Source organism: Arthrobacter ginkgonis, from assembly GCF_039540195.1.
Lineage (GTDB): Bacteria > Actinomycetota > Actinomycetes > Actinomycetales > Micrococcaceae > Zafaria > Zafaria ginkgonis.
The window spans coordinates 114,329-205,172 of record NZ_BAABEO010000026.1; the positions used below are offsets into that span (position 1 = coordinate 114,329).

General features: G+C 67.2%; 79 protein-coding genes. 46 read left to right on the top strand and 33 right to left on the bottom strand.

The genetic code is table 11. The annotated features are described in order from the left end of the window. Positions 1-228: 228 nt before the first annotated feature. Entirely contained in the window at positions 229-1,485 is a 1,257-nt protein-coding gene (locus tag ABD912_RS20010) for an MFS transporter (protein ID WP_345153663.1), read from the bottom strand. Positions 1,486-1,499: 14 nt separating this feature from the next. Then, on the bottom strand, positions 1,500-2,297 hold the full coding sequence (locus ABD912_RS20015; RefSeq protein ID WP_345153666.1) for an alpha/beta fold hydrolase: 798 nt from the start codon (positions 2,295-2,297) through the stop codon (positions 1,500-1,502). Between the two features lie 274 nt (positions 2,298-2,571). Between ABD912_RS20015 and ABD912_RS20020 the strand changes: the two genes are divergently transcribed. Beyond that, complete coding sequence (locus ABD912_RS20020; RefSeq protein WP_345153667.1) at positions 2,572-3,741, top strand: FAD-dependent oxidoreductase; 1,170 nt, start codon at positions 2,572-2,574, stop codon at positions 3,739-3,741. Between the two features lie 49 nt (positions 3,742-3,790). On the opposite strand, the gene ABD912_RS20025 is transcribed toward ABD912_RS20020, so the two are convergent. After that, positions 3,791-4,258 (bottom strand): MarR family winged helix-turn-helix transcriptional regulator, encoded by a 468-nt coding sequence (locus ABD912_RS20025; protein WP_345153669.1) that lies wholly within the window; start codon positions 4,256-4,258, stop codon positions 3,791-3,793. 400 nt (positions 4,259-4,658) lie between these two features. Between ABD912_RS20025 and ABD912_RS20030 the strand changes: the two genes are divergently transcribed. Beyond that, positions 4,659-5,378 carry an alpha/beta hydrolase family protein gene (locus ABD912_RS20030; protein WP_345153670.1) on the top strand — a complete coding sequence of 240 codons (720 nt, stop codon included), beginning with the start codon at positions 4,659-4,661 and terminating at the stop codon, positions 5,376-5,378. A 573-nt stretch (positions 5,379-5,951) separates the two neighbouring features. Here the strand turns inward: ABD912_RS20030 and ABD912_RS20035 are convergent. After that, positions 5,952-6,785, bottom strand: coding sequence for a hypothetical protein (locus ABD912_RS20035; RefSeq protein WP_345153671.1), 834 nt, complete (start codon positions 6,783-6,785; stop codon positions 5,952-5,954). A gap of 192 nt (positions 6,786-6,977) precedes the next feature. Further along, complete coding sequence (locus tag ABD912_RS20040; protein WP_345153673.1) at positions 6,978-7,397, bottom strand: hypothetical protein; 420 nt, start codon at positions 7,395-7,397, stop codon at positions 6,978-6,980. Positions 7,398-8,532: 1,135 nt separating this feature from the next. Between ABD912_RS20040 and ABD912_RS20045 the strand changes: the two genes are divergently transcribed. Next, complete coding sequence (locus ABD912_RS20045) at positions 8,533-8,832, top strand: DUF4193 family protein (protein ID WP_345153674.1); 300 nt, start codon at positions 8,533-8,535, stop codon at positions 8,830-8,832. 47 nt (positions 8,833-8,879) lie between these two features. Here ABD912_RS20045 and ABD912_RS20050 read toward each other — a convergent pair whose 3' ends face one another. The 3 genes from ABD912_RS20050 to ABD912_RS20060 form a co-directional block, all read right to left on the bottom strand. After that, positions 8,880-10,019: an AI-2E family transporter gene (locus ABD912_RS20050; protein ID WP_345153675.1), complete on the bottom strand. Its 1,140-nt coding sequence runs from the start codon at positions 10,017-10,019 to the stop codon at positions 8,880-8,882. 522 nt (positions 10,020-10,541) lie between these two features. After that, the gene (locus ABD912_RS20055) at positions 10,542-10,868 is read right to left on the bottom strand and encodes a hypothetical protein (protein WP_345153676.1); all 327 of its coding nucleotides are present in this window, start codon (positions 10,866-10,868) and stop codon (positions 10,542-10,544) included. 298 nt (positions 10,869-11,166) lie between these two features. Then, positions 11,167-11,331 (bottom strand): hypothetical protein, encoded by a 165-nt coding sequence (locus tag ABD912_RS20060; protein WP_345153677.1) that lies wholly within the window; start codon positions 11,329-11,331, stop codon positions 11,167-11,169. Between the two features lie 501 nt (positions 11,332-11,832). Between ABD912_RS20060 and ABD912_RS20065 the strand changes: the two genes are divergently transcribed. After that, positions 11,833-11,976 (top strand): hypothetical protein, encoded by a 144-nt coding sequence (locus tag ABD912_RS20065; RefSeq protein ID WP_345153678.1) that lies wholly within the window; start codon positions 11,833-11,835, stop codon positions 11,974-11,976. Between the two features lie 627 nt (positions 11,977-12,603). Here ABD912_RS20065 and ABD912_RS20070 read toward each other — a convergent pair. Genes ABD912_RS20070 through ABD912_RS20095 form a run of 6 tightly spaced genes read right to left on the bottom strand, consistent with a single transcriptional unit; the run spans position 12,604 to position 17,851 of the window. Beyond that, positions 12,604-13,842 carry an NAD(P)/FAD-dependent oxidoreductase gene (locus tag ABD912_RS20070; protein WP_345153681.1) on the bottom strand — a complete coding sequence of 413 codons (1,239 nt, stop codon included), beginning with the start codon at positions 13,840-13,842 and terminating at the stop codon, positions 12,604-12,606. Between the two features lie 7 nt (positions 13,843-13,849). Next, the gene (locus ABD912_RS20075) at positions 13,850-14,506 is read right to left on the bottom strand and encodes an amino acid ABC transporter permease (protein ID WP_345153683.1); all 657 of its coding nucleotides are present in this window, start codon (positions 14,504-14,506) and stop codon (positions 13,850-13,852) included. Beyond that, positions 14,503-15,135 (bottom strand): amino acid ABC transporter permease, encoded by a 633-nt coding sequence (locus tag ABD912_RS20080; protein ID WP_345153804.1) that lies wholly within the window; start codon positions 15,133-15,135, stop codon positions 14,503-14,505. The genes ABD912_RS20075 and ABD912_RS20080 overlap by 4 nt, the downstream gene beginning before the upstream one ends. Positions 15,136-15,146: 11 nt before the next feature. Then, positions 15,147-15,920 (bottom strand): amino acid ABC transporter ATP-binding protein, encoded by a 774-nt coding sequence (locus tag ABD912_RS20085; RefSeq protein ID WP_345153684.1) that lies wholly within the window; start codon positions 15,918-15,920, stop codon positions 15,147-15,149. Positions 15,921-15,950: 30 nt separating this feature from the next. Then, the gene (locus tag ABD912_RS20090; RefSeq protein ID WP_345153685.1) at positions 15,951-16,979 is read right to left on the bottom strand and encodes an ornithine cyclodeaminase family protein; all 1,029 of its coding nucleotides are present in this window, start codon (positions 16,977-16,979) and stop codon (positions 15,951-15,953) included. 23 nt (positions 16,980-17,002) lie between these two features. After that, positions 17,003-17,851, bottom strand: a complete 849-nt coding sequence (locus tag ABD912_RS20095) for a substrate-binding periplasmic protein (RefSeq protein ID WP_345153687.1) — start codon at positions 17,849-17,851, stop codon at positions 17,003-17,005. A gap of 270 nt (positions 17,852-18,121) precedes the next feature. On the opposite strand from ABD912_RS20095, the gene ABD912_RS20100 reads away from it, so the two are divergent. Continuing rightward, positions 18,122-18,790, top strand: a complete 669-nt coding sequence (locus ABD912_RS20100; RefSeq protein WP_345153688.1) for a GntR family transcriptional regulator — start codon at positions 18,122-18,124, stop codon at positions 18,788-18,790. Here the strand turns inward: ABD912_RS20100 and ABD912_RS20105 are convergent. Further along, positions 18,775-19,680 carry a LysR family transcriptional regulator gene (locus ABD912_RS20105; protein ID WP_345153691.1) on the bottom strand — a complete coding sequence of 302 codons (906 nt, stop codon included), beginning with the start codon at positions 19,678-19,680 and terminating at the stop codon, positions 18,775-18,777. The two genes, ABD912_RS20100 and ABD912_RS20105, sit on opposite strands and share 16 nt — an antisense overlap. A 148-nt stretch (positions 19,681-19,828) precedes the next feature. On the opposite strand from ABD912_RS20105, the gene ABD912_RS20110 reads away from it, so the two are divergent. From ABD912_RS20110 to ABD912_RS20135, 6 genes are all read left to right on the top strand, one after another. Next, entirely contained in the window at positions 19,829-21,019 is a 1,191-nt protein-coding gene (locus tag ABD912_RS20110; RefSeq protein ID WP_345153693.1) for an NAD(P)/FAD-dependent oxidoreductase, read from the top strand. Between the two features lie 43 nt (positions 21,020-21,062). Next, complete coding sequence (hglS, locus tag ABD912_RS20115) at positions 21,063-22,484, top strand: 2-oxoadipate dioxygenase/decarboxylase (RefSeq protein WP_345153694.1); 1,422 nt, start codon at positions 21,063-21,065, stop codon at positions 22,482-22,484. Positions 22,485-22,540: 56 nt separating this feature from the next. Next, positions 22,541-24,070, top strand: coding sequence for an L-piperidine-6-carboxylate dehydrogenase (gene amaB, locus ABD912_RS20120; RefSeq protein ID WP_345153696.1), 1,530 nt, complete (start codon positions 22,541-22,543; stop codon positions 24,068-24,070). A 172-nt stretch (positions 24,071-24,242) separates the two neighbouring features. Then, on the top strand, positions 24,243-25,388 hold the full coding sequence (locus tag ABD912_RS20125) for a Glu/Leu/Phe/Val family dehydrogenase (RefSeq protein WP_345153698.1): 1,146 nt from the start codon (positions 24,243-24,245) through the stop codon (positions 25,386-25,388). Between the two features lie 36 nt (positions 25,389-25,424). Then, positions 25,425-28,385 carry an FAD-binding and (Fe-S)-binding domain-containing protein gene (locus tag ABD912_RS20130; protein ID WP_345153701.1) on the top strand — a complete coding sequence of 987 codons (2,961 nt, stop codon included), beginning with the start codon at positions 25,425-25,427 and terminating at the stop codon, positions 28,383-28,385. A 280-nt stretch (positions 28,386-28,665) separates the two neighbouring features. Continuing rightward, positions 28,666-29,421 carry an alpha/beta fold hydrolase gene (locus ABD912_RS20135; protein ID WP_345153704.1) on the top strand — a complete coding sequence of 252 codons (756 nt, stop codon included), beginning with the start codon at positions 28,666-28,668 and terminating at the stop codon, positions 29,419-29,421. Positions 29,422-29,939: 518 nt separating this feature from the next. Here ABD912_RS20135 and ABD912_RS20140 read toward each other — a convergent pair. Then, positions 29,940-31,178, bottom strand: coding sequence for an ROK family transcriptional regulator (locus tag ABD912_RS20140; RefSeq protein WP_345153707.1), 1,239 nt, complete (start codon positions 31,176-31,178; stop codon positions 29,940-29,942). A gap of 145 nt (positions 31,179-31,323) precedes the next feature. Here ABD912_RS20140 and ABD912_RS20145 point away from each other — a divergent pair, with 145 nt between their 5' ends. The 8 genes from ABD912_RS20145 (at position 31,324) to ABD912_RS20180 (ending at position 38,947) form a co-directional block, all read left to right on the top strand. Next, the gene (locus ABD912_RS20145; RefSeq protein WP_345153709.1) at positions 31,324-32,337 is read left to right on the top strand and encodes a substrate-binding domain-containing protein; all 1,014 of its coding nucleotides are present in this window, start codon (positions 31,324-31,326) and stop codon (positions 32,335-32,337) included. A 69-nt stretch (positions 32,338-32,406) separates the two neighbouring features. Next, positions 32,407-33,387 carry an ABC transporter permease gene (locus ABD912_RS20150; protein WP_345153711.1) on the top strand — a complete coding sequence of 327 codons (981 nt, stop codon included), beginning with the start codon at positions 32,407-32,409 and terminating at the stop codon, positions 33,385-33,387. Further along, complete coding sequence (locus ABD912_RS20155; RefSeq protein ID WP_345153712.1) at positions 33,384-34,142, top strand: ATP-binding cassette domain-containing protein; 759 nt, start codon at positions 33,384-33,386, stop codon at positions 34,140-34,142. Before ABD912_RS20150 ends, ABD912_RS20155 begins: the two co-directional genes overlap by 4 nt. A gap of 26 nt (positions 34,143-34,168) precedes the next feature. Beyond that, entirely contained in the window at positions 34,169-35,044 is an 876-nt protein-coding gene (locus tag ABD912_RS20160) for a sugar phosphate isomerase/epimerase family protein (RefSeq protein ID WP_345153714.1), read from the top strand. Further along, entirely contained in the window at positions 35,041-35,697 is a 657-nt protein-coding gene (locus ABD912_RS20165; protein WP_345153715.1) for a nucleoside/nucleotide kinase family protein, read from the top strand. The genes ABD912_RS20160 and ABD912_RS20165 overlap by 4 nt, the downstream gene beginning before the upstream one ends. 138 nt (positions 35,698-35,835) lie before the next feature. After that, positions 35,836-36,951: a transaldolase gene (gene tal / locus ABD912_RS20170; RefSeq protein WP_345153718.1), complete on the top strand. Its 1,116-nt coding sequence runs from the start codon at positions 35,836-35,838 to the stop codon at positions 36,949-36,951. Next, positions 36,952-37,953 (top strand): sugar phosphate isomerase/epimerase family protein, encoded by a 1,002-nt coding sequence (locus ABD912_RS20175; protein ID WP_345153720.1) that lies wholly within the window; start codon positions 36,952-36,954, stop codon positions 37,951-37,953. After that, a complete protein-coding gene (locus ABD912_RS20180; protein ID WP_345153721.1) occupies positions 37,922-38,947 on the top strand; it encodes a 6-phosphofructokinase in 1,026 nt (341 codons plus the stop codon). The genes ABD912_RS20175 and ABD912_RS20180 overlap by 32 nt, the downstream gene beginning before the upstream one ends. Positions 38,948-38,958: 11 nt before the next feature. On the opposite strand, the gene ABD912_RS20185 is transcribed toward ABD912_RS20180, so the two are convergent. The 6 genes from ABD912_RS20185 to ABD912_RS20210 form a co-directional block, all read right to left on the bottom strand. Next, positions 38,959-39,780, bottom strand: a complete 822-nt coding sequence (locus ABD912_RS20185) for an MBL fold metallo-hydrolase (protein ID WP_345153722.1) — start codon at positions 39,778-39,780, stop codon at positions 38,959-38,961. Between the two features lie 259 nt (positions 39,781-40,039). Then, positions 40,040-41,164 carry an MFS transporter gene (locus ABD912_RS20190; RefSeq protein ID WP_345153724.1) on the bottom strand — a complete coding sequence of 375 codons (1,125 nt, stop codon included), beginning with the start codon at positions 41,162-41,164 and terminating at the stop codon, positions 40,040-40,042. A 353-nt stretch (positions 41,165-41,517) separates the two neighbouring features. Beyond that, the gene (locus ABD912_RS20195; RefSeq protein ID WP_345153726.1) at positions 41,518-42,618 is read right to left on the bottom strand and encodes an ICP22 family protein; all 1,101 of its coding nucleotides are present in this window, start codon (positions 42,616-42,618) and stop codon (positions 41,518-41,520) included. Positions 42,619-42,975: 357 nt separating this feature from the next. Next, positions 42,976-43,299: a thioredoxin gene (trxA, locus tag ABD912_RS20200; RefSeq protein WP_345153728.1), complete on the bottom strand. Its 324-nt coding sequence runs from the start codon at positions 43,297-43,299 to the stop codon at positions 42,976-42,978. Positions 43,300-43,356: 57 nt separating this feature from the next. Beyond that, a complete protein-coding gene (trxB, locus tag ABD912_RS20205; protein WP_345153730.1) occupies positions 43,357-44,301 on the bottom strand; it encodes a thioredoxin-disulfide reductase in 945 nt (314 codons plus the stop codon). Between the two features lie 115 nt (positions 44,302-44,416). Continuing rightward, positions 44,417-46,081 (bottom strand): ABC transporter substrate-binding protein, encoded by a 1,665-nt coding sequence (locus ABD912_RS20210; protein WP_345153732.1) that lies wholly within the window; start codon positions 46,079-46,081, stop codon positions 44,417-44,419. 246 nt (positions 46,082-46,327) lie between these two features. Between ABD912_RS20210 and ABD912_RS20215 the strand changes: the two genes are divergently transcribed. After that, positions 46,328-46,999 carry a DNA alkylation repair protein gene (locus ABD912_RS20215; protein ID WP_345153735.1) on the top strand — a complete coding sequence of 224 codons (672 nt, stop codon included), beginning with the start codon at positions 46,328-46,330 and terminating at the stop codon, positions 46,997-46,999. A 138-nt stretch (positions 47,000-47,137) separates the two neighbouring features. On the opposite strand, the gene ABD912_RS20220 is transcribed toward ABD912_RS20215, so the two are convergent. After that, positions 47,138-48,526, bottom strand: a complete 1,389-nt coding sequence (locus ABD912_RS20220; RefSeq protein ID WP_345153737.1) for an aldehyde dehydrogenase family protein — start codon at positions 48,524-48,526, stop codon at positions 47,138-47,140. 142 nt (positions 48,527-48,668) lie between these two features. Continuing rightward, positions 48,669-49,835: a PucR family transcriptional regulator gene (locus ABD912_RS20225; RefSeq protein ID WP_345153738.1), complete on the bottom strand. Its 1,167-nt coding sequence runs from the start codon at positions 49,833-49,835 to the stop codon at positions 48,669-48,671. 187 nt (positions 49,836-50,022) lie between these two features. On the opposite strand from ABD912_RS20225, the gene ABD912_RS20230 reads away from it, so the two are divergent. From ABD912_RS20230 to ABD912_RS20315, 18 genes are all read left to right on the top strand, one after another. Beyond that, on the top strand, positions 50,023-51,624 hold the full coding sequence (locus ABD912_RS20230) for a thiamine pyrophosphate-binding protein (RefSeq protein ID WP_345153740.1): 1,602 nt from the start codon (positions 50,023-50,025) through the stop codon (positions 51,622-51,624). 167 nt (positions 51,625-51,791) lie between these two features. Next, positions 51,792-52,451: a FadR/GntR family transcriptional regulator gene (locus ABD912_RS20235; RefSeq protein WP_345153805.1), complete on the top strand. Its 660-nt coding sequence runs from the start codon at positions 51,792-51,794 to the stop codon at positions 52,449-52,451. 311 nt (positions 52,452-52,762) lie between these two features. Continuing rightward, positions 52,763-53,812, top strand: a complete 1,050-nt coding sequence (locus tag ABD912_RS20240; RefSeq protein WP_345153742.1) for a pyridoxal phosphate-dependent aminotransferase — start codon at positions 52,763-52,765, stop codon at positions 53,810-53,812. A 97-nt stretch (positions 53,813-53,909) separates the two neighbouring features. Continuing rightward, on the top strand, positions 53,910-55,739 hold the full coding sequence (locus ABD912_RS20245; protein ID WP_345153744.1) for an ABC transporter permease: 1,830 nt from the start codon (positions 53,910-53,912) through the stop codon (positions 55,737-55,739). Between the two features lie 24 nt (positions 55,740-55,763). After that, entirely contained in the window at positions 55,764-56,894 is a 1,131-nt protein-coding gene (locus tag ABD912_RS20250) for an ABC transporter substrate-binding protein (protein WP_345153746.1), read from the top strand. 18 nt (positions 56,895-56,912) lie between these two features. Continuing rightward, positions 56,913-58,079 carry an ABC transporter ATP-binding protein gene (locus tag ABD912_RS20255; protein WP_345153748.1) on the top strand — a complete coding sequence of 389 codons (1,167 nt, stop codon included), beginning with the start codon at positions 56,913-56,915 and terminating at the stop codon, positions 58,077-58,079. Positions 58,080-58,110: 31 nt separating this feature from the next. Next, entirely contained in the window at positions 58,111-59,376 is a 1,266-nt protein-coding gene (locus tag ABD912_RS20260) for an amidohydrolase family protein (protein ID WP_345153750.1), read from the top strand. 1 nt (position 59,377) lies between these two features. Beyond that, complete coding sequence (locus ABD912_RS20265) at positions 59,378-59,686, top strand: hypothetical protein (protein ID WP_345153752.1); 309 nt, start codon at positions 59,378-59,380, stop codon at positions 59,684-59,686. Beyond that, positions 59,683-60,066: a Rieske (2Fe-2S) protein gene (locus ABD912_RS20270; protein ID WP_345153755.1), complete on the top strand. Its 384-nt coding sequence runs from the start codon at positions 59,683-59,685 to the stop codon at positions 60,064-60,066. Before ABD912_RS20265 ends, ABD912_RS20270 begins: the two co-directional genes overlap by 4 nt. A gap of 68 nt (positions 60,067-60,134) precedes the next feature. Further along, positions 60,135-61,583, top strand: coding sequence for an aldehyde dehydrogenase family protein (locus ABD912_RS20275; RefSeq protein ID WP_345153757.1), 1,449 nt, complete (start codon positions 60,135-60,137; stop codon positions 61,581-61,583). A 339-nt stretch (positions 61,584-61,922) separates the two neighbouring features. Next, positions 61,923-63,398: a 4-hydroxyphenylacetate 3-hydroxylase family protein gene (locus ABD912_RS20280; RefSeq protein ID WP_345153759.1), complete on the top strand. Its 1,476-nt coding sequence runs from the start codon at positions 61,923-61,925 to the stop codon at positions 63,396-63,398. A gap of 30 nt (positions 63,399-63,428) precedes the next feature. Further along, positions 63,429-64,430 (top strand): amidohydrolase family protein, encoded by a 1,002-nt coding sequence (locus tag ABD912_RS20285; protein WP_345153760.1) that lies wholly within the window; start codon positions 63,429-63,431, stop codon positions 64,428-64,430. Between the two features lie 24 nt (positions 64,431-64,454). Beyond that, positions 64,455-65,471 carry a DODA-type extradiol aromatic ring-opening family dioxygenase gene (locus ABD912_RS20290; RefSeq protein WP_345153761.1) on the top strand — a complete coding sequence of 339 codons (1,017 nt, stop codon included), beginning with the start codon at positions 64,455-64,457 and terminating at the stop codon, positions 65,469-65,471. A gap of 2 nt (positions 65,472-65,473) precedes the next feature. Continuing rightward, positions 65,474-66,157, top strand: a complete 684-nt coding sequence (locus tag ABD912_RS20295) for an RraA family protein (RefSeq protein WP_345153762.1) — start codon at positions 65,474-65,476, stop codon at positions 66,155-66,157. A gap of 3 nt (positions 66,158-66,160) precedes the next feature. Next, complete coding sequence (locus ABD912_RS20300) at positions 66,161-66,817, top strand: RraA family protein (RefSeq protein WP_345153764.1); 657 nt, start codon at positions 66,161-66,163, stop codon at positions 66,815-66,817. Then, complete coding sequence (locus ABD912_RS20305; protein WP_345153765.1) at positions 66,814-67,467, top strand: 4-carboxy-4-hydroxy-2-oxoadipate aldolase/oxaloacetate decarboxylase; 654 nt, start codon at positions 66,814-66,816, stop codon at positions 67,465-67,467. The genes ABD912_RS20300 and ABD912_RS20305 overlap by 4 nt, the downstream gene beginning before the upstream one ends. Positions 67,468-67,469: 2 nt before the next feature. Next, complete coding sequence (locus ABD912_RS20310; protein WP_345153768.1) at positions 67,470-68,462, top strand: flavin reductase; 993 nt, start codon at positions 67,470-67,472, stop codon at positions 68,460-68,462. 35 nt (positions 68,463-68,497) lie between these two features. Next, on the top strand, positions 68,498-70,168 hold the full coding sequence (locus ABD912_RS20315) for an FAD-dependent monooxygenase (protein WP_345153770.1): 1,671 nt from the start codon (positions 68,498-68,500) through the stop codon (positions 70,166-70,168). 112 nt (positions 70,169-70,280) lie between these two features. Here the strand turns inward: ABD912_RS20315 and murJ are convergent, their stop codons facing one another. Beyond that, on the bottom strand, positions 70,281-72,107 hold the full coding sequence (murJ, locus tag ABD912_RS20320; protein WP_345153772.1) for a murein biosynthesis integral membrane protein MurJ: 1,827 nt from the start codon (positions 72,105-72,107) through the stop codon (positions 70,281-70,283). Further along, positions 72,091-72,627 carry an NUDIX hydrolase gene (locus ABD912_RS20325; RefSeq protein WP_345153774.1) on the bottom strand — a complete coding sequence of 179 codons (537 nt, stop codon included), beginning with the start codon at positions 72,625-72,627 and terminating at the stop codon, positions 72,091-72,093. Before ABD912_RS20325 ends, murJ begins: the two co-directional genes overlap by 17 nt. Positions 72,628-72,798: 171 nt before the next feature. Between ABD912_RS20325 and ABD912_RS20330 the strand changes: the two genes are divergently transcribed. Then, on the top strand, positions 72,799-74,256 hold the full coding sequence (locus ABD912_RS20330) for a CCA tRNA nucleotidyltransferase (RefSeq protein ID WP_345153776.1): 1,458 nt from the start codon (positions 72,799-72,801) through the stop codon (positions 74,254-74,256). A gap of 103 nt (positions 74,257-74,359) precedes the next feature. Here ABD912_RS20330 and ABD912_RS20335 read toward each other — a convergent pair whose 3' ends face one another. From ABD912_RS20335 to ABD912_RS20345, 3 genes are read right to left on the bottom strand one after another with little or no spacing between them, the layout of a single operon-like run. Further along, on the bottom strand, positions 74,360-74,740 hold the full coding sequence (locus ABD912_RS20335) for a universal stress protein (RefSeq protein WP_345153778.1): 381 nt from the start codon (positions 74,738-74,740) through the stop codon (positions 74,360-74,362). Between the two features lie 42 nt (positions 74,741-74,782). Next, the gene (locus tag ABD912_RS20340) at positions 74,783-76,957 is read right to left on the bottom strand and encodes a tripartite tricarboxylate transporter permease (RefSeq protein ID WP_345153780.1); all 2,175 of its coding nucleotides are present in this window, start codon (positions 76,955-76,957) and stop codon (positions 74,783-74,785) included. Positions 76,958-76,966: 9 nt separating this feature from the next. After that, complete coding sequence (locus ABD912_RS20345; protein WP_345153782.1) at positions 76,967-79,288, bottom strand: PrpF domain-containing protein; 2,322 nt, start codon at positions 79,286-79,288, stop codon at positions 76,967-76,969. A 273-nt stretch (positions 79,289-79,561) separates the two neighbouring features. Between ABD912_RS20345 and ABD912_RS20350 the strand changes: the two genes are divergently transcribed. Next, positions 79,562-80,503, top strand: coding sequence for a LysR family transcriptional regulator (locus ABD912_RS20350; protein ID WP_345153785.1), 942 nt, complete (start codon positions 79,562-79,564; stop codon positions 80,501-80,503). 148 nt (positions 80,504-80,651) lie between these two features. Here ABD912_RS20350 and ABD912_RS20355 read toward each other — a convergent pair whose 3' ends face one another. Beyond that, positions 80,652-82,007, bottom strand: a complete 1,356-nt coding sequence (locus ABD912_RS20355; RefSeq protein ID WP_425548116.1) for an SLC13 family permease — start codon at positions 82,005-82,007, stop codon at positions 80,652-80,654. Between the two features lie 807 nt (positions 82,008-82,814). Between ABD912_RS20355 and ABD912_RS20360 the strand changes: the two genes are divergently transcribed. The 3 genes from ABD912_RS20360 to ABD912_RS20370 all read left to right on the top strand — a co-directional run bounded on the left by ABD912_RS20360 (position 82,815) and on the right by ABD912_RS20370 (position 85,298). Beyond that, positions 82,815-82,991: a hypothetical protein gene (locus ABD912_RS20360; RefSeq protein ID WP_345153789.1), complete on the top strand. Its 177-nt coding sequence runs from the start codon at positions 82,815-82,817 to the stop codon at positions 82,989-82,991. Further along, the gene (locus tag ABD912_RS20365; RefSeq protein WP_345153791.1) at positions 82,991-83,122 is read left to right on the top strand and encodes a hypothetical protein; all 132 of its coding nucleotides are present in this window, start codon (positions 82,991-82,993) and stop codon (positions 83,120-83,122) included. The genes ABD912_RS20360 and ABD912_RS20365 overlap by 1 nt, the downstream gene beginning before the upstream one ends. Before the next feature lie 487 nt (positions 83,123-83,609). After that, entirely contained in the window at positions 83,610-85,298 is a 1,689-nt protein-coding gene (locus ABD912_RS20370) for a formate--tetrahydrofolate ligase (RefSeq protein ID WP_345153792.1), read from the top strand. Here ABD912_RS20370 and ABD912_RS20375 read toward each other — a convergent pair. Both ABD912_RS20375 and ABD912_RS20380 read right to left on the bottom strand, forming a co-directional pair. Continuing rightward, positions 85,295-85,999, bottom strand: coding sequence for an ABC transporter ATP-binding protein (locus ABD912_RS20375; RefSeq protein ID WP_345153793.1), 705 nt, complete (start codon positions 85,997-85,999; stop codon positions 85,295-85,297). The genes ABD912_RS20370 and ABD912_RS20375 overlap by 4 nt on opposite strands. 73 nt (positions 86,000-86,072) lie before the next feature. After that, entirely contained in the window at positions 86,073-87,161 is a 1,089-nt protein-coding gene (locus ABD912_RS20380; RefSeq protein WP_345153794.1) for an ABC transporter permease, read from the bottom strand. A gap of 194 nt (positions 87,162-87,355) precedes the next feature. Here ABD912_RS20380 and ABD912_RS20385 point away from each other — a divergent pair, with 194 nt between their 5' ends. Continuing rightward, the gene (locus ABD912_RS20385; protein WP_345153795.1) at positions 87,356-88,669 is read left to right on the top strand and encodes a sensor histidine kinase; all 1,314 of its coding nucleotides are present in this window, start codon (positions 87,356-87,358) and stop codon (positions 88,667-88,669) included. Further along, entirely contained in the window at positions 88,666-89,325 is a 660-nt protein-coding gene (locus tag ABD912_RS20390; protein WP_345153796.1) for a response regulator transcription factor, read from the top strand. Before ABD912_RS20385 ends, ABD912_RS20390 begins: the two co-directional genes overlap by 4 nt. A 128-nt stretch (positions 89,326-89,453) precedes the next feature. Here the strand turns inward: ABD912_RS20390 and ABD912_RS20395 are convergent, their stop codons facing one another. Further along, positions 89,454-89,942, bottom strand: a complete 489-nt coding sequence (locus ABD912_RS20395) for a DUF2306 domain-containing protein (RefSeq protein WP_345153797.1) — start codon at positions 89,940-89,942, stop codon at positions 89,454-89,456. A gap of 92 nt (positions 89,943-90,034) precedes the next feature. Here ABD912_RS20395 and ABD912_RS20400 point away from each other — a divergent pair, with 92 nt between their 5' ends. Continuing rightward, entirely contained in the window at positions 90,035-90,643 is a 609-nt protein-coding gene (locus ABD912_RS20400; protein WP_345153799.1) for a MerR family transcriptional regulator, read from the top strand. Positions 90,644-90,844 lie beyond the last annotated feature (201 nt).

A 90,844-nucleotide genomic window follows, 5' to 3' on the forward strand; every position in this document is an offset into this window, starting at 1 on the left:
CGCCAATCCACCGGGCGGCCCCACTGTCTCGACAAACCGTCTTGCATCCCACCGGTTGCAAGACGCAGGCTTGCCGCCCGGATTCCAGCCGGCCACCGGGTTGGGGTGACCGGTGGCCGGCTGGGGTTGAAAGGGTCAGTGGAGGAGATGGCTCTCCGATCCGGCGAGGGGGGCGTCGTAGTGCGTATCCTCGGTTTGGAATCGGAAAACCATCTCTCCCTGAAGCCGTTAGCGGGAGCGGGCTGTGCCGGACGCCACGGAGCTCGGTGGCGCGTCAAGTGATCCCGCCACCTGCTGGTTGGGCTTGTCCGGCCTGGGCACGAACACTCCGAAGAGGAGGGCCACGAGACCTGTGACCAGCCAAGCCGGTGTGTAACCTGCCGAGGCCGCCAATTCGCCGAAGAGCCAAGGGAGCATGAACCCTCCGATCGCCGTCACGGTCAGAAGGAGCCCGACCGCTGTGCCAATCAGTTCCGGCGGCACGTCCGGGTCTTCGCCTGGAGCGGTCTGCCACACGGCGAAGCACCCGTTGAACCCGAAGCCGATGAGCGTGGCCGAGATCCACAGCATTCCGGCGCCTACGGCGGGCAACGAGAGGATCCCGATACCTTGGATTGCCAAGAAAAGCAGGAAAGTCGCCCGGGCATTCAACAGTCGATCGGTGAGCACGCCGGCAATGATGCTTCCCGGAATGCCGGCGACTCCGACCAGCAGCCCGGCTGCGGCCACGGCCCCGGTGGAGAATCCTCGTTCGTCCCCGGCATACACCCCGATCAGCTGGGAAGCGACAAAGTAGGCCCCGTAGCCGCCGAAGAACGCCATGCTGTAACGCCACAGCTTCCGATTGCGGAGGATCGCGGCGATACTTTTGCCGCTGAGTCTGGTGCCCAGCAAGCTGGGAATTCCTTGAGGAATCCGGTACACGAGCAGCACCACGACTGCGCAAGCCACTGCGATCAGCCCGGACAGGACGAGAGCACCTCTCCAGCCCAGTGCCTGCTCGACCGGCACCCACAGGTACAGTCCGACGGCGACGCCAGTGCTGAATGAGGCGGAAACGACTCCCAGGGCCGCCGCGTGTTCGCGTTCCCTGAACCATACGCTGACGGCCGCGATTCCGATGCCGGCGTACACCGATGCCGCCAGGCCGGCCAGCACCCGCAAGGCCAACAGCATGGGGTATCCGTCAACGATCCCGGCCAGCGTAGTGAAGAGGCCTTCCAAGGCCAGCCCGGCGACCAAGGAGGCGCGGATACCGAACTTGGCGGCAATGAAGCCGGCGGGAATGTGCATTACTCCGTAGCCGATGACGAAGCCGGAAATCAGCAGGGCGAGCTGCGGGAGCTCGGTCCCGTAGGCCTGGGAAACGCCGGCGAACGTTGCCGGCATGACGAACCAATTGAACGTCATCGCCACGAACCCCAAGGCGATGACGGTCAGCATCACCCACCTGGTGGAGGGCTTTTGGTGGACTTGATATGTCATGGTGATTCCACCGCTCAGCTGAAGAAGGTCTTGATCGCGGCGGCCACTGATTCCGGGTTCTCCAGCGTGGGGAAGTGGGTTTTTCCCGGAATGTGGATGGGCGTGAACCACGGGTTCTTGGCGGAAAATTCCTCTTGGAATCGCTTGTATTCGGGGTCCAGCGGTTGGGAGTAGATGTGCGCCACCTCGAGGCCGCCGTCAACGGCTGCCATCCGTTCCAAGGGGCTTCCCCACTGGGCGTAGCTCTTGCCGATTTCCCGGCAGGCGCGGCTCCACATGCTGTCACCGAACCAGGTCATTTCCCGGTTCACGTGGTCAATCACGTCGATTGAATCCGTGCCTTCGATCCATTCCTCGAACATGCTCTGCCGTGCCGCGGCGGCGGTGTCCGGATCGGTTCCTTGGGCGATCTGCTGGTGGAAGCCTTCGAAGGGCTTCATCAGCCAGTCGATAACCACCGCCTGACCGAGGCGGTCCGATCCCAAGCGGTCCTGGACGCCGATGTTGACCCAGCAGCCATGGGAGGTGGAGGCGATGCGGACGTTCTCCAGCTTGAGTCGCTCAATAAAGGTCAGGGTGTCCTGAATCAGGTGCTCTGCGGTGAAGTCGTCCTGGTCCACAAGCTTTCCGTCGTGTCCACGGAAGTTCAGCCGCAGCACCCGAAAGTGGTCGCGCAGGTGCGGTTCCAGGAGCCGGAAGAGCCTGTGGTCTTGGGCCCACCCGTGGATCAGGATCAGTGGAGGGGCGGTGGGGTCGCCCGATTCGACGTATTCGATGGGCGAGTCGTCAATGACCATGGTTTTGAGCTGCATCTTGACCTCATTCGGTGATTAAAGTGCCCCGCATTGGGGGTGTGGACGGAATGTGACGAGCGTCACGGAGAGCTTATGGATGCCGTGTAGGCAAGTCAATAGCCTGCTATGTAAATCCCGCACCCCTTGAAAGTAGATAGCATGATATGCAATGCTCCCCTTGTGATCCAGCGCACAGGGGGCGTGGGGCGGGGCCCCGAATGGCGGTTTCAGCCCTGCCGGATCACCCTCCCACAGAAGAATTCGCCCCAAAATCACCGATCGAGGAGTCCAGATGAATGCCACTCAAGGACATGTTGAAGTCGCCGGCGGAGGGATCAGCGGACTGACCGCTGCCGCCGCCCTGGCCCAGCGCGGATGGACGGTGCGCCTCCACGAGGCCAATTCGTCCATCAGGGCTCTAGGAGCGGGTATTTACCTGTGGGACAACGGGCTTGCCGTACTGCGCGAACTCGGCGTCGAAGAAATGGTCACCGCGGGGGCCCACTACGGGAAGAGCATTCAAAGCCGGGATCGGCAGGGCGAACTGATGGGGGAGGTGCCGATCAATACCGGCGGATCCGTCCGCGTGCTCACGGTGCTGCGCGAAAAGCTCATGTCCGCCCTGCATCACGCCGCGGTTGAGTCGGGTGTTGAGATCGTCACCGGATCGGTCGCCGTGGGAGCCGAGCCTGACGGTGTCCTCCGGTTGGTCGATGGCACCACCAGAAAGGCCGACCTGGTCATTGCGGCCGACGGGGTGGGATCGCAGGTGCGCGAAAGCCTCGGGCTGCTGCGCCGTCGGCAGGCCCTGGGCCAACGGTGTGCGCGACTCTTGGTCCCACGCGTGGGCGGGGATGTTCCACCTGCCATCGAAGACGACTACATCGAGTACATGTCCGGCCAGCGATTCTTTCTGTACACCCCCAGCAGTGCGGAAGATCTCTACATAGCGCTGGTCTGCTCCGCCACGGACATGAAAGCCATGGGAGGGCATCTCCCGCAGGAGGAATGGATCCGGTCATTCCCCGGGTTGGAGTCCCTCATCCGGAGGCTGGGCCCCATCCAGCGTTGGGATGACTTCGAATGGGTGGAACTGTCGAAATGGTCGGCAGGCCGGGTCGCGATCATCGGAGATGCCGCCCACGCCCAACCGCCGTACCTCGGCCAAGGAGGTGGCTGCGCCATGATGTCGGCACTCGGCCTGGCGCATGCGGTATCCGAGTCCGGTCGTTCGCTCGAAAGTGCTCTTGACCTGTGGGAAGCCACGGAGCGGCCCGTCATCGAACACACCCAGAGGTTCTCGGTGCGCGTCAGCGAACTCAACGACGTCCCCGACGAAGCGCGGAAGGAGATCCTTGGTGCCACCAGCAAGCTGCCTCGAATCGGCCAGTCGCGTGCCCGCGCAGCGACGACGAATCCCACCGGAGTGAGCATGTCCGTGGCCGTGGGCGGATCCGCGTGAGCGGTTGATAGGCGAAGAAAAGGGTGAGGTCCGGTGGGCCGAGCCCGGGTCACTTGTTGGAGATCTGCGACTCCACGATCTGGACGAAGTCCTGCAGGACCGAGACAACTTGCTGGCGAGATTCCGCGGGGAACTGGCGCAGTGAATCCTCTTGGAAATCGCGCAGAATGCGCCGCTTTCCCTCCCACAGCTCAGCCCCGTGGTCCGTCAGTTCCACCAGGGTGACCCGGTCGTCCTGGTCATCTGACCGCCGTGACACGATGCCCCGTGCCTCAAGGGATTTCAGCATGCGAGTGACGGTGGGCTGCGCGATCCCGGCTTGGCGGGCGATCTCGCCTACCGGAAGGGCGCCACGCTGAGCAACCGAGTCCAGGACGGCCACTTGGGACTCGGTCAGAGTCTCACCTTCGCCCAGCACGCCCACCCTGCTGCGTCCTCGGCGCAGTACGCGATAAACGTCATTGCAGGCACGAATCCAGTCATCAAGCAGTTCTGTCGGGACGTCGTCGCTACTCATAGTGTGAGGGTTCCTATGGGATGAAGTTTCTCAAGTGAACTTTAATCATGACGCACCCCACCAACAAATCCCCAGAACTTCGCTCCCGTGGATGCTGAGCTAACCCTGGCCTGGCATAGCCAAGGGTTCGGCGCTACGGGGAACTCATGAACCTCCAGTGCATGCCCAGGGCGGCCAAGCAGAAATGGTGGATCTCGGTGGCGCCTTCGCGTTAGGAAAGAGTCCCCGGGAATTGCTTTAGCCACCACTTCACAGTTGCAGATCCTCGATCAATACATGAATAAGGGACATCCATATGCGGTCTGGTCGACTACCCGTCAGGTTGGGTGGCCAAGGCCCGCCGCGGCCAGCTCGCTATGGAATCTGAGGCGGCTACGAAGTCGTCAGGAAGGCCACATCAATGCATTCTTCAATCCACAAATACGGCGCATCAGACCAACAGTTCATGAGTCTCCATTGGCCTGGCGTTGAAGGAACAATCCATGGCACTGTCGCCCTGGTGCATGGCGGGTACTGGCGAAAGGCATTTACCGCCGAACTCATGGTGCCGATCGCGGCGGACCTGGTTGCTCGAGGGTGGGCGGTTGCAAACGTGGAATACCGGCGAGTCGGACACGCGAAAACGCCAGCGGCCATCGTGGACGACGTCGCACAGGCCCTGAGGTGCGTAAGAAGGTGGAGCGAAGAGGCCGGCACCCCCGGGGCCGTGGTGGGCATCGGCCACTCCGTTGGCGCGCAACTGGCATTGCTCAACTCCGAACCGTTGGACGGGTTGGTGGCACTAGCGCCCGTCACTGATCTGCCTAGGGCCAGAACTGAAAACCTGGGCGAGGGCGCAGTGAATGAGTTCATCGGTGAAGATGCAGAAGACGCTCCCCGCCTGCGTGAGAAGTTTTCCCCCCTCCACCAGTTGCCCTTACAGAAGCCACTGCTGGTTGTTCATGGTGTTAACGATCAGCGGGTTCCAATAGAACACTCAACGGAATACTGCGTCAAAGCCAAAGGCCTTAGCGACACCGTCGATTTTTGGCAGATGCCCCAACTTGACCACTTGCAAGCCATTGACCCGACCGGAACGCATTGGCATCAAGCCGTCGAATGGATCCGAGCCCTCCCATGACGGGGAGCACTGCAGCGATGCGCTCCGCGGTATCCGGTAAGCGCCCAGGATTCTGCATCCCGCCGTCTTCCGACCAGGCAAGGACCGCCGGCCATGTCGCCGCGTTGCCATTCGTACGTCGAACACGGGGGTCACCCTGCTGCCGTCCCGGTTGCCCGTGCCGACGAAGTGGTGTTCGGCGAGGATATGGGATCTGGCGGTGCCATCGTCGCCCTCTGCTGGAGACCGTCCTGCTTTTCCATGCGGGGAAGGCGGGAATCACCGCCGCGCTCACGGCCTGCCCGCCACCTGGTAACAAATAACGGTGCATGGCCGCGGACGTCACTGGATCGACGGTCGAGCGACGTCCGCGGAGGCATATGTGCGATCGCGGAACACTGCGCTGCCTTGCGCGTCGCGCACCTGCCTAAGTGTCTCGCCCCAGTGTCTTGCATCCCTTTGGTTGCAAGACAGTGGAAATTCGGCGTATCCGTCCGTGAAGTGACGACGGGCAGGACCCCAGAGACGTCTCGCTCCCATGGAGCCTCCCTCTGTGTCGTTAAATAGCAACCGCCTCACTTCCCGGATCAAGCCCTAGATGCGGCTCAGTCGTTTCTCCAGGAGGTCCCCCAGAACCCAACGCTCGTTCCAGCCCTTGGGCCGTCGGTGCCATTCGCGTTCGAGCCAGGCCGGTATGCCCCGTTCGGCCTCGACGGCGATCCTTTTGGCGTTGATGTCCCAGATGCTGCGTTCGCAGACCAGCTCTTTCACGTTGCTGATGCCAATCCAGTGCGCCGGGACATCGCGCGTCGCCCGGTCCAACCCGATGAGGGCCTTGGCCCCGTCGAAATCCATTCGAGGAGCACCGCCGAGACCAGTGAAGTCCGCAAGGGACAGCGGGTGCCGCGGCGACCAGACATGGGTGACGCTGCCGGGGAGGAGGTGGGCCCCGGTCCAGCCTTGACCTCCCTCGGCTCTCGGGTGATAGATGTTCAGTCCTTCGAGATCGGCGTGGATCGCAGCCAGACCCTGATCGGTGGCGCCGTTCAGGCCCAGTGCCCGCAGCGTGCCGCTGGCCAACTGGGCATCCAACGCGGGGTAGTAGTAGCCGAAGTAGGCACGGAGCTCCGGCCAGACATGCCCTGCCGGGATTCCCCTGACCTTCGAACTGGCTGAGCCGATCTCCCGGAGGCCGCTGGCCTTGCTCAGCAGGGAAACGTCGACGACGCTGACGGCATTGATGGTGATGGACCGGACCAGGTCCATGTACGGCTCAAGCCACGCCAGATCGCGGTAGGGGTAGTCGGCCCACAGACGCACGGCACCGCCGTTGCCGGAGAGGATCTCCGCAACGTTGGAAGGGGCGCCCTTCTCCGTGATGACGAGGTCCTTTTGCTTGCGGGACTTCTTGGAAGGACTTGAGTCCATGTTTGCTCCAGTGTCTTGGTGCCGGCGGTGGTGGCGTCATGGAAGCCGCCCCGAACATGCCCGTTATCGGGGAGCAACGCCACCAAGCGATGAAAGAACCCGGCTTCCTATAGCCGGCGCCCAGATGCGTGCCCGTGGGCGGGCAGCCAGGGAGCAGCCAGAAGTAGGGGACAATCTTCGATGATGCGCAGGTCACCCTGTCCAGTTCACCAGGTCGGTGCGCTGCTGGCGGAGTTCGGGCTGGTCTCCGAAGAAGTCGATCAGGATGCCCAGGGCCTCCACCGCCTGTTGACGGCCGGCGTCGTCGATGTGTCCCGTGAGGCGGAGCAGCGTGAACGCGGAAGCGGCAACCAGGGTGGCGTCCTCGTACCATTCCTCGCCGCTGGGAGTCTCGTCCCATCCGCCGGCCTCGGGAAAACCGGCCAAGGCCAGGACGTCCTCGACCGTGGCGTTGGCCGGCAGCCGGTCGCACTCCTGGGCCACCACGTAGAGCATGTCCCAGCCCTCATCCGTTCCGAAGGGAGCGAATTCCCCGGCCGGGTCCTCATAGATCGGTGCCGAAAAATGACGCGAGAACGCGGGGTGGGCCTTGGGGAGGTTCTGGTCGTCCATGATTCCTTCGGGTTCGGTGCAGGCAGCTTGCCGGCTGCCGTTGGTGGGGGAGGAGACCGGGTTGCTGGATCGTACATCGTCAGGAGCCTGCGGGGACGTTGCATTACCGCTTGCGGAGACTGCGCCTGCCCCTGCCCCGGAAACATCGGTTGGAGGGACCGCACATCCGCCCAGTCCGACGGACAGGGCCGCTCCTACGACAAGGCCAAGGCGCACCGTTGTCGTCCGGGCGGACACCCGCATGGGACTGGCCATCGTGATCCTCTCTTCCGTACCGAACCAGCTGTTATGGACACGATAGGAGAAGGCCCCGCCAACAACGGCTTTGAATACGCCGATCGCCAGACAGCACCAAAAACCGCCGGTTGCCACTGTGGTTGGCAGGGAAGTCGTAGTGTCTCGACGGACCGTCTTGCATCCCACCCGTTGCAAGGCGCGGGCGAGGGGCCGCGCTGACTTTCGCGTGCTGCGATTGAGCATCGCGGGGCGGCTCGCTGGTGGTGGGACGGCGGGGGTGGCTCCTGCTTTCCTGGAGCTAGTTGGTCCGCTGGTCGCGGCCGTTGCCTCGTCCGTGGTTTCGGCCCTGACCGCTGGTGCGCTGTCCGGCGCGCCGCTGGCCGGGTGGTTGCTTCCTGGACGGTTGCGGACGGAACGGGATCTCTGGTTCCGATGACGCTTCGTCAAATCCTTCGGGCGCCGGGGGAGCGGTGAACACGGCTGGGGGAGCGACGGTTTCGCGGGATGCCGGGCTGAGCAGCGGGGCCTCTCCGGCCAACGGGTTCATGAACAGGGGGTCGGGGGGCATGGCGGCCTTTCGGGCGGGGTGGGAGTCGGACCAGCCTACCCTCGGCCTTCCGAGAACTTGCTGCCTGGTGCCTTGCTGCCCGTCGCTTGCTAGGCGCTTGTGAGTATGTTCGGCGTGACCGTACTTGAGGCAGGCGTCTGGATTTTCACGCAAGGTCTCCCGGCTGGTCGACGGTGATGACGAATCTGGTGCCTAGTTCCTGCAGTTCCTGCCGGCGGGTTGGTTCCCCGTCTTCCGGCATGCCCCGGCCATTGCCGCGAGGGTGGATGGGCTGGGGGCGCGGATGCCTTAGGGTTGCGGGGCAGAACCCGCAACCGAGGAACAGGACATATGGCACAGGACTATGACGCGGCACGCCCCGAAGTGGCCGAGCAGAGCGAGGAGACGTACAAGAGCGTTCAGAGCATGGCGGCGCCGACGGCCCGCGCGGTCGTCGAGGAACTCGACGTCGCCGAGGACGTGGACGGGCTCGAACTGCCCGGGGCCATCGTCAACGATGAGCTGGTCGTTGCGGTGATCCCGCAGGGCACGGACGAGTTCATCTGCGGCTCGTGCTTCACCGTGCGCCACCGTTCCCAGCTAACGCGCGAAAAGGACGGCACCGCCTACTGCCGCGACTGCGAGCTGTAGAGCGCTTCGGATGTGGGATTCGTCGCCGGTGACGGGCGGCCGCGGCGCTATTTGGGCGGCGGGTGGACCTGAGCGTCCCTTCTCGGGACCGTGATCTGTCGGATGATGATCAGGATCGAGGCTGTAACGGGAATGGCCAGCAAGGCCCCCATGAGGCCGAGCAGGGCAGCCCCGGTCATGGCCCCGATGATGATCAGCACGCCCGGGACATCCACCGCGTGGCCCATCACTTTCGGAGTGATCTGGTAGGCCTCGATCTGGATGTAGACGAAATACGTGATCGCAAAGACGAGCGCGGCCGTCGGGCCGATGAACAACGCCCCCACGGTTCCCACGACGAGGAAGATCACCGACCCGATCATCGGCACCAGGGTGATGAAGAAGGCGGCCAGGGCCATCAGCACCGGCACGGACGACCCGATGAGCAGTTGAAGGACGAAGACGACCGCCGCGTTGATCATGGACAAGGTGACGCCGCCGGCCACGGCCCCGCCGACCGACGTCGTGATCTCCTCCAGTACGGCGGAGAACCGGGCGCGGCGGTAGGCAGGGACCAGCGCGGCGGCCGCTCGTTTGATGGCGCCAAGGGACGACACGAAATAGAGCGTCAGCACCACGACGATGAAGGCGCTCGAAACAGCGCCGACGACACTGACACCTGCGCGCAGAACGCCACCGGAAATCGCCAGCATTGACTCGGGGGTGGTTACGGATTCCAGGGCCTGGAGCAGGACTGCGCTGACGTCCAGACCGGTGGCCTGCTCCACGCTGGATAACCACGCACTGTTCGGCAGGTTCTCCACGGCCTCCGGAGCGTTCTGCACGAGGTAGCTGAATTGGCGCGCCGTGGCCGGCACGATGAAGGCCAGGATGGCCGCGACCACCGCCAGGAAGGCGCCGGCCACTATCGCCACGCTCCAAAAGTGCGATACCCCGCGCCGGGATACTGCCCGCACCGCGGGGTCCATGCTCAGTGCCAAAAATGCCGCCAGGGCAATCGACATCAACACGGTCGAGATCGACAGCATTGCCAGGGCCAGCGCAATGGCCAGCAACGCGCCGGCGGCCATGGTGAACCCGGTGGAGAGAGGCCACGCCGGCGCGGTCCTCATGAACGTTGGCACCTTCCAGCCGCGAGGCATGGGCGCATTCGTCTCCGGCGTCGGGGGTGGCGGAACCTCGCTCATGCTCTGCATCATACTGAGCCGGTGGCCTCGTCCTCCGGCCTGCTCATCTCGAGGGGATGGCGTTCCGGCGGCAATCCCGGCTGCGGGTCCAGGGGAGGGAGGATCGCCCGGGGTCCAGAGCTCGGGTGCCCAAGGCTGTCCACGGCGGGCAGAAAGTTGGGGAGCGCCGGGGAAGGGGCGCAGCGATCATCCCATCCGGGTTCGGTGATCGTCGTGGGGAAAATCGACAGCCTCTGCCGGCTTCGGCAATGAAGTGCAGGGAATACCGTTGGCTGCGTCCGGCGATGACTGAAAATAGGGGAAGGCCGCTGCGCCCTGGGATGCGGGCGACGGTCTTCCTCCTTCAACATAGGGGGTCCGGCGGTAACGCTGCTCCGCCATGACGGTGATCGTGGACTCGAATCCGATGTTCGGAAAGTGCGCCTGGGCCGTATGTTTCAGCGGACTTGCTTGCGTGCAGGTGAATGACCGACACCGGTTTCGCGGCCGGTCCGCCCTGACCGGATGTTCGTGGCTGGCGTGTCAGGCTGCCAGGCGGGCGTTCCCGGTGGTCGTGAGGAACTCCGCGGGCGCGAGAACGCTGAGCCTGCAGTCGGCTTGCAGCGGGTCAATATGTGCGGGCAGGTGGCGGGACTCCGAGTACGCGCGCAGCTGGTCCAGGGCCGCTGGTTCGACACTGGCACGGGTGAGGTCGATTTCCATCTCCAGGCCTCGCATCAGAGCGTTGGCGCGTTTGACGACCACGTAGAGGGCCTGGACGCTTTGTTCCGTCACGCGGCCCTGGACAGTGATCTGGACATGGGCGCCCTCAAGATCCACGCGGACCAGGACATCGAGCTTCTCGGCCATGGTTCTCCTACCCTTTTGTGGGCGGCCGCGACGCTGCGACCGCCCACGACAGCGTAGGCATGAATTGTGACCTAGGCAACACCGTGGCGCTCATCCGGGGTCATCGGCTCTCTCGGCCATGGCAGGCCGTTGGAGGATTCGTTGGCCGGGTGCAGGCGATGCGCAGGTTCATGTCAACGGAATTAAGGGTCCGCGGATGATGCCGGGACGGGGGATTCCTATGGGCTTTTCGCGGTGGCCGGACCATCAGGTGCGGCCGCGGCCCGGGAGTGACTACTTGAGGTGGGGTGTGGCTCCTTTAGTGCGCGGATTTAGCGCGCGGACTGCGTGTGCCCAAGAGCCCGAAGGTTTCCCCGGCCCTCACATCGAAGGACGGGTCCTTGATGACCGTCGTTTCCCCGAAACTCATCCGGAAATCCTTGATGTGCGCCAGCGGCTCGACGGCCGCGTCCCCCAACGTCATGCCCACACTCCAGCCGGCCCCTCAAGTGCGCCGCCGTCCCGCCGGGCGCGTTTTCTCCGGGCCGTCAGGACACCTGCCGGTAGGCTCATGGACACGCTGGCATTCCGCCACCTGGCTCGCACCGGCAGGGGAAGCTCGCGGCCGGATCCTCACCCCGGCAGGCGCATGGACGAAGACACCGAAGACGGACAGCAGACCACCGCGCAAAAAGCGGTTCCATGAATGGTTGGACGGATCCTTCGTCTCGCGCGTTCCGGGCCTGGTCTTCGAGCGGTTGGGAAAGTAGAACGCCGACAGCAGCAGGGGGGGCGGAACCCGTCCGGACCTGTCCATGGGACCAAGGGAAGAGGTTCCGGCGCAGCAGACCACGGCCACCTGCGCGGGGCGGCCTTTGATGTGGGGTTGGGGCCGCGGGAAGCGGCGACGGGCCTCGAGCACGGGCAAGGTCCTGGGAGTCGTGTCTGCAGGTCTTGGGCGTTTGGCCGTGCCTATGGTCGGTCCATGGAAACGGAGGAGGCCCGCGAGCTGGAAGGGCAGACATCGATCAATGAGCTGCTCGACGATCCTGTCGGTCTGACCCACATCCAGATGGTGTTACCGATCTACGTGAAGCTCGGGCCGGGGGACTTCCGGCGTCTCTCCTGACACCCGGTTCAACGCCGCGTCTACGGGGTCCAGTCCCCGGAAGCGGCCCACGGAGGACGCCTCGTCCGGGGGCAGATGCCTGACCCACGCGGAAACCCTCGCAGGCGCCGTTATCGGTGCCCGCGAGGGGGCGGGAGAGCTCCGCGGGTCGGGGGTGGTGGGCCACCCCGTCGGTCACGTCGTTCCGGTTGAAGACGGTTTCACGTATCGCGATCGGCGGGTCCTGCCCCTCGTTCAGGGCGGCGTTGCAGCCCTGGTTGCATCTGCAACAGGGGGTCCGCGCTCCTCATGGTGATAGGTGTCTCGACAAAGTGTCTTGCATCCCACCGGTTGCAAGACAAGAGCGACCGTGGCTTCGGCGTCGATCAGGGCCGGCCTTTTGGGTGGCGGGGCGCCAGGGGTGAGGACTTCGGTCCGCAGACTGCCACATGCCGTCGAGCCAGGAGCTCGCGGTATCCTCCCGCCCAGTCAGTACCACAGAACACATCCGTCATGCGGGCCCCTCCCTTGGCCACGGCTAATGGTCAAGGGAGGGGCCCGGACGGGACGATCCTTTTCGGAGCCCCCAGGCATGGATAACGGGAAGACACCTCGCCGGTTCCCTCCAATCCCCTTAAGTAACGGGGCCTACCGCCGTAGCGGATCGTACGGGGCCAGGTCCAGCGGGGCGCGGCCCGTGGCGATGAGCCCGGCGAGCAGGCGGCCGCTCACCGGTCCCAGCACGATTCCCCACATGCCGTGGCCGCCGCTGGCGAAGATCCGCGGCGAACGGAGCCGGCCCAGCACCGGCAGCCCGTCGGCGGTCACGGGGCGCGGGCCGACCCAGAGATCGCGGCGCGTGGACCAGTCGACGCCGCGCAGCACGGGCTTGGCCGCGGCGACGACGGATTCCAGGCGGGCCGGATCCAGCGGGTCGTCGGCCCCCGCGAACTCCATGGTCCCCGCGATCCGCACGGCCCCGGCGTAGGGCGTCGCGACCACCCGCTCGGCCGGCAGGTAGAGCGGCCCGTCCAGCGGCACGTCGCAGTCCACGGTGAACGAGTAGCCGCGTCCCGGCTGCAGCGGCGTGCGCAAACCCCACTCCCGGGCGAGCCGCGGCAACCACGCGCCAGTGGCGAGCACGACGGCGTCGGCCTCCTCCGCGGCCCCGGTAGCGGAAGCGACGCGCACCCCGTGTCCCGTGTCCGCGACGCCGTGGATCGGCCAGTTCTCGAGGATCCTGCCGCCGCGCTGCTTGACCGAGGCGGCCAGGTCGGCGACGTACGCTCCGGGATCGATGAAGCTCTGCCCCGTCACCCGGAAGGAGTCCGTGACCTCCGCCGAGAACTGCGGCGCGGGGTGGCCGTGCTCGTAGCCCACCGGCTGTCCCATGCCCCGGAGTTCCTGCAGGTGGCTGCGGAAGTGGTCGGCGTCGTCCGTGGAGCGGAAACCGATGGAGTACGGCGCTTCGACGACGGCGGGGGCCGCGCCCGCGGCGCGCAGTTCGCCGAAGGCGTCCAGGGCCAGGGCGGTCAACGGCTGCAGGTGCTCCATGGTCCGCCGCCACCGTCCGGCCGTCATGTTGCGGGAGAATCTGGCGAGGAAGCGCCACAGGGCAGGGTCGAAGCGCGGCGGGATGTGCAGCGGCGCGTCCTTGCGGAACAGCGCCTCGACGCCGTGCCTCCAGGCGCCGGGTTCGGCCAGCGGAGTGACCAGTCCGGGGACGACCCAGCCGGCGTTGCCCCAGCTGGCGCCGCCTCCCACGGAACCGCGGTCGACGACGGTGACCTCGACCCCGTGTTCCTGCAGGTACCAGGCCGTGGAGAGGCCCACGATGCCGCCGCCGACCACGATCACGCTGTCGGGGAAAGGGGCTGATGCGGACACGGTGCTCCTAGAGGTGACGGCTCAGGCGCTTCTCGGCCAGGACCGAGAGCCACGTGGCGGGGACGGAGATGGCGGCGTAGAGCATGCCGGCGGCGATGAACGCCGGGAGGTACTTGAACGTGGAGGATCCGGTCGAATACGCCTGGCTCATCAACTCTGGCACTGCCACGGTGTAGGCCAGCGACGTGGCCTGGAAGAGCAGGACGGCGAAGCCCATGAGGGACGGCAGGGCGATGCGCAGCCCCTGCGGGATCTCGATGAACCGCAGCCGGTCGCCCACGCTCATGCCCAGCGCGTCGGAGCCTTCGATCTCTCCGGCAGGCACCGCTTGGATGCCGCCGCGGATGAGTTCAGCGGTGTACGCCGCCGTCGTCCAGACCAGCGCCAAGCAGGCGGAGGCCAGCGAGGAGAGCGTGATCTCCACGTTCGGCAGACCGTAGTACATCAGCTGCAGCAGGACCAGGGCCGGAGCGCCGCGGCCCACCTCCACGAAGAAGACGGACACGTAGCGGAAGGCCCTGTTCCTGGCGGTGACGCCGAAGGAGAAGAGCAGGCCCAGGGGCAGCCCGAACAACAGGCTGAAGAAGGTGAGCGTCAGGCTGATCTGCAGCCCGCCGAGCAGGGTGGGCAGGATCGTGGCGACATCGGGGAGCAGGCCGGTCATCGGGCAACCGCCTTCCGCAGCTTGGTGTCCAGGTGTCGGGAGAGCATGCCCAGCGGCATGCTTAGGAGGATGTAGACGCCGGCGGCGATGAAGAAGACCATGATGCCCTCCCCGGACTGCCGCGCGTACTGGTTGGAGAAGAACACGATCTCCGCGACGCCGATCGTGGAGGCGATCGAGGAATCCTTGAGCAGGCCGATCCCGTAGGCGGTGTAGGCGGGGATGGCGGTGCGCCAGGCCTGGGGTCCGATCACCCGGCCCCACGCGGTACCGCCGCGGAACCCGAGTGCGGAGCTGGCCTCCCACTGGCCCCGGTGCACCGAGCCAATGGCGCCGCGGAAGATCTCCGCCAGGTACGCGGAGGACACCAGGCCGAGCCCGAGGACGGCGGCCTGCAGCGCGGACATGCGCAGGGTGCCGAGGGAGACGCCGTAGTAGAGGATGAACAGCCACACCACGGGCGGGATGCCACGCAGCAGGTCCACGATCCCGCGGGTGAGCAGCCAGACGGCGCGGTTCCCGCTGCGCAGCCCGGCGACCAGCGGCAGTGCCAGCACGGTGCCCAGGCCGAGCGAGAGCACGGTGACGAGGAGGGTCAGGGGCAGGCCGAGGGCGATGGCTTGGAGCATCTGCACGTTGATCAGCGCTCCAGCACGGCGCGCAGGAAGCGGCGGGTCCGCTCGTGCTGCGGGTCGCTCATGATCTGGTGCGGGTCGCCGGATTCGATGATGCCGCCGTCGGCCATCACCACCAGCTCGTTGGAGACGTTGGCGGCGAAGCTCATCTCGTGGGTGACCACCACCATCGTCATGCCCTCGGACGCGAGTTCCTTCATGACCTCCAGGACCTCGACGCCCACCTCCGGGTCCAGCGCGGAGGTGGGCTCGTCGAAGAGCATCACACGCGGACCGAGGGCCAGCGCCCGGGCGATCGCGATGCGCTGCTGCTGCCCGCCGGAGCAGCGGGCCGGGTAGCAGTCCGCCTTGTCCGCCAGGCCCATGCGGGCCAGCAGCTCCATGGACTTGGTGTTCGCCTCCTCCTTGCTGCGTCCGAGTACGCGCTCCTGCGGAAGGCTGACGTTGCGCAGCACGGTCATGTGGGGGAAGAGGTTGAAGTGCTGGAACACCATGCCGGCGCTGCGGCGCAGCGCGGCGAGGTTCTTCGGCGCGATCTTCCTGCCGGCGTTGATGGTGTGGCCGTCGATCTCGATCTCCCCGCTGTCCGGCTTCTCCAGGAGGTTCATGCAGCGCAGGACGGTGCTCTTGCCGGCCCCGCTGGGGCCGATCATCGCCGTGACGGAGCCTTCCGGCACGGCCAACGACACGTCCCGGAGGACGATGTTGTCCCCGTAGGACTTGGCCAGATGGCGGACTTGGACGACGTTCTTGGTAGTGGTGGAAACTGGTTGGGGCATGGCTGTGGAATCCTTTGGGAGCGGGCCGCTTCAGCGGCCGGAGTTCAGGCCGTTGGCGGAGACGGACCGGTGGGCGGCGACGACGGCGCGGGCGACGGCCAGGTCCTGCCACGGCATCCCCGTGGTCTTGAAAACAGCCGGGCGCCCGGCCCGGCTGCGCGAGCCGTCCGCCACGAGTTCCGCCAGCGTGCGGAGGTCCTCGGGGGCGGAGATGGCGCCGGACGCGAGCGCCTGCACCACGTCCCCGGCCTCGCGCAGCGCTGAGTCCCGCGATTCGACGACCACGGCGGCGCGCGCCATCAGCGTGTCGTCCAGTTCGCGGCTGGTGGGTGAGTGGGAGCCGATGGCGACGACGACGGCCGAGTCCGGCACCAGTGCCCCGTCGAACAGGGGCCGCTGGGCAGCCGTGCAGCAGACCACCAGGTCCGCGCCGGCGACGGCGGAGGAGTCCGCCACCGAAGTGGCCAGGCCCAGCTCGCGGCGGGCCCGTGCGGCCAGTTGAGCGGCGGCGGCAGGGTTGCGTCCCACCACCGCCACCCCGCCGAGGGTGAAGACGTCGTGGAAGGTCTTGATGTGCTGCCATGCTTGGACGCCGGTGCCGAACACCACCAGCTGGGGGGCCGTACGGCGCGCATCGGCGCCCGCAAGGCCATCGCGCTGAGCGTCCAGCAGCAGGCGCGCGCCGAGCGCCGAAACCGCGGAGGTCCGCAGATTAGTCAGCTCGATCCCGTCGAGCACCGCCAGCGGCGCTTGGGACGGTCCCCCGAAGAGGGCGTAGATCCCTTGGATGACCGGCGCGCCGAGGGCGACGTTGTCCTGGGTGATCGTCAGCAGCTTCGTGCCGACCGCGCCGTCCCACGCCGAAGGCATCTGCAGGAACTGGCCGGAGGTGGTGTCCACCCGGGTGCGCGGGGCGTCCTGCTCGGGATCGAAGCCGGCCCGTAGGGTCTCTTCGAGCGCAGTTACGGCTGCGGCGGGAGACAGGGCCGCCCGCAGTTCCTTCCCGTCGATGAAGACGGTGCGTGTGCGGGCCCCGCTGGTTTCCACGGCAGCATTCATGGCCGTATCCCTTCCGTCCAGTGCTACTTGATGAGCCGGGGTTCGCCGGTTTCGGCGGCCGTCTCGGGCAGGCCGTTCGCGGTGAGGATCTCGGAGATCTTGCCGTCGGCCTTCATGGACTCGATGCTGGCGTCCAGCGCCTCGGTCAGGCTGGTGTTGCCCTTGGTGTGGGGGAAGCCGATCTGCGCCGGCTCCCTGGAGGCGACCACTCGCTCGTCGGGCTCGACCACCAGGACCTTGTAGTCGGGGATGTCCTTGTACATCTCGGCGGCGGAGCCGAACCCGTCGAGGCCCACCTGGATGCGGCCGGCCTTGAGGTCCGCCTGCATCTCCACGGCGCTGGGGTAGACGGTCAGCTTGTCGCCGAGGACCGACTTCATGTCGGCCACCCACAGGTACCCGTCCACGGTGCCGACTTTGAGCTGCTCCATGGCGCGGATCGAGGTGACGCCGTCGCCGGAGATCACGCCCATGTCGTCCGTGTAGACAGGGGCGGAGAGGTCCACGATCTCCGCCCGTTGCGCGGTGCGGTAGTAGCAGCCGATGGCGAGGTCCGCGCGGTTGCTCTGCACGGCGGGGATGGTGCCGGCGTAGGACGTGGGCTCCATCCGGATCTCGAGGCAGTTGTCCGCGGCGAACTGCTTGACGATGTCGGCATCGGCCCCGGTCGCCTGGCCGTTGGAGACCGAGGAGAACGGGGGGAACTCGGGGGCGGCAACCGTCAGGACGCCCTCCTGGAGCGTCTTGACCTCGCTCTGCGGGACGCAGTCGTCGGGCACGGAGGTGGCGCTCACCTGCCCGCTGCAGGAGCTCAGGGCCAGGGCGGTGAAAGCGGCGGAGGCGCCGATGGCGAGCGCGGAACGGTATTTCATGGAACTTCCTTCGGTGGGAACTCGATGAGCGTGTGATCTGTAATACACAACCGGTTGTCGATTACTCTCAGGGGTGTGGATGGCTCCTGTCAAGGCACCTCGCAAAAGTCGCTGACAACGTCACGTCACAGTCCTCCGGGCGCCGGGAGGTTCGCGCGGCTCCGCGCCGCGGGCGGAGGCGCAGAGTGCGAATGATTCTGCCGGCGGTGCCAACGGGCCCCGGATGCTGACCTATTCTGAAATGAAAACTCGCTGGTAAGGAGAGTGCCCATGCAGGACAGCAACGTGCGGGAAATGATCGGCGTCCAGGGCTTGAGGCTCCAGCGGGGGACGCTGAAGGACGAGGCGCTCAGCGTAGTGCGCTCGGCCCTGCTGTCGGGGGAGATGAAGCCCGGCCGGATCTATTCGGCCAACTCCCTCGCCGCCCAACTCGGCGTCTCCAATAGCCCGGTGCGCGAGGCGATGATGGAACTTGCGGCGAAGGGCCTGCTGGAAGTGGTGCGAAACCGCGGCTTCCGAGTGGTGGAGATGAACGACGCGGACCGGCAGGAGGTCTACGACCTGCGCATGATGATCGAGGTCCCGGCCGTCGTGAAGGTGGCGGGGAAGGGGTTGACCGACGAGCAGCAGGCAACCGTGCGGCGGCTTGCCCAGGCGACGCTCGACGCGGCCCATCCCGACCGTTTGCCCGAATACCTCGACGCGGACCAGGCGTTCCACATGGGGATCGTCGGACTCCTCGGCAACCGCCGGCTCAACGGCATCGTCGAGAACCTCCGCGACCAGAGCCGGGTGCGCGGCTCCTACCACTTGGCGGAACGGGGCGTCCTGCGCCAGAGCGCCGAGGAGCACCTGCCGATCGTCGAGGCACTCGTCGCCGGCGACGCCGAGCGCCTCCAGGCGCTGATGGTCGAGCACCTGGACTACGCCCGCCCCTGACCTCCGGCTTCGCACAGCGCCTCCACCACGCGGGCCACGCTCGGCCGGCCGAGCACCGCGTTCCGGGCCAGTGAAACGATCTCGCGCCGCTTGTTTCCCGGCAGCTCGACCGATGCGGCGTCCGTAAGGTGGAAGGCCATCATGGCTGCCGTCGCGACCGTCAGCCCGTAGCCGGCGGCCGCCAGCCCGAGCGCCAACGCGGTGTCGGTGACCGTGTGGTCCACCGCCGGCTCGATCCCTTCCGCCGCCAGCGCCATCCTCGCGGCCCGCCCGAACATGGAGTCGGCCGGGGGGAGCAGCCATCCGGCACCCTCGATGATTTCCGCCAGCGACAATGCGCTTTCCGCCCCGCCGCCGGGGAAGACCACCCGCAGCGGTTCGGAGAGGACCGTGCGCTTGGTGACGCTCGATGGAACCGGCAAGGGCAGGTCGCTGTACTCCAGCCCCAGTGCCGCGTCCACCGTCCCGGCCCCGACGGCGGTGACCATGCCGTCCGGATCCAGTTCCCGGAACTCGACCCGGATGCGCGGGTCCGTCGCGGCGAGCAGCCGAACCGCCGGGACGGCACAAACGATGGCCGCGGACCCAAACACGCCCAGGCGCACCGTCGAGTCGATGCCGGCGTCGAGCGCACCCAGCGAGGCGGAGGCCTCCGCCTCGGCCGCCAGGATCACCGCCGCGTGACGGTGCAGCAACCGCCCGGCGTCCGAGAGCGTCAGGTGCCGGCCGTCCTTGATGAACAGCGGCTGCCCCGCCTCGCGCTGCAATCCGGCCATCTGCTGGGAGATCGCCCCGACGGTGTAGCCCATCCGCTCGGCCGCCGCGCTCATCGAGCCCGCCTCCGCCACGGCGCACAGCGTGCGCAGCTGCCCGAGTGTCCAATTCCGCACCGCGGCCTCCTTTTAGAAAAGCTAAAGGGTTTCCCTCATGAACTTTAGCTTGACCCAGATCACATTGTCCCTAGGGTAGTTATATATAACCCATTACCGATGAACGATTTTCTTCATCGCATTCCCTTCATCACAAAGGAGGTCCGCCTTGGCGAACCAGGTGGTTTCCCTCTCCCTTCCGGGCGGCACCGCCCAGCCGCAGGACGCCGATGTCGTCATCATCGGCGGCGGCATCATGGGCGTCAGCGCCGCCTTCCACCTCGCCGAGGCCGGCGTCCGCAACATCGTCGTGGTCGAGCGTTCCGGCCTCGGCACCGGCTCCTCCGCCAAGCCGCTGGGCGGCGTCCGCGCCACCTTCTCGGACCCGGCGAATGTTGCGCTCGGCAAGCGCAGCCTGGACGCCTACGGCCGTTTCGGCGAACGCTTCGGGGTCGACATCGGGCTGCGCCGCGTGGGCTATCTTTTCCTCTGCCGCAGCGCGGCGGAGGTTGCCGACTGCGAGGCCAGCGTGACCGTCCAGAACCAGTTCGGCAGCAACAGCCGGATGGTTTCCCCTGACGAGGCGGCAGCGATCAACCCGTTCCTGAACCCCGCCGTGCTGCAGGCGGCCTCGTACTCGCCGGAGGACGGCTTCGCGGAGCCGGCCAAGGCGGTCGCCGCCTACGCCCGGGCCGCCGAGGCCGCCGGCGTCGTGTTCCTGACCGGCACCGAGGTGCTCTCCGTGGAGACCGCAGCAGGGGCCATCCGATCCGTGACCACCAACCGCGGCACCATCCGCACCGATGCCGTGGTCTGCGCGGCCGGCGCGTGGTCCCGGCACGTGGGCCAGATGGTCGGCGTCGAACTGCCCGTCACCCCGGTGCGCCGGCAGATCGGCATGACGCGGCAGCAGGCCGCGCCGTACCCGGACGTCCCGTTCACCTTGGACCTCTCGACCACCATGTACTTCCACAACTACGGCAACGGCATGCTGCTGGGGATCTCCAACCAGCAGGCCCCCGGTTTCGGGCGGGACTTCAGCTACGAGTGGGTCGGCGAGTTCTCCGCGGCCGCCCGGATCTGCGCCCCGTCGCTGGCGGAACCGGACCTCGAATTCGGCTGGGCGGGGCTGTACGAGAACACGCCGGACCACAACGCGCTCATCGGCGCGTCCGGGGAGGTCTCCGGCTTCTTCTACGCCACCGGGTTCTCCGGCCACGGCTTCCTCCAGGGGCCGGCGGTCGGCGAACTGGTCCGCGACCTTTACCTGGGCCGCGAAGGCTTCATGGACCTCTCCACCTTCTCCGCCGACCGCTTCAACGGCGACGCGGCGCTGGTTCGCGAAGTCCACATCATCTGAACACCGCCGACGCCACACGACGACCCCACGAAAGGACCAATCCATGAGTTTCCAGAGCCTGTGGGAACTGCGGGCCGCGTTCGCCCGACGCCTCTCGACGATGTACGGCACCGAAGTGCCGGCCTACAACACCCTGGTGGAGGTCTCGACCGAGGTGAACCAGGAACACCTGCGCCGGCACGGCGCGGACGCCGAGCGGTTGGGCAGCATCGGCCGCGTCACTGCCGAGCGCCACGGCGCCATCCGCGTCGGCTCCGAGCGCGAGATGTCGCAGGTGGCCCGGGTCTTCGCCGCCTTCGGCATGCACCCAGTGGGCTTCTACGACCTGCGCGACGCCGCGTCCTCCGCAGTGCCGGTAGTCTCCACGGCCTTCCGCCCCATCGACGCCGACGAGCTGGCCCGGAACCCGTTCCGGGTCTTCACGTCGATGCTCGCCGTCGAGGACCCTCGGTTCTTCGACGCGGAACTCCAGCGGGAGCTCGTCGACTTCTTCGCCCGCCGAGAGCTCTTCGGCCCGGAGCTGCTGGAACTCGCCGACCGGGCCGCCGCCGCGGGCGGACTGCCGGACGCGGAAGCGAACCGGCTGCTGGAGCTCGCCACCGGCGCGTTCGAGCTGTCCGCCGAACCCGTGGACCACGACTGGTACCGCCGGCTCGAGGCGATCTCCGCCGTCGCCTCGGACATCGGCGGCGTCGCATCCACGCACATCAACCACCTCACCCCCCGGGTGCTGGACATCGACGCGCTCTACGCCGGCATGGAGGCCTGCGGCATCACGATGATCGACGAGATCCAAGGCCCGCCGCGCTGGGACGGCCCCGACGTGCTGCTGCGCCAGACCTCCTTCAAGGCCCTCGGCGAGAAGCGGATGTTCCGCCACGCGGACGGCTCCGTGAAGCCCGGGGAGCTGCGGGTGCGCTTCGGCGAGGTCGAGGCCCGCGGCATCGCGCTCACCCCGGCCGGCCGGGACGTGTACGACCGCATGGTCGCCGAGGTCGACGCCCGGCTCGCCGCCAACGCCGACACGGTGCGGCAGGACGCCGCCCGCGCCGTGTGGGAGGAGAACCTTCCGCGCACCGAGGCGGAACTCGCCGCCCAGGGCCTGGCCTTCTTCACCTTCACAGCCCGCCCGGAGGCCCTTGCCGGAACCCCGGCCGGGCCGGTCACCCTCGCGGAGCTGATCGCCTCCGGAGCCGCCGTGCCCGAGCCGATCGTCTACGAGGACTTCCTGCCACGCTCCGCGGCCGGGATCTTCCAGTCCAACCTCACCGACGAGGGCTCGAAGAACGACGCCGAACAGGCCGCCGCGTACGACATCGACCGCATGAGCACGATCGTCGGCCGCGAAGTGCTTGACCCCAACGGGCTCTACCAGGCCCAGCAGGACGCCTCCGTGGCGGAACTCGCCAAGGCCCTCGGCGTCGAGATCACCCCCGCGGCATCGGCCGCAATCTCTTCCCGCTAGACCACACCAACAAGCCAGACCGCCGACCAAGCCACCTTCACCAACAGGAGCACCAAATGACCCTGACCCAGACCGAAACCACCGAGCTCGCCTCCCGCGTCCGCGCTTCCCTCCAGGCCTGCGGCGTCCCCGAGTCCGCCTACGGCACCGACCACGACGCCGTCTCCCCGCTCACCGGCGAACGCCTCGCCGGCCTGCGCACCACCACGGGCGAAGAGGTGGACGGCGCCATCGCCGCGGCCCACGAGGCGTTCAAGACCTGGCGCGACGTCCCGGCTCCGGTGCGCGGCAACGTCGTCAAGCGCTGGGGGGAACTGCTCACCGAGCACAAGCAGGACCTGGCGAACATCGTGCAGGCCGAGGCCGGCAAGATCACCTCTGAGGCCCTCGGCGAGGTCCAGGAAATGATCGACATCTGCGACTTCGCCGTCGGGCAGTCCCGCATGCTCTACGGCAAGACCATGCCCTCCGAGCGCCCGGGACACCGCCTGATGGAGACCTGGCACCCGCTGGGCGTCGTCGGCGTCATCTCCGCGTTCAACTTCCCGGTCGCCGTGTACTCCTGGAACACGGCGCTGGCCTTCATCGCGGGGGACACCGTGGTCTGGAAGCCCTCGGGCATCACGTTCCTCTCCGCGCTGGCCGCGGACGCCCTGCTGGCCCGCGCGGTCGCCGAGTCCGGCGCTCCGAAGGACATCCACCGCCTCCTGATCACCGACCGCGTCGGCGGACAGAAGCTTGTCGAGGACCCGCGCGTGGCCCTGGTCTCCGCCACCGGCTCGGTGCGCATGGGCCGGGAGATCGCCCCGCAGGTCGCCGAACGCTTCGGCCGCGTGATCCTGGAACTCGGCGGCAACAACGCCGCCGTCATCACCCCCAGCGCCGACCTGGACCTGGCGCTGCGCGGGATCGTGTTCGCCGCCGTCGGCACCGCCGGGCAGCGCTGCACCTCCATGCGCCGGCTGATCGTTCACGAGTCCGTCGTCGACCAGCTCACCGAGAAGCTCGTCGCCGCCTATGGCACGCTGAGCATCGGCACCCCGCTGGAGGAGAAGAACCTCGTCGGTCCGCTGATCAACGAGGGCAGCTACCGTGCCATGCAGCAGGCGCTGGCCGACGCCCAGGCCCAGGGCGGCACGGTGCTTACCGGCGGCAATCGGGTGCTGGCGGACGAGTTCCCCGAGGCCTACTACGTCGAGCCGGCGATCGTGCGGATGCCGGAGCAGAGCGCCGTGGTCCACGACGAGACGTTCGCCCCGATCCTCTACGTCATGACCTACACGGACCTCGACGAAGCGATCGAGACGCACAATGCCGTCCCGCAGGGCCTGTCCTCGGCGATCTTCACCCAGGACCAGGCCGAGGCCGAGCGCTTCATCTCCGCCTCCGGATCCGACTGCGGCATCGCCAACGTCAACATCGGCACCTCCGGCGCCGAGATCGGCGGCGCGTTCGGCGGCGAGAAGGAGACCGGCGGCGGACGCGAGTCCGGCTCCGACTCCTGGAAGGCGTACATGCGCCAGGCCACCAACACGGTGAACTACTCGGGCCGGCTGCCGCTCGCCCAGGGCGTCGAGTTCATCTAGCCCCTCCAGCGCCGGCGTCCCCGAGGTCCTGGACCCCCGGGACGCCGGCCCCCGGCAGCCAGGCGGCGCCTCGGCCCACCGGCGGGCGCGCCGTCTGACCTGCACCACCGCTGGCCTGCGGGCCGGCCCAGCACCACAACGAGTATTCCAGCGCGACCAAGGAGCAACCAGCGTGGCCAATGTATTCGACCTGATGGACGAGTGGGGACCGGAAAAGATCGTGGCCGTCAGCGATGCGAAGACGGGCATGAAGGGCGTTCTGGTCATCGACAACACCGCCCGAGGCATCGGCAAGGGAGGCACCCGGATGCAACCCACCGTGTCCGTGGACGAGATCGCCCGGCTGGCCCGCGTGATGACGTGGAAGTGGGCCGGGGTGGACCTCTTCTACGGCGGCGCCAAGGCCGGCATCCAGGCCGATCCCGCGTCTCCCCACAAGGAGGAGATCCTGCGGGCGTTCGTCCGCCGGCTGCGGAACGAGGTCCCGGAGGAGTACGTGTTCGGGCTCGACATGGGCCTGACGGAGAACGACGCCGCGATCATCAACGACGAGCTCGGGACCCGCGGCGCCGCCGTAGGCACCCCGTACGAGCTTGGCGGGATCCCGTACGACCAGCTCGGCATCACCGGCTACGGGGTGGCCGAGGCCGTGGACCAGGCCGCCGAGGCCACCGCGCTGGCGGGACGGCGCGTGGCCCTGCAGGGCTTCGGGGCCGTCGGCCACGCCGCCGCCGAGCGGCTGCACGCCCTGGGCTACCAAGTGGTCTCCGTGTCCACCGCCGCCGGCGCCCTGCACGACCCGAACGGCCTGGACATCCCTGCGCTGCTGGAGCTGCGCCGGGAGCTTGGCGACGCGTTCGTCAGCGCGCTGCCGGAGCTGAAGATCGAGGCCGGGACCGAGCTGTTCGTCGACGCGGACATCGTGGTGCCCGCCGCGCTGCAGGACGTCATCGATGCCTCCAACGCCGGAAACATCAAGGGCCGGCTGCTGGTCGAGGGCGCCAACCTGCCCACCAGCGAGGAGGCGCAGGCCGTGCTGCGCGACGCCGGGGTCACCGTGGTCCCGGACTTCGTCGCCAACGCCGGCGGCGTGGTCTCGGCCGCGTTCGCGATGGACGCCCGCCACTCCGCGTTCCGTCCGGAAACCGGGCAGATCTTCGAGACCGTGTCCAGCAAGCTGCGCGCCAACACGCTGCAGGTGCTGGAGGAGACCGAACGCCGCGGAGGCACCAGCCACGAGGCCGCCCGGGCCCTCGCACAGGAACGGGTGAAGCGGGCCATGCAGCTGCGCGGCAAGCCGCTGCCCGTGAACGCCTGAGCCCCGCCTAATAGCCTGCCAGAAGGAGCCGAGACAGTGACAAGCGACGTGGAGGTCAAGGCCGGCGGCGGCCGGACGGAGGCGAACGGCAACACCGCTTTGCCCGCCGGGCGGCTGGACATCGACGCCGTCGTCCGCGAGTTGGGCGAAGCGCTGGAGGGCGAGGTCGACGCCAGCCCCCTGCGGCTGGCCCAGTACACCACCGACGCCTCCAACTACCGGGTCCCCCCGCAGGTCGTGGCCATGCCGCGCACGGAGGCCGACGTCGTCGCCGCGGTGCGCATCGCGGCGCGGCACGGGCTGCCCGTCACCGTGCGCGGGGGCGGTACCTCCTGCGCCGGCAATGCCGTCGGGCCCGGCCTGGTGCTGGACGTGAGCCGGCACCTGAACCGGATCATCTCGATCGACCCGGAGGCGCGGACCGCCACCGTGCAGCCCGGCGTGGTGCTCGCTGACCTGCAGGCGGCCGCGGCCGCGCACGGGCTGCGCTTCGGGCCGGACCCGTCCACCGCCACGCGCTGCACGCTCGGCGGGATGATCGGCAATAACGCGTGTGGTCCCCACGGACTCGCCTACGGACGGACGGCGGACAACGTGCGCCGGCTGCGTTGGCTCACCGGAACCGGAGAGGTCCTGGACCTCGGCGCCGGCCGCGACTCCGTGGACGCCGTCCCGGGCCTGGAACAGTTCGTGCTGGCGAACCTCGAGACCATCCGCACCGAGTTCGGGCGGTTCGGCCGGCAGATCTCCGGTTACAGCCTGGAGCACCTGCTGCCGGAGAACGGGCGCAACCTCGCCGCCGCGCTCGCCGGGACCGAGGGCACCTGCGGGATCATCCTGGAGGCCGAGCTGGACCTGGTCCCGCGTTCCGCCGCCCCGGCCCTCGCGGTGCTGGGCTACCCGGACATGGCCAGCGCGGCAGACGCCGTCCCGGCCCTGCTGCCGCACCGGCCGCTCGCCCTCGAGGGCCTGGACGCGGCACTCGTGGAGACGGTGCGCCGCTCTCCGGCCGGCGGGTCCATGCCCGCGCTGCCTGCGGGGGAGGGGTGGCTGATGGTGGAGGTCGGAGGCGCGACGAACGCCGAGGCCCTCGCCGCGGCCCAGGCGATGGTGGCGGACGCGGGCGCACTGGACGCCGTCGTGCTGCCCTCCGGTCCGGATGCCACCCGGCTCTGGCAGATCCGCGCTGACGGCGCCGGGCTGGCCGGACGCACCGCCGCCGGCGCCCAGGCCTGGCCGGGCTGGGAGGACTCCGCCGTCCCGCCCGAGCACCTCGGCGACTACCTGCGGGACCTCACCGCCCTCATGGACGAACGCGGGCTCTCCGGCCTGGCCTACGGGCACTTCGGCGACGGCTGCGTGCACCTGCGCATCGACTTCCCGCTGGGGCACGACGGCGCCGCGATGCGCGGCTTCCTTGAAGCCGCCGCGGAGCTCGTGGCCCGCTACGGCGGCTCGCTCTCCGGCGAACACGGGGACGGGCGGGCCCGCGGCGAGCTGCTGCCCACCATGTATTCGCCCCAAGCCATCGCCGCGTTCGCCGGGTTCAAGGCGCTGTTCGACCCGCACAACATGCTCAACCCGGGCGTGGTGGTGGACCCGGAACCGATGGACGCCTCGCTGCGCCGGCCGCAGGCGGTGGAACTGCGCGCGAGCGACGGGTTCGCGTTCGCGCACGACGCCGGCAACGTCACCGACTCGCTGCACCGCTGTGTGGGCGTCGGCAAGTGCCGCGCGGACCTGCGCGAGCAGGGTGGGTTCATGTGCCCCTCCTTCCAGGCGACCCGGGACGAGGAGCAGTCCACCCGGGGACGGGCGCGCGTGCTGCAGGAGATGCTCAACGGCGGGATCGTCACCCTGGGCTGGTCCTCCCCGGAGGTCCACGACGCCTTGGACCTGTGCCTGAGCTGCAAGGCCTGCGCCAACGACTGCCCCACCGGCATCGACATGGCGATGTTCAAGTCCGAGGCGCTGCACCAGACCTACAAGGGCAGGCTCCGGCCGCTGGCGCACTACACCTTCGGGCGGTTGCCGCAGTGGCTGCGGCTGGTCGGACCGTTCGGATCGCTTGTCAACGCGGTCGCCAAGGTCGGCCCGCTGCGCCGGCTGATGATGCGGCTCGCCGGCGCGGACCCGCGCCGCGGCCTTCCGGTGTTCCCGGCCAAGCCCTTCCGGTCACTCGGGGCGGCACCGGTCGCGGTGGCCCCCGGGAAACCAGTCGCCGCAATGGGGAAGCCCGTTGGGGATGACGCGGCCGGGGTTGCCGAAGGGCCGACAGGAGATCACCCCGTCCTGCTGTGGGTGGATTCGTTCTCCGACGCGATGGGCCCGGACGTCGCGCTGGCCGCGGTGAAGGTGCTTCGCGCGGCCGGCTGCGACGTGCAACTCGCCGGGCCGGGGGCCTGTTGCGGGCTGACGCTGATCACCACGGGCCAGCTGACCGCAGCCAAGGCGAAGCTGGCCAAGACGCTGGACGTCCTGCACCCGCACGTCGCGGCGGGCCGGACCGTTGTGGGGCTGGAGCCCTCCTGCACCGCCGTCCTGCGCTCGGACCTGGTGGAACTGCTGCCCGGCGACCCGCGATCGGCCGAAGTTTCCCGGGCGACGAAGACCGTGGCGGAGTTCCTGCGCTCCATCGAGTGGACGCCGCCAGCCGCCGCGGAGAAGCTGCTGGTCCAGCCGCACTGCCACCAGCACTCGGTCATGGGCTACCAACAGGACCTGGCCCTGCTCGGGGACATGGGCTGCGACGTCGAGGTCTCCAGCGGCTGCTGCGGCCTCGCCGGGAACTTCGGCATGGAGAAGGGCCACTACGAGATCTCGGAGAAAATCGCCCAGGACGGCATTCTGCGCAAGGCCGCCGCGGCCCCGGACCGCGCGATCATGGCCGACGGCTTCAGCTGCCGCACCCAGGTCGCCGACCTCGCCGGGCTGGACTCGAGGCATCTGGTCCAAGTGATCGCGGACGCCCTGGAAATGGGCCCGCACGGAAAGTGAAGCTGCCGAATCCGCGGCCCGACCCGAAGGGAACACGACATGTCCACCCGCCTCACCATCGATCCACCCACCGTGGCCCGGAACCCCGACCCCGTGCAGGACCCCGGCACAGGATGCCAAGTCGGCCCGCCCGAACCGGACTGTCCGTACTGCTGGGGACCCGAAACCGACTAGAACCGCACAACTAACAAACACTGCCAAGCCACCGGCAAGGGGGGGCAGGGCGGCGGTACGGGACGGTGCTCTACGATGAGGACCCTACCGAAGGAGAAACCGGACCATGCCACCGACGTCCGAACAACGCGAAATCGCCGTCGAGGGGGCCACTTCGCACATCCACACGTCCGGTGCGGGATCCACGACCTACGTTTTGGTCCACGGCCTCGGGGCCTCCTCGCGCTACTTCCGTCCGCTGGCGGAGGAACTTTCCCGGGACGCCTTGGTGCACAGCGTGGACCTGCCGGGCCACGGGCAGGCTCCCAAGCCGGACCGCCGCCTGTCCGTCCCGGACTACGCCCGCGTGCTGTGGGCGGTCCTGGACCGGCTCGGGGTGGACAATCCCGTCCTCGTCGGCCATTCCATGGGCGCCCAGATCGTCGTGGAGATGGCCCTCGCCGGGCGGAGACTGTCCGGCGTCGTGCTGCTCGGGCCGACCAACTACGCGGCCGAACGGGGCTTCTGGCGCCAGACATTCCGCCTCGGCCAAGACACCCTGCTCGAGCCGCCTTCGGTGAACGCCCTGGTGTTCACCGACTACGGCTTCCGCTGCGGCCTGTCCTGGTACCTGAAGACCACGCCGTCCATGCTGGGCTACCACATCGAGGACGCCATCGGCGCGGTGGAGGCACCCCTGCTTATCGCGCGGGGAGCCAAGGACCCGATCGTCCCCCGGCGCTGGGTCGAGCAGCTCGCCGCGCTGAGGCCGGGCACGGACACTGCCGAGGTGCCCGGCGAGGCGCATGTACTGATGATGAAATCCGCGCCGCAGGTAGCCGACCTATGCCGTCGGCTCGCGACCCGCTCGCGCGAAAAATAGCGCCGGGATGCCGGACGCCCAAACATCCGAAGCCCTTCCCCAGGGGTGGACGGAACGGCTGGACCCTTGGCATCCCGGCACGGGACCGGCCATGATGGACCGATTCACTGTGAGGGGTCTGCCGTGTTCCTGATTTTCGGCCTGCATACGTTCCACCGCGCATCCATCGGCGGCCCCGCGACCTGCCGCTTCTGTGGGCAGTCCGCGCTGCAGGAGGTGAGGGAACACGGGACAAGGCTAACGGTCTTCTTCATCCCCCTATGGGTCTTCGGGCGCCGTTTCGTCTTGACGTGCGCCCACTGCGGTCGGCAGGCTCCGGCCGGCCGCCGGGAAGCAGCGGCACTGGCCGGCCGGTAGCTTCCACCCGGCGGCCAACCGGCCATGGGTGCACAGGCGCGCCGACCCCGGTTAGCCACCGCGTGGGCGTGGACCCTCGTGGCCGCGGACTTCCGTGGCTGCCCTCATGCCTCCGACGGGGATTAAGGTGCCGGCACGAGCTGCCACGCTTGGTCAGAACGTCATGCGGAGCGAGGCGCGGGGGCCCGTTCCGGGGACGGAGTGATGCGTGGCAGTGGGTAACGGGTGAAGACGCTTTGGGCCACGAGCAAGGCGATTCCGACGACTCCGGCTTGGCTTTCCAGTGTCGAGCCCACGATGCGGATGCGTCGGGTGGCCAACGGAAGTGAGCGCCGGTAGACCGCTTCGCGGATGCCGGCGAAATAGTACTCTTCCGCGGCGGCCAGCTGGCCGCCGAGCACGACCACTTGCGGGTTGAAGAGGTTGACCGTAGCGGCGATGGCCTCACCCAGTAGACGGCTCGCCGTCCGTGCCAGGCGCACGGCATGCCGCTCGCCCATGCGCAGGAGCCGGACCGCGTCGTCGACGCTTTGGACGTCTTGGCCTTGGGCCCGGAGATCCCTGACCAATGCCCACCCTCCCGCATAGGCTTCGAGGCACCCGGTATTGCCGCATCTGCATTCCGGTTCGCTTTCAACGCCGGCGGGCTTGGAGACATAGTTGTGGCCGATGTCTCCGGCCGCGCCGTCGGCGCCGCGGTGGAGCCGGCCGTCCGAGATGAGCCCGGAGCCGACGCCGGTACCGATTTTCACCATCAGCAGGTGCCGCACGTCAGGGTAGGTGGATTGCTGCTCTCCGAAGGCCATGGCGTTGGCGTCCTTGTCCACGATGACCGGGCAGTTGTACACGCTGCTGAGGGAGCCGGGAATGTCGTACCCGTCCCAGCCGGTCATGATGGGCGGGTGCACGACTTGGCCGGAGTCCGTATCAACCGGGCCAGGAACGGAGACGCCAGCGCCCAGAACGGATTCCGGTCCTGCCCCGGCACGGTCCAGCAACACCGAAAATTCCTTCTTGACCCTCCCAAGTACGGAGGTTGGCCCGTCCGTGACATCTATCGGCAGGTCGATTTCATCAAGGATGGCCCCGGTGAGGTCGCACAGGCCCATGCGCATTGCGGTCGCGCCGATGTCCGCGACCAGGAAGTAGCCGCCGGTCCGGTTGAACGCGAAGGAACCTGCGGGGCGGCCCTTCGTTGATTCGGCTCCTGACGGAATGACCAGTCCGGCCTCGAGAAGGGCGTCGAGGCGCTGGTTGACGGTCGAGCGTGACAGTTCCGTGCGTGCCGCGATCTCCGTCTTGGTGAGCACCTTTCCCGAACGGAGCAGATCCAGGATCTCGAGAGTCCCCGTCGTTGGCTCAAGCGTTGCGGGAGCCGCTTCGCCTTGGGTGTTCGTCATCTGTCCATCTCCGTCATTTCTTGGCCCTGCGGACCATCTTAACGTCGGCTGTTGAGAAGGGTTGCGTAGGTCACATCACGTAGTTACGCTATCACTTATCGTTAGTTCAGCGTTCATATGATTTTGAAAATCAAAAGGGGCAAGGATGCCACAGCTCAGAAACTCACTCATTTTCGTTGCGGCAGCTTCGGCCGGGATCCTGGCGCTTGCCGGCTGCAGCGACATGGGAGGGACGCCCGCAGAGAGCAGCGCCAGCGGGGGACAGGTCAAGACCGCCGCGGTGATCAAGGGCCTGGACAACCCGTTCTTCCAGGACATGGAAAAGGGCATCAAGGCAGAGGATTCCAGCATCACGGTGCAGGCCGCCCAAGACATCACCGACACGTCCGGCCAGGCCGACCGGTTGTCATCCTTGGCGGGGCAGGACTACGGGTGCTTCATCATCAACCCGATCAGCGGCAACAACCTGCTGCAGGGCGTGGCCGGGCTGAAGGCGGCCGGAAAGACCGTCGTGAACATCGACAGCCCTGTCGACCCGGCGGCCGCGAAGGCTGCGAACGCTGTTCCGGACACATACATCGGCACCGACAACATCTCCGCCGGAAAGCTCGCCGGCGAGCAAATGGCCACGCTGGTCAGCGAAGGGGACAAGGTCGCAGTCATCGGCGGCATCGCCGGCGACGTCACCAGCGAGAACCGCGTGGCAGGCTTCACCGAAGGCCTCGGCACGAAGGCCAAGGTGCTGGAAACCGAGTCGGCGGACTGGGACCGGCAGGTGGCACTGACCAAGGCCGGCGACCTGCTGCGCGCGAACCCCGACATCAAGGGCTTCTTTGTCGCCAACGACGTGATGGGGCTCGGCGTGGCGCGGGCCGTGGCCAACGCCGGCCTGACCGGCAAGGTTGCCATCATCAGCGTTGACGGTGTTCCCGAAGGCCTCAAGGGAGTGGAGTCCGGCGAGCTCACCGCCACCGTCGCGCAGTACCCCTACGCCATCGGCCAAATGGGTGCCCAGGCCTGCAAGGCGGCCGCCGAAGGCGAAAGCCTGCCGGAATCGGTCGAGGCACCGGTTGCACTCGTAACGAAGGAAAACGTGGCGGATGCGATCAAGGCAGCGCCGGCCCCCTTTGAACCCTTCGAAAATCCGTTTGAGAAGTAGCAGGGAATCCCCGTTATGTCCTCCATTTCACACAATCCCTCGACCGAGACAAAAGGTACGTCCACTCCCGTGAACAGTCCCCGTAGTCCTCGCTCCCGCAAGGCTGCGGCCGGCTGGCAGCAGGACGTGAAGAGCATCAGTTGGTGGGCCGAACATGCAGCCATCATCGGCCTGATCGGCCTGGTCATCGTCTTCACCGCGCTGAGCCCGGTCTTCCTGACGGTCGGCAACATCCAGTCCATCCTGATCGCCTCCTCCATCCTCATCGTTCTCACGATCGGGCAGTCCTTCGTGATCCTGAGCGATGGCATTGATCTCTCGGTCGCGGCGACGATGACCCTGGGCGTGGTCGCGTTCGGCATGGCCTATGCCCAAGGCGCGGGCCTGTTGCTGAGCATGGTCACCGCCGTTGCCACCAGCGCCGTGATCGGCATCCTGAACGGCGTCCTCGTCGCCAAGGGCAAGATCACCGACTTCATCGTCACCCTGGGCACGCTCTCGGTCGCGTCCGGCCTGGCCCTGGTGCTCTCCGACGGCAAACCCATCTCGATCACCAGCATCGAACTGATCAACTTCTCCACCCACGGCGTTTTGATCTTCGGCAACCCGTTCATCGTCGCAGCCGTTGTCGCGATCATTGCCCACGTCGTCCTGTTCCGGACCCGCTTCGGAACGCATCTGTTCGCCACCGGCGGTTCCAAGGAAGCGGCGCAGGCAACGGGTATCAGCACCGCCCGCATCAAGATCGCCGTGTACACGATCTCCGGGGTCCTCGCGGGCATCGCCGCGATCCTCCTGATCGCCCGTGTCGGCGCGTCCGAGCCGGCAGCCAACACCACCTTCCTGCTGAACTCGGTCGCCGCCGTCGTCCTGGGCGGCGTCAGCCTCACCGGTGGCCGCGGCTCCATCTTCGGCCCGATCGTCGGCGCGCTGCTCCTGACCGTTCTCACCAACGGCCTCACCCTGATGAACGTTTCGCAGTTCTACCAGCCCCTTGCTGTCGGCGTCGTGGTCATCCTCGCCGCCCTGCTTTCGAGGTTCCAGAAATGACCACCACACAGGCCACTTCCATCGTCGACGTCCAGGACGTCTCCCTCGCTTTCGGCAGCGTCAAGGCCCTGCAGAACGTCAACCTGACCCTGGCCGCCGGAGAAATCACCGCACTGGTCGGGGACAACGGCGCCGGCAAGTCCACCCTCGTCCGCTGCATCTCCGGAATCCACAAGCCCCAGTCGGGCACGATCTCCTTCGAAGGCGAACCCGTGCACTTCCGAAGCCCGGAAGACGCCCGCGAAGCCGGCATCGAAACCGTCCACCAGAACCTTGCCCTGGTCGATGACCTGACCGTCTGGCAGAACCTGTTCCTCAACCGCGAAATCACGCGCGGCATCGGCCCCATCCGATTCCTTGACCGCAAGGCCATGAAGGAAGCCGCCGACCACATGGTCTCCAGCCTGGCCGTCAACGTTCCCGCCGTGAAATCCAAGGTCCGCAGGCTTTCCGGCGGCCAGCGCCAGGCCGTCTCCATCTGCCGGGCCGCCGGCTTCAGCTCCAAGCTGGTCATCATGGACGAACCCACCGCCGCCCTGGGTGTCCAGGAAACGGCGAAGGTCGAGGAACTGATCCTCAAACTGCGCGACGACGGACACTCCGTCCTGCTGATCAGCCACAACTTCAGCCAGGTCATGCGGCTCAGCGACCAGGTCTGGGTCATGCGCGCCGGACGGTGCGTCGCAGGACGACGCACCATCGAAACGACCGGCGACGAAATCGTCTCCCTCATCACCGGCTCCCGAGACAAATAACCAAGAACCCGAAAGAAAAAACTCCAATGACGAACAGCAACTCCCTCGGTGTCCACGCCCTCGTCTGGGCAGGAGACACCACCGACGCATCCGTCGAGAAGATCATCACCAGCACCGCCAAGGCCGGCTACGACCTCGTGGAATTCTCCCTCCACGACTCCCTCAACCTCGACGTGGACAAGGCCCGCAAGCTGCTCGAAGCCAACAACCTCGGCGTCGTCTGCTCCCGCGGACTGGCTTTCGACGCGGACGTCTCCAGCGACGACACCGCCACCGTCGAACGCGGCGCGAAGCTCCTGCAGGAATCCCTGAAAATCACTCACGACCTCGGCGGCACCCACTTCACCGGGGCCCTCTTCAGCGCACTGGGCAAGTACGGCGCACCCATCACTGAAAAGGGACGGGCGAACGTCGTCAGCGTCCTGAAGGACCTCTCCGACGAAGCCGGCCAGCTCTCCATGACCCTCGGCCTGGAGATCTGCAACCGGTACGAAACCAACGTCATCAACACCGCCCACGACGCCCTCCGGCTCGCCGACGACATCGGCCGGGACAACGTCCTGATCCACCTCGACACCTACCACATGAACATCGAGGAAAACGACCTCGTCTCTCCCGTCTACGAAGTCGGCGACCGGCTCGGGTACGTCCACATCGGCGAGAACCACCGCGGCTACCTCGGATCAGGACACCTGGACTTCACGTCGTTCTTCCACGCCCTGGCCGCCATCAACTACAGCGGCCCCATCACCTTCGAAAGTTTCTCCTCCGCCGTCGTCGCACGGGGACTGTCCAACGATCTGGCCGTATGGCGGAACCTGTGGACGGATGGCGAAGACCTCGCCGTTCACGCCCGCGAGTTCATGGCCAACCACCTGCACTCCACGCGCGCAGTCCGATGAACCTGGAAGAACTGGTCGCACGTATCAGGCAAAGGAACGCCTCCAAGCAGGCGCCCGTTGTCATCGGCGTGGTCGGCGTACCAGGCGCCGGCAAGACCACCCTGGTGGAAAGCCTCATCACGGAACTGAACAAGGACACCCCGGAACCCGAAAGCCAGGAATTCGCCCACGTCCCGATGGACGGCTTCCACCTTTCGGACCAGGAACTGACCCGCCTTGGCACCCTCGACCGGAAAGGCGCCCCGGAGACCTTCGATGTCCACGGATACGCCGCGCTGCTTCAACGGCTGCGCTCGGAGCGGGATGCGGTGGTCTACGCCCCGGGATTCGAACGGACGCTCGAACAACCCATCGCCGGCGTCATCCCCGTCTTTCCTTCCGCCACAACGATCCTGACCGAAGGAAACTACCTGCTCCTCGACAGTCCCGAATGGCGCAAAGTGCGCAACCAGTGCACCGAGATCTGGTACTGCGAACAGGACGACAGCCTGCGTATCCAGCGGCTCATCCAACGACACGTTGAATTCGGCAAGAGCCCGGCGGAGGCCGAGGCCTGGGTGGCCACCGTCGATGAAAAGAACGCGCAACTGATCCGCGCAACCCGGGCCGACGCTGACCTCATTGTCACCTTGGAAGAAGTGGGCGCGGCCTAACTGCGCAAGCCAGCAGCCTCCATGGCCGCACCTCAGGAAGGTCCCGGCACCACGCCACGGAACGGCCGGGACTTTCCGCCCCAGCCCTCCGCAGCAGGCCCGCCAACCGCACACCACATGAAGTTTCAGGAGAAACGATTGACTACACCAACCCAGCTTCTTTCTGATGCCGGCGTGTCCATCTGGCTCGACGACCTCTCCCGTGAGCGCCTGTCCAGCGGTTCGCTGCAGAGGCTCATCGACGAGAAGAACGTCGTGGGCGTGACCACCAACCCGTCGATCTTCCACGCCGCAATCACCGCCGGCCACTACTACGACGCCAAGGTCGCCGAAATGGCAGCCCAGGGCGCCAGCCTGGAGGCGGCGATCTTCGAGATCACCACCACCGATGTCGCCGATGCCTGCGATCTCTTCGCCCCGGTCGCCGCAGCCACCAACGGCGTCGATGGCCGCGTCTCCATCGAGGTGGACCCCCGCCTGGCCTGGGACACCGCCGGCACCATCGCCGAAGCCAAGCACCTGCACGGCAAGGTCGGCAAGGACAACGTGCACATCAAGATCCCCGCCACCGTCGAAGGCCTGCAGGCAATCACCGCGGTCCTGGCCGAGGGCATCAGCGTCAACGTGACCCTCATCTTCTCCCTCGAGCGCTACCGTGCCGTGATCAACGCCTTCCAGTCCGGCCTGGAGCAGGCCAGGGACAACGGCCACGACCTCTCCAGGATCCACTCCGTGGCCTCGTTCTTCGTCTCCCGCGTGGACACCGAGATCGACAAGCGCCTGGACAAGATCGGCACCGAGGAAGCCAGGGCGCTCAAGGGCAAGGCAGGCGTCGCGAACGCCCGCTTGGCCTACCAGGTCCACGAGGAGCTGTTCTCCACCGAACGCTGGGCGGTGCTCGCCGACGCCGGTGCCTTGCCGCAGCGTCCGCTGTGGGCCTCCACCGGCGTGAAGGACCCGGCCTACCCGGACACCCTCTACGTCACCGAACTCGCAGCTCCCGGCGTCGTCAACACCATGCCGGAAAAGACCCTCGACGCCACCTTCGAGCACGGCGTGGTCACCGGCGATACCATCACCGGCACCTACGACGAAGCCCGCGAGACCCTCAACGCCCTCGAGGCGCTCGGCGTTTCCTACAACGACGTCGTGGCGCTCCTCGAGTCCGAAGGCCTCGAGAAGTTCGTGGCCAGCTGGAAGGAACTGCTGGCCGACGTCGAAGGCGCCCTCGCCGGCGCGCGGAAGACCGCCTAAGTGGCTGCACCGTTCGATCCCAGCATTCCTTTCGTCCGCGCCGCGGCCTCAACGCCGCACCCGATCGGCGTTCACGCCGGGGTCTGGGTGCATGACTGGTCGGCCCCTTCAGCCCGAACGGCGATCGAGGGCAGCGCCCAGGCCGGATTCGACCTGATCGAGATCCCGCTGCCAAGCCACCGCGGCACGGCGGCCAGTGCAGCCATGACCCGGACGCTGCTCGATGACAACGGAATCGACGCCGTCGTATCCCTTGCCTTGGGCGCCGAAACGGACATCAACACCGAAGACGTTGCCGTGTCGGCCCGCGGCGAGGAGAAACTCCTCGAGGCCGTGGCCTTCGCCCGGGAAATCGGCGCATCCTACGTAGGGGGCGTGACGTTCTCCGCCATGACGAAATACGCGCACCCTGCCACCGAAGCGTCCCGCGCGAATTCGCTCGACGTCCTCACCCGTGTTGCCGCGACCGCTTCCGATGCGGACATCCGGATCGGCCTTGAATACGTCAACCGCTACGAGAGCAACCTCTTGAACACGGCTGCCCAGACCGCAGCGTTCATTACCGACCTGAAGCAACGCGGCGCTGACAACGTCCTGCTGCACATCGACACCTACCACGCCAATATCGAGGAACTGTCGCAGGCCGATGCCGTGAAGGACGCCGGAAAACTGCTTGGCTATCTCCACATGGCCGAGAGCCACCGCGGCCGGCTCGGAACCGGAACCATCGACTGGCCAGGACTGTTCGAAGCCCTCGCCGCCACGGACTACAAGGGGCCGCTGACCTTCGAGTCCTTCTCTTCGGACATTGTCTCCCCGGCCACCCGCGACGACATCGGCCTTTGGCGCAATCCCTGGAACGACCCTGCCGAAGTGGCCCGGCACGCGGCAACCTTCCTGCGGGAGCACCTGGCCCTGTCAGCCAGCCCCATCTCACGTACCCAGCCACCCCAGAGGATCGAACGAGCACATGAAGATCGGAATACTCACCAGCGGCGGTGACTGCCCGGGCCTGAACGCGGTGATCCGCGGAGTGGTGCTCAACGGCATCAAGCAGTACGGGCACGAATTCGTCGGGTTCCTCGACGGCTGGCGCGGAGTGGTCGAGGGCGACGTCATCGACCTGCCGCGCGCCTCGGTGCGCGGCATCTCCAAGCAGGGCGGCACCATCCTGGGAACCTCCCGCACCAACCCCTGCGACGACGGCGGCGGTCCCGAAGCCATCAAGGGCCACATGCGGCGGCTCGGCATCGACGCGATGATCGCCATCGGCGGGGAAGGGACCCTGGCCGCGGCCAAGCGGCTCACGGAGGCCGGCCTGAGGATCGTCGGGGTGCCCAAGACCATCGACAACGACCTCGACGCGACCGACTACACGTTCGGCTTCGACACCGCCGTGCAGATCGCCACCGAGGCCATCGACCGGCTGCGCACCACCGGCGAATCCCACCACCGGTGCATGGTCGCCGAGGTCATGGGCCGGCACACCGGGTGGATCGCGCTGCACGCCGGCATGGCCTCCGGCGCCCACGCCATCCTGATTCCGGAGCGGAAGGTGTCCATGGACCAGGTCACCGAATGGGTCACCGACGCCCACAAGCGCGGGCGGGCGCCGCTGGTCGTGGTGGCGGAGGGTTTTATGCCCGAGGGCGCCGAGGCCGCCCATTCCCACCGCGGTCTGGACGCCTTCGGCCGGCCCCGCCTGGGCGGCATCGCCGACCTGCTCGCCCCGGAAATCGAGGCGCGCACCGGTCTGGAGACCCGCGCCACCGTGCTGGGGCACATCCAGCGCGGAGGCGTGCCCACCGCCTACGACCGGGTGCTGGCCACCCGCCTGGGCATGGCCGCCGCCGACGCCGCCCACGCCGGAGCGTGGGGAACCATGGTCGCCCTGCGGGGCACCGACATCGTGCGGACCGGCTTTGCCGACGCCCTCGGCAAGCTCAAGACCGTGCCCGAAGGACGCTACGAGGAATCTGCCGTGCTGTTCGGCTGACCGCCTAAGCGCTACTGGGAGCCGCCGGACAGGAACGCGTTCATGATCTCCGGGTAGGACTTCCCCTCCACTGCCGCCTGCATGCCGAAATCGAGGATCACGGGCATGCTGTACTCGCCGTACTGCTCCGTCATGGCCGCCACGCCCTCGTCCTTCGTCGTGGCGGCGGAAGCGGCAGCCATGAACGCGCGGATGTATCCCTCGTTGGTCTCCAGCAGGCCAGCGTCCCCCGCCGGACCATGCCCTGGCAGGACGGTGCCGAAGGGACCGGCCGACCGGAGCGTCTCGATGCCCGCAAGCGAGCCCTCCGGCCGGTATTCGACGAGCCACACGTGGACGCCGTTGAAGATCTGGTCACCGGTCGCGATCGCGCCGGCCGACGGAATGTACAGCGCGGAGGACTGCGTCGCCTCGCCCGGGCCCACCCGCAGGATGGGCAGCCGCTCTCCTTCGAGGTCGACGAACGGCTCGGTGAGCGGCTCGGGGATCACCCACGAGTCGGCAAGGTCTTCGCCGAAGACGGGCTTGTAGGTCCGATGGTACGTCGGCGCCAGTTCCTTGATCTCCTCGACGATCTCGGGCAGGGCGACCGCCCGGGCGTCCGGGAACGCCTCGAGGACCACGGGAAGGCCCAGGAAATGGTCGGGATGTGCGTGGGTGACGTAGACAGCGGTGAGGCGTTTGCCGGAGGCCTTGATCCAGTCGACAACGCGCTGCGCGTCGCTCTTTGCGAACAGCGCGTCGACCAGGACGGCGTCCTCCGACCCCATGATCAGGTGGGCGCTGGACATGAAGCTCGCTTCGGATCCAACCAGCGTGTCGGTGGTGAGCATGTCATTGACTCCTTCGTCAGGATGGCGGGCCCTGGCCCACGGCGGCTACGTCGTCTCGAGCCGGAAGCCGAGCTTGATGGTGACTTGCCAGTCGGAGATCTCGGGGATGCCATAGGTGTGGTTGGCCATGCTTCCTCCGTGAAGATGGCCCCAGGACCGGCCCCTGAGGCGCGACGTCTGCAACGCTAGCCGGAAGCACCGCACGCGGCTAGGTGGCGGTGCCGCGGATGGCTGGTGTCCCTTCTGTCTCGCCGAACCGTCACGCATCCAATCGGTTGCTGTCCACCGGCAGTTGCTCGCTGTTTTTCGCGATTGCCGGGTAGGCGATCATCAGCCCGGCCGATACAACCCAAATGAGGCCGATTCCTGCCACGGTAAGGCCGCCGTTGGGGCCCGTCATGGACCCCGCCAGCGCGGCACCGGCCGCGGCGGCACTCGTTCGGAGGCCGGCTCCGACCGTGAAGACCTGGGACTTGAGGCGGGGCGGACTCAGATGGTTGCGGAGGTGGAGCATGGCGGTGGTCGCGGATGCGGTGAAGACACCCGACAGGCCTATGGCGACGACCGTCCAGGCCGTCCCCAGGTCCAGGGCGGCGGCGACGGTGAACAGCCCGGTGACGAAAAACCCCACCATCATGACGGCCGGAGGCCGGGCTCGCGTGGGCCGGACCGTCTCGCACAGTGCTCCAACGAGGCTGCCTATCGCGAAGGACGTGACGAGCAGCGCTCCGTCACTCGGTGCCCCGGTCCGCTCGAGCGAAAGGGCCACCGCGGCAACTGCCAGCCCACCCTGACCCACCTGGCTTAGGGTGGATGCGCCGGTCACCACGGCCAGGGGCCGGTGCCCGAGGATGTGGCCGAGTCCATCAATGACCGACCGCCCGACGGAAACACCTGCGGCGCCATGCGACCGCAACCCGATTGCCACCGTGCTGAGAGCACCCAGAACCGCGGCAACGGCCAGCCCCCCGAGCGCGGCTTGGGCCGGAAAGAAAAGCGCCGTGACGGCGACCAAGGCAGGTCCTGCGACCGCGGACATGTTGTAGGAGAGCGCGTCATAGGCGAAGGCGCGCCGCTGGTCGGGGATCGCCTCTGCGACAAAACTTGAAAGCCCGCCCAAATAGAACGGTGCGACCGCTCCGGCCAGCGCCAAGAATACGAACACCACGGGAAGAGCGATTTGGCCGAGGAACGCGGTCACGGCAAAGGCGACGGCGGTAAGAAAACCCGAGCCGGCGATCAGGATGCCGGGGTGGCGGGTCCGGTCCAGGGCGGCACCGACAAACGGTGCCGCGAGGACACTCGGACCGAGTGAAACGGCAACCAGGGCACCTCCCAGGCCAACGTCGTCCATCTGTTGCACGGCCAGGATCGGGATGGCCACGGCGGAACCGGCGGAAGCCAGCCGTGGGGGCACCGAAGCAGCGAGGTATCCGAGCGTACTCATCCTTCGGTGACTGCCTTTCGGTCGTGACCGGTGCGGCAATCGGTCATCCGGAATCCGGGGGAACCGGCGCCGCGCTATCGGGCCTCCGGGGGAATGCTTCGACCCTACCCAAATGGAGCGGCGAGACCGGACCCAAGTTGTGAAGCCTTTGTTTTGCGTAACCTAAGTTCTCGGGGCTCAACCCACGGGAGTTGCGTCGGGCGAAACCAACTCCGATTGGGTACGGAATGGTTGCACGCGAACCAGGTGGCGCCCCCGGATGCCGAGGGGCGCCACCTGGGTGCAGACGGCTAGGCCCGGGCCAGGCGGCGCCGCCATACGGTCAGCGCGGTGCCGGCGAGGACCAGCGCGAAGCCGCCGGCTGCGATTGCGGCGGTGTCCCCGGCTCCGGTTTCGGCCAACGCGGCGGCGCGGAGGGCCTGGGGAGCGGCCTGCTCGGCCGCGGAGACGGCCACGCGCGCCGGCGTCTTCCCGGCCGCAGGCTTCACGACGGCGGCGGGAACAACCTCGGCCTCGGTCTCGGTGTCTCCGGGAGACGATCCGGCACCGGTGTCCTCCCCGTCCTCCTCGGCGAACTCGTACATCCAGTAGATCCAGTCCATGAGCTCCGCGGCGGCCTCCTCGTCGCCGGCCAACAGGTCCACGAACAGGGCTTCGAGGCCTTCCCAATCCTCGGCCAGCAGCAGTTCGGTCATGAGGTCCGTCAGATACAGCATCCCCTCCGACTCCATGAGCAGGTCCAGGTTTGCCTCGTCGAGGAACCATTCCTCGATCAGGGCAGGATCGTTCGCCACCTCGGCGGGAATGTTGAAGTCTTCGGGGGAGAAGAACCTGTCACCGATCTTGATCGGTGCAGCTGCCGGGGTGCCGCTGTCCTCGATGGCGGGGACATCGGTTTCCTCTTCGACCGAAGCCTGCGGGCCGGCCGTTTCGTCCTCGATGACCGCCGGCGTCTGGGCGGTCTGCTCGGGCACGAAATCCGCGTTCCCCGGTTCGCTCGCGCCGTCGGTCTCACTCTCGGCTGCGCCCGTGTCCGCAGGCGTCTGGTCGAGAGCCCCGTAGCCGGCCGGGAGCGATTCTTCCTCGTTCGGGGACCCGATGTCCTCCAGTTCCACGTGTGCGGGCGCCTCGGGGAATCCCTCGCCATCCGGGGTGTCCGCGGGGACCTCCGCCGCCGGCGCGTCGTCCGCAGGCAGCACGACGGCGGTCTCGGCCAGGCCCGCCTGGTCCGCGGCGGCCACCTCGGCCCCGTCCTGGGAGGGGACACCGTCCACCTGCTGCAGCTGCACGGACGGCGGGGCTGCGTCGGAGGCGGTGGGGTCCGCCTGGGCCGGGCCCGCTCCCAACAGCAGGGCCCCGCCGACACCGGCGGAAACAAGGACAGAACGCATACGCAACCCCATGGGCTGGCTTCCTTTCAAGGGCGCGGGTGTACCGCATCGAGACGAGTGAAGGAGGCGAGGTCGGCGTGCGGCCTGCGGTCCTGATGTCCCCCTCGAAAGTCCCCCGAGGCAAGATCATAGGCGACGGGAAGGGACTTCTCGTGCACGGATCACCGGGAAGCCCGGCGGGGCTCTTGAAACACGCGTCCGATGGCAGAAACACGCCCGCTGGCGGTCCTGCCGAAGGCGTGCGATAGTGCCCGCACAGAGTCTGGCAACAAACCCCAGGACACGAGAGAGGGGCTGCGGGAAATCCCGCAGCCCCTCTTCGCTTGCTTTTCTTCCGAATCTCGGCCGGAACGCGCCTTACAGGTAGGCGGCGAACTCCTGCTCGATGATCTGCTTGGGTTTGGCGCCGATCGAGGTGGCCACGTGCTCGCCGCCCTTGAAGACGAACACGGCCGGGATGCTGGTGATGCCGTACTTGGCGGCGATGCCCGGGTTGTCGTCGACGTTGACCTTCACGACGTCGACCTTCTCGGCGTGCTCGGCGGCAATCTGGTCAAGCACCGGACCGAGCTGGCGGCACGGACCGCACCATTCAGCCCAGAAGTCGACGATGACGGCCTTCTCGGCCTCCAGAACCTCCGCCTGGAAGGTTGCGTCGGTAACGTCCTTGGCCTGGCTCATGGCTGGCCCCTTTCTGCTGGATTTCGTTGCCGGAAGGCCGCGTCGCGGCCAACCGTGCTAGTGGTTGGTCAGGTAGTGCTCGACGTCGATGGCGGCGACGCAGCCGGAGCCGGCGGCGGTGATCGCCTGCCGGTAGGTCGGGTCGATGACGTCGCCGGCGGCGAACACGCCCGGGAGGCTGGTCTTGGAGGTGCGCCCGTCGACCTTGATGGTGCCGGCCTCGGTGAGCTCGAGCTGGTCCTTGACCAGTTCGATGCGCGGGTCGTTGCCGATCGCGACGAACACGCCGGTGACGTCCAGCACGGACTCGGTGCCGTCGACCAGGTTCTGCAGCTTCACGCCGGCGACCTTGCCGTTGCCCTCGAACCCGGTGACCGCGGAGTTCCACGCGAACTCGATCTTCGGGTGCTGCAGGGCGCGATCGGCCATGATCTTGGAGGCGCGCAGGGTGTCGCGGCGGTGGATCACGGTGACCTTGGAGGCGAACTTGGTCAGGAAGATCGCCTCCTCCATCGCGGAGTCGCCGCCGCCGACGACGGCGATCTCCTGGTCGCGGAAGAAGAAGCCGTCGCAGGTTGCGCACCAGGACACGCCGTGGCCGGAGAGGCGCTTCTCGTCGGGCAGGCCGAGCTCGCGGTAGGCGGAGCCGGTGGACACGATCACGGTGCGCGCCCGGTGCACGTCCCCGTTGGCCAGGGTCACGCTCTTGACGTCCCCGGCCAGGTCCACGGAGGCGACGTCCTCGAAGAGGATCTCCGCGCCGAACTTCTCCGCCTGCTTCTGCATGTTGTCCATCAGGTCCGGGCCCATGATGCCGTCCGGGAAGCCCGGGAAGTTCTCCACGTCGGTCGTGTTCATCAGCTCGCCGCCGGCGGTCACCGATCCGGCGACGACCAGCGGAGCCAGGTTCGCCCGGGCGGTGTAGACCGCGGCGGTGTACCCGGCAGGACCGGATCCGACGATGATGACGTTGCGGATGGCGGAGTTTGCTTCAGTGGCCACGCGGCGTGAACCTTCCGTTGGGGACCGGCGGCGCACAGGCGCCAGTTCCGGCTGTTGTTGAACGAGTCTGCCCGGCACAACGGCGTTGCGCCGGGCATTATTCCCGGGCCAGGACCTAGGAGACCTTGATCTCGGCCACCTGCAGGCCGTACGGGCGGGAACTGTTGACGCCGGCTGCCAGCTTCGGCAGCTCGGTGACGTTGATGAAGACGTACTGCGCCTGCGCCGCGCCGCCGTCCTCGCCGCTGACCGGAACCGTGACGGCCGGTCCCGTGAAGGAGCCCGAGGACACCTCGCGGGAGGCCCCCAGGTCATCCGTTTCGCCGACACGGATCTCGAAGGCGCCACCGGTGCCGTTGAGGCCGGAGAGTTCCACCGAGGACACGTCGGAGAGTTCCTCCAGCTTCACCACGAGGACCATGTTGGCGGCGAACCCGCCGAACTGCGGCTGCGTGTAGGAGTAGGTCGCGTAGTAGCTGGCGGAATTGCCGTCGATGGCCTTGGCCAGGGTGCCGTCGGTTTCCGCGTTCAGCTGCTGGTTGCCCGGCACCACGCGGGTTAGGGCGGCGATCTCCGGGCTCACGCCGGTGCCCGCGGGGGCCTCGGCGGTGGGGGAGGCCGGCGCGCTGCCGGACTCCGAGGTCGCAGCGCCGTTGCCGGCCACGGGGGCCGCATCCTTGGGGGACAGCGCGTTGAAGGCGAACACCACGGCCACGATCAGCACCACACCGAGCACGCCGCCGACAATCAGGCGGGTGATCTTCTTGCGGCCCTCTTCCGGCTCCTCGTCCTCGTAGCCGTCGTAGTCGGGCTCGGCAGAGGGCTCCTCGACGTAGCCGCGCGCGGCGGCCGGGAACGTTGCCGCGTTGCGCGAGGACGCGCCGCTGCGGATCGGTTTCATGGCCTCGCCGGCAAAGGGATCCGAGCCGGGCCGTGCGGCCGGGGCCGCGGGGCGCACCGGTGCCTCGGCGTCGGACGGGCGTTCCTCCTCCTCGGTCCACAGGGAGACCTTGGGGCTGGTGGCCGGCGCGGCGGGCGGCGCCACCTCCTCCAGTTCGCCGGTGGAGTCCGCCTCGGCGGACCGCACGGCGGCGGTGGGCGGGGCGGCCGGAGCCGGCGGGACGGAGGAAGCCGGCTGCGCGGAGGAAACAGGCTGGGCGGACGGTGCCGGGGGAGCGGGGCGGGCGGCAGGAGCCGACGGCGCCGAAGCCGCCGCGGCGGCACCGGCCACGGGGAACTCCGGCAGGCCGGCATCGCGGCCCCTGCCGAAGCGGGACTTCAGCCCGGAGAGCTTGTCGGAGAGGTTGATCTCCGGCAGGCGGTCCATAACGCCCGGCCGGTTCTCCTCCTGGGCGAGCAGTTCCTCGTAGTATTCGTCGTCGTCCTCGTAGACCTGCGGCTCGCTGGAGCGGGAGACCCCGAAGATCTCCGAGCCCAGGGTGTCCGTGTAGAACGGCTCCACGTAGGGGCCGTCGGTCAGGATCACCAGGTCTAGAAGATCGGCCGGGTTGGCCGTGTTGGTGATGAGGTAGGTGTTGCCTTCGGAGATGCCGAGGTCCAGCACCTGCATGGCCCCGTAGCGCTCCCCGGTGGCGATTTCACGGGCGCTGGTGGCGACCTGGCTGGCGTTGGAGGCGGAGGCCACCAGGATGCTCACCGGGCGATTCAGGACCTGGTCGCTGCCGTCCAGGACCAGGTCGCCGTCGGCAGAGGTCAGGACCAGCGCGGTGACCTTGTAGCGGCCTCCGAGCACGGTTCCGACGTCGATGGACTGCGACACGTTTCCCTCCCGGGAGTGGTTGCGGGCGCGAAGCACCCTCTGGATGGCTCTTCCCATGCTACCGGGGAGCGCGGATGATGCGAGCCAGCCATGCGGACGTGACGCGGCCCCCTGGCCGAAGAAGTCCAAGTGGGCCCGGGAACCCGCCCCATTTGAAGGAGATCCGTCAGGCCCCCGGGAGCCGGCGGCTTCAAAGCGGCAGCCGGCCGTAGGCTGGGTCCCACACATAAGGGATCGGGGGACGGCATGGCACAGGCGACGGTGGCCGAGGTGATGGCCGAACTGGCCGCGCTGGAGGATCCGAAGATGCGCGCGGCGAATGGGAAGCGCGGCGATGACCACGGCGTGAACCTCGGAGCCCTGCGCGCGGTCGCGAAGCGGCTGAAGACGCAGCAGGACCTCGCGCGCGAGCTGTGGGCGACGGGGGACACCGCGGCCAGGCTCCTGTCGCTGCTCATCTGCCGGCCGAAGGCCTTCGAACGTGACGAGCTGGACGCCATGCTGCGGCAGGCGCGCGCCCCCAAGGTGCACGACTGGCTGGTGAACTACGTGGTCAAGAAGAGCCCGCACGCCGAGGACCTGCGCGTGGCCTGGACCGCGGATCCGGATCCGGTGGTTGCGAGCGCCGGCTGGGCGCTGACCACCGAACGGGTGGCGAAGAAGCCCGAGGGGCTCGACCTTGACGGGCTGCTGGACACCATCGAGGCCCAGATGAAGGATGCCCCCGACCGCCTGCAGTGGGCGATGAACCACACCCTGGCCCAGATCGGGATCGAGCACCCGGGGCACCGCGCCCGCGCCATCGACATCGGCGAACGCTTGGAGGTGCTCAAGGACTATCCGACGCCCCCGAACTGCACCTCGCCATTCGCGCCGATCTGGATCAACGAGATGGTGGGCCGGCGGGGCGGGGCCTGAGTCCGGTTTGGTGAAGCCCCGCCCTGCGGCGCGACCTTCTCATAGGCATTGCGGTACCCGCTGAATTCATGCACGCATGCCGGAACCAATAAACCGCCCTCATCGTAGCTGTGCGCCGTTTATGGGAAGGGTTCGACGTCAGCGGCGAATGACCTTGGCGGCAGCCATTGCCTTGAGCCCTTCGACGCCGAACTCCAAGCCGTATCCCGAGGCCTTGGTGCCACCGAACGGAATCGACGGGTCAACGCCGCCGTGCTGGTTGATCCACACGGTTCCGGCTTCCAGGCGCTCCGCGATGCGGAGCGCCTCGTCGACATCGGCACCCCATACCGACGCGCCGAGTCCCTGGTCATTGCCGTTCGCGCGGCGCACCGCGTCATTGACATCGGAGTACTTGATCACGGGGAGTACCGGGCCGAATTGTTCCTCGTCCACGAGCGCCGCACCGTCTTCGATGTCCGCCACGATGGTTGCGCGGTAGAAGAGCGGGCCGAGTTCCGGGGCGGGTTCGCCGCCGGCAGCGATGCGCGCACCACGATCTCGCGCATCATCGACAAGCCGTAAAACGATGTCGAACTGACTCGGGTTCTGCACCGGCCCGAGGCGGTTCGACTTGTCGTGTCCCGAGCCCATGGGTGCTTTTCTTGCCCGTTCGGCAAGGGCCGCAACGGTTTCCTCGTAGAGCGATTCGTGGACGTAGACCCGCTTGAGGGCGGCGCAGACTTGGCCGCTGTTCATGAAGGCGCCCCAGAACAACTTGTCGGCAATCGACTCGATGTTGGTCCCAGGAAGCACGATCCCCGCATCGTTTCCGCCCAATTCAAGCGTCAAACGTGCAAGGTTGTTTGCGGAACTCTCCACGATGCGCCGTCCCGTGGGGGTGGAACCAGTGAACACGATCTTGGCGATGCGAGGGTGCGCGGCTAGTGCAGCCCCGACCTTGCGGTCGCCGGAGATGCCATTGACGACACCCTCGGGAAGCCTGCGGATGAAAAACTGCAGCAGCGCCAAGACGCTGAGGGGAGTGTTCTCCGATGGTTTGACCACAACGGTGTTTCCCATGCGAAGCGCCGGAGCAATGTGCCAGACGGCGATCATCACCGGAAAATTCCACGGGCCGATCGATGCCACCACGCCGAGCGGTACATAGTGCAATTCGCTACGCGACGTGCCGTCATCCGCCAGGACCTGGGTCTCCAACACCGCGTCCGCGGCGCTTCGCAGCCACTTGGCAGCTCCGCGCGCCTCGCCTTCGCCACCGATTTTTCCCTGCTCAGCAGTGATGATCTGGCCCAGTTCGACGGCGTGCTCTTCGATGTCATCGGCGACAAGGTTCAAGAGCCGGGTGCGCTCCGCATGCCCGAGCGTTGCCCAGGCCGGCTGGGCTGCCGTGGCTGCCGCGATCATTTCTTCCAGATCATTGGTGGTGTGCTTCGGGGCGTAGCCCACCAGGTCGCGCGTTGCCGCATCCAGAATCGGGTAACCCACTTCGTTCGAAACGGATACTGAAGTCAGAAGAGCATTCATGTGGGTCCTTCCCTTCACGCGCGATTCGCGGCACTGGTCGGTTGGCAATGGTGAAAAGCTATCTAACTATTATGAATATAGTCAATAGGGTCATGGGTGCCCTGATAACGCATTGCGCGTCGCAGCGGGGCTTTCCCTGGTGTTAGCGAAGGCCTGCGAGCGAGGCCACGCGCAGGCCGGCGTGCAGCTCGCGACGGACTTTGCCGTCGGCGAGGTCCAATCCAATGATTTCCCGCACCTGATCCAGCCGGTAGTAAAGCGTGCTGCGGTGCACGTGGAGCTCCTTGGCGGTGCGTTGGGCATCGCAACCGTAGTCAAGGTACGCCTCAAGCGTCTGCGCAAGGTCGAGGCGGGACCGGGCCGCGCACAGCAGCCGCACGCTCTCCGGGATATCCGATATCGAGAGCGTTTCCAGGGGGAGCTGCAGGAGCAGCCGGTCTATGCCAAGGGTGTCCCAGCGCGCGGCGGGAGAGCGTTCGGGGTCGATCTCGGCGCCTCGTCGCGCGACCCTTGCCTCGCGGAGTGAATGGTGGACCTCGGTGAGGGTTGTGTAGTGCCCGCCGACCCCGGCGCGGAGGCCGGTGAAGGGAGGCAGGGCGAGCAGGTCATTCAGTCGTTCCATCGAAATCTCGTACGGCACCACGAGCACTGCCTCGTCGTCGATCACCGCACCCTCTGCCCGCAAGGCGGGGAACGTGGGAATCGTGGAGAGCGCCTTGTCGAGAACCAGCTGCAGGTTTGCCGACCGCGGCGTCTCCCCGGGGAGCGTTGCGATCGCAATGACGGTGTAGTGCGGAACGGAAGAAACCAGGCCATTGGTCAGCAGCTCGTCGGCCGCCTGCTCGCGCTTGCTTGCGTCCACTCCAAGCAGCATGGTGAGCAGGTGGAAGGAGCGATCCGCCCCGTCCCGGTTGCCGAGCGCCCTCGCTGCGAGGATGAGCCCGATGTGGCTGCGCGTTGTCCCCAGCTCGGGATCATCCTTGGGCGGGAAGTCTGCGGTGCTGCCCTCCGGGATGTATGAGAGGTAGCCCGTGATGCGCCCTTCATGGCGCAGGGGTGCGACGTGACGAGCCTGTTGTCCGTCGAGAGGCGGGATGTGGACGGGTCCGTCGGCCTGGTCAACGCGGTACTTGCGGATCGACTCCCGAGCGCGTGGCGAGCCCTTGTGGGACAGGATGATGGCCAAGCGCGACTGGTCGATGTCCTGGTCGTGGACGCTGAAAGCCACGACGTTGAAGGCCGAGTCGAAAACGACGATAGGGAACCCGATCTGGTCTGCGTAGGCCTGGACATATCCCTCAAGGTTCATTCAGTCACCCTTTTCGTCTCGTAACGGTTGAATCTGCCGTCCGTGAATCCGCTGCCCGGTTTTTGGTCATGGTAGCGGCCGGGTGAGGGCCCGTCCCCTCACGGCGCTATTGGGGGTTGTGGACGACCACGCTAAGACCTATATTGAATATAAACAATTATTTGAAGGGGGACAGAGCATGACAAGAATGACTGGCGGCGACGCGCTGACGAAGGCGTTGATCACCGAGGGAACGGAAACCGTATTTGGTATTCCGGGCGTTCAGCTCGATGGACTGACCGACGGCATGTACCGCCACCAGGGGGAACTCCACCTGATGGTGCCCCGCCACGAACAGACCACGACCTACATGGCCGATGGTTACCACCGCGTCACGGGCCGCCCTGGCGTTGCCATGGTGGTGCCGGGACCGGGCGTCCTAAATGCCGGGGCGGGCCTGGCGACCGCGTATGCGTGTTCTTCCCAGGTTTTGCTGCTCGCCGGCACCATCCCGAGCACCCAAGTCGGCCAGGGCCTTGGCGCCCTCCATGAAATCCCGGCCCAGACCGAAACCCTGCGCGGCCTGACCAAGTGGACCGGAACCGCCACCTGCGCAGAAGAGATTCCGGAGTTGGTGCACGAGGCCTTCCGCCAGATGCGGACCGGACGCCCGCGCCCGGTCGCGCTCGAGGTCGCACCGGACATCCTGCACGCCGTCGCCGACATCGAGGTCGGCGCGCCGTTCGAGATCACCACGCCGAAAGTTGACGGAGCCGATCTGGCCCAACTGGTCGAGCTGCTCAACTCAAGCAAGCGGCCGGTGATCTACGCCGGCGGCGGCGTGAAGGGGGAGCGGGCCTTCTCCCTGCTCGCCCAACTGGCCGACCTGCTTGATGCGCCGGTTGTCATGAGCGAAAACGGGCGCGGGGCCATTGACGCCCGTGATCCGCACGCACTGCCTGCCTTTGCCCTTTGGGAACTGCGGGATCGTGCCGATGCAATCCTTTCGCTCGGGAGTCGATTCGTGACTCCCTTTGGCCAGCAGATGAACACCGGCGATGCCCGTGTCGCCCTGGTGAACATTGACGCGGACGACTTGGCGAAGCCGCGCCACGCAGACATTGCCGTGCTCGCGGACGCAACCGCGGTGCTCGAGGCACTTGTCGGGGCGCTCGGCAAGCGCGCGTCATGGCAGGGAGAAATTGCCGTTATGCGTGCCGAATGCGATCGTCGCGTCCGCGAACTTGTTGCCCCGCAGATGGAATTCATCGACGCCATCCGTGCGGCTATGCCTGCCGACGGCGTCTATGTCAATGAGCTCACCCAGATCGGTTACGTCTCCACCTACGGGTTCCCAGTGCAGGCACCAAACTCGTATGTATGGCCCGGCTACCAAGGCACCCTTGGCTACGCCATGCCGACCGCGCTTGGTGCGGCAGTCGGTGCAGCCGGTCGCCCGGTTGTCGTGGTCACGGGTGACGGCGGAATCGGCTGGTCCTTGCAGGAGCTTGCCACGGCGAAGCGCTACAACATCCCCGTGGTGATCGTGCTCTTCGAGGACAAGCGCTTCGGCAACGTCTGGCGCATCCAGCGTGACCGCTACGAAGGTCGCTTTATCGGCTCCGATCTGGTGAACCCGGACTTCGAAACCCTTGCCAAGGCCTTTGGCGTCCGCTTCACCCTTGCCGAAGACGCCGCTGCCGTTAACAAGGCCGTCGCCGAAGGCATCGCCGCCGGTGAACCAACCCTCGTGACGGTGCCGGTTGACGTGTTCCCGACCCCATGGCCGTTCATCCACGAGCCCCACTAGCGGTTCGGAATCACGGGCGTCTCTGGGAGCGATTCCAGGGACGCCCGTGTTTATATGGTGTAGCGGCCGCAAACCCGGCCTGACAAACGAGGCAGATACGCGTTGCCGACTAGGGCGAACTTGGGAGCAGAAAAGCATTGAGTCGGTACATCAGCGAGGCCGCAGCCGTGCAGGTCGCTCGCGTGATTGAGGACGAAATCATCGCAAACCGCTGGGAATCCGGCCATTTCATCGGTCGGCGGCAGGAGTTGGCGGCTCGCTATTCCGTTGCTCCGGCAACCCTTAGCGAGGCGATCCAACTTCTGCGTTCCCGCGGCCTGGTCGACGCCAAACCGGGCCCTGGCGGTGGAATCTTCGTCACCGACGCTTCTCCCTTTACCGTGCTGAGTGACGAGTTGCTGAGCCTTCGCGAAAGCCCCGCGACACTCAACAACAGCCTGCGCGTGCTCGATGCCCTGGACGGCGCGATTCTGCATGACGCGATCGAACATGCCTCGGCCCAAGACGTGCGCGAACTGCGGCTGCGTGCCCAATCCCTGGAGGCAGCCTGGGAAGACTCGTCCCGAGAGCATGAAATTTGGGCGCTGCATGCCCGAATCGCAAAGATCAGCCCGAATGAGTTGCTGCGAAGTCTCTACCTGAACCTCGTTGACTTCATTACCCAGCGATACAGCGAAGAAAACACGGCGCCGGCTACTCCGCAGCGTTTGCAGACGCACTTGGATTTTGTCGCCGCAATTGAGCGGCGCGACCACAAGCTCGGCAGCGAGGCTCTGCGGTTGCACACCAAGGAATCGGTGGATGGCGTGGCCGACGAGGGCAGCTGACTGGAGCAAAGCGCGTTGTCTGGGACGTAGCGATCTCATCGCCTAGGGCGGCCCTGTTCAAGGCTTGGGGGCGGCACGTGGGCGCCGCAAACCTGCCGGTGCTTGGGCGTGGGTGATTTTCCCGTCCCGTCACGGGCCTTCCCGAAATCATGTCAAACCCGTCCGCGGGCGCCCAGAAGCACCATGTCAGTTCAAGCTTTTCGCCACTCACCCACATGTGTGTTCGACTTCACTTTTGGCCCTTGACAGTGGGATGCGCAGATCTCAATAATGAATATATTCATTATCCATAATTGACCTAAGGAGTTGGCATGGCGCTCGATTTCCGCCCCGTGATTGACCGGATGACTTCCACACCCGATAGACCCCAGCGAAACGCACCAACGCCGGTCAGATTGTCCCAGAACGAACTTCCTTGGGGGCCGCCGGAACCGGTATTGAATGCAATGACGGAGGCGCTTCAGACAGTCAACCGCTACCCGGACTATCACCGGACAGCGGCACGAACGGCCATTGCGAACGTGGTTGGCGTAGCCCCAGAGTGGGTCGCTGTGGACAACGGTTCGGGATCACTGCTTCACGGGCTGGCGCGCCTGGTGATCGAACCGGGAACGACGGCGATTTACGGCTGGCCCTCCTTCGAGGCCTATCCGGCCTCCGTGGCCCTCGCCGGAGGATCACCTTCCCCGGTTGACCTGAATGCCGAGGGGGCCATGGACCTCGCTGCCCTACGTGACGCGATGGGGGATTCAACCAGGCTCGTGGTTTTGTGCAATCCCAACAACCCAACGGGCGGTTTCATCGGAATCGATGACCTCCGCGCATTCCTCAGCAGCGTTCCGGACAATGTGTTGGTCGTCCTGGATGAGGCCTACCGCGAATTCGTCACAGCCGAGGACGTCTCGGAGTCCATTGCCCTGGTGCATGAGTTCGAGAACGTTGCGATTGTCCGCACGATGTCGAAATCGTACGGGCTGGCCGGTGTCCGCGCGGGTTACGTCATCGCCCAGGAGCGCATCGCCTTGGCACTTCGTCGAAGCTCTGTCGGTTTCGCGCTGAATTCGGTCGCCGATGCTGCCATCATCGCCGCATTCAGCCCGGAGGGCCTTCAGATCGCTGAAGAGCGCATCCAGAGAATCGTCGCGGAGCGGGAACGATTCCTGGCGGCCCTGACGGCTGCGGGAGTCTCGCATCTGCCGACCGAATCGAACTTTGTGTTCATCCACGGCGACGCGGCGGAACTGACCAAACGCTTCGAGGCCCAAGGCGTCATGTCACGCCCGTTCCCGCACGCCGGCGGTGTGCGAATTACCATTGGCGCCCCCGCGGAGAACGACGCGGCACTCGCAGTTTTCAACTGACAGGCACCATTCCGACACGGTGTCGATATCAGCGGGCAGGACTTCGGAAGGTTGCACGATGCTCCCCTCCTGCCGGCCTTCTACGCTGAGCCAAACCGTGGACAACGTCGCCGCATTTCGGCGCCTCTACCCGTTCGCAGGAAGGGATTTGAAAGTGCCTGATATCGACCTGCTCGCCGACCGGCGTGCTTCGGTGCGGCGGTCAATCACAAGCGGAGCCATGTGGAGCGTTTTCCTCACCGCGCTCACCATAATCTTTGTTTACCCCGTGCTGATGATCGTCATTGGTGCGTTCCGTGACGGCCTTCCCTCCCAGAAGAAGCCGTTCACGACCGAAGGACTCATCCAGGCCTTCACCTCCGAAGACACCTGGACCACCTTGGGCAACTCGGCCATCCTGGTGCTCATCTGCGGCACGCTTGCGACGGTCGGCGGCGGGTTCTTCGCTTGGATCGCCGCCAGCACAAACGTTCCGGGCCGGCGACTGCTGACACCCCTGATGGTCATCAACCTCTTTGTCCCGCCCCTGTTCCACACCCTCGGATGGCTGATGCTCGGCAACGCGCAGAACGGTTTGCTAAACCAATTCGTTCGCCTTTTCGGTCTCGAGGGATCCTTCATGAACATCCAGTCCTGGGGCGGCTTGATCATGTTGATGTCGCTCGGCTACATGCCATTCGCCTATTTGCTCATGCTTGGCGCGTTCAAGAACCGCGACCAATCGCTCGATGAGGCTGCCCAAATCAGCGGTGCGGGGACGTTCCGCACCTTCTTCACCATCACCGTTCCTTCGATTGGTCCAACCATCACCGGAGCCGCGACGCTCATCATGGTGCTTGTTTTCCAAGCCTTCGACAGCCCGCAGTTGATTGGTCGGCAGGCCGGCATCTACGTCTTCTCGACGCAGATCTACCGCTACGTCCGTGACGAGACGCCAGGCAAGTACACCGCGGCATTTGCGCTGTCACTGATGCTGATCGCCCTGGTAGTGCTGCTGTTCCTCCTACAGCGCTGGGCACTTCGCGGACGCAGCTTCACCACGCTCACCGGCAAGACCTCGCGCCGCGAACCGCAGCAGCTCGGTCCGATTCGCTGGGTATTCAGCGCGGTGATCTGGGCATTCATGCTGCTCAACCTGATCCTGCCGCTGTTCGCCATGGTGTTGGGAAGCCTCCAGCCGGTCTTCGGCGTGATGAGCACCGGGCTGACCCTTGACAACTATGCTCGCGTGCTGACGGATCGCCAGCTCAGCTCAAGCCTGACGTTGACGGCATGGATGTCGATTCTCGGCGGCCTGCTCTCGATGTGCGTCGCCCTCGTGACAAGCTACGTGGTGCTGCGCCGCCGCGGTTTCATCAAGGCCTACACCTCGCTGGCCGTATGGATCCCGTGGGCGTTGCCGGGCGTCGTTTTGGCCCTGGCCTACCTCTTCGCGGTGCTGTCCTTCCCGTCGACCCGAAGCATGTACGGAACGGCAACGCTGATGATCCTGGTGCTGGTTGTGGGAACGATCCCGCTCTCGAGCAGAATCGCCGAAGGCGCGCTGGCACAGCTCTCCCCGGACCTCGAGGAGGCGGGCCGCACTGCGGGCGCAAGCGCTTCCCGCGTGCTCGTCACGATCGTGCTGCGCCTGGTGATCCCCAGCTTCCTGGCGGGCTGGTTCCTGTCGGTGCTGTTCATCTCCGGCAATCTGGCCATTCCGATGCTGTTGGCCCCTCCTGGATTGCAGCCAGTGTCCCAGACTGCACTTCAGATGTTCCTGCTTGGCGACATGGCGGGGGGTGCCGCATTGTTCATGGTCATTCTGATCGCGGCGGCCGTGGTCCTCGTGCTCTCCGGCATCTCGATGTACATCGCAAAGCGGATCCGGCTGCGTGCTGGCAAGGCACCGGCTGCCGCATCGTCCCTGACTCACATTGCGTCTTGATCCAAATAACCGAGAGGAAGAATAATGACGTTCTGCCGCAACACCCTGAAGACGGCCCTTGGGGTCGCTCTGGTGGGTTCACTCGCATTTCTCACTGCCTGTTCTCCGTCCGCCGCTGAAGGTGGCAAGGGCCAGGCGGCTGCCCCGGTGGTGGTTCCCGGCGCGTCAGCCGAGGCCAACGAGCACCTGAACAGCCTGTACAAGAAGGCTTTGGAATCCGGCAAGACCGACATCGTTATGTACGGTCCGGCCCCAAGCGCATACAAGGCACTGCATCAGGTGTTCCTCGACCGCTTCCCGGGCATCAACATCGTTCCCCAGGATCAGGCGGATGCCCAGACCCTCACCAAACTCGACGTCGAGGCCGAGAGCGGAAACCGCATCGCCGACCTCTACGTGGGAGGCGAAGCCCCGCAGGCCGCAGCCAAGGACAACATCTGCATGCCCGCCGACATTCGCACAGCGCCGGCCGGCTTCGAACTTCCGGTAGACAACGACGGCAAGCTGCTGCGCTTCGCGCTGCGCTACTTCGGCTTTGTCTACAACACCGACATGGTGAAGGAAGAAGAAGCCCCGAAGTCATGGCACGACCTGCTCGATCCCAAGTGGAAGGGAAAGATCCTGATTGGCGATCCGACCGTTCCGGGCGGCATCCGATACATCCTGACCTCGATGATGCTCCCCGAAACCCAGGCGGAGTGGGGCAAACCGTACATGGAGCAGCTTGCGGCACAGGAGCTGAACTTCAGCCAGTCCGAACCGACGGTTTCCGCTGACGTTGCCAGCGGTCGCTTCCCGATCGGCATCGGCGTTTATTCCGGCTACTACTACGACCAGAAGGCCAAGGGTGCACCCTTGGACATGGTCTTCCCGCTGACCGACGGCGGCAATTTCCTTGCACGTTCCGGCCTGTGCCAGATCCAGGACAGCCCCCACGCTGACGCGACCTCGCTGTACCTGAATTGGATGTTCACCCAGGAAGGCCAGAACGCCTTGGGCGAGAAGGACAACTCCTACGGCGTGCTTCCGACGGCCCCCGGCCCGTCCGGCGCCCCTGCATTTGCCGACCTGAAGAAGCTTCCGTACTCGAATCCCGATCCGGAATTCAACAAGGAGTACTTCGACTACATCGTTGATCTTTTCAAGAAGTCCTGACCAGAGAGTATTGATGAAATGACTGAAGTCCTGGTTTCCGGGCTGGCCAAGAAATATGGCAGCAAGTCTGCCCTTCACGGGCTCGATCTGAAGATCGAGTCCGGGCAGTTCGTCACGCTTCTGGGCCCCTCGGGATGTGGCAAGACAACGACGCTGCGCTGCCTCGCCGGCCTCGAGCGCCCAACCGCCGGCAGGATCACCATGGGCGATCGAACCATGGTCGACACCGCACGTGGGGTGTTCGTGCCGTCGGACAAGCGCAAGGTGGGCATGGTTTTCCAGAGCTACGCCCTATGGCCACACATGAGCGTCTCCGAAAACATTGCGTACCCGCTCAAGGTCGCACGGCTCGGAAGCCAGGACCGTCAGCAGCGGGTGCGCGAAATGCTTGATGCAGTTGGTCTGGCCGGCTACGAAAAGCGTCCGGTCACCGCCCTCTCCGGTGGCCAGCAGCAGCGCGTTGCGCTGGCCCGCGCGCTGGCCGCCCGGCCGGGCATCATCTTCTACGACGAGCCCCTGTCCAACCTCGATTCGAAGTTGCGCTACCAGTTGGGCCAGCAGGTCCGCTCGCTGCACGACCAGTTCGAGACGACTTCCGTGTACGTCACCCACGACCAGGAAGAAGCGATCACGCTTTCGGACCGGATCATCGTGATGAACGAGGGCGAGATCATGCAAGACGGCTCGCCGGCCGAATTGTTCGATAGGCCGAATTCGGCCTACGTAGCTGACTTCATGGGATTCCAGAACATTCTCCCCGGCGACGTCGTGGGCGTGGAGAACGGCATTGCGGATGTCAGGATCGACGGAACCTCACTGGTGGTCAGCGGCACGACGACCCTCTCGGTATCCGTCGGGGACCGGGTCAACATCGCCTTCCGCGCCGCGCACATTCGCGTGCATGCGGAACCGAAGAGTGGGCCTGGTCATTTCGAAGGCATCGTTGAGCGCACCACGTATCTGGGCAGCGCCACAAACCTGCTGGTCCGCGCGGATGGACTTCCGCTGCGCGTACGTCTTGAAACGTCGGACCTCGCTCTCGACCAGATCCCCGCTGTCGGCGACCGACTCGGCTTCTCGGTGAATCCGGCGCGCGCCGTGGTGACAGATGTGGTCCAGCACGAAGAGTCGACGAAAGACGAACACCTGACAACGATGACCGGTGCACTTGTTGCACCCCGCTGATGCGCACCAAGATTTATAGAAAGGCAACCCCATGAGTCAGATTCCCGGCCTCAAGTCCGACGAAGGCCTGGTTCGCGAGCTTGCGGAAATCAGTGGACGCACGGACACGCGAGATGTCCTGGCGCACGCGACAAAGCAAGCGAAGGAGAACTTCGACGACTATTTCATTGTCGATATCGATGCCCACGTCTCGGAAGACCAGTTCTGGGGCGAGGTGCTCGAGCTGATCGACAATGATGTGTGGAAGCAAATTGGCATGGACCAATTTGATAAGTTCGCCGGCAACAACGCGCTGCTGAACATTTCCCCGGGCCTGTCCCACCAGAGTGTTGGCGGCCGCATCGGCCACCAGGGCCGCAAGGAGCCCGTCGACGGCACCGAGGGCCACCCGTTTGTCACTTCCGCCAAGCGCGGCATGGACGCCATGGGCCTTGACTATCAGGTGGTGTTCCCCAGTGCGATGCTGCTGCTGGGCATGCACCCGCAGGACGAGATCGAGGTTGTCCTGGGACGCGCCTTCAACCGGTGGCTCACCGAGGTCATCCTGCCGAAAAACCCGCGCCTGAAGGGCATGCTGTACCTGCCATACAACACCCCCGAGGTCTGTGAGGAACTCGTGGAGAAGTACGCGGACCATCCAGGCATCATCGGCTACACCGTCTGCTCCACGCGCAACAACCCGGTGCACTCGGACGTGTACACCCGCCTGTACTCGCTGATCGAGGAGAGCGGCAAGCCGCTGGCATTCCACTCGGGATACCACTGGGGCGACCCGTCGTTCGCGCAGCTGAACCGCTTCCTGTCGATGCACGCTCTTTCCTTCACGCACTACAACCAGATCCACGTGACCAACTGGATCATCAACGCAATGCCCGAACGCTTCCCGAAGCTCAAGATGATCTGGGTTGAGAGCGGCCTTGCCTGGATCCCGTTCCTCATGCAGCGCCTGGACCACGAAGTGCTGATGCGTCCGAGCGAGGCGCCGGGGCTCACCAAGCTGCCGAGCGAGTACATGAAGGAAATGTACTATTCGACCCAGCCGATGGAACGCAACAACATGGAGCTGCTTGAGGCCACGATGAAGGCCTTCAATGCCGAGACCCAGTTGCTGTACTCCTCCGACTGGCCGCACTGGGACTGGGATTCCCCGTCAACCATCACGGACTTGCCGTTCCTCTGCGAACAGGCCAAGCGCAACATCCTGGGACTCAACGCCGCACGGGTGTTCAACCTCCCCACCGACCGAATGAAGCCATCCGCGGAGCAAGTGCTCCAGGAACGACCGGGGATCTCCTGACATGACTACTGTGACCACCAACAACACGCTGACCGAACTCTCCGAGACGGTCGATCGGCTGACCGAACTGACCCGCCAGATCGCCCAGCAGCAGCTCGCCGCCGGCGTATCGGACGAACAGATTGCCGACGCGCTGTACGCGGCGGCGCGGCTCTTCTCCGCCAAGACCGACCGCGTGGGCAAGCGCGCCTGGCCGATCAAGGAGGACGCCCTGAACGCCACCGAGACGGTGGTCCTGGTGACCGCCCTGCTCGACGCGGCCGACATCAACCTCTTTGACATGGCGATCTGGTTTAGGAGGGCGGAATGAGCACGAGTGAACTGAAGCGCGACGTCGTCGTCGCGCAGCTCGAGGATCTCAAGGAACGCGAGCGCATCGTCGTCGATGCCGGCGGCACCGAGGTCGGCCTGTACTTCCATGCCGACCAGGTCCGAGCCTGGTCCAACGTCTGCCCGCACTCGGGCGGCCCGGTGTGCCAGGGCAAGATGATGCCGCGCACCATTCAGCTGGTGGTGGAGAACCGCAAGAGCGGCGGCCCCGGATTCCACCCCACGGATCGCAACATCGTGTGCCCGTGGCACGGATTCGAGTTCGACGTGCTCACCGGCAAACATCCGGCGGACCAACGGGTAGGGCTTCGCTCGGTTCCCGTCCGCGTGGAGAACGGCGAAGTCATCATTTCCATCTAGCAACACCACCCAAAGGATGCGGGCGACGAAGAGTCGCCCGCATCCTTTCATAAGCGTGAAGGACAATCATGAATCGTTGGGATCTGGGCGAGGCCGAGGGGCGCATCTACTCGGGCGGCTGGCGGCCCGGCGCCGGCGGCACACTGCCCGTCACTTCGCCGGGCGACGGCGGCACGATCGGGCATATCGGCATCGCAGACGGGGCCGACGTGGAGGGTGCAGGCGCCCTTGCCCGTGCGGCCCAGGCCGGCTGGGGACAAGCCTCCTACCGGGAACGGGCCAACGTGCTGACCCGAGCCGCAGCCGCGCTGCAGGAAATCCGTGCGGACCTCGAACTCGTGCTCGTGCGCGAGAGCGGATCGCTGCCGGCCAAGGCGGCCCACGAGGTCGACAAAGCCTTCGACGAACTCATCGCTGCGGCAAGCCTTGTCACCCTCTCCCAAGGAGACATCCTGCCCGTGGAAGACCCCAGCGTGATGGGCATTGCCCGCCGCATCCCGGTGGGAGTTGTCGGCGTCATTGCCCCGTGGAATGCCCCGCTCATGCTTGCCATGCGCTCAGTGGCCCCCGCCATCGCCCTGGGCAACGCTGTCATTGTGAAACCCGACGTGAAAACCGCCTTCTCCGGAGGCGCGGTGATCGCGGAGATCTTCGAGCGTGCCGGGCTGCCGCGGGATGTCCTGCACATCCTGCCCGGAGGACCTGAAACGGGGGAGGCGCTGGTGCGCTCGGCGCACACCAGTGTCATCGCCTTCACCGGTTCCACCGCCGCCGGCAAACGCGTCGGCGAGGTTGCCGGCGGCCTGATGAAGCGCGTCATCCTGGAACTCGGCGGCAACAACGCGGCGATCGTGATGGCCGATGCAGACCTCGACGCCGCGGTGGCGAACGGCGTCGCCGGCAGCTTCCGGCACCAGGGTCAGATCTGCATGGCCACCGGCCGCCATCTGGTCCACGAATCGATAGCCGATGAATACGTGACCCTCCTGAGCGCCGCCACGGCCAAGCTGCGCATGGGCGACCCGCTCGGCGAGGGCGTCACCCTGGGCCCGCTGATCAACCAAACCCAAGCCGAACGGGTACAGCGGATTGTCGATGAGGCCGTGGCCGGGGGCGCGCGCGTTGTCCATGGCGGATCCCACGACGGTGCCTTCTATGAACCGACGATCCTGGAGGACGTGACGGCCGACAACGCCGCCTTCCGAGAGGAGATCTTCGGACCGGTGGCCCCGATCACCCGCTTCGCCACCGAAGAAGAGGCGCTCGCGCTGGCCAATAAGAGCGCCTATGGGCTTTCGGCCTCCATCCACAGCCGGGACATTGCGCGTTCGCTGGGATTTGCCTCCCGCCTGCGCGCAGGCATGGTGGCGCTGAACGGGCAGACCATTTACGACGCTGCCCACATTCCGATGGGTGGGCTCGGTGCCTCGGGCAACGGCGGGCGGCACGGCGGGCACTGGAATCTCGACGAGTTCACTTTCTGGCAGTGGGTCACGGTGCCCTCGAACGCGGGATAGCGCGGGGCCGGCGGACGGCAGAAAAGGGGACGGATGGTCCACCCCGGCGTGAAACCCGGTGGAGGGCTTCCGCCCCCTTTTTGTGTTTCCCTTTGGTTTTGTTCCGGCTTTGGCGCCGCCTCTTCGGTGCAGGCCGCGATGCGGCACCGCGTCTGCCCGCCTTGCCATATGACTCGGGAAGCCGCGGGAGAACACCCCGTTCCGACACCGTGTCGGAACCCATCGCCAAAGATTCACGCAGCGGGCTGATCCTCTGCCAGACGCATTTCCCTAGTGTCGAAATACAGATTATTGGCCTGCCCGACATCGAGGTTGGGCGGCAGAACAAGGAGTCAGACGATGGATATTTCCGGCTCGACGGGTGCCATGACCGGTGAGCAATTCAAGCGGAGCCTCAACGACGGCCGCGATGTGTGGCTTGATGGCAGACGCATCGAAAACGTCGCTGAACACCCTGCGCTCAAGCCGACCGTCGATGAGTTCGCTCGCCTGCTTGACCTGCGCTTCGCAACTGCCGAAGCGCGTGCCACAACCCTCTTTGAATCCCCGGAGACGGGCAACCAGATCAGCTACGCATTCTCGTTGCCGAAAACCCAGCAGGAATTGCGTGCCAAGTTCGCCGCCTCCGCGTGGTGGATGAACGAGAGCCTGGGCCAGCTGGGCCGCTCGCCAGACTTCATGTCCAACGTCGTTGCCGGCTTGGTGGACTATGCCGACGAACTGGAGGAGAACCGCCCGGGCTTCGGTGACAACGCCCGCAACTACCACCGCTACGCGATGGAAAACGACCTGGTGCTCACCCATGCGCTGGGTGACCCCCAGATCGACCGCAGCGCCAGCCCGCTCGACGACCCGGACCTAGCCCTGCGCATCGTGGAGGAACGCGAGGACGGCGTCGTTCTGCGCGGTGCCAAGCAGTTGGCAACGCTCGCCCCGTTCTCCAACGAGGTGCTCGTCTACCTCAACGGCGTCACTGCTGCCCGCGGCGCCGAAGACTTCGTGATCTGGTTCGCCCTGCCGATGAACGCGCCGGGGTTGAAGATCCTGCTGCGCGAGCCGCTCGGCAACCCGGAAAGCGGCCACAGCCACCCGTTGAGCAACAAGTACGACGAGCAGGACGCCATGTTGTTCTTCGAGGACGTCTTCCTGCCGCGCGAGCGCATCTTCCTGCAGGGCGACAGCCTGCGGGCACTCAAGGGCCTGGGCCGCATCAACGCCTGGAGCCTGCAGAGCACCCACATCCGTTTCCTGGCCCGCATGAAGTTCTTCACCTCGGTGGCCAAGAAGCTCGCCCACGCGATCGGCGTCGACTCCTTCCGAGGCATCCAGGAACAGCTTGGCGAACTGGTTTCCTACGCCCAGACCCTGGAGCTTGGCATCAAGGGCGCCGAGGCCGACTCCAGCTTCACCCCGGCCGGCAACCTGGTCCCCGGACACAGCAACGGCCTGGGCTTCTGGTCCGCCGACATCTCCGCCCGCATGGTCCAGATCATGCGCCAGATCGCCGCCTCGGGCCTGATCATGCAGCCGACCGAGGGCGATCTTGCCAGCCCCGAGCTGCGTCCGTTCCTTGATCTGTACATGCGCGGCCACGACATCGGTGCCGCAGAGAAGGCGCGCCTCTTCCGCCTGGGATGGGAACTTGCGGGCTCGGGCTTCGGCATGCGCCAGGAACTCTACGAATACCTGCACCGCGGGGATCCCGGAGCCGGCCGCACCCGCCTGCTGCGCTCCTACGACATGTCGGACGTCGACGCCCGCGTGGACGAGCTGATCAGCGCCCCGCTGAACGACCGAGCCCTCGCCGGCGCCTGAGCACCCCCGAGACCACAGAAGGAAGAACCCATGATCATCGACGTCCACGGCCACATGTCCGCCCCGAACGACTACTACGCATGGAAGGCCTCGCTGCTCTCGCACCGCGGTGCACACGGCGGAAAGCCGCCGGTCATCAGCGACGATGCACTCGTTGCTTCGTACCATGAGCCGCACCCCAGCTTCGGGAACATCTCGCACATGGAGCACATCGACAAGGCCGGCATCGACCTGCAGCTGATTTCTCCGCGTCCCTTCCAGATGATGCACAGCGAGCGCCCGGCAAAGCTCGTGGACTGGTTCACCGAAGAGACGAACAACCTGATCCACCGCACCACGGAACTCTTCCCGGGCCGCTTCAAGGGCGTCGCCGGCATGCCGCAGAGCCCGGACTACACCCCCGCGCAGTGGACGAAGGAACTGCGCCGCACCGTGACCGAGCTCGGCTTCGTCGGCGCCATGCTGAACCCGGACCCGCACGAGGGCCTGCAGATCCCGCCGGCGCTCGGCGACGAGTACTGGTACCCGGTGTACGAGGAACTCTGCGCGCTTGACGTCCCGGTGCTGATCCACGCCGCCGGCTGCAAGCCGCCGGCACGCGAGCCGTACAGCCTGCACTTCATCCAGGAGGAGACGGTCGGTGTCTGGAGCCTGATCAACTCGAACGTGCTCAAGGACTTCCCGGACCTGAAGGTCATCGTCTCGCACGGCGGCGGCGCCATTCCGTACCAGGTCGGCCGCTTCCTCCCCTCGGTGGTGCGCACCGGCGTCTCCTACCTCGACAAGCTGCGCAGCCTGTACTTCGACTCCTGCCTGTACACCCGGGACAGCCTCGAACTGCTGATGAAGGTCGTTGGCACCGACCGCGTGCTGTTCGGCTCGGAGAAGCCGGGCACCGGTTCGCAGATCGATCCCGAGACCGGCCGCTGGTTCGACGACATCCACCTGCTCATCGACGACATCGACTGGCTTGAGGCAGAGGGCCGCGAAGCCGTCTTCGAGGGCAATGCCCGCAAGCTGTTCCGCCTGTAACCCAGAGACCAGAAAGGATTCTCCATGACCGAGATCGTCGCCGGCATCGGCACCTCCCACGGCCCGCAGCTCAAGGCAGCACCGCCCGTGGCCTGGGAGACCCGCGGTGTCGCGGACCGCAAGAGCAAGAAGCTGAAATTCCGCGGAGGCACATACTCCTACGAGGAGCTGCGCGAACTGCGCGAGGACTTCTCGCAGGAGATCACCCACGAGGTCATGCAGCGTCGCTGGGACAGCTGCCAGGGCTCGATGGATGAACTCTCCACGTTCATCAAGGAGCAGGACGTCGATGTGCTGGTCATCGTCTCCAGCGACCACAAGGAGACCTTCGGCGACGAATGCCTCGCCCCGTTCGCGATCTACTGGGGCGATTCGGTGCTGCACGTCCCCTACACCCAGGAGCAGCTCGACGAGATGGCGCCGGGTCTTGCCGAGGCAGCCACCGGCGACGTGCCCGGCCACACGATCGAGCGCCCCACCCACCGGGCGCTGGGTCGCCACCTGATCCAATCCGTCCAGGAAGACGGCTTCGACGTCTCGGCCTCCGAGGAGCTGCCGGCCGGCCGCTACGAGAACTACACGATCCCGCACGGTTTCGGTTTCATCTACCAGCGCTTCATGGGCGAGGACTCCACGGTTCCGATGGTGCCGGTCTTCATCAACACCTTCTGGGAACCAAACCCGCCGACGGCCAAGCGCTGCCACGATTTCGGCCGCGCCCTGGCCCGTGCCATCGAGTCGTTTCCCGGCGACCTTCGGGTCGGCGTCGTGGCCTCCGGCGGGCTGAGCCACTTCGTCATCGACGAGAAGCTGGACGAAGAGTTCTGCGAGGCAATGCGAAACCGCGATTCGGAATACCTGCGCACTGTCCCCGCGTCGGAAATGATGTCCGGTGCCTCCGAGCTGCGCAACTGGATCGCCGTGGCCGGCATCGCCGACGAGACGGGCCTCGCGGTGACGAAGCTTGACTACGTGCCCGCCTACCGCACCGAAGCGGGCACCGGCAACGCCATGGGCTTTGTCACCTGGGAGCGTGACTGACCATGGCCGGGTCACAGGTGGCACTCTCCCCGGCGCAGGCCATCGCGGTGCTGCGCACGCTCGATAGCTGCGCGGTCTCCGATGCGCTGGACACCCTCGGTTTGCCGGGGGCCGTGACGGGCATTTCGGCGATGTGGCCGACGGACACGGTCATGGCCGGGCGCGTGCGCACCGTCACCGCGGCCCCCAAGTCCAGCGGCGGCCCGAGCGATCACATCGCCACGGCACTTGTTGCCGGCGCCGAACGCGACGACATCGTGGTGATCGACAACCACGGCCGCACCGACGTTTCCTGCTGGGGCGGGTTGCTGGCCGAAGCCTCAATCCAGCGCGGCATCGCCGGGGTCATCGTCGATGGTGCCTGCCGCGACGTGCAGGAATCGCAGGCGCTCGGACTGAACCTCTATGCCCGGGCCGCGGTGCCGGTCAGCGCCCGCGGCCGCATCGTCCAGCAGGCCATGGACGAGCGCATCCAGGTCGCAGGAGTTTCCGTGGCGTCCTTTGACTACGTCATCGCCGACGTCAACGGCGTGGTGTTTGTCGCGGCGCAGCACGCCGAGCGCGTGCTGGAACTGGCCCAGCGCATCGTGGCTCGAGAGGCCGCGATGGCGCAGGCAGTACGTAGCGGACGCGACGTGCGCGAGGTCATGCACGATTCACAATTCCCAACGGTCACAGCGGAGTAAGCCATGACAGAGCCAATCATCACCCGATTTTCACGGCTCGGGACCGCGACGGTCTCCGACGCCTTGGACAAGCTGGGCCTGCCCGGCAGCCTGCTGGGTATTGCGCCGCTGGCCGATGCACAGCACATGGTGGGTCGCGCGTTCACCGTGCGCTACGTCAGCGCGCAAACCCCCGCCGGCACCGTCGGGGACTTCATCGACCAGGTCATGCCCGGTGAAGTAGTGGTGCTGGATAACGACGCCCGCGTCGACTGCACGGTCTGGGGAGACATCCTCACCGCCGTCGCACACCACCGCGGCATCGCCGGCACGGTGATCGAGGGTGTCTGCCGCGACACCCACCGTGCGCTGTCGATCAACTACCCGATCTTCAGCCGTGGCCGCTTCATGCGCACCGGCAAGGACCGCGTTGAGGTTGCCGAGGAGAGAGGCCCCGTCACCATCGGCGGAGTCACGGTCCGCCAGGGCGACATCCTGCTCGGCGACTCCGACGGCGTGGTGGCGATTCCCCGCGAATCCGAAGAGCGGGTGCTGGAAATCGCCGAATCGATCGATGCGCGCGAGGACTCGATCCTGGCAGCGGCGTTGGCCGGTGCCACGATTGCCGAGGCCCGCGCCCGATTCGGTTACCACAACCTGCAGCGAAAGGACGCGGAATGATCGACCTCGACGATGACGCGGACGAATTGCTCCGGCTCGGTTCCGCGACCCTGTACGAGTCCTCGGGCAGCGACTGCTTCCTGGATGCAGCCTTCCGCCCGGCCTGGGCCGGAGCGGAAATCGTTGGCCGGGCGCTGCCCCTGAGTGCGCAGGCCGGCGACAACCTTGCCCTGCACCACGGCATTGGCGAGGCAGGCGACGGAGACGTGCTCGTCGTTGACGGCGGCGGCGCCCCCTATGGCTATTGGGGCGAGGTCATGGCCGTTGCCGCGCAGTCACGCGGCATCCGCGGACTGGTGATCGACGGGGGAGTGCGTGACACCGAACAGCTTTCGCGGCTTCGCTTCCCGGCCTTCAGCACCTCGATCTCCATCCGAGGCACGATCAAGCAGTGGCCCGGAACGGTCGGTTTGCCGGTGACACTGCGCGGGCGCGTGGTGCGCCGGGGCGATGTTGTGGTGGCCGACCGCGACGGCGTCGCCATCCTGCCCTACGAGCGCTATGCCGAGATCCTCGAAGCGGCCCGGGCCCGCGCCGCCAAGGAAGAGGCCCACATGGAACGCCTGCGGGCGGGGGAACTCACCCTTGACCTCTACGGCTTCCGCTCCCTGGGTTCGCCCATTTCAGACTCCAACCAACCTGTGAGGTAGCCATGTCCCTCGAAGAAGAACAGCAGAACCGACTCGACAGCTTCCGCCAGGCCGCGGGCAGGTTCGCCTCAGGGGTCACGGTCGTGACCACGGCCCACGACGGCCATGTCTACGGCATCACCGCCACGTCGTTTGTCTCCCTGTCGCTCAATCCGCTGCTCGTCACGGTGTCCATCAATGTGCACAGCCCGATCCTCGATGAGATTCGAGGGAGCGGGGCGTTCGCCATAAACGTGCTCTCCAATGAGCAGCAGGACGTCTCGGCCTACTTTGCCCGGCGTGGACGCGGCCGCAGCAGGGGCTCCTTCGAGGAGGTCGGGACGCATGTCGAGACCACCGGGGCACCCGTGGTTACGGGGGCGCTGAGCTGGTTCGATTGCACCGTGCATACGATGCTCGAGGGAGGCGACCACACCATTCTGGTGGGCGAGGTCAAGGCGGCGGGAGGCGGCACGGGTGAGCCGCTGCTGTACTGGTCGGGGAACTACCGTGAACTCAGCCCGGCGGAAGAGCAGGCGGCGCAGGAGACCGCGTTGACCGATGACATCCACCGGATCGCCGACTCCCTCTCCGCTCAGCTTCACCTGCACGGCATGAGCCCTGCACAGCTGATCGATGCGCAGCGCGCCGTCGAGCCGGAGGCCGCCGCGCTGGCCGCACGCGATGCCACCAAGGAGCAGACCGCGCAGCTGCGGGTCCTGGTTGAGGAGGCCGAACGGCACACGGGTGACGCGGCACGCTACAACCCGCTGTCCCTCGAGTTCCACGCCCGGCTCGGGCTGCTGAGCGGCAATCCGGCGATCGCCGCTTCGGTCAACGCGCTCAACCGTCCGCGCGAGAGCCGTTACGCCGCGGACACCACCGCGGAACGGGCAAACCGCGCCGTCGCCGCCCACAAGGGAATCCTCGAGGCCATCGAGTCCCGAGACGAGGACAAGGCCCGCCGGCTGATGATGGAGCACCTGGGCACCGTCGCCGCGGGAATCCAATGCTGAACTACGAGGCCCGGCCTCAGGGACAACGGAGCGAAATGCCAGACAAGCTGGATGCAGACGTCATCATCATCGGTGCGGGACCCGTGGGCCTCGTCGCCGCACTCGACCTCAGCGCGCGCGGCATCACCAGTTTCGTGGTCGAGAAACGCGGGTTTCTCGAGCCGCCCAACGTAAAGTGCAACCACGTGGCCTCGCGCACGATGGAACGTTTTCGCCGCTTGGGCCTCGCCGAAGAGGTGCGCGCTTCGGGGCTGCCGGCCGACTACCCGCAGGATGTCGCCTTCCGCACCTCCTTGACCGGCCGGGAGTTCGGGCGGATTCCGATCCCGGCAAGCCGGGACCGTTACACCTCGCGCACCGGGCCGGACACCTCCTGGCAGACGCCCGAGCCGCCGCAACGCATCAACCAGACGTTCCTCGAACCGATCCTGGCCCGCCGCGCCGCGGAAGCCCCCGGGGTGGTCCTGCTCAACCGCACCCAATTCGTCGCGGTCGGACAGGACGAAACCTCGGCCTGGGCCGAGACCACCGACCTGGACGGGGGCAACCCGCGGACCCTGCGCGGCCGCTACGTGATCGGCGCCGACGGAGGAAGTTCAAGCGTGCGCAAGCAACTCGGCTTGAAGCTGAGCGGCGACCCGGTGTTGCAGCATGTGCAATCCACCTGCATCCGTTCGTCCGAGCTCTACGGGCTCATGGGTGCCGACGAGCCGCGCGCATGGGGCTATTACACCTTCAACGCCCGGCGGTTGGGGCACGTGTACGCAATCGACGGGCACGAGACCTTCTTGGTGCACACGTACCTGTCGGAGGATGAGGCGCGTGACAACTCGGTTGACCGCGAGGCGGCGATCCGGGCGATCCTCGGCGTCGATGAGGAATTCGCCTACGAAGTGGTGTCCAAGGAGGACTGGATTGCCCGTCGGCTGCTCGCCGATCGTTTCCGTGATCGGCGAGTGTTCATTGCCGGGGACGCCAGCCACCTGTGGGTTCCGTTTGCCGGATTCGGAATGAACGCCGGAATCGCCGATGTTCTGAACCTCACCTGGCTGCTGGGAGCGCATCTGAACGGCTGGGCCGACGAAGGCATCCTGGATGCCTACGAGGCCGAACGCCAGCCGATCACCGACCAGGTTTCACGCTTCGCCATGGCCCACCAGCAGAAGCTCGCCCGGCCGGACATGCCCGCGAACCTGGACGAGGCCACTCCCGAAGGCGAGGCCTCCCGCAGGGAATTCGGGCAGGCCGTCATTGAACTGAACACCCAGCAGTTCGCCGCCGCCGGGTTGAACTACGGCTACGTCTACGACAATTCACCCATCATTTCCTATGACGATGAGCCTGCTCCGCAGTACACCATGGGCAGCTTTTCCGCTTCGACAGTGCCGGGGTGCCGGGCCCCGCACTTCTGGCTCGAAGACGGAACTTCCCTCTACGACCATTTCACTCAGGGGTACAGCCTCATTTCCGCCCAGGGCAGTGAGACCGCGCCGCTGGTGCAGGAGGCGCAGAGCAGGGGCATACCGTTCACGGTGATCGAAGTTGCTCCCGGACTGTTGCCTGCGGAATACCGTTGTCCGCTCACCCTGGTGCGCGAAGACCAGCACGTGGTCTGGCGCGGCACCAAGGTGCCGGAGAACCTTGGGGCGCTCTTCGACCTGCTTCGCGGCGCCCACCGTGTGGGCGCCCACCGCGTAATGGCCTAGCGTTGGTGCCCCTCTCCGCCGGAGAGGGGCACCAACACCCGCTACCGGCGCGCAGCCAGGGATCGGGGCACTTCGCTTACGACGCCGCGGCCCCGGCACGCGGCTGCGGCGGCTAGCGCTTCCTGAACGCCGGGATGCGGCGGGTGAGCGGGCCGAGGAACTCCTCCAGTTCGGCCACCCGCGCCGCGCGCAGCAGGAGCAGGTAGGCCACCAGCATCACGCTTCCGACGACGGCGATCGTCACCAGCGCGGCGCTGAGCGAACTCCACGCGTAGCCGTTGGAGTAGCCGCCCATCAGCCCCAGCGCCACGGCGCCGACGACGCCGGAGAGCAGCGCCATCCAGCCGACCCGGACGTAGGTGTCGGCGACCTGAGCGGTGCCGTAGTCCCCGTAGCGGCGGACCACCAGGACGTGGGCGATGACGGCGGAGAGCACGTTCGTCACCCCGTAGAGCAGGGCCATGCCGATGGCGATCTGCGTCGCCGGGATCACCGCGGCCATCGTGTAGGCGCACACCAGGCCGATGCCGGCGATGGCGGACTGGATCAGCATTGGCGTCTTGGTGTCCTCCTCGGCGAAGAACACGCGGATGAGGAAGAAGTGGATGCTCTTGAACGGCAGCCCCAGCGCCGTCAGCACCACCAGTTGGCCGATCGCCGCGCCGGCGGCGGCGCCGTCGGCGGAGGTGCCGCTGAACAGGCGCCCGATCGGCCCGGCGAGCACGATGAAGCCGACCGAGAAGAACACCACCGGGATCGCGGTCCCGCGCAGGCCGCGCGAGAGAATCGGGGCGACCTTCTCCCGTTCCCCGTCGGCAAAGGCCCGCGAGAGGTCGTTGAACAGCACCGTGGCCAGCGAGAGGGCGAAGATCGAGTGCGGCAGCACCGTGATCAGCTGGGAGGTGTTCAGCGCGTATTCGCCCGGCACCGAGGCCCCGCCGTCGGGCAGGGCCGCGCGGGCGGCTGCGGCGACGGAGACCAGCCGCGCGTACAGCAGCGAGGCGATGTTGCCGACCATCATGGAGGCCAGCGTCCACGCGGCGATCTTGCCCACGTGGCGCAGGCCCATGCCGCGCCAGCCGAACTTCGGCCGGATCGCCAGCTTGGTGCGGGCAAGCGGCAGGAAGAGGACCAGGGCCTGGAGCGCGATGCCCAGGGTCGAACCTCCCGCCAGCAGCAGGGTTTGCTGCGGCGTCCAAGTGGCCAACTGGTCGGTGGAGCCGTTGTAGGCGCCAAAGAGGGCGATGTAGGCGCCGATCACGATCAGCTGCACCACGTTGTTCACGACAGGGGCCCACATGTAGGCCCCGAAGTGTCCGTGGGCGTTCAGCACCTGCCCGACCACGGCGTAGACGCCGTAGAAAAAGACCTGTGGAAGGCACCAGTAGGCGAAGGCGGTGCCGAGCGCGAGCATCGGATCCGTCCAGTCCTTGGTGAGCGCCCCGATGAGGGGCCCGGCCAGGGCGGTGAGCAGGATGGCGAAGAATGCCATCACAACCACCGTCAGGGTGATCAGCCGGCTGGTGTAGTCGGAGCCCCGGTCGGGGGCCTTGGAGGCCTTGATCAGCTGCGGAACCAGCACCACGTTGAAGATGCCGCCGGCGAGCAGCATGAAGATGATCGTCGGGATGACGTTCGCCTTCTCGAAGATGTCGGCGACCGTGGTGGTGGAGCCGATCGCGACGGCGAGCATCGCGGTGCGGACGAACCCGAGCACGCGCGAGACCATCGTGCCGGAAGCCATGAGGGCGTACGCCTTCGAGTGGCTGCGCTGCTGCTCGGGGGGACGGGCCGGCGCCTGCGGCGCCTCCACGATCGGCAGGCTGCCGGTGGCGGTCTCGGGGACGTACGCCGTCGCGGCCGACTGGCCGCGATTGGTTCCGGGCCCGTATGCGGGCATCGGCGGGCGGATCGGGTTGGGCCTAGGCTCCGTGGACATGCTGCGGAAGAACCTCTCGGGCGAGCTCCGCGATGCGACGCTCGTTGGGGAAGGACAGGCGGCGGCCCAGTTCGGCGATCGGCACCCAGGCGACGTCGACGGCCTCGTGGTCCGGGTCGTTTTCGATGGTCAGTTCCCCGCCGATGGCCTCAAGCAGGAAGTGGTGGACCGTCTTGTGGACGCGGTAGTTGGAGACCGTGAACCAGTAGTCGATGCTGCCCAGCGGAGCCAGGATGCGCCCGGCGATGCCGGTCTCCTCCTCCACCTCGCGGATCGCGGCCTGCTCGTTGGTCTCGCGGCCTTCCGGGTGGCCCTTGGGCAGGCACCACTCCAGGCGGCCGCCGCGGTTGTAGCGGGCGATGATCGCCACCGCCAGGTCCTGGCGGGACAGGTCCACCACGACGCCGCCGGAGGAGACCTCTTCCACGGTCGGAAGGCTGTGGCCCGGCTGCGCCTGCGCGTGCGCCAGCGACGCCGTCAACGGCGTTCGCTTCGGTGCACTCGGGACTGGATGGGCCATGCACTCCACTCTATCCATTCTTTTGGCCCGCACGGGGGTCTGGCGCGGTGCGGGCCCCCGTCAAGCCGAGGGCTTAATCCCGGGGTGCGGCAGCCGGACCCCTCCCCGGCGCCCGCCCGCCGGTCCCCCCGGCGTGGCAGACCGGCGAAAGTCTGGCACGCTTAAAGCACTATGCAGCAGCTTCCCGACCGTACTGCCCTCGCGGAGATCCTCCCGCCCGTCGTGCTTGAGATCGGCCGCCTCTTCGCGGCCGCCGGCCACGAGTTGTCCCTTGTCGGCGGGCCCGTCCGCGACCTGTTCGTGGGACGCGTCTCGCCGGACCTGGACTTCACCACCGACGCGAACCCTGACCAGACGCTGGACGTGGTCGCCGGCTGGGCGGACGCCACGTGGGAGGTGGGCCGGGACTTCGGCACCATCGCCCTGCGCAAGGGCCAGGAGACGATCGAGGTGACCACGTACCGCGCGGAGGCCTACGACCCGGATTCGCGCAAGCCGATTGTCGCCTTCGGCACATCCCTGAACGACGATCTCTACCGCCGCGACTTCACCATGAACGCGATGGCGCTGCGCCTGCCCTCGCTGGAACTGGTGGACCCGTACGGCGGCGCCGCCGACCTGGAGGCGGGGATTGTGCGCACGCCGGGGACGCCGGCGTCGTCCTTCTCCGACGACCCGCTGCGCATGATGCGCGCGGCCCGCTTCGCCTCGCAGCTGAAGATGGGCGTCGCCCCGGAGGTGCGCCAGGCGATGGCCGACATGGCCGAGCGGATCACGATCATCTCCGCCGAGCGGGTGCGCGACGAACTGGTGAAGCTCATCAACGGGACCGATCCGCGCGCGGGGATCGACCTGCTGGTGGACAGCGGGCTGGCCGACCGGGTGCTGCCCGAGGTGGCCGCGCTCAAGCTCGAGGTCGACGAGCACCACCGCCACAAGGACGTTTACCAGCACTCGCTGCAGGTCCTGGAGCAGGCGGCCGAGCTGGAGACCGGCCAGGACGGGCCGGTGCCCGGCCCGGACTTCGTGTTGCGCTTCGCGGCGCTGATGCACGACGCCGGCAAGCCGGCCACGCGCCGCTTCGAACCTTCCGGGGCGGTCAGCTTCCGCCACCACGACGTCGTCGGGTCCAAGCTGGTGAAGAAGCGCATGCGCGAACTGCGCTTCGACAACGACACGATCAAGAACGTGGCCCGCCTGGTGGAGCTGCACATGCGCTTCTACGGGTACGGGGAGGCGGGCTGGACCGATTCGGCGGTTCGCCGCTACGTCACCGACGCCGGTCCGCTGCTGCAGCGGCTGCACCGGCTGACCCGCTCCGACGTGACCACCCGCAACCGGCGCAAGGCCGAGCGGCTGGCGTTCGCCTACGACGACCTGGAGCAGCGCATCGAGGAGCTCCTCGCCAAGGAGCAGCTCGATTCCGTGCGCCCGGACCTGGACGGACAGGCGATCATGGCGATCCTGGGCCTGAGGCCGGGCCCGGTGGTGGGCCGCGCCTACAAGCACCTCCTGGAGCTGCGCCTGGACAACGGGCCGATGGGCGCCGAGGCCGCCGAGGCCGAGCTGCGCGCCTGGTGGGCTGACCAGCCGGAGGCGCAGGAGGCCGCGGAGACGCTGGAGGCGTAGGACGGCCCGATTCCGTTTCCGCTGGAGGGGGCCAAAAAGTGCCGGCCCGAACCTGCGGGTCTAGGGATGCAGGTTCGGGCCGGCTGATTCGGATGCGTGGCCGCTAGACGGCCTTCACGGCGAGGACGGGGCAGTCGGCCTCGATGAGGATGCGCTGGGCGTGGCTCCCGAGGATCAGCTTTCCCACCCGTGACCTGCGGCGCAGGCCGAGGACGATGAGGGTCGCGTCCAGGTCCTGCTGGGTTTGCAGGACCAGGTCGGCTGCGTCGTGCACCGTTTCGGCGGGCGGCAGGACGGTGACCTTGCGGCCGCCGGCGTTGTAGCCGTCCAGGTCGATGCCCGGTATCACGGAATCCGCGGGGGAGCGGTGGGTGTCGATGTTGATGATCACCAGTTCATCGTCGAGGCGGCATGACTCGATGAATGCCCGGTCCACCGCTGCACGCCCTTCGGCCGTGTTGGTGTAGCAAGCCAGGACGGCCATGTGTTGCTCCTTCTGTCGGTGGGGGTCAGGCTGTCGAGGGGGTCAGGACACGAACTGTCCCAGCCAGCCCTGGGGGAGTTCGATCGGCAGCAGCGTGGGCAGCACCAGCAGGACCACATAGAGGACCGCGGTGTAGATGATGGCGGTTTTGGTCCGTGCGCGGGCCACGACCAGGAGGAAGGCCGGCACGAAGATCGTCACCGCCGCCAGGTAGCCAATCGCCGCGGTGAGGACCAGGAAGCCGGCCATCCACGCGAAGGTCTTGAAGGCGAACCTGGTGTCGGAAGGCTCCTGTGAAGGCTCCTCCACGGCAACCGGCGCGGATGCGGAGTCCGTGGCCGGGGCCGCCAGGGACACCGTCCCGGTGGCTGCATGCTTCGCGGTGGAGCGTGGGCCCGTGCCCGCGGGCCCGGCGTCCCCTCCAACGGCCGGCGGAACCGCGGCTCCGCCGGCCGGCGCGACGGCGAGCGGGACTGTGGCGGCCGAAGCGGGGGCTGCCCCGGGAGCCGGCCTGCGGCGTCGGACGCGGACTTCCTGTACCACCAGGGCGGCGGCCAGGATGAGCCCGAACCAGCCGATCAGCTGCGGGACCAGCTTCGCTTCGGGGGAGAAGCCGGCGGAGAACACCAAAGAGAGTGCGAACACGGCGAGCGCGGCCGCCGCGGCGCCGAGCGACCAGGCGCTGTTCTGGAGCGGGGCCTCGGAATCCCCGGCGGCTTCGAGGCGGGGGTCGTCGTCGCGGTCCAGGCGGCGGCGGGCACGGAACCACTTGAAGATGTTCCACAGGATGGGCAGGACAAGGATGGCGATGAACACCAGGGTGCCGGGGCGGAGCATCCAGTCCAGCCCGTTGTAGAGGCTGTCCGTGAGGAAGTAGTAGCGCTCCAGCGGGATGGCCAGGACAAAGCCGATGAGGAAGGGGGCGCGGGGGAAGCCGGTGGACTTCAGCACCCATCCGGCGACGCCGAGCAGCAGCATGACCCACAGGTCGCCGAGCTGGCCTCCCTCCTGGAAGGAGCCCAGGAGCATGATCGCGACCAAGCCGGCGGCGAGGACGGCGAACGGGACCTTCGTCAGGGAGGCCAACGGGCGGACGGTGAGGAAGCAGAAGAGGGCACCGAGGACGGAGGCGATGGCGAAGGACCAGACGATCAGGTACATCAGGTCCAGATGGTCGTTGATGATGCTGGGCCCGGGCTGGATGCCGTAGGTGAGCAGCATGCCCAGCAGCATCGCGGAGGGCACGCCGCCGGGGATGCCGAAGAGCAGCGTGGGGATGAGGTCTCCGGCTTCGACGGAGTTGTTGGCGCTTTCGGGGCCGACGATGCCGCGGGGGTCGCCCTTGCCGAACTTGCGCTTGTCCTTGGCGGTGGCCACGGCCTGGCCGTAGGCGAGCCACGTTCCGGCGGTGGCGCCGACCCCGGGCAGGACCCCGGCCCAGATGCCGATCAGGGCGCCGCGGATGACCTGGGTCCAGTGGGTCAGCCATTCGCGGATGCCCGAGCCCCAGCCTCCGGTGACCGTGATGGGGGCCTCCTCGCCCTTGCGCTGGCTGGCGCGGGAGGCGATCTCGGCCAGGCCGAAGATGCCCAGGGCCACGGCCACGAGCGAGAGCCCGTCGCCCAGGAACAGGCTGCCGAAGGTGAAGCGCTCCTCTGCGGTGGTGGGGGAGGTGCCGACCATGCCGAGCAGCAGGCCGAGCATGCCGGCGACGAGTCCCTTGACGACGTTGCCGCGGGAGAGGACCGCGGCCAGGGCGACGCCGAGCACGGTGAGCATGAACAGCTCGGGGCTCGCGAAGGAGAGCACGAGCGGCCGGGCGAGGGGGATGGCCAGGGTCAGGCCGATGGCGCCGATGACGCCTCCGGCCATCGAGGAGAGGAAGGCCAGGCTGAGTGCGCGCTTGGCTTGGCCCTGGCGGGCCATCGAGTAGCCGTCGAGCATGGTGACCGAGGCGGAGGCCGACCCCGGCGCGCCCAGCAGGACGGCCGAGACGGTGTCGGAGGTGTGGACGACCGCGAGGGCGCCGATGAGCAGGGCCAGCGCCGGAGCCGGCTCCATGCCGAAGGTGACGGGAAGCAGGATGGCGACGGCTCCGGTGCCGCCGAGCCCCGGGATGAGGCCCATGACCAGGCCCGCGATGACTCCAATGAGGAGCATCACCAGCAGGGCGGGGTCCGCCAGGGAGGCCAGTGCGGCCATGGCTGAATCAAGCATTGTGGGTCCTTATTCGACGGTGATGCCGTAGGTGTCGTGCAGCAGGCGCTGCACGTAGTGCTTGGTGGAATCCGAGACCGTGTAGGCCTCGGCGACGCGCTCGGGAAGGGTCTCGTCGGCGGAGATCGGGTAGCCGCCGAGGATCTTGTCCGCCCTGCCGTTGAAGGCCTGGTCCTCGGACATGGCGTGGGCCGAATCGCGCAGGAGGGCGACCGCCTTCTCCGGGGTGCCCTGGGGGACCCACAGGCCCTTCTGGTAGGTGTAGGTCAGGCCCAGGAGCGTCTTGTAGGCCTCGAACTTCTCGCCCGAGGGCGCCTGTCCGTGGATCTTTTCGTAGGCTTCGGCGACGGTGGGGACGTCGGGGAAGTTGGGGTCGCGGACCACGTTTCCGCCGGCGTCGAGCTGCCCGAAGGACATCAGCACGGTCGCCTTGCCTTCCTTGGCAATGCCTTCGACGGCGGAGGCGTAGGAACTGGTGGTCGTGTAGTCGATGTCCACCTCCCCGCGCTGCAGGGCCAGGTTCACCGGCCCGCGTCCTTCGAAGCCGAAGGTGGCCGTGGTGTCGGCCCCGAGGAGGTCGAAGGCGACCAGGGTGGTCAGGTCCAGCCCCGTGGCGCTGATGCCGCCGAAGACAAGCGGCTTGTCCCGCTCCACGAGATCGGTCACGTCCCCGACGCCCGCGGCGGTGCGGGCGTAGATGACGCCGCCGGTGCCGTTGACCAGGACCGGGGTGAGGTCCTCGAAGGAGTACTTGACCGCATCGCGGCCCAGGACCCACGGGACCACGGTGCTGGCGGTGCTGACCAGGACCTCGGTGCCGTTGGCGCGGGCCGAGGTCGCGAAGTGGTTCGACCCGGTGATGCCTTCGCCGCCGGCCTCGTTGGTGGGCGCGAAGCCGGGCGTCCCGGGGATGTAGTGAACCATTTCGGACCCGATGAAGCGCGCCCACGTGTCCGTGCCTCCGCCTTCGGCCAGGGGGATGACCATCTGGATGGTCTCCCCGGCAAAGTCGCCGTCCTCGGTGGTGGCCGCCGGGTTCAGCAGGCTTCCGCCGAAAATCGTGGTGCCCAGGCCCAGGGCGGCGAAGAGGCCGACGGCGGTGAGCACGGTGCGGCGGGAGTGCCGGGCCGGCTCGGCCAGCGCGGCGAGCGGCGAGGGCTCTTCCGAAGCCCGGAACGGTGCGGTTGGCACGAGGTCCTCCTGAGGCATTGGGGCGGCTCCGGTGCCGGGAACGGGAAGGGCGAGGGGCAGGCTGGCCCGGGCCAGGACGCGTGCGGTGCGGGTGGATCCGACGACGTCGCTGCCGTCGATGCTGCGCCGCCACGTGGAGATGGTGCCGGCGGGCGTGCGGATCTGCAGGTCCTCGCCCGCCGGGGCGCCAAGGGCGCGCTGGACGACGGTTCCGGCGGTGCCGGCGGCGATGGTGAGCCCGACGCTTCCGGTGATGGCCAACGCCGGATGGGGGTTGCCCATGGAAAGCATCATGATCTGCACGTCCGCCCGTTCCGAGGCGGCGGAGGAAGGATCGGCCGGCCCGGCAATGGCGAGTTTCGGAATGGCCCGCTCGGCCCCTTCGGGCGTCACGGCGAGGCCCATGGCCACCGCTCCGGCCCGGCGGACCGCGTCCAGCCGCTCCAGTTCCGGCAGGACCTCCAGGCTCCAGCCCTCGAACGGAACCCCGCCCAGGCCGGCGGTCTCCGCCGAGACGATCACCAGGGGCGCGCCGGCGTCGAGCAGGGTCGCCTGGACCTCCGCGCCCCCGACGGGAAGTGCGTCGACGGCGTTGCCGGTGGGCAGCAGCCGTCCGGTGGTCCGCCCGGCCGGGTCCACGAAACCGAGCCCGACGGCCGTTCCCGGGAAGGGGACACCCGGGATCGTGGTGTCCAACTGCGGGTCCCACTGGCCGTCAGGAGTGGAGACCCGCTGCAGGATCATCTGCCCGGTGTTGGTGTTGCGGGCCCGCACCAGCGTTTCGCCGCGCTGGGGCTGCACCCACCCCTTCTCCAGGGCGAACGGCGCGACGACGGCGGAGCAGTTGCCGCAGTTGCTGCCCCAGTCGACCTTGTTCTCGTCGATGCCCACCTGGGCGAAGGTGTATTCCACGTCCACGCCCGGTTCGGACGACTTCGAAAGAATGACCGCCTTGCTGGTGGTCGAGGTCGCGCCCCCGACACCGTCGACCTGCCGCGGGTCCGGGCTCCCATAGAGCCGCAGCAGCACGTCGTCGATGGGGAGGCCCGTGGCATCCAGATCGCCGCGTTCGAAAACCCAGCATTTGCTGGTTCCGCCGCGCATCCACACGGTGGGAACCGTAAGCGTGGTGTTGTTCATGTTCCGTCCAAACTGGTGCAGTAGGGCCGCCGGAATGTGACCTCCGGCACGATCTCTACTTCGATGGTGCGCCAAACATGATTGAATTACCATTTACCGCTTCTACTGCTCTTTGTAGAATTGCTAAATTCATCCTCCGCACAAGGGCTTGGCGGCTTGCTCCGGGGCGCTTCTCCCCGGAAAGGGGCCAGCACAACCACCTGCTTTGCCCGTTCGTCAAAGGACGCTTACACTTCTTCAAGGGCTTTAAGTATCGCTAAAGGACGGTTGGCCGTGCTCGATGTAAAAAGGCTGCAGGTGCTCCTGAAGGTGGTGGAAACCGGTTCGGTCAGCGCCGCGGCGGACGAACTGTTCTACACTCCTTCCGCCGTCTCCCAGCAACTGCGCAAGCTTGAGGAAGAGGTCGGGCAGCCCCTGCTGCGCAGGCATTCGCGGGGCATGGTTCCGACCGATGCGGGGCATGTCCTGGCGGGCCATGCCCGGACGATCCTTCGCCAGATGGATGCTGCCGCCGCGGACCTTGCGAGCCTGGCCGGCCTCCATGGCGGCAGCGTCAGCGTTGGCACGTTCCCCACGGCGGGAGGATCGTTCCTGCCCTTGGTCATCAGCCGTTTTCGCCACGAGTACCCCGCCGTGAAGCTGGATGTGCGCAGCCAGCGCCTCGAAGGGCTCGTGGACCTGTTGGGGCGCGGCGAGGTGGGGTTGTGCCTGCTGTGGGAATACGCGTGGAACCCCCTCGATCCGAAGGACTTCGACCTCACCCCGGTCTTCGACGAGCCCACGGTGCTGGTGGTCGGCAGTGAGCACCGCTTGGCCGACAGGACGCACGTGGCGATGGCCGACCTCAAATCGGAGCAATGGATCGTGCGCGCCGACGACCACCCCGTCGCGGAAGTCCTTGAACGTTCGTGCCGGGCCGCGGGCTTCACTCCGAGGATCTCGTTCCAGGCCAACGACTACCAGGAGGCCCAGGCCATGGTGAGCGTGGGCCTGGGCATCGCCTTGGCACCCTTTTCCGCGGTCGTCAACCACCACCCGGGCGTCAAGGTCCTCTCGCTCGGCGACGAGGCACCCTCCCGCCGGGTCGTGCTGGCCCAGCGGCACGATCGGGTGCGGGCGCCCGCGGAGGTGGCGTTCCAGTCGCTGCTTATGCAGGTCGCCGAGGAGTGGCGGCGCGATCTGGAGAACCGCGCGCTGTCCCAGCCGTCCTCCTAGCCGCCGGCATCGGCGCAGGTCGTTCAGGCTTGTTGCTTGTCAGTCCCGCCCCAGGCCCGACCGGTGGGCATGGCAGCGGCCCGTCATCCGGTGATGGCGGGCCGCTTGCTGCGATGGTTGCTCGCTGGAGCAGTAGAGCTGCGGTGCCTTAGATGAGGCCGGTGGGGACGAGCATGGCCCATGCCAGGACTGGAGCGACCAGGACGACCGCGCCGGCGTAGGTCATCAGCTGGCGGTAGACGCGCTGCCTATCGTTCTCGCGGGCGTTGGCGACGACCAGCGCCCCATCGGTGGAGAAGGGGGAGACGTCCACGACGGTGGCGGCAATGGCCAGTGCGGCCACCGTGCCGGAGGCACTTAGGGAACTGGTGGCCAGCAGCGGACCGGCCAGCGGGATGAAAGCCGTCAGCAGGGCGGTGGAGGAGGCGAACGCCGAGCCGATGCCGATCACGTAGCAGAGGACCAGCGCAACCAGCAGCGGTGCGCCCAGGGCCAGGGCCTGCTCGGCCAGGGTGTCGATCACTCCCACGTGCTGGAGCAGGGAGACGTAGGTGATCATGCCGGCGACCAGCAGGACCGTGGACCAGGAGATCCCGCCGATGAAGGTGTGGTGCTCCTTGATGTTGACCAGTGCCAGCAGGAGGCCCGCGGAGAGGGCGACGAAACCGATCGGCATGTGGAACCCGAGCGTGCACACGAGCATCACGGCGATCAGCGCCAGGGTCAGGATCTGCTGGCCGTGGGGGCGGGTGGAACGGGCGGCATCGATGTCGGCGTGCTGGCCGCCGTGGGCGTCGCGGAGCTTGCCCAGGAGGGCGAACGTGATGATGGTCAGGGCGGAGAGGATGAGGTTGAGCGTGAAGCTGGCGGCGAAGAGCGCCCCGCGGGAGATCGGGAAGCCGTTCTCCAAGGCGATGTCGTGCACCAGCACCCCGGCCACCGACAGCGGGGAGAAGCCGCCGGCGTGGGCCCCGTTGATGATGAACGCGCCCATCAGAACGGGATGGAGGCGCGATTCGTAGGCGAATCCGATGGCTGCCGGCGCCAGCAGGGCGACGGCGGCGGGGGAGAAGGTGCCCAGGGCGGTCAACATCGCGGCGATCAGGAAGAACACCCACGGCAGCAGCATCGTCCTGCCCCTGACCAGGCGCACGCAGGCCTGGACGACGATGTCGATGGTGCCGTTCCTTTGGGCCATGCTGAAGAAGTAGGTGACGCCGATGATCGTCAGCACGATGCTGGCGGGGAACTCCGCAAGGATTTCCTTGTCGCTCATTCCGAGCATGAAGTAGCCGACGCCGAAGGAAGCGACCAGGCCCATCACGCCGATATTCAGGGGCCATTTCGTCGCGACGACGAACATGGCGACGAGGATGACGAGCGGAATGATCTGGACCGCGGTCATAGACGGCTCCGCACTGGGACCGGAATCAAAAACCCCGCGGATCAACACCCACACGAGGAGCCCCAGCACCCCGAGACCCGCGCCCATCCACATCAGCATACGGCGGCGGCCACGGGACGCGACAGGTGCCGCATCCCCATCCTTGGCGCCCGCCTCGGGGGCCTCAGTGTCACGGATGGTCTCGGTCATGGTGGTCTCCTTGGAGATTGCCTCCCTGAAAGAGGCGGGAAATATCTGGTAACGCCCTGAAGAAGAGGGCGGAGAGGGCTGAAGGAGCCCTCCGGCAAGGGGTGGGCGTGCCCTTGTTCCCCACAAAGGACAGGAGCCGGGGCCGGGGCCGCCGTCTTCGCCGTCTCCGCGGTACCTTGCGACGACCGCGATCTGCGGGGCCGCAGCCTTGGAAGGCGGCTATACAAGAGCTTGAGCCACATCACACATTAAGGCAATGTTGAGATGATTCATCACTCTGTAGACATGCTTAAATCACGACCGATTGCCGCGCTTCAGGGCGGGTCAAGACATCCTTCTTAGGGCAAGATGCTGGGCGGACTTTGGGAAGGGGAATTTTCGGCGGGGGAGTGGCGTTTCTCACCCAGGGCATGTAGCGTGGAACTTGTGATTGGGAAATCCCAATAGGAATTTCCCGGTCCGCGGACAATGCAGCAGCCTGGCTTTCCGGCCGGCGACGCTGCGCTAACGAGACTGAGAGGAGGTGGGTTTGATGATCGACATGATCGCTTTCGAGGGAGTGTTTACCGCTCCGACCGGCCCAGGCCGACGTATCCGTGCCATCATCCCCGCCTCCGGAGCAGCGCACCGCTGCTAGCGCGTTCAGAGTAGTCCGTCGCGGACGCTGCTCCCGAGGCCCCTGGTTTCAGAGGACCCTCCCAAGGAAGAGCAGCCATCATGTCCACGAACACCCACTCCCTCATCTCGGGTCAGCCTTTTTCCGCGGAACTGATCTTCGCCGGGCCCGAGACGCTCAATGTCCGCTCACAAAGCGGCGTGAACGGCTCCCGGCAATCGTCCCCCGCTGCGGCCACGGTCCGCACTCCTTCCGCCTTCGCGCAGCAGGGGAGGTGATGACAGTGAAGCGCCAGTCCAGCAAGCGGAACCAGGCCGCCCCGAAGTGGTGGAACACCAGTTACAACCCCGAGCCGCGCCTCCGCGACGAGACCCAGATTCCGGTCCAGATGCTCCTGCGTGTCAGGTAGGAGCGGGATTGGGGGAATTTATCCACGGATTTGGATTTCTCACAAAACCTAGTGGTGCAAGTCACATCTACCGTGTAGAGTAAAACGCGTGATTGGGGGAGGCCCGGTGAGGACACTCCGGTCCACAGCGAAAACGCAGCCGGCCAGCAACGTAGCTGGGCGGTGGGGACACCCAAAAGAAATGGGTGGGACGAAGGGATGTTGTTCCTGACGCAGATGCTCCTGCGTGTTGGCAGGTGAGCGGTCCGCAAGGATCCTCGAACCGGCCAACACGCAGGAGGAACTATGGAACCGCCCACTGCGCCCATCACAAAGCCCGCCGGCCACCCCGGCGGGCTTTGTCGTGTTATCCCCACTGACGTTCCGCGGGCGTGTGGCGCCGCTGCCCCCGCGCAGGCGAACTCTGCTGGTAGCTTGGGTCGCAACGGCGCCGAAGCCGGGCACCGTTTTCCATCGACGCGGCTGGAAACCGGAAAGGCGGGGGCAGATGGCAACAGCATCGGCCACGGGCAACAGCGACCTCGACATCGCAGGGCAGGCCGTTATGCGGCCCATCGAAGAGATCGCCGCGGCCGCCGGAATCCCCGCCGATGCCCTGGAGCTCTACGGGCGGTACAAGGCCAAGGTGGACCCGTCCAGGCTGCCGCCGGTGCCGGGCAAGTCCCCGGGCCGGGTCGTGCTGGTCAGCGCGATGTCCCCGACCCCGGCCGGCGAAGGCAAGTCCACCGTCACCGTGGGCCTCGGGGACGCGATCGCGGCCACCGGACGGCGCACCGTCATTGCCCTGCGCGAACCCTCGCTGGGCCCGGTGTTCGGGCTCAAGGGCGGGGCCACCGGCGGCGGCCACGCCCAGGTGCTGCCGATGGAGGACATCAACCTCCACTTCACCGGCGACTTCCATGCCATCACCAGTGCCAACAACCTGCTCGCCGCGCTGATCGACAACCACCTCCAGCAGGGCAACGAGCTCGGGATCGACCCCCGCCGCATCACCTTCAAGCGCGTCCTGGACATGAACGACCGCGCCCTGAGGGAGATCGTGATCGGCCTGGGCGGCACGAGCGGGGGCGTCCCGCGCCAGGACGGCTTCGACATCACCGTTGCCTCCGAGGTCATGGCGGTCTTCTGCCTGGCCCGGGACCGGACCGACCTCAAGGAGCGGCTGGGAGCGATCACGGTCGGGCACACCCGCGAGGGCCGCCCGGTGACCGCCGGCGACCTCGGGGCCGCCGGGGCGATGGCCCTGCTGCTGCGCGACGCGTTCAAGCCCAACCTCGTCCAGACCATCGACGGCACCCCGGCGCTGGTGCACGGCGGACCGTTCGCGAACATCGCCCACGGCTGCAACTCCGTGGTCGCCACCGAGACGGCCCGCGGGCTGGCGGACATCGTGGTCACGGAGGCCGGGTTCGGCGCGGACCTGGGCGCCGAGAAGTTCATCGACATCAAGGCGCGGCTCGCCGGCTGCCAGCCCTCCGCCGTCGTGGTGGTGGCGACCGTGCGGGCGCTGAAGATGCACGGCGGCGTGCCCAAGGACCGGCTGGGAGAGCCGGACGACGCCGCGCTGCGCGCCGGCCTGGCCAATCTGGAGCGGCACGTGGGCAACGTGCGCCGGTTCGGGATCGAGCCGGTGGTGGCGATCAACCGCTTCGCGACGGACAGCGAGGCCGAGTTGGACCTGGTGGCACAGTGGTGCGCCGGGCGCGGGGTGGCCGTGGCCGTGGCCGACGTGTGGGCCCGCGGCGGGGCCGGCGGAGCCGAGCTGGCCACCCGGGTGCTGGAGGTCCTGGACCGGGGGCAGGAGGCGCACCCGCTGTACCCGCTGGGGCTGGACGTGGCGGAGAAGATCGAGACGGTGGTGCGCAAGGTCTACGGCGGGGGCGCGGTGGAGTACTCCGTCCAGGCCCTCCGCCGGCTGGCGGAGATCCACGAGGCCGGGCTGGACGGGCTGCCGGTGTGCATGGCCAAGACCCAGTACTCGTTCTCCGACAACGCCTCCCTGCTCGGCGCCCCCGAGGGGTTCACGCTGCACGTGAGGGACCTGATCCCGAAGACCGGAGCCGGCTTCATCGTGGTGCTGACCGGCGCCGTGATGACCATGCCCGGGCTGCCGAAGGACCCCGCGGCGCTGCGCATGGACGTGGACGGCGCCGGTCGCGCCGTCGGGCTCTTCTAGGCCGACGCCGACGCCCCGGCGGGCACCGCGGGGGCGAGCCGCCCTCCGTGCATGGTGGCGACGGCGTCCGTGAGCGGAATGTACTCGGTGTCGTGCGTGACCATCACGGTCGCCAGACCGAAGTCCCGCGTCGCCCGGGCCAGCAGGGCAACGATGGCCGCCGAGCGCTCGTGGTCCAGCGCCGCCGTCGGCTCGTCCACCAGCAGCACCTGCGGCGAGCCCATCAGCGCGCGGGCGATGTTGACCCGCTGCCGCTGGCCGCCGGAGAGCTGGTGCGGGCGGCGGTGCGAGGACTCCGCCAAGCCCACGACCTCCAGCAGCTCCAGCGCCCGGGCGCGCGAGGCGGCCGGGGAGGCCCCGCGCAGGTGCGCCGCGATCTGCAACTGCTCCACCGCGGTGAGGGACCCGAGGAGGTTGGGCTGCTGGAAGACGATGCCGATCCGCTCCAGGCGCAGCCGCGCCCGCTCCCGAGGCGCAAGCTCCGCGACGTCCGTCCCGCCGACCGCAACGCGCCCGGAGGTGGGCCGGGTCAGGGCGGCGGCGACGGCCAGCAGGGACGACTTTCCGGATCCGGACGGCCCGGCCAGGGAGAGGATCCGCCCGGCGTCGACGTCCAGGTCGACGCGGTCCAGCGCGCGCAGGGTCCCCTCCCCGTCCGGATAGTCGAGGACGACGTCGGTGAGGCTGAGTGCGGGGGTCATGGAGACGCCTTTCGGGACGGGGAAGGGGTCGGGGGGCGGGGAAGGGGATGGCGTGGTGGTCGGGGAGGGGCGCTCAGCTGCCGCCGAGCGCGGTCAGCGGATCCACCCGGGCCACGCGGCGGACCGCCAGCAGGGCGCCGGCCAGGCCGAGCAGGACGACTCCGGCGACGGGCAGGAGCGTGGTCGCCGGGGTAAGCAGGAACGGTGCGGCCTGCCCGGCGGCGAGCCCGCCGAGGATGCCGACCGCCCCGCCGGCGGCGGCGCCGGAGGCCAGCACGATCGTGGCCTGCGCCAGCGCGTCGCGCAGCAGGTAGCCGTCGGATCCGCCCAGCGCCTTGAGCACGGCGATGTCGCGGGTGCGCTGGATGGTCCACACGCTCAGGAACGCCACGATGACCAGGGCGGAGATCCCGTACAGGAACGCCTGCATCAGCACCAGCGACCCGTTCTCGCTCTTGTAGGACCCCAGCGCCTGGAAGGCGCCGCTGACGCTCGTCGTTGTGGTGTGCGCGTCCGCGTTGGCGAGCCGGGCGGCGGTGCCGTCCGCGTCCCCATCTGCCAGTTCGACGGCGATGGCCGTGGCGACCGGGCCGCCGGCGGCGTCGGACAGGTGGGCCACCGCCTGCCACGATTCCAGCGAGATCCACACGACCGGGGTGTGGGAGTACCACTGGTCATCGACCACCGCCGAGACGGTGAAGGGGATCCCGCCGAGTTCGATGCGCTCGCCGATCCCGGCGCCCGCGTCCTCCGCGGCCGTGCGGCTGAGCACCACCGATCCGTCGGCGACGGGGGCCGGGGCCAGCCGTCCACCGGCGCCGAACACCGCCACGTTGGCGGTCCCCTCGGCGGTCATTCGGGTCTGGCTGACGCCGAACGGCTCGGCATGCCCCACCCCGTCCGCCTGCCGCCACCGGAGCGCCTGGTCGGCGGTGACCTGCGAGTCGGTGAACGAGGCCTTGGGGGACCCGCCCGCCGGCGCCCCGAAGGCGACGGCATCGGCGGTGACGCCCAGGGCCCGGATGGCAGAGACGGACTGGTTGCCCAGGCCGGCCGTCAGCCCGGACAACAGGACCAGCAGCACGGTGATGAGGGCGACGACGCCCGCCATGAGCAGGAAACGGCCCCTTGCGAACCGGATGTCCCGCAGTGCCAAAAACACGATGCTTCCTTTCAGTCGGAAGAGTGGAGAGATCGAGGATGTCGGATCCCGGTTTTCCGGGCCACCACCAGCCTTCCGCCGATCGGCGCGGCGGACATCGTGGAACCGGTTGGTTCCGCGCCGGCAAAGGGTTGGTCCCGGAGTCAACCGATCGGTTGACGCCCGCGGCCGGAGCGATCGCTACGCTGGTGTGCATGCCTGCACCCCACACCCCCGGCGGCACCCCTACCCCCGGCGGCCATGGCGACCGGTCCCTGGTGCTTGGTGCCATGCGCGTGGGCCTGCACGTGGGCTTTGCCGCGCTGCTCGCCTTCGGGGTGGCCCTCACGGTGTGGGGAACCCCCTGGACCGCCACCACTTGGGCCGTGCTGGGGATGTCCGGCGTGCTGGCGGCGGTCTACCTGGCCGGAACGCTGGCGGAGAAACACCATGCGGCAACCGGGCGCGGACCCGATCCGGCGCCGTACGCCCACTGGTGGCTGACCACGGTGACGCTGCTCTGGGCGGGCCTGGTGCTGGCCAGCGGGGCCTTCGCCTGGCTGGCCTTCCCGCTGTTCTTCCTCCACCTGCACCTGCTGCGGCCCCGCCACGCCGTGGCCGCGGTGGCCCTGCTGACCCTGACGGTTGCGGCGTCCCAGTGGTGGCACTCCGGCCGCCTCGAGCCGGCGATGGTCGTCGGTCCGGCGGTCGGCGCCGTCTTCGCGGTCCTCATGGGGACGGCCTACCGCGTGCTCTACGAGGACGGGGAGATCCAGCGCCGCGCCGTGGAGGAGCTGCACAGCACCCGCACCGAACTGGCCCGCTCCCAGCACGAGGCCGGGGCGCTCGCCGAGCGGGCCCGGCTGGCCGGGGAGATCCACGACACCGTCGCCCAGGGCCTGTCCAGCATCGTCCTGCTCTCCCGCGGCACCGCCCGTGCCCTGGAGGCCGGCGACCCGGAGGGCGCCGTGGAGCGCCTGCGCCTGGTGGAATCCTCGGCCTCGGACAACCTGGCGGAGGTGCGCCGGTTCGTCCGCGGGCTCTCCTCGCCGCTGCTGGACCACGTAGAACCAACCCAGGCGGGCCCGGAAACCACCGGGCCCTTGGCTCCGAGCCTGCGGCGCCTGTGCGCCTCCACCGAGCAGCGGTCCGCGGCCTCGGGACGTCCCCTCCAATGCCGCTTCGTCCTCGAGGGGAACCCCGTCCCGCTCCCGGCAGCCTACGAGGCCACGCTCCTGCGCGCCGCCCAGGCGAGCCTGGCCAACGTGGCCGCCCACTCGCAGGCGCGCTCCGCCGTCGTCAGCCTGGCCTTCCTGGGGGAGGACGTGACCCTGGACGTGTACGACGACGGGATCGGGTTCGCGCCCGCGCGGATCGGCCCGCGGGCGGACGGGACCGGCTACGGCCTGCCGTCGCTGCGCGAGCGCGTCGCCGGGCTCGACGGCAGCCTCGAGGTCGAATCCGCCCCCGGGGAGGGGGCGGTGGTGGCGGTGCGCCTGCCGCTGGCGGGCGGAAAGGAAAAGGCATGACGGGCATCAGCGTCCTGCTGGTTGACGACCATCCGGTGGTGCGGGCGGGGCTGCGGGCCATGCTCGCGGACTTCGGGGACGTCGAGGTGGCCGCGGAGGCCGCGGAAGGTGAGGGGGCGCTGCGGGAGCTGGACCGTCTGGAGACGCTCGGCGTCCGCGTCGACGTCGTGCTGATGGACCTGCAGATGGGGGCGGGCCTGGACGGGGTGTCGGCGACCAGGCGGATCCGGGAGCGCGCCGCGGCCGGCCGGACCGCACCGCCGGTGCTGGTCCTGACCACGTACGACACCGACGCGGACATCCTGGCGGCGGTGGAGGCCGGGGCCGCCGGCTACATGCTCAAGGACGCGGACCCGGAACGGATCCGCGAGGCCGTGTTCGCGGCCGCGTCCGGGCGGACCGCCCTGGCGCCTGAGGTCGCGGCCCGCCTGATGGGACGCATCCGCGAGCCCCGGCCGGCCCTGAGCGCCCGGGAGGTGGAAATCGTGCAGCTGCTGGCCTCCGGGATGGCGAACCGGGCCATCGCCCGGGAACTGTTCATCTCCGAGGCGACGGTGAAGACCCACCTGGTCCACATCTACCGCAAGCTGGGGGTGGACAACCGCACCGCGGCCATCGCGGAGGCGGCACGCAGGCGGATCATTCGCGCAGGGTAGCGTGGGGCTCCGCAGGCAGGACGACGGCGGGCGGTCGCTTGGGATCTGCCGCGCTGCTTCGGCCTGCACTGTTTTGGTCTGCACTGTTTTGGCCCGGGCCCGTTTCGTGGGGACGCGGGTTTGGCCCGTCAGGGCACGCGGGCGGGAATCGGGTCCGGGGCCTTGCGTGCCAGGCTGCGGGCGGTCAGGAAGAGCGCGGCGGAACTGGCCAGGACCAGCGCCGCCGCGAAGGCCAGCGTGGCCGGTTCCTCGGAGAGCAGCTGCGGGATCCGCCGGCCCGGCGCCAGGGTGGCGAAGGCGAAGGCGATCACCGTGCCGATGTAGGAGCCGATCATGTTCCCGCGGTGGCTTTGGATGCGGCGCCGGATGGCCGAGACCAGGCCGAGCGTGACGGTGAGCAGGGTAAAGGCGGACAGGCCGTGCAGCCAGGTGAAGCCGCCGTCTCCGCGGATCCAGAAGCTGCTGATGCACACGTAGTACATGGCGCCGACCCAGCTGTACCCGATCATCCGGTGGGCCCTGTCCTTTTTCCGGCGGAAGATGTTGGCAGGTCCCAGCACGATCACGTAGCCGGCCGCGATGGCATGGGTGGCGATGAGCCAGTTCCAGTGCTCCATGATTTTAGGATAGTGTAACTATCCCATTCCGTCGACGGGCGGCCCCGGGGGCCCGCGGGCTGGCGGGACCGCAAGTTCAGGAGGAGACGCCCATGCAGCTGAAGGAACTCAGCAGCCGCAGCGGCGTGAGCAGCGCGAGCATCAAGTTCTACCTCCGCGAGGGACTGCTGGCTCCGGGCAGCACCGCCGCTTCGCCGCGCGCGGACTACGGGCCCGGGCATCTGCGGCGGCTGGAGCTGATCAAGGTGCTGCGCGGGGTGGTGGGGCTGGGGCTGGCCAGGATCAAGGAGATCACCGGCGGCATCGACGATCCCGGCCTCGACGACGTGGACCTGATGGGCCGGGTCCAGGCCCTGGTCCTCGGCCTGGCGGAGGATCAGGTTCCGGAGCACCCGCTGATGGCCGGGCTGGTCGGTCCCGGCCGGTGGGCCGATGAATCCTCCCCGGCGCGGAATTCGCTGAACCTGCTGCTGCACCGGATGGACCAGCTGGGCGTGCCGGCCGATGCCCGGGTGCTGGCGGCGTACGCGGCGGCCGTGGACCAGCTCGCGGCACTGGACGTGGGGCACGCGGAGCAGGCGGCAAGCAGGGACGAGTTGGTGATGACGGTGGCGGCGGGCACCCATCTGTACGGCGAGCTGCTGCTGAAGATGCTGGCGGTGGCCCAAGCCTCGCGGGCCATGCGCGGTCCCCGGGGCTGAACGGGACCGGGATGCCGGCATCCCTGAGACGGAACTTCCCCGGACACACAACGACGGCGGGTGGTTGCCCGGAAAGGCAACCATCCGCCGTCGTGTGCTCGGTGTTTGTGAGCGCCGGGCCTTAGCGCTCGATGTCGCCGCGGATGAAGGCTTCGACCTTCTCCTTGGCGATGTCGTCGTTGTATTGCTCGGGCGGGGATT

What these genes read in the sequence shown, in the direction of transcription:
- ABD912_RS20010 (WP_345153663.1), bottom strand. Translation starts at nt 1,485, where the DNA reads ATGACATATCAAGTCCACCAAAAGCCCTCCACCAGGTGGGTGATGCTG.
- ABD912_RS20015 (WP_345153666.1), bottom strand. Translation starts at nt 2,297, where the DNA reads ATGCAGCTCAAAACCATGGTCATTGACGACTCGCCCATCGAATACGTC.
- ABD912_RS20020 (WP_345153667.1), top strand. Translation starts at nt 2,572, where the DNA reads ATGAATGCCACTCAAGGACATGTTGAAGTCGCCGGCGGAGGGATCAGC.
- ABD912_RS20025 (WP_345153669.1), bottom strand. Translation starts at nt 4,258, where the DNA reads ATGAGTAGCGACGACGTCCCGACAGAACTGCTTGATGACTGGATTCGT.
- ABD912_RS20030 (WP_345153670.1), top strand. Translation starts at nt 4,659, where the DNA reads ATGCATTCTTCAATCCACAAATACGGCGCATCAGACCAACAGTTCATG.
- ABD912_RS20035 (WP_345153671.1), bottom strand. Translation starts at nt 6,785, where the DNA reads ATGGACTCAAGTCCTTCCAAGAAGTCCCGCAAGCAAAAGGACCTCGTC.
- ABD912_RS20040 (WP_345153673.1), bottom strand. Translation starts at nt 7,397, where the DNA reads ATGGACGACCAGAACCTCCCCAAGGCCCACCCCGCGTTCTCGCGTCAT.
- ABD912_RS20045 (WP_345153674.1), top strand. Translation starts at nt 8,533, where the DNA reads ATGGCACAGGACTATGACGCGGCACGCCCCGAAGTGGCCGAGCAGAGC.
- ABD912_RS20050 (WP_345153675.1), bottom strand. Translation starts at nt 10,019, where the DNA reads ATGAGCGAGGTTCCGCCACCCCCGACGCCGGAGACGAATGCGCCCATG.
- ABD912_RS20055 (WP_345153676.1), bottom strand. Translation starts at nt 10,868, where the DNA reads ATGGCCGAGAAGCTCGATGTCCTGGTCCGCGTGGATCTTGAGGGCGCC.
- ABD912_RS20060 (WP_345153677.1), bottom strand. Translation starts at nt 11,331, where the DNA reads ATGACGTTGGGGGACGCGGCCGTCGAGCCGCTGGCGCACATCAAGGAT.
- ABD912_RS20065 (WP_345153678.1), top strand. Translation starts at nt 11,833, where the DNA reads ATGGAAACGGAGGAGGCCCGCGAGCTGGAAGGGCAGACATCGATCAAT.
- ABD912_RS20075 (WP_345153683.1), bottom strand. Translation starts at nt 14,506, where the DNA reads ATGACCGGCCTGCTCCCCGATGTCGCCACGATCCTGCCCACCCTGCTC.
- ABD912_RS20080 (WP_345153804.1), bottom strand. Translation starts at nt 15,135, where the DNA reads ATGCTCCAAGCCATCGCCCTCGGCCTGCCCCTGACCCTCCTCGTCACC.
- ABD912_RS20085 (WP_345153684.1), bottom strand. Translation starts at nt 15,920, where the DNA reads ATGCCCCAACCAGTTTCCACCACTACCAAGAACGTCGTCCAAGTCCGC.
- ABD912_RS20090 (WP_345153685.1), bottom strand. Translation starts at nt 16,979, where the DNA reads ATGAATGCTGCCGTGGAAACCAGCGGGGCCCGCACACGCACCGTCTTC.
- ABD912_RS20095 (WP_345153687.1), bottom strand. Translation starts at nt 17,851, where the DNA reads ATGAAATACCGTTCCGCGCTCGCCATCGGCGCCTCCGCCGCTTTCACC.
- ABD912_RS20100 (WP_345153688.1), top strand. Translation starts at nt 18,122, where the DNA reads ATGCAGGACAGCAACGTGCGGGAAATGATCGGCGTCCAGGGCTTGAGG.
- hglS (WP_345153694.1), top strand. Translation starts at nt 21,063, where the DNA reads ATGAGTTTCCAGAGCCTGTGGGAACTGCGGGCCGCGTTCGCCCGACGC.
- amaB (WP_345153696.1), top strand. Translation starts at nt 22,541, where the DNA reads ATGACCCTGACCCAGACCGAAACCACCGAGCTCGCCTCCCGCGTCCGC.
- ABD912_RS20135 (WP_345153704.1), top strand. Translation starts at nt 28,666, where the DNA reads ATGCCACCGACGTCCGAACAACGCGAAATCGCCGTCGAGGGGGCCACT.
- ABD912_RS20140 (WP_345153707.1), bottom strand. Translation starts at nt 31,178, where the DNA reads ATGACGAACACCCAAGGCGAAGCGGCTCCCGCAACGCTTGAGCCAACG.
- ABD912_RS20145 (WP_345153709.1), top strand. Translation starts at nt 31,324, where the DNA reads ATGCCACAGCTCAGAAACTCACTCATTTTCGTTGCGGCAGCTTCGGCC.
- ABD912_RS20155 (WP_345153712.1), top strand. Translation starts at nt 33,384, where the DNA reads ATGACCACCACACAGGCCACTTCCATCGTCGACGTCCAGGACGTCTCC.
- ABD912_RS20160 (WP_345153714.1), top strand. Translation starts at nt 34,169, where the DNA reads ATGACGAACAGCAACTCCCTCGGTGTCCACGCCCTCGTCTGGGCAGGA.
- ABD912_RS20165 (WP_345153715.1), top strand. Translation starts at nt 35,041, where the DNA reads ATGAACCTGGAAGAACTGGTCGCACGTATCAGGCAAAGGAACGCCTCC.
- ABD912_RS20180 (WP_345153721.1), top strand. Translation starts at nt 37,922, where the DNA reads ATGAAGATCGGAATACTCACCAGCGGCGGTGACTGCCCGGGCCTGAAC.
- ABD912_RS20185 (WP_345153722.1), bottom strand. Translation starts at nt 39,780, where the DNA reads ATGCTCACCACCGACACGCTGGTTGGATCCGAAGCGAGCTTCATGTCC.
- ABD912_RS20195 (WP_345153726.1), bottom strand. Translation starts at nt 42,618, where the DNA reads ATGCGTTCTGTCCTTGTTTCCGCCGGTGTCGGCGGGGCCCTGCTGTTG.
- trxA (WP_345153728.1), bottom strand. Translation starts at nt 43,299, where the DNA reads ATGAGCCAGGCCAAGGACGTTACCGACGCAACCTTCCAGGCGGAGGTT.
- ABD912_RS20215 (WP_345153735.1), top strand. Translation starts at nt 46,328, where the DNA reads ATGGCACAGGCGACGGTGGCCGAGGTGATGGCCGAACTGGCCGCGCTG.
- ABD912_RS20220 (WP_345153737.1), bottom strand. Translation starts at nt 48,526, where the DNA reads ATGAATGCTCTTCTGACTTCAGTATCCGTTTCGAACGAAGTGGGTTAC.
- ABD912_RS20225 (WP_345153738.1), bottom strand. Translation starts at nt 49,835, where the DNA reads ATGAACCTTGAGGGATATGTCCAGGCCTACGCAGACCAGATCGGGTTC.
- ABD912_RS20230 (WP_345153740.1), top strand. Translation starts at nt 50,023, where the DNA reads ATGACTGGCGGCGACGCGCTGACGAAGGCGTTGATCACCGAGGGAACG.
- ABD912_RS20240 (WP_345153742.1), top strand. Translation starts at nt 52,763, where the DNA reads ATGGCGCTCGATTTCCGCCCCGTGATTGACCGGATGACTTCCACACCC.
- ABD912_RS20250 (WP_345153746.1), top strand. Translation starts at nt 55,764, where the DNA reads ATGACGTTCTGCCGCAACACCCTGAAGACGGCCCTTGGGGTCGCTCTG.
- ABD912_RS20255 (WP_345153748.1), top strand. Translation starts at nt 56,913, where the DNA reads ATGACTGAAGTCCTGGTTTCCGGGCTGGCCAAGAAATATGGCAGCAAG.
- ABD912_RS20260 (WP_345153750.1), top strand. Translation starts at nt 58,111, where the DNA reads ATGAGTCAGATTCCCGGCCTCAAGTCCGACGAAGGCCTGGTTCGCGAG.
- ABD912_RS20265 (WP_345153752.1), top strand. Translation starts at nt 59,378, where the DNA reads ATGACTACTGTGACCACCAACAACACGCTGACCGAACTCTCCGAGACG.
- ABD912_RS20270 (WP_345153755.1), top strand. Translation starts at nt 59,683, where the DNA reads ATGAGCACGAGTGAACTGAAGCGCGACGTCGTCGTCGCGCAGCTCGAG.
- ABD912_RS20275 (WP_345153757.1), top strand. Translation starts at nt 60,135, where the DNA reads ATGAATCGTTGGGATCTGGGCGAGGCCGAGGGGCGCATCTACTCGGGC.
- ABD912_RS20280 (WP_345153759.1), top strand. Translation starts at nt 61,923, where the DNA reads ATGGATATTTCCGGCTCGACGGGTGCCATGACCGGTGAGCAATTCAAG.
- ABD912_RS20285 (WP_345153760.1), top strand. Translation starts at nt 63,429, where the DNA reads ATGATCATCGACGTCCACGGCCACATGTCCGCCCCGAACGACTACTAC.
- ABD912_RS20290 (WP_345153761.1), top strand. Translation starts at nt 64,455, where the DNA reads ATGACCGAGATCGTCGCCGGCATCGGCACCTCCCACGGCCCGCAGCTC.
- ABD912_RS20295 (WP_345153762.1), top strand. Translation starts at nt 65,474, where the DNA reads ATGGCCGGGTCACAGGTGGCACTCTCCCCGGCGCAGGCCATCGCGGTG.
- ABD912_RS20300 (WP_345153764.1), top strand. Translation starts at nt 66,161, where the DNA reads ATGACAGAGCCAATCATCACCCGATTTTCACGGCTCGGGACCGCGACG.
- ABD912_RS20305 (WP_345153765.1), top strand. Translation starts at nt 66,814, where the DNA reads ATGATCGACCTCGACGATGACGCGGACGAATTGCTCCGGCTCGGTTCC.
- ABD912_RS20310 (WP_345153768.1), top strand. Translation starts at nt 67,470, where the DNA reads ATGTCCCTCGAAGAAGAACAGCAGAACCGACTCGACAGCTTCCGCCAG.
- ABD912_RS20315 (WP_345153770.1), top strand. Translation starts at nt 68,498, where the DNA reads ATGCCAGACAAGCTGGATGCAGACGTCATCATCATCGGTGCGGGACCC.
- murJ (WP_345153772.1), bottom strand. Translation starts at nt 72,107, where the DNA reads ATGTCCACGGAGCCTAGGCCCAACCCGATCCGCCCGCCGATGCCCGCA.
- ABD912_RS20325 (WP_345153774.1), bottom strand. Translation starts at nt 72,627, where the DNA reads ATGGCCCATCCAGTCCCGAGTGCACCGAAGCGAACGCCGTTGACGGCG.
- ABD912_RS20330 (WP_345153776.1), top strand. Translation starts at nt 72,799, where the DNA reads ATGCAGCAGCTTCCCGACCGTACTGCCCTCGCGGAGATCCTCCCGCCC.
- ABD912_RS20335 (WP_345153778.1), bottom strand. Translation starts at nt 74,740, where the DNA reads ATGGCCGTCCTGGCTTGCTACACCAACACGGCCGAAGGGCGTGCAGCG.
- ABD912_RS20340 (WP_345153780.1), bottom strand. Translation starts at nt 76,957, where the DNA reads ATGCTTGATTCAGCCATGGCCGCACTGGCCTCCCTGGCGGACCCCGCC.
- ABD912_RS20345 (WP_345153782.1), bottom strand. Translation starts at nt 79,288, where the DNA reads ATGAACAACACCACGCTTACGGTTCCCACCGTGTGGATGCGCGGCGGA.
- ABD912_RS20355 (WP_425548116.1), bottom strand. Translation starts at nt 82,007, where the DNA reads ATGCTGATGTGGATGGGCGCGGGTCTCGGGGTGCTGGGGCTCCTCGTG.
- ABD912_RS20360 (WP_345153789.1), top strand. Translation starts at nt 82,815, where the DNA reads ATGTCCACGAACACCCACTCCCTCATCTCGGGTCAGCCTTTTTCCGCG.
- ABD912_RS20365 (WP_345153791.1), top strand. Translation starts at nt 82,991, where the DNA reads ATGACAGTGAAGCGCCAGTCCAGCAAGCGGAACCAGGCCGCCCCGAAG.
- ABD912_RS20370 (WP_345153792.1), top strand. Translation starts at nt 83,610, where the DNA reads ATGGCAACAGCATCGGCCACGGGCAACAGCGACCTCGACATCGCAGGG.
- ABD912_RS20375 (WP_345153793.1), bottom strand. Translation starts at nt 85,999, where the DNA reads ATGACCCCCGCACTCAGCCTCACCGACGTCGTCCTCGACTATCCGGAC.
- ABD912_RS20385 (WP_345153795.1), top strand. Translation starts at nt 87,356, where the DNA reads ATGCCTGCACCCCACACCCCCGGCGGCACCCCTACCCCCGGCGGCCAT.
- ABD912_RS20390 (WP_345153796.1), top strand. Translation starts at nt 88,666, where the DNA reads ATGACGGGCATCAGCGTCCTGCTGGTTGACGACCATCCGGTGGTGCGG.
- ABD912_RS20395 (WP_345153797.1), bottom strand. Translation starts at nt 89,942, where the DNA reads ATGGAGCACTGGAACTGGCTCATCGCCACCCATGCCATCGCGGCCGGC.
- ABD912_RS20400 (WP_345153799.1), top strand. Translation starts at nt 90,035, where the DNA reads ATGCAGCTGAAGGAACTCAGCAGCCGCAGCGGCGTGAGCAGCGCGAGC.